Annotated in this window: 96 protein-coding genes and 1 other annotated feature (2 of these 97 running past the window's edge); of the genes, 28 read left to right on the plus strand and 68 right to left on the minus strand. The window is 43.7% G+C overall.

Annotation, left to right across the window (positions count from 1 at the left end; genetic code table 11):
- The 4 genes from NSS82_RS19410 to NSS82_RS19425 all read left to right on the plus strand — a co-directional run.
- Positions 1-574, plus strand: partial view of a GNAT family N-acetyltransferase gene (locus NSS82_RS19410; RefSeq protein ID WP_076273917.1) — the 3' portion only. 104 nt of this gene lie to the left of the window's left edge; 574 of the gene's 678 nt are visible here — the last part of the coding sequence; the start codon falls outside the window, past its left edge; it ends in the stop codon at positions 572-574.
- Positions 558-1,565, plus strand: coding sequence for an alpha/beta hydrolase family protein (locus NSS82_RS19415; RefSeq protein WP_076273918.1), 1,008 nt, complete (start codon positions 558-560; stop codon positions 1,563-1,565). The genes NSS82_RS19410 and NSS82_RS19415 overlap by 17 nt, the downstream gene beginning before the upstream one ends.
- A 189-nt stretch (positions 1,566-1,754) precedes the next feature.
- The gene (locus NSS82_RS19420; protein ID WP_340961099.1) at positions 1,755-1,889 is read left to right on the plus strand and encodes a hypothetical protein; all 135 of its coding nucleotides are present in this window, start codon (positions 1,755-1,757) and stop codon (positions 1,887-1,889) included.
- Between the two features lie 513 nt (positions 1,890-2,402).
- A complete protein-coding gene (locus NSS82_RS19425; RefSeq protein ID WP_076272678.1) occupies positions 2,403-8,276 on the plus strand; it encodes a bacterial Ig-like domain-containing protein in 5,874 nt (1,957 codons plus the stop codon).
- Positions 8,277-8,354: 78 nt separating this feature from the next.
- Here NSS82_RS19425 and NSS82_RS19430 read toward each other — a convergent pair whose 3' ends face one another.
- Complete coding sequence (locus NSS82_RS19430) at positions 8,355-9,134, minus strand: helix-turn-helix transcriptional regulator (RefSeq protein WP_076098974.1); 780 nt, start codon at positions 9,132-9,134, stop codon at positions 8,355-8,357.
- Between the two features lie 120 nt (positions 9,135-9,254).
- On the opposite strand from NSS82_RS19430, the gene NSS82_RS19435 reads away from it, so the two are divergent.
- Complete coding sequence (locus NSS82_RS19435) at positions 9,255-11,171, plus strand: right-handed parallel beta-helix repeat-containing protein (RefSeq protein WP_076272679.1); 1,917 nt, start codon at positions 9,255-9,257, stop codon at positions 11,169-11,171.
- 54 nt (positions 11,172-11,225) lie between these two features.
- Here NSS82_RS19435 and NSS82_RS19440 read toward each other — a convergent pair whose 3' ends face one another.
- Positions 11,226-11,645 carry a hypothetical protein gene (locus NSS82_RS19440; RefSeq protein ID WP_076272680.1) on the minus strand — a complete coding sequence of 140 codons (420 nt, stop codon included), beginning with the start codon at positions 11,643-11,645 and terminating at the stop codon, positions 11,226-11,228.
- Between the two features lie 297 nt (positions 11,646-11,942).
- On the opposite strand from NSS82_RS19440, the gene NSS82_RS19445 reads away from it, so the two are divergent.
- Both NSS82_RS19445 and NSS82_RS19450 read left to right on the plus strand, forming a co-directional pair.
- On the plus strand, positions 11,943-12,773 hold the full coding sequence (locus tag NSS82_RS19445; RefSeq protein ID WP_076098972.1) for a MerR family transcriptional regulator: 831 nt from the start codon (positions 11,943-11,945) through the stop codon (positions 12,771-12,773).
- Positions 12,774-12,786: 13 nt separating this feature from the next.
- Positions 12,787-13,812, plus strand: a complete 1,026-nt coding sequence (locus NSS82_RS19450) for a serine hydrolase domain-containing protein (protein ID WP_038571710.1) — start codon at positions 12,787-12,789, stop codon at positions 13,810-13,812.
- Between the two features lie 81 nt (positions 13,813-13,893).
- Here the strand turns inward: NSS82_RS19450 and NSS82_RS19455 are convergent, their stop codons facing one another.
- Together NSS82_RS19455 and NSS82_RS19460 are read right to left on the minus strand one after the other, a co-directional pair.
- Positions 13,894-14,283 carry a hypothetical protein gene (locus NSS82_RS19455; RefSeq protein WP_076225205.1) on the minus strand — a complete coding sequence of 130 codons (390 nt, stop codon included), beginning with the start codon at positions 14,281-14,283 and terminating at the stop codon, positions 13,894-13,896.
- A 131-nt stretch (positions 14,284-14,414) separates the two neighbouring features.
- The gene (locus NSS82_RS19460; RefSeq protein ID WP_076272681.1) at positions 14,415-16,160 is read right to left on the minus strand and encodes a glycoside hydrolase family 35 protein; all 1,746 of its coding nucleotides are present in this window, start codon (positions 16,158-16,160) and stop codon (positions 14,415-14,417) included.
- A gap of 154 nt (positions 16,161-16,314) precedes the next feature.
- On the opposite strand from NSS82_RS19460, the gene NSS82_RS19465 reads away from it, so the two are divergent.
- Positions 16,315-17,769, plus strand: coding sequence for a sulfatase family protein (locus NSS82_RS19465; RefSeq protein WP_076272682.1), 1,455 nt, complete (start codon positions 16,315-16,317; stop codon positions 17,767-17,769).
- A 72-nt stretch (positions 17,770-17,841) separates the two neighbouring features.
- On the opposite strand, the gene NSS82_RS19470 is transcribed toward NSS82_RS19465, so the two are convergent.
- The 5 genes from NSS82_RS19470 to NSS82_RS19490 all read right to left on the minus strand — a co-directional run bounded on the left by NSS82_RS19470 (position 17,842) and on the right by NSS82_RS19490 (position 24,955).
- Positions 17,842-19,341 carry an arylsulfatase gene (locus NSS82_RS19470; RefSeq protein ID WP_076146426.1) on the minus strand — a complete coding sequence of 500 codons (1,500 nt, stop codon included), beginning with the start codon at positions 19,339-19,341 and terminating at the stop codon, positions 17,842-17,844.
- 15 nt (positions 19,342-19,356) lie between these two features.
- On the minus strand, positions 19,357-21,252 hold the full coding sequence (locus NSS82_RS19475; protein ID WP_341109893.1) for a family 20 glycosylhydrolase: 1,896 nt from the start codon (positions 21,250-21,252) through the stop codon (positions 19,357-19,359).
- 121 nt (positions 21,253-21,373) lie between these two features.
- A complete protein-coding gene (locus NSS82_RS19480) occupies positions 21,374-23,005 on the minus strand; it encodes an extracellular solute-binding protein (RefSeq protein WP_076129725.1) in 1,632 nt (543 codons plus the stop codon).
- A 57-nt stretch (positions 23,006-23,062) separates the two neighbouring features.
- Entirely contained in the window at positions 23,063-23,962 is a 900-nt protein-coding gene (locus NSS82_RS19485; RefSeq protein ID WP_051491567.1) for a carbohydrate ABC transporter permease, read from the minus strand.
- A gap of 24 nt (positions 23,963-23,986) precedes the next feature.
- Complete coding sequence (locus NSS82_RS19490) at positions 23,987-24,955, minus strand: ABC transporter permease (protein WP_076129727.1); 969 nt, start codon at positions 24,953-24,955, stop codon at positions 23,987-23,989.
- A 249-nt stretch (positions 24,956-25,204) separates the two neighbouring features.
- On the opposite strand from NSS82_RS19490, the gene NSS82_RS19495 reads away from it, so the two are divergent.
- Complete coding sequence (locus NSS82_RS19495; protein ID WP_076272684.1) at positions 25,205-26,644, plus strand: response regulator; 1,440 nt, start codon at positions 25,205-25,207, stop codon at positions 26,642-26,644.
- On the plus strand, positions 26,631-28,409 hold the full coding sequence (locus tag NSS82_RS19500; protein WP_036688197.1) for a cache domain-containing sensor histidine kinase: 1,779 nt from the start codon (positions 26,631-26,633) through the stop codon (positions 28,407-28,409). The genes NSS82_RS19495 and NSS82_RS19500 overlap by 14 nt, the downstream gene beginning before the upstream one ends.
- An 81-nt stretch (positions 28,410-28,490) precedes the next feature.
- Here the strand turns inward: NSS82_RS19500 and NSS82_RS19505 are convergent, their stop codons facing one another.
- From NSS82_RS19505 to NSS82_RS19525, 5 genes are all read right to left on the minus strand, one after another.
- Positions 28,491-29,879 (minus strand): sulfatase, encoded by a 1,389-nt coding sequence (locus tag NSS82_RS19505; RefSeq protein ID WP_036688200.1) that lies wholly within the window; start codon positions 29,877-29,879, stop codon positions 28,491-28,493.
- A 106-nt stretch (positions 29,880-29,985) separates the two neighbouring features.
- Entirely contained in the window at positions 29,986-30,819 is an 834-nt protein-coding gene (locus tag NSS82_RS19510; RefSeq protein WP_036688203.1) for a helix-turn-helix domain-containing protein, read from the minus strand.
- A 39-nt stretch (positions 30,820-30,858) separates the two neighbouring features.
- Positions 30,859-31,836: a formylglycine-generating enzyme family protein gene (locus NSS82_RS19515; protein ID WP_081386612.1), complete on the minus strand. Its 978-nt coding sequence runs from the start codon at positions 31,834-31,836 to the stop codon at positions 30,859-30,861.
- Positions 31,837-31,871: 35 nt separating this feature from the next.
- On the minus strand, positions 31,872-32,405 hold the full coding sequence (locus NSS82_RS19520; protein WP_036688207.1) for a chromate transporter: 534 nt from the start codon (positions 32,403-32,405) through the stop codon (positions 31,872-31,874).
- Positions 32,406-32,416: 11 nt separating this feature from the next.
- A complete protein-coding gene (locus NSS82_RS19525) occupies positions 32,417-33,079 on the minus strand; it encodes a chromate transporter (protein WP_256717124.1) in 663 nt (220 codons plus the stop codon).
- 186 nt (positions 33,080-33,265) lie between these two features.
- On the opposite strand from NSS82_RS19525, the gene NSS82_RS19530 reads away from it, so the two are divergent.
- Positions 33,266-34,465, plus strand: coding sequence for an ROK family protein (locus NSS82_RS19530; protein WP_076106217.1), 1,200 nt, complete (start codon positions 33,266-33,268; stop codon positions 34,463-34,465).
- A 63-nt stretch (positions 34,466-34,528) separates the two neighbouring features.
- Here the strand turns inward: NSS82_RS19530 and NSS82_RS19535 are convergent, their stop codons facing one another.
- The 3 genes from NSS82_RS19535 to tyrS form a co-directional block, all read right to left on the minus strand.
- Positions 34,529-35,773: an anaerobic sulfatase maturase gene (locus NSS82_RS19535; RefSeq protein WP_076272685.1), complete on the minus strand. Its 1,245-nt coding sequence runs from the start codon at positions 35,771-35,773 to the stop codon at positions 34,529-34,531.
- Positions 35,774-35,996: 223 nt separating this feature from the next.
- Positions 35,997-36,284 carry a hypothetical protein gene (locus NSS82_RS19540; RefSeq protein WP_036688213.1) on the minus strand — a complete coding sequence of 96 codons (288 nt, stop codon included), beginning with the start codon at positions 36,282-36,284 and terminating at the stop codon, positions 35,997-35,999.
- Between the two features lie 205 nt (positions 36,285-36,489).
- Complete coding sequence (gene tyrS / locus NSS82_RS19545) at positions 36,490-37,749, minus strand: tyrosine--tRNA ligase (protein ID WP_036688216.1); 1,260 nt, start codon at positions 37,747-37,749, stop codon at positions 36,490-36,492.
- 186 nt (positions 37,750-37,935) lie between these two features.
- Positions 37,936-38,166: a binding site (T-box leader), on the minus strand.
- 151 nt (positions 38,167-38,317) lie between these two features.
- Between tyrS and NSS82_RS19550 the strand changes: the two genes are divergently transcribed.
- A complete protein-coding gene (locus tag NSS82_RS19550) occupies positions 38,318-38,764 on the plus strand; it encodes an Lrp/AsnC family transcriptional regulator (protein ID WP_038571749.1) in 447 nt (148 codons plus the stop codon).
- A gap of 78 nt (positions 38,765-38,842) precedes the next feature.
- Here the strand turns inward: NSS82_RS19550 and NSS82_RS19555 are convergent, their stop codons facing one another.
- The 6 genes from NSS82_RS19555 to NSS82_RS19580 form a co-directional block, all read right to left on the minus strand.
- Positions 38,843-40,393: an acetamidase/formamidase family protein gene (locus NSS82_RS19555; protein ID WP_076272686.1), complete on the minus strand. Its 1,551-nt coding sequence runs from the start codon at positions 40,391-40,393 to the stop codon at positions 38,843-38,845.
- A 239-nt stretch (positions 40,394-40,632) separates the two neighbouring features.
- A complete protein-coding gene (locus tag NSS82_RS19560; protein WP_076106223.1) occupies positions 40,633-41,445 on the minus strand; it encodes a DNA alkylation repair protein in 813 nt (270 codons plus the stop codon).
- 108 nt (positions 41,446-41,553) lie between these two features.
- Positions 41,554-42,237 carry a Crp/Fnr family transcriptional regulator gene (locus NSS82_RS19565; protein WP_076133872.1) on the minus strand — a complete coding sequence of 228 codons (684 nt, stop codon included), beginning with the start codon at positions 42,235-42,237 and terminating at the stop codon, positions 41,554-41,556.
- 82 nt (positions 42,238-42,319) lie between these two features.
- Positions 42,320-43,375 carry an LLM class flavin-dependent oxidoreductase gene (locus NSS82_RS19570; RefSeq protein WP_038571758.1) on the minus strand — a complete coding sequence of 352 codons (1,056 nt, stop codon included), beginning with the start codon at positions 43,373-43,375 and terminating at the stop codon, positions 42,320-42,322.
- Positions 43,376-44,250: 875 nt separating this feature from the next.
- A complete protein-coding gene (locus tag NSS82_RS19575) occupies positions 44,251-45,369 on the minus strand; it encodes an acyltransferase family protein (protein WP_076200663.1) in 1,119 nt (372 codons plus the stop codon).
- A 27-nt stretch (positions 45,370-45,396) separates the two neighbouring features.
- The gene (locus NSS82_RS19580; protein ID WP_076133875.1) at positions 45,397-46,341 is read right to left on the minus strand and encodes an NAD-dependent epimerase/dehydratase family protein; all 945 of its coding nucleotides are present in this window, start codon (positions 46,339-46,341) and stop codon (positions 45,397-45,399) included.
- A gap of 101 nt (positions 46,342-46,442) precedes the next feature.
- Here NSS82_RS19580 and NSS82_RS19585 point away from each other — a divergent pair, with 101 nt between their 5' ends.
- On the plus strand, positions 46,443-48,089 hold the full coding sequence (locus NSS82_RS19585; protein ID WP_076272687.1) for a glycosyl hydrolase family 28-related protein: 1,647 nt from the start codon (positions 46,443-46,445) through the stop codon (positions 48,087-48,089).
- A 6-nt stretch (positions 48,090-48,095) separates the two neighbouring features.
- Here the strand turns inward: NSS82_RS19585 and NSS82_RS19590 are convergent, their stop codons facing one another.
- From NSS82_RS19590 to NSS82_RS19650, 13 genes are all read right to left on the minus strand, one after another.
- Positions 48,096-49,262, minus strand: a complete 1,167-nt coding sequence (locus tag NSS82_RS19590; RefSeq protein ID WP_076272688.1) for a DegT/DnrJ/EryC1/StrS family aminotransferase — start codon at positions 49,260-49,262, stop codon at positions 48,096-48,098.
- The gene (locus tag NSS82_RS19595) at positions 49,259-50,392 is read right to left on the minus strand and encodes a GNAT family N-acetyltransferase (RefSeq protein ID WP_076272689.1); all 1,134 of its coding nucleotides are present in this window, start codon (positions 50,390-50,392) and stop codon (positions 49,259-49,261) included. Before NSS82_RS19595 ends, NSS82_RS19590 begins: the two co-directional genes overlap by 4 nt.
- Entirely contained in the window at positions 50,385-51,182 is a 798-nt protein-coding gene (locus NSS82_RS19600; RefSeq protein WP_051491570.1) for a GNAT family N-acetyltransferase, read from the minus strand. Before NSS82_RS19600 ends, NSS82_RS19595 begins: the two co-directional genes overlap by 8 nt.
- Positions 51,179-51,793, minus strand: a complete 615-nt coding sequence (locus tag NSS82_RS19605) for a sugar transferase (protein WP_036689052.1) — start codon at positions 51,791-51,793, stop codon at positions 51,179-51,181. The genes NSS82_RS19600 and NSS82_RS19605 overlap by 4 nt, the downstream gene beginning before the upstream one ends.
- 36 nt (positions 51,794-51,829) lie before the next feature.
- Positions 51,830-52,924: an LCP family protein gene (locus NSS82_RS19610; RefSeq protein ID WP_256718522.1), complete on the minus strand. Its 1,095-nt coding sequence runs from the start codon at positions 52,922-52,924 to the stop codon at positions 51,830-51,832.
- 27 nt (positions 52,925-52,951) lie between these two features.
- Positions 52,952-54,862, minus strand: a complete 1,911-nt coding sequence (locus tag NSS82_RS19615; protein ID WP_076098954.1) for a polysaccharide biosynthesis protein — start codon at positions 54,860-54,862, stop codon at positions 52,952-52,954.
- A gap of 66 nt (positions 54,863-54,928) precedes the next feature.
- On the minus strand, positions 54,929-56,239 hold the full coding sequence (locus NSS82_RS19620; protein ID WP_081386614.1) for a glycosyltransferase family 4 protein: 1,311 nt from the start codon (positions 56,237-56,239) through the stop codon (positions 54,929-54,931).
- Complete coding sequence (locus tag NSS82_RS19625; RefSeq protein WP_081386615.1) at positions 56,187-57,449, minus strand: O-antigen ligase family protein; 1,263 nt, start codon at positions 57,447-57,449, stop codon at positions 56,187-56,189. Before NSS82_RS19625 ends, NSS82_RS19620 begins: the two co-directional genes overlap by 53 nt.
- Before the next feature lie 39 nt (positions 57,450-57,488).
- Complete coding sequence (locus NSS82_RS19630) at positions 57,489-58,724, minus strand: oligosaccharide flippase family protein (protein ID WP_076272692.1); 1,236 nt, start codon at positions 58,722-58,724, stop codon at positions 57,489-57,491.
- A 5-nt stretch (positions 58,725-58,729) separates the two neighbouring features.
- Positions 58,730-59,437, minus strand: a complete 708-nt coding sequence (locus NSS82_RS19635; protein WP_036688243.1) for a CpsD/CapB family tyrosine-protein kinase — start codon at positions 59,435-59,437, stop codon at positions 58,730-58,732.
- Positions 59,385-60,143 (minus strand): YveK family protein, encoded by a 759-nt coding sequence (locus NSS82_RS19640; RefSeq protein ID WP_076272693.1) that lies wholly within the window; start codon positions 60,141-60,143, stop codon positions 59,385-59,387. The genes NSS82_RS19635 and NSS82_RS19640 overlap by 53 nt, the downstream gene beginning before the upstream one ends.
- Before the next feature lie 250 nt (positions 60,144-60,393).
- Entirely contained in the window at positions 60,394-61,356 is a 963-nt protein-coding gene (locus tag NSS82_RS19645) for a permease prefix domain 1-containing protein (protein WP_076272694.1), read from the minus strand.
- A gap of 6 nt (positions 61,357-61,362) precedes the next feature.
- Positions 61,363-61,689, minus strand: a complete 327-nt coding sequence (locus NSS82_RS19650; protein ID WP_036688249.1) for a PadR family transcriptional regulator — start codon at positions 61,687-61,689, stop codon at positions 61,363-61,365.
- An 894-nt stretch (positions 61,690-62,583) separates the two neighbouring features.
- Here NSS82_RS19650 and NSS82_RS19655 point away from each other — a divergent pair.
- A complete protein-coding gene (locus tag NSS82_RS19655; protein WP_341109894.1) occupies positions 62,584-62,757 on the plus strand; it encodes a hypothetical protein in 174 nt (57 codons plus the stop codon).
- Between the two features lie 147 nt (positions 62,758-62,904).
- Here NSS82_RS19655 and NSS82_RS19660 read toward each other — a convergent pair whose 3' ends face one another.
- A complete protein-coding gene (locus NSS82_RS19660; RefSeq protein WP_076272696.1) occupies positions 62,905-63,690 on the minus strand; it encodes an SDR family NAD(P)-dependent oxidoreductase in 786 nt (261 codons plus the stop codon).
- Between the two features lie 197 nt (positions 63,691-63,887).
- On the opposite strand from NSS82_RS19660, the gene NSS82_RS19665 reads away from it, so the two are divergent.
- Complete coding sequence (locus NSS82_RS19665; RefSeq protein ID WP_036688255.1) at positions 63,888-64,541, plus strand: TetR/AcrR family transcriptional regulator; 654 nt, start codon at positions 63,888-63,890, stop codon at positions 64,539-64,541.
- A 133-nt stretch (positions 64,542-64,674) separates the two neighbouring features.
- On the opposite strand, the gene NSS82_RS19670 is transcribed toward NSS82_RS19665, so the two are convergent.
- The 16 genes from NSS82_RS19670 to NSS82_RS19745 all read right to left on the minus strand — a co-directional run bounded on the left by NSS82_RS19670 (position 64,675) and on the right by NSS82_RS19745 (position 87,200).
- Entirely contained in the window at positions 64,675-65,490 is an 816-nt protein-coding gene (locus tag NSS82_RS19670) for an ABC transporter permease (RefSeq protein ID WP_036689061.1), read from the minus strand.
- A 2-nt stretch (positions 65,491-65,492) separates the two neighbouring features.
- Positions 65,493-66,524 carry an ATP-binding cassette domain-containing protein gene (locus tag NSS82_RS19675; protein WP_076272697.1) on the minus strand — a complete coding sequence of 344 codons (1,032 nt, stop codon included), beginning with the start codon at positions 66,522-66,524 and terminating at the stop codon, positions 65,493-65,495.
- Between the two features lie 109 nt (positions 66,525-66,633).
- On the minus strand, positions 66,634-66,966 hold the full coding sequence (locus NSS82_RS19680; protein ID WP_038571799.1) for an ArsR/SmtB family transcription factor: 333 nt from the start codon (positions 66,964-66,966) through the stop codon (positions 66,634-66,636).
- Between the two features lies 1 nt (position 66,967).
- Positions 66,968-67,390: an SRPBCC family protein gene (locus NSS82_RS19685; protein ID WP_036688260.1), complete on the minus strand. Its 423-nt coding sequence runs from the start codon at positions 67,388-67,390 to the stop codon at positions 66,968-66,970.
- A 193-nt stretch (positions 67,391-67,583) separates the two neighbouring features.
- Complete coding sequence (locus tag NSS82_RS19690) at positions 67,584-73,091, minus strand: OmpL47-type beta-barrel domain-containing protein (protein WP_076272698.1); 5,508 nt, start codon at positions 73,089-73,091, stop codon at positions 67,584-67,586.
- Positions 73,092-73,122: 31 nt separating this feature from the next.
- Positions 73,123-74,559 (minus strand): glycosyl hydrolase family 28 protein, encoded by a 1,437-nt coding sequence (locus NSS82_RS19695; protein WP_076272699.1) that lies wholly within the window; start codon positions 74,557-74,559, stop codon positions 73,123-73,125.
- 107 nt (positions 74,560-74,666) lie between these two features.
- Entirely contained in the window at positions 74,667-76,253 is a 1,587-nt protein-coding gene (locus tag NSS82_RS19700; RefSeq protein ID WP_036688263.1) for an extracellular solute-binding protein, read from the minus strand.
- Between the two features lie 87 nt (positions 76,254-76,340).
- On the minus strand, positions 76,341-77,204 hold the full coding sequence (locus NSS82_RS19705) for a carbohydrate ABC transporter permease (RefSeq protein ID WP_038571808.1): 864 nt from the start codon (positions 77,202-77,204) through the stop codon (positions 76,341-76,343).
- A gap of 30 nt (positions 77,205-77,234) precedes the next feature.
- Positions 77,235-78,209 carry an ABC transporter permease gene (locus NSS82_RS19710; RefSeq protein ID WP_076272700.1) on the minus strand — a complete coding sequence of 325 codons (975 nt, stop codon included), beginning with the start codon at positions 78,207-78,209 and terminating at the stop codon, positions 77,235-77,237.
- 195 nt (positions 78,210-78,404) lie between these two features.
- Entirely contained in the window at positions 78,405-80,636 is a 2,232-nt protein-coding gene (locus tag NSS82_RS19715; protein ID WP_076272701.1) for a helix-turn-helix domain-containing protein, read from the minus strand.
- A gap of 208 nt (positions 80,637-80,844) precedes the next feature.
- On the minus strand, positions 80,845-81,462 hold the full coding sequence (locus NSS82_RS19720) for a glycerol-3-phosphate acyltransferase (RefSeq protein WP_076272702.1): 618 nt from the start codon (positions 81,460-81,462) through the stop codon (positions 80,845-80,847).
- Positions 81,462-81,926, minus strand: a complete 465-nt coding sequence (locus tag NSS82_RS19725; RefSeq protein ID WP_306031560.1) for a hypothetical protein — start codon at positions 81,924-81,926, stop codon at positions 81,462-81,464. The genes NSS82_RS19720 and NSS82_RS19725 overlap by 1 nt, the downstream gene beginning before the upstream one ends.
- Positions 81,905-82,543 (minus strand): glycosyltransferase family 2 protein, encoded by a 639-nt coding sequence (locus NSS82_RS19730; RefSeq protein ID WP_306031562.1) that lies wholly within the window; start codon positions 82,541-82,543, stop codon positions 81,905-81,907. The genes NSS82_RS19725 and NSS82_RS19730 overlap by 22 nt, the downstream gene beginning before the upstream one ends.
- 65 nt (positions 82,544-82,608) lie before the next feature.
- The gene (locus NSS82_RS19735) at positions 82,609-83,811 is read right to left on the minus strand and encodes an MFS transporter (RefSeq protein ID WP_038571815.1); all 1,203 of its coding nucleotides are present in this window, start codon (positions 83,809-83,811) and stop codon (positions 82,609-82,611) included.
- Between the two features lie 10 nt (positions 83,812-83,821).
- Positions 83,822-84,859 (minus strand): ROK family transcriptional regulator, encoded by a 1,038-nt coding sequence (locus NSS82_RS19740; protein ID WP_076272703.1) that lies wholly within the window; start codon positions 84,857-84,859, stop codon positions 83,822-83,824.
- A gap of 229 nt (positions 84,860-85,088) precedes the next feature.
- Positions 85,089-87,200 (minus strand): glycoside hydrolase family 52 protein, encoded by a 2,112-nt coding sequence (locus tag NSS82_RS19745; protein ID WP_076098944.1) that lies wholly within the window; start codon positions 87,198-87,200, stop codon positions 85,089-85,091.
- 173 nt (positions 87,201-87,373) lie between these two features.
- On the opposite strand from NSS82_RS19745, the gene NSS82_RS19750 reads away from it, so the two are divergent.
- Entirely contained in the window at positions 87,374-88,288 is a 915-nt protein-coding gene (locus tag NSS82_RS19750) for a helix-turn-helix domain-containing protein (protein ID WP_038571818.1), read from the plus strand.
- 76 nt (positions 88,289-88,364) lie between these two features.
- Here the strand turns inward: NSS82_RS19750 and NSS82_RS19755 are convergent, their stop codons facing one another.
- The 5 genes from NSS82_RS19755 to NSS82_RS19775 form a co-directional block, all read right to left on the minus strand.
- The gene (locus NSS82_RS19755) at positions 88,365-89,201 is read right to left on the minus strand and encodes a carbohydrate ABC transporter permease (protein ID WP_170914270.1); all 837 of its coding nucleotides are present in this window, start codon (positions 89,199-89,201) and stop codon (positions 88,365-88,367) included.
- Position 89,202: 1 nt separating this feature from the next.
- Positions 89,203-90,141 carry a carbohydrate ABC transporter permease gene (locus NSS82_RS19760; protein ID WP_076098942.1) on the minus strand — a complete coding sequence of 313 codons (939 nt, stop codon included), beginning with the start codon at positions 90,139-90,141 and terminating at the stop codon, positions 89,203-89,205.
- An 83-nt stretch (positions 90,142-90,224) separates the two neighbouring features.
- The gene (locus NSS82_RS19765; RefSeq protein ID WP_076190970.1) at positions 90,225-91,574 is read right to left on the minus strand and encodes an ABC transporter substrate-binding protein; all 1,350 of its coding nucleotides are present in this window, start codon (positions 91,572-91,574) and stop codon (positions 90,225-90,227) included.
- 203 nt (positions 91,575-91,777) lie between these two features.
- Positions 91,778-93,559, minus strand: a complete 1,782-nt coding sequence (locus NSS82_RS19770) for a cache domain-containing sensor histidine kinase (protein WP_076272704.1) — start codon at positions 93,557-93,559, stop codon at positions 91,778-91,780.
- A 32-nt stretch (positions 93,560-93,591) separates the two neighbouring features.
- Entirely contained in the window at positions 93,592-95,193 is a 1,602-nt protein-coding gene (locus tag NSS82_RS19775; protein WP_076098939.1) for a response regulator, read from the minus strand.
- Between the two features lie 324 nt (positions 95,194-95,517).
- Here NSS82_RS19775 and NSS82_RS19780 point away from each other — a divergent pair, with 324 nt between their 5' ends.
- The 3 genes from NSS82_RS19780 (at position 95,518) to NSS82_RS19790 (ending at position 98,206) form a co-directional block, all read left to right on the plus strand.
- The gene (locus NSS82_RS19780; protein ID WP_076272705.1) at positions 95,518-96,000 is read left to right on the plus strand and encodes a MarR family transcriptional regulator; all 483 of its coding nucleotides are present in this window, start codon (positions 95,518-95,520) and stop codon (positions 95,998-96,000) included.
- Between the two features lie 156 nt (positions 96,001-96,156).
- Positions 96,157-97,392 (plus strand): MFS transporter, encoded by a 1,236-nt coding sequence (locus NSS82_RS19785; protein WP_076272706.1) that lies wholly within the window; start codon positions 96,157-96,159, stop codon positions 97,390-97,392.
- Between the two features lie 61 nt (positions 97,393-97,453).
- Positions 97,454-98,206 carry a YdcF family protein gene (locus tag NSS82_RS19790; RefSeq protein ID WP_076272707.1) on the plus strand — a complete coding sequence of 251 codons (753 nt, stop codon included), beginning with the start codon at positions 97,454-97,456 and terminating at the stop codon, positions 98,204-98,206.
- Here NSS82_RS19790 and ybaK read toward each other — a convergent pair.
- From ybaK to NSS82_RS19815, 5 genes are all read right to left on the minus strand, one after another.
- A complete protein-coding gene (gene ybaK / locus NSS82_RS19795; RefSeq protein WP_076272708.1) occupies positions 98,195-98,668 on the minus strand; it encodes a Cys-tRNA(Pro) deacylase in 474 nt (157 codons plus the stop codon). The two genes, NSS82_RS19790 and ybaK, sit on opposite strands and share 12 nt — an antisense overlap.
- 100 nt (positions 98,669-98,768) lie before the next feature.
- Positions 98,769-99,020 carry a YolD-like family protein gene (locus NSS82_RS19800; RefSeq protein WP_036688306.1) on the minus strand — a complete coding sequence of 84 codons (252 nt, stop codon included), beginning with the start codon at positions 99,018-99,020 and terminating at the stop codon, positions 98,769-98,771.
- An 85-nt stretch (positions 99,021-99,105) separates the two neighbouring features.
- Positions 99,106-99,924: an SPL family radical SAM protein gene (locus tag NSS82_RS19805; protein WP_076146483.1), complete on the minus strand. Its 819-nt coding sequence runs from the start codon at positions 99,922-99,924 to the stop codon at positions 99,106-99,108.
- Positions 99,921-100,454: a methylated-DNA--[protein]-cysteine S-methyltransferase gene (locus tag NSS82_RS19810; protein WP_036688312.1), complete on the minus strand. Its 534-nt coding sequence runs from the start codon at positions 100,452-100,454 to the stop codon at positions 99,921-99,923. Before NSS82_RS19810 ends, NSS82_RS19805 begins: the two co-directional genes overlap by 4 nt.
- Positions 100,444-101,064: a bifunctional transcriptional activator/DNA repair enzyme AdaA gene (locus tag NSS82_RS19815; RefSeq protein WP_076272709.1), complete on the minus strand. Its 621-nt coding sequence runs from the start codon at positions 101,062-101,064 to the stop codon at positions 100,444-100,446. Before NSS82_RS19815 ends, NSS82_RS19810 begins: the two co-directional genes overlap by 11 nt.
- A 213-nt stretch (positions 101,065-101,277) precedes the next feature.
- Between NSS82_RS19815 and NSS82_RS19820 the strand changes: the two genes are divergently transcribed.
- Complete coding sequence (locus NSS82_RS19820) at positions 101,278-101,820, plus strand: MerR family transcriptional regulator (protein ID WP_076098933.1); 543 nt, start codon at positions 101,278-101,280, stop codon at positions 101,818-101,820.
- Between the two features lie 148 nt (positions 101,821-101,968).
- On the opposite strand, the gene aspA is transcribed toward NSS82_RS19820, so the two are convergent.
- A complete protein-coding gene (gene aspA / locus NSS82_RS19825; protein ID WP_036689072.1) occupies positions 101,969-103,393 on the minus strand; it encodes an aspartate ammonia-lyase in 1,425 nt (474 codons plus the stop codon).
- A 400-nt stretch (positions 103,394-103,793) separates the two neighbouring features.
- A complete protein-coding gene (locus NSS82_RS19830; RefSeq protein ID WP_076098932.1) occupies positions 103,794-105,470 on the minus strand; it encodes a hypothetical protein in 1,677 nt (558 codons plus the stop codon).
- 229 nt (positions 105,471-105,699) lie between these two features.
- Between NSS82_RS19830 and kduI the strand changes: the two genes are divergently transcribed.
- The 3 genes from kduI to kduD are packed head-to-tail and all read left to right on the plus strand — an operon-like array spanning position 105,700 to position 108,122.
- Complete coding sequence (gene kduI / locus NSS82_RS19835) at positions 105,700-106,533, plus strand: 5-dehydro-4-deoxy-D-glucuronate isomerase (RefSeq protein ID WP_036688322.1); 834 nt, start codon at positions 105,700-105,702, stop codon at positions 106,531-106,533.
- 34 nt (positions 106,534-106,567) lie between these two features.
- A complete protein-coding gene (locus NSS82_RS19840; protein WP_038571843.1) occupies positions 106,568-107,323 on the plus strand; it encodes a DeoR/GlpR family DNA-binding transcription regulator in 756 nt (251 codons plus the stop codon).
- Between the two features lie 43 nt (positions 107,324-107,366).
- Positions 107,367-108,122: a 2-dehydro-3-deoxy-D-gluconate 5-dehydrogenase KduD gene (gene kduD, locus NSS82_RS19845; protein WP_036688326.1), complete on the plus strand. Its 756-nt coding sequence runs from the start codon at positions 107,367-107,369 to the stop codon at positions 108,120-108,122.
- A gap of 387 nt (positions 108,123-108,509) precedes the next feature.
- Here the strand turns inward: kduD and NSS82_RS19850 are convergent, their stop codons facing one another.
- Together NSS82_RS19850 and NSS82_RS19855 are read right to left on the minus strand one after the other, a co-directional pair.
- Positions 108,510-108,950, minus strand: a complete 441-nt coding sequence (locus tag NSS82_RS19850; protein WP_076272710.1) for a hypothetical protein — start codon at positions 108,948-108,950, stop codon at positions 108,510-108,512.
- 2 nt (positions 108,951-108,952) lie between these two features.
- Positions 108,953-109,477 carry a hypothetical protein gene (locus NSS82_RS19855; protein ID WP_076272711.1) on the minus strand — a complete coding sequence of 175 codons (525 nt, stop codon included), beginning with the start codon at positions 109,475-109,477 and terminating at the stop codon, positions 108,953-108,955.
- Positions 109,478-109,619: 142 nt separating this feature from the next.
- On the opposite strand from NSS82_RS19855, the gene NSS82_RS19860 reads away from it, so the two are divergent.
- Complete coding sequence (locus NSS82_RS19860) at positions 109,620-110,270, plus strand: NUDIX hydrolase (RefSeq protein WP_036688336.1); 651 nt, start codon at positions 109,620-109,622, stop codon at positions 110,268-110,270.
- The gene (locus NSS82_RS19865; protein ID WP_038571853.1) at positions 110,267-110,812 is read left to right on the plus strand and encodes a GNAT family N-acetyltransferase; all 546 of its coding nucleotides are present in this window, start codon (positions 110,267-110,269) and stop codon (positions 110,810-110,812) included. Before NSS82_RS19860 ends, NSS82_RS19865 begins: the two co-directional genes overlap by 4 nt.
- Positions 110,813-110,861: 49 nt before the next feature.
- Here NSS82_RS19865 and NSS82_RS19870 read toward each other — a convergent pair whose 3' ends face one another.
- Positions 110,862-112,937 carry a beta-galactosidase gene (locus NSS82_RS19870; RefSeq protein ID WP_076272712.1) on the minus strand — a complete coding sequence of 692 codons (2,076 nt, stop codon included), beginning with the start codon at positions 112,935-112,937 and terminating at the stop codon, positions 110,862-110,864.
- Positions 112,938-113,092: 155 nt separating this feature from the next.
- Here NSS82_RS19870 and NSS82_RS19875 point away from each other — a divergent pair, with 155 nt between their 5' ends.
- The 3 genes in view from NSS82_RS19875 to NSS82_RS19885 are tightly spaced (at most 53 nt apart) and all read left to right on the plus strand, a layout consistent with a single transcriptional unit that may run on beyond the window.
- Entirely contained in the window at positions 113,093-113,998 is a 906-nt protein-coding gene (locus NSS82_RS19875) for a helix-turn-helix domain-containing protein (protein WP_256718524.1), read from the plus strand.
- Positions 113,999-114,051: 53 nt separating this feature from the next.
- Complete coding sequence (locus tag NSS82_RS19880) at positions 114,052-114,843, plus strand: glycoside hydrolase family 43 protein (protein ID WP_143761259.1); 792 nt, start codon at positions 114,052-114,054, stop codon at positions 114,841-114,843.
- Positions 114,844-114,874: 31 nt separating this feature from the next.
- Positions 114,875-115,343, plus strand: the beginning of a protein-coding gene (locus NSS82_RS19885) for a phosphotransferase enzyme family protein (protein ID WP_076272713.1). 518 nt of this gene lie beyond the right edge of the window; only the first 469 of its 987 coding nucleotides appear in the window; the start codon lies at positions 114,875-114,877; its stop codon lies beyond the right edge, outside the window.

Below are 115,343 nucleotides of genomic sequence, written 5' to 3' on the forward strand. Positions count from 1 at the left end.
CTCTCTCGAGGACAATGAAATTGCTGATCTACTTATAAGACTTTGGGAACAAGATTCTACTTCCTTATCATCTAAACAAATAATCGCTTATGAAAACGGAGAAGTGGTTGGCACTATCTACTTAAAATGGCAGGATACGCTCTCCCTTAAAAAAGGATCAATTAAACCACTGAATCGGGCTCCCTTTTTGCAGCTATTCAAGAAATTTAGATACTTAAATGTTTGTAAGTTAATCCTTGGGTTATATTTTTTGGATTATCAACCTAGAGCAAAAGAGTGTTATGTGGCTCATTTGGCTGTTCGGTCCAGTCACCGTAATAAGGGAATTGGCAAAGAGTTGCTGGGTTGGGCGGCGGATTTTGTAAACAGTCATTCTGAGGTTGAAAAATTAACGCTACATGTTGCTAACAAGAATAAACGAGCCATTAATATGTACCAGCAGTTGAACTTTGAGATCCATAAATCTAACTATAGCGCGGTAAGACATTTACTTTTTAAAGAGCCTATTTGGCATTACATGACAAGAAAAACATCGCTACAATCTGGGGGATCAATGAATGAAAAAGAAAATTAAGCTAACTGTCTGGATGATTACCATTTCGTTGTTAATTGCAGCGGTCTTGTTCGTACTACAGCAACATTCTTTCTCAATGACTGAGCAAAAAATTGAAATTGATACGCCTCAAGGTCAACTAACAGGAACCTTAGTTCTGCCCGAAAGCTACTCTGGAACCGTCGGACTGGTAGTTTTTGTTCATGGGGATGGCCCAGTTAATGATACTTACGATGATGGATATAAACCTTTGTGGGAAAAGCTCGCCTCTGCCGGATATGCTTCCTTATCTCTTAACAAACCAGGTATTGGGGGTTCCTCAGGGAACTGGCTAGAGCAAAGCATGGAGGATAGAGCACAAGAAACTATATATGCGATTAACTGGGCTAAAGCCTTACCTATGATTGATGCTCAAGCTATTGGTTTGTGGGGAGCAAGTCAGGCGGGCTGGGTGATTCCCAAGATTGCTAAAAAAGTGCCTGATCTCGCCTTCAGTATTCTTGTATCCCCCGCCATTCAATGGATTTCTCAAGGACAATACAATACCAGACAAGAGATGATTTTAGAAGGTTTTTCGGAAAAGGAGATAAAAAAGAGAGAAGATTATAACGCGCAAATCCTACTGCTACTTAAGGAACAGGCGTCATATGAAAGTTACTTGCGAATTGCACAATCGGACGATTTAATTTCCAAAGAAAAATGGGGTTTTTTCTCTAAAAATTATCAGTCAGATGCGAGTGAGGATTTAAAAAACTTCACTACTCCTGTCCACTTAGTTCTTGGCGGGCAAGATATAAATGTAGATGTTGAGGAAACCGAACGTATTTACCGTGAAAAAATCCCTAAAAACCTACTCTCCGTCTTCTATCTTCCTGATGCTGATCACTCTATGCTCTCAAAAAAGAATGCCTCATCACCATTAAGAACATATTTGACCGCAGTCTTTTTCCCACGACATATTGTTGTTGAGCAATATTTAGATGATTTGGTTCACTTTGTAAGCCAGTTTTAATCTGTTTGCCATCCATTAATACACTCTCGCCAGTTGAACTCCCTACGTTCGGACCGTATAGCCCCTATTTGCCAATTATCTTCGATTTCACCACGCTATCGGACTCAGTTGCAGCTATTTACTCAAAAGCACCCCTCAGATACACTTTTTCAGCTCAATAAGAGCTATACAGTCCGAAACTCAGGGAAAATGAGCGAATTAGCTGAAATAGCTGCATTACGGTCCGTAACGGCAACCGCGGAAGGAATTACCCACAGCCAAGCCCGTATTTTGGCTTTGATTTTTCCAGAAACTAAGCATTTTGTAGAATACCTAAGTCTGTAACCACTCAGCTCCCTACGTTCTGACCGTACAGCCCTTATTTGTTGAATTTCCTCGTTTTCGCCACGCTATCGGACTCCGTTGCAGCTATTTACTCAAAAGCACCCCTCAGATACACTTTTTCAGCTCAATAAGAGCTATACAGTCCGAAACTCAGGGAAAATGAGCGAATTAGCAGAAATAGCTGCATTAGGGTCCGTAACGACAACCGCGGAAGTAATTTGGGCTCAAAAGGTCACGGACTTCCACTGCGAACGTACTTATCGGCAGTTTCGGCGCCCGTAACCACCACGCCAGCGTGCTAACCACCAACACCAAGCTCCGAAAACTCCACATAAGTAGCAGAAGCAAAGGCATAAACCGGGTGTCATTAACTCAGATTCTCCCTCTCCTACTGCATAAACAGCGTTATATGGCGTATTGATTATAGCTGTACGCTTTAGTGATAACGTATAATTTCGGATGATCAAGCTTAGCTTTGGTCAAAATCGATCATATAAGGAGAGGTTTTAATCATTGAGAAAACAACAACGTTTGTTAGCCATGCTCGTAACCTTCCTGCTTTTGTGCTCCTCTTTTCCGTTATCGATGTTTGCAGAGGAAGCACCTGATCCTTATGAAGGAATGATTAACATTCAAAGTGAATGGCAAGGCAGCGTATTTGGTGATGTTGGGGGGCAAGACAAGATTACTGCAGCCAACTTTGGCATTACGGAGAACACGGATGGATCAGCTACACTGCGAAGCTCGAATGATAGAGGCAAAGTATCGGGCAGCACGGAAGGTATCGCTTATTACTTTAAAGAGGTTGATCCAAGTGTTAATTTTGAGTTGAAGGCAACGGCTCACGTGGATGCTTGGACAGCCAATAACCAAGTTTCCTTCGGAATAATGCTGCGCGGCAATGTGTGGGATAACCAATTCGGAGCCTACTCTGGAGATTACGTCGGCGTGGGTGCTTTGGATCAAGAAATGAAAGCGTTTCACAAATTGCAAAATACAAGCCTACAGAAACTTGGGTACGTGTTTGATAACGTTAATCGCCCTGCCCAAGGAGAGAATTACGAATTAAGCATCAAAAAGACCGGAAATCTGTATATTGTCCGCATCGGCAATGAAACCAAAACGATCGAAAGCTTTGACGGCTCCATTCAATATGCGGGCCTTTACACCGCTAGAAATACTACGGTTACGTTCCGTAATATTCAATTCAGTCAAGAAGGTCAAATCGAGTTAGGACCTTGGGGCTTCAGCGCCTTCGGAGGCAACACTAGTCCAACTAAGAACCCCGAGCCTATAATTGAAAGTCCAACCTCTGTAACGATGACGACTTACGGCGGCAAAATCTCCAGCAGCGATGAGGGAATATCTTTTTATTCGAAAGAGATTCCTGTGGATGCGAACTTTGAACTGAAAGCGACCGCTTCAGTGATTGCTTTTAATAGCAATAGCACTGTCAGCACACCTAACCAGAAATCCTTCGGTCTTATGCTCCGCGACAGTATTAGGACGAACGGAGATACAAGCACAACCACTTCTAACTTTGCGGCGGTGGGTGCTTTGGATCAGGTAATGAAAGGTTTTTATAAAAAAGACACCCAAGTGAAGTTAAATCCTTTTAGCGATATCCAAGCCCCGTCCGCAGGAGCTGTATATTCGCTAAGTATTAAAAAATCAGGAGATACTTATCGATTAAGTGTGGGTGATCAGACCGAAATCATAACACTGGACGATACGTTCACAGATACTCTTTTTGCCGGAATCTATGTAGCTAGAGATGCAACTGTTACTTTCAGTGACATAGACATCCAGCTTGAATCCAAAATCGTAACCAGCTTAACCGCTGATACCAGCGCAATGACGAAAACCACTTATCTGGTTGGTGAATCCCTTGATTTGACTGGATTAGTCGTTAAGGCTATTTTTTCTGATGAGAGTGAGGCCGTTTTGTCTTCTACGGATTATATTGTTACAGGCTTTGATAGCAGCAAGGTTGGAGAAAATATCATAACCATTAACTACAACGGTGCTTTCGTGAGCATTCCTTTGCAAATCGTTCCATTATCTATGACCTCATTATCAGTGAAGTATTATCCAGCTAAAACCGTATATTATCCAGGGGATACCTTCGATCCAGAAGGTCTTGTTCTTGTTGCCAATTATAACGACGGCTTCCTGACCAAAGAACTGACCAGTGATCTTTATTCCCTCTCCATTAACGGACAACCGGTCAGCGATTTATTACCGTATCTATTTACGCAATCAGGCTCCACAGCGGTATCCGTTACTTCAACAGAGGCGCCGGCAATCACAACGACCTTTAATGTGGAAGTAAAAGCAGCGACGTTATCCGCTTTAGAAATTCGAAATGAACCTAAACAAGCACTCTACTATATCGGTGACTCCCTCAAACTAGAAGGACTTGTGGTTTATGCTCATTACAGTGATGGTACACAGATTCGGCTGTTGAACAATGAATACAAAGTCTCTCCTCTCGACACCACGACATCTGGCGATAAAAAAATCACAATTGCGCATAAAGGCTTAATAACCTTTTTTCAAGTTAAGGTCAACGTTAAAAAACTAGTAGGCATCGAAGTCACCAGCTATCCTAAAATTACCTTTTTTATTAACGACAACTTTGACAGCAAAAATCTGCTCGTATCCAAAGTGTATGATAATTCAGATAGAGAGAAGCTAAACAGCTATACGCTCGACACTTCCAAGTTCGACAATCAGGCAGCTGGATTGTATGAAATTGGTATACTCCCTACCGATTCTTCTATTAAGCCCATTACGTATTCCGTTACAGTAAAAGAAAAGATGGATCCCGTTTGGAAAAGCATTCAATTCGGTCAGTCCACTTCAGCTGCTAACAATCAGACGATTGTCAACGAGGATGGATCCGCCCAGCTGATCGCTTTGGAAGGCGGCGGTAAAGTCACCGAAGATCATGACGGCATTACCTTCTATTACACCGAGCTAGATGCTTCGGAAGATAATTTCGTGCTGTCTGCGGATGTCCAAGTGTTGGCTTTTGCAAAAAATCCATATGACGGGCAAGAATCTTTTGGCATTATGGCACGTGACGTCATCGGCACACAAGGAAATTCTAGCGTCTTTGCATCCAATATAGCTGCCCTCGGTGGTTATAGCGGCGGGACGAAAAGCGATCTGGGCACACAGCTTTTTGTCCGCACTGGAGTTGAAAAAACGGATGGGACTGGCAGTAAAGGGATTCAAACCATCATGCTTCAAAAAGAACGTCCGGCACCTGCCAATACTGTTCCTGCAGCACCTTACCATTTAACGTTAGCAAAGACGAATAGTGGTTTTACAGGACAGCTCAATAATGGCCAGCAAGCTATTCATTTCACACCAGACATTCTTAGCGTACAGGATTCAAAAATGTACGTCGGATTCTATGCCGCTCGTTTAGCCACAATTAATGTAAGCAATATTCAATTAACAGTCACTTCAGCAGCTACAGATTCTCCTAAAAAAGAACCACCTGCGATTCCCGTCACACCTAGCTTAAATATTCTTTCACTAAGTAAAACTTCAGATCCAGCTTACCAAATGATTGTACGCTCTAATGTCAACGGAACGGTGACGTTGAAGCAAGGTTCTACGATCATCGCTCAGGATATCGAGGCAATAGCTGGTAAACGTCTTTCTATTCCCACGAGACTTCTTGATCAAGGAGATACGAACTTTAGTATTACTTTTTTACCAGATGATACTCAGTATTTGACCTCTTATGAGAAGATTATCAGCAACTTTACCGTCACCCTAAAAAGTTATAACGAAGATGATGAGATCTACGTATCGCCCACCGGATCAAGCTCCGGAGATGGAACGATCAATCTCCCACTTGATATCGATACTGCGATTGATTTCGTTAAGCCAGGTCAGCATATTATTGTGCTTGAGGGTCGTTATGTGCGGAAATCACCACTTGAGATTAAAAAGTACAATGATGGTAAAGCCTCCGCCAAAAAGTATATAGAAGCAGCACCAGGAGCAAGACCTATCTTTGATTTTGACAAAAAAACAGAAGGCGTTCTCTTGAGCGGAAACTATTGGCATGTGAAGGGACTTGATTTCACTCGCTCAGCTGGGAATACCAAGGGCTTTACAGTGGGAGGCAATTATAACATCGTTGAAAATAGCCGTTTCTATGCGAATGGTGACACTGGTCTACAAATCAGCCGAACAGATGGTACCGCGATAGAACTCAGTGAATGGCCTTCCTACAACTTAATTCTCAACAGTACCTCTTTCGACAACCGTGATCCATCCGACAATAATGCCGATGGCTTTGCGGCAAAATTGACTGCGGGTGTTGGTAATATTTTTAGAGGTTGTCTGGCGCATAACAATATCGACGATGGCTGGGACTTATATACGAAAGCAGGCTCAGGAGCGATAGGTTCAGTGCTGATTGAGCACAGCGCCGCCTTCAACAATGGGTTCTTAACAGACGGAACCGTAGGTGCCGGTGATAAAAATGGCTTCAAGCTTGGTGGCGAAGGCATTCATGTCACACATACCATTCGCGATTCAATCGCCTTTGGTAATGGCGCTTATGGTTTTACAAGCAATAGTAATCCAGGTGTGATCGCCATCAACAACATCGGATTTAACAATATGCGTGGTAATATAAGCTTCACCACTTATGATCACATTACTGCTGACTTTACGATTGACGGTTTCTTATCTTACCGAACTGCCAACATTGCAAAAGACCAATATCCAGCTTCTTTAGCTGCGGACAATAATTTCATGTTTGACGGTACGCGATCGGCGAATAAATCAGGTTTAGAACTGACCGATTCTAACTTTGTCAGCTTAAATCCTGTAGTCAATTACTCTCGGGATGCCGACGGGAATATAATCTGGGGCGATTTCTTGAAGTTCATTCCTTTTGATGGACCGGAACCAAGTCCGACGGCTTCTCCAAGTCCGACGGCTTCTCCGAGTCCGACCGCTTCTCCGAGCCCGACGGCTTCTCCGAGTCCGACTGTTTCTCCGAGCCCGACGGCTTCTCCGAGCCCGACGGCTTCTCCGAGTCCGACTATTTCTCCGAGTCCGACTATTTCTCCGAGCCCGACGGCTTCTCCGAGTCCGACGGCTTCTCCAAGTCCGACGGCTGCCCCGAGCTCAGGCAGTTCCGGATCATCGGTTGGAGATTCGGCCACTACTATACTCCATTTGGACGGTAGCGTAAGGATTGAGATACCTACTACTATGAATGGAGGAAAAACTAGTGCGATATTGACTGAATCTTCATTACAAAAGATTATCGCTTTAGCCAAACCTAATTCTGCAGGCCATAAAATCCTAAGAATTCAGCTTGCAGAGGAACAATCGTCAGATGATAGCTCATTTGAAGTCACTCTCCCTGCCGCTGCATTTCTTGTTGGAACTTCCACATTGCAGCTTGAGATCAATACAACACTAGCTACCTTTGTACTTCCGGATAATCTATTCCCGGCGAAGACACTGGACAATGTGAAGACAGTTACTTTGCTCCTCAAATCTGTCGATACAACAGGAAGTTTAAAGAAGCGATTGGGTGAACGTTTGCTTATTGATTACGAGCTACTTTTGGATGGTACAACAGTTCAATTAGAGAGCTTAAATTCAGCCATACAAATTGGGCTTCCTTATCTAGAAGCTGTACCTCCATTGAACAACACCTTTATTGTAGTGTGGAACGTCAATGAGTACGGAGTCATCCAACCGGTATTAGGCGGGAATTATGATTCAGATAAGAAGCAAGCTATTTTCTCAACAACAAATTCATCTGGACAATACGCCGCCGTTTACAATCACAAAACGTTCAGGGATATAACAGATTCTCATTGGGCGAAGTTTATTGTAGAAGTACTAACATCAAAAGGTGTCATTAATGGTGTAACGGAAACAGAGTTTAGACCCGAACAGACTATTACACGTGCAGATTTCGCACTTTTATTAGTTAGAGCTTTAGGTCTATCCGCAGCAGAAGGAAATAGCTTTGCTGATGTGTCACCTAACGATTATTTTTATGAGGGACTTATGACTGCTCAGAAATTAGGGGTCGTTACGGGCCAAACCGACGGTCTTTACCACCCTCATGATTCCATCTCCAGACAAGAGATGTTTGTTATGGCAGCTAGGGCATTGAAGGCTGCAGAGGTATGGAAATCGAATACGACCTCTTCCTCTGCATTAGACGGCTACACTGACCATAATCAAATTTCTAATTATGCGGCAAATGATATTGCGGCGCTGGTATCAGCAGGTCTCATTAAAGGAGACTCTCAGCAGCAGCTTACACCAACTGCCCATTCCACACGTGCCGAAGCAGCCATGCTGATTTACAGAATTATGATGCAACAATAAAAAAAGAAGAACTCCAAGACCACTATACTCGTGGTTTTGGAGTTCTTTTTATCCTCTTCCCTACCCTCTTAAAGTCTTCTAGTTCATTTTCTTATCAGGCGGATTGGAAACCCGATACCCTTTCGGCGATTGATGGGTGATTTTCTGAAAATTCCGATGAAATGACCGTAAGTTGCTATAGCCGCAAAGGTTGGCGACTTCACCAATAGTCACATTCGAGTTTTTTAATATATAACATGCGTGTGAGATCCGATAGTGATTCAAGTAATCTGTGAAGGGTATTTTCATCAGCTGGACAAACAGCTTTGATAAATACGGGTAATCATATTGCAGATGTTTTGCTACAGCTTTTAATGTGCAATCGGCAGAATAATTTTGTTCTACAAAAAGCAGGATTTTATAGAGCACCTTTGTTTGCGGGGACTGTTTGACCGGAGCAAATGATGTCTGACAGATCAACTCCGCGCATACACCATACAGGAAACTTTTCTGGCTATAAATCGAATCCAGCTTTGAACAATCAGGTTCATTCACAGCATGGAGGACATTGTCAGTTGGAATAAAGCTTTTATAATTCATGTGAAAATCACCTATCAATTCTGTGGAAAAAAGGATCACCATAATCTCCGAAAAATCAATCGTCTCAAATTCATGCATCTGATTAGGAAAAATAAAAACCAGATCATTTTTCTGCACCTGATAGCTTTTCCCGTCAATGGTGATAGATAACTGCCCGTCGTTGACATAAATAATCTCAAATGCCCGATGAAAATGAAGTGGAAAATGATAGTTTTTCAAGGGAATGAGTTTAAAGTAATCTTTTTCGCCGACACCATGTTTTTCAAAAAAGGGCCACAAGTAGATTCTCCTTCACGAAAACACTAATTTTGTCTTAAAGTGTACTATATAAAGTATAGAATTAACAACGTTATTTCCTATAATATTGGATAAAGTCAACCAAGCGGAGGTTATAGGACAATGGAATATCACGTATCAAAAACTGGTTCAGATCAAGGTCAAGGTACTCAACATGATCCTTTTTTAACCATCAATAAAGCGGCTTCAGCAGCTGTGGCTGGGGATAAGGTTATCGTTCATGAAGGGATATATCGCGAATGGGTAAAACCGAGATACAAAGGATTAAGCGAACAAAGAAGAATTATTTATCAAGCCGCTGAAGACGAGCAGGTTGTCATAAAAGGCTCTGAACATATACAAGATTGGCAGCAGGTTGAGAATCATATTTGGAAAGTGATCTTGCCGAACACGTTTTTTGGCAGCTTTAATCCGTATGTTGAGGAAGTGTCTGGCGATTGGCTCGTCACTATAGAGGAGACAAGACACTTAGGCGATGTATATCTAAATGGCATGTCTTTTTATGAGGTCAGTCAGTATGATCAACTGGCAGCTCCCGTCGAAAAGCTGGAGTTCAAGGATCTCTGGACACATGAGATGGTTCCGGTCCAAAATCCAAAACAGACGACCTATGTTTGGTTTGCCAAAGTAAGCCCTGACCACACCACGATTTACGCTAATTTCCAAGGTGCCAACCCGAACAAAGAACTGGTAGAAATCAATGTACGCAGATCTTGTTTCTACCCTGAAGAAACCGGGATTGATTATATTACTGTAAAAGGTTTTGAAATGGCGCATGCGGCAACACCTTGGGCACCTCCAACGGCAGACCAGCCCGGACTGCTGGGCACTAACTGGAGCAAAGGCTGGATTATTGAAAATAATATCATTCACGATGCCAAATGCAGCGCTATCAGTATCGGCAAAGAAGCTTCCACAGGCCATAATTACCGTACCATTCGAAAAGACAAACCCGGATATCAATATCAGCTTGAATCCGTCTTTACTGCTGAGCGTCAGGGCTGGAGCAAAGAATCGATCGGTTCACATCTTATCCGCCATAATACCATTTATGATTGCGGCCAAAATGCCATCGTCGGCCACTTAGGTTGTATTTTCAGCGAAATTCATCATAACCATATTTACAACATTGCGATAAAACGGGAATTCTGGGGCCACGAAATTGCCGGGATCAAGCTTCACGCACCGATCGATACTCACATCCACCATAACCGGATTCACGATTGTACTTTAGGTTTATGGCTGGATTGGCAGACCCAAGGGACAAGAATCAGTAAAAATCTGTTCTATCAAAATCACCGGGATTTGTTTATAGAAGTAAGCCATGGCCCCTACATTGTTGACCATAATATCTTGACAGCTAAACATGCTTTGGAGAATGTAGCCCAAGGTGGAGCCTATATCAACAATCTGATCGGCGGCAGGATGGTTCATCGTAAGGTACTAAACCGGTCCACGCAATATCATCTTCCGCATAGTACAAAAATTGCCGGTTTCTCACTTATTTATGGTGGGGACGATCGGTTCTACAACAATATCATTGTTGGAAAAGACGGATGGACAGGCGTGGGAACATCACATTTCAATAACTACACCACCTCTTTGGCGGAGTATATCGAGAATGTCCATAAGTTACACGGTGATCTTGAGGAGTTTGAACTCGTTGAACAGCCTATGTTCATTAATAACAACGCTTATTTAAACGGTGCTGAGCCTTTCGAAAGAGAGAATGTAAAGCTGGTTGAGGAAAGCTTTGATCCAGACTTCTTTATTGTAGATCAAGGAGATGAAGGATTCCTTTCTATTGATCTGCCTGAAAGCTTCGTTAACTTCTTAGGTGAGGTACATTCAACTGAGACTTTGCCGCGGGTGCGCATCGTGGATGCCGAGTTTGAGAATCCGGATGGCAGCAATATAATTCTGGATACAGATTTTCTGGATAACAAGAAAGAGAATAAAAGCACTTTAGGACCTCTTACACTTTTGAATAAGGGCAAAAATTATATTAAAGTGTGGTGATCGGTAAAGCAGGTGGCTAGTCCACCTGCTTTTTCATTGCTATAATTGAGTCTGCTATTTAATATCCTTAATCTTTTGAATAGATACTTCGTTTTGTTCTATTAGGATCTGATATTCAACAATCTCTCCTGCTTTAAATTCTTCCTTAAATTCTTTACTGACCGAGTAATTATCTTTCGGATTGAGTGTAACCTTAAATAAATGCTTTCCATTATCTATGGGGAACTTTGCTACCCCACCATGCTTAATATTACTGTCGATCAAAGAGTTAATTTGAACGTCATTTCCTTCATCAACGGTAACAACTACACTTTTTAAAAATAACGGACTGTTATTCGTAATCAGCAAGTTATATTCTTGATCATCAGTTACATCTACATCTGTATTATTGGATATATCGGCATTGTTTTTTTCGCAACCCAATAACAGGACGATAAACAAAACGAATAAAGATACGTATTTTTTTCTAGACAAAATGTTCTCCTCTCCATTCCTATAATCTTTTCTTGTGAAAATCTTAACATGTTCTAGAAGTTTTATGGGAAATATTTGAAGGCTTTAGCTAAAATGATACACTCTAATAAATAAGGGTAGCCCCGTTGGCTACTCCTTTCTGAATGGCCATTTACCTATATATTGTCGTAACCTTGGAATCGGTTCACTATTTTGCTGTTGACTTTGACCTTAGGGTAAGGTGTTAAGTAGATCTAGAACCAAACATCGATGTTTTAGCTTGGAAGCTTAATTCAAACGAAAAAAGGAGATGACTTTTTGCTGTCGATTGGAGAATTCTCGAAGATATGCGAAGTTTCTACGAAGACGCTTCGATATTATGATGAGATCGGATTAATTCATCCCGATGAGATTAACCCTGAGAACGGTTATAGGTATTACTCCATCAAACAACTTAAAAAAATGCTTTTTATCAATCGTCTAAAAGCTTATTATTTCTCGCTGGAAGAAATCAGAGACATTTTGCAATGGGAACAGGATCATTCAGAAGAGAAGCTCTACTCAGCCCTTAATCTCAAGAAAAAAGAAATACAGGAGAAAATAAGTACTTATGAATACACCTTAAAACAAATCAATAGTGATGTATTAAATTTGGAGAAAGGTATCCCCATGATGTCCTACCTGAATGAGATAAAAGTAGAGCTTGTTGAAACTCAGCCTATGAATATTCTTTTTACGCGTCAGATGTTGAGCAGTGATGACTATGCGCTAGGTTATGGACATTATTTTAGCGGGCTATATGAAAAAATCGCCACTGAAAAACTCACTTTGCTCGGTACGCCAATAACAATTTATCACAGCCATGAATATAATCCAGCCGGAAATGATACAGAGTTTGCTCTCCCCATAAAAGAGGTTGTAAAAGGTACAAGAGATTTGCCTGATGCTCTTTGTGCGAGATCTGTTCTTAAAGGCGCCTATTCAGAATTGACCTCGGTCTATGCAAAGCTGAGAGAATGGATAGAAAATGAAGGTTATGAAATGGTGAATTCGCCCTATGAAATATATGTAACGGACCCGATACAAGCCGCTGTGCCTGAGGATCTGGTTACCGAGGTCTATTTTCCAGTAAAGAAAAAAAATTCATAAAGGAGTTACTTTCATGCTCAAAAACAATTATCCAACTTCAGATTGGCAAATCTCAGCCCCCGCAAACTTGGGAATGGATGCTGATTTGCTTTCAGAACTAGAATCAAGGATCAAATCCGAGTATAGCAATATCAACGGGATTGTTGTGATAAGAAGTGGAACTATCGCTTATGAAAAATATTATAATGGCGCTGGCCCGAATGACACACATCATGTGGCCTCTGTAACAAAAAGTATCATATCCGCGCTCATAGGCATTGCCATAGATGCTGGCTTTATTAACAATGCAGATCAAAAGGTACTGGAGTTTTTCCCGGACTATGTTCCAAACGCTGCTCAAGATCCGCAAAAACAAGAAATCACCTTGCACCATCTCCTTACGATGACCGCACCTTATGCTTTTGCAGATTGGCACGAACCGCTGGAGCAAATGTGTATGCAGCCTGACTGGGTAAAATATACGCTGGATATGCTAGGCCAACAAGGAACAATTGGGGATTTCAAATATTCTACCGCTGGAGCACATCTGCTTTCTGCCATCATCACGCGCAGCACTGGACAAAGTGCCCGTGAGTTCGCCAACGAACGTTTATTTAAACCTATCGGAATGAATGAAATCCCGGATTATGAGATGAGCTCATTTGGGTTCGATGATTTGTTTGGGGTAAATGTGAAGGGGTGGGTGGAAGACCCAAATCGTATCACCACAGGAGGATGGGGACTTACGTTGTCTCCACGCGATATGGCGCGTTTTGGTTTATTATATTTGAACCGTGGACAATGGGAGCAAAATCAGATCATTTCGGAGACATGGATTGAGGAATCAACAGCGATGAACCCTAATCATTACGGTTACTTGTGGTGGCTACGCGAAGAAGACGGGGTTTACACCTACTCAGCGTTAGGTGATGGTGGTAATGTCATTTGCTGCATTCCAGAAAAGGATCTTGTCGTAACCATCGCCTCAGAATTCACACTTCAGCCTCGTGACCGCTGGCCTCTGATTAAGGAGTGTATTATTCCGTCTGTAGTAGAGTAAAGAAGATAAAAAACATGCTGGTTGCCCCTTCATTCACAACTAGGAGAGCAACCAGCTGTCTACACTCTAAATCATATTGCTTCAAGGAAAAATAATATCACCTTCGTTGCTGCTTACATCAAAAAATCCAACTTTATGTTTTATAGCCAACTCCCGCATCGCCGTATAAGCTTCGTCAGCTACGGAATACGCAAAAGCCGCATAGATGACGGATGAGCCAAGCGAGTAGTCAGTTAACCGGTTATCCGTTCCGGCTTCCTCCATCGCCTCAAAAATCTCGTCCTCTACATTCATATTAGGAAATTGCTCAGACAACTCACTATAAAAGCGTTGCAGCGCCTCCGATAAAACCGATGGATCGTTATAGGCATGGTCTTCCGACCACTGCACTTGCTGCTCATACCACTCCATAAACGTTGCTCTCTCTTGCGGTGCTTTAGACGTCTCAAATGCCATCAAATCATAGCTCATTTAAAATCCTCCTCTAACCCACCCTAATCGTGCATTTTCAGTTCCTATAAATTGTTGGGCTGTCTTGATTATATATTAAAAATCATCAGACCCGTACTATAGAATCATGATACTTACTCAACCGTTAAATATCATGTGAGCTCCGGTGTATCTACAAAAGTAACCACTGGCTCCATTACGCCATGTAGTTCGAATAAGATAAGCTCGTTATCACCTTGACGCAGAAGCGGCGCTGGTAAGTATAGTGTTTTAGTTGGACCCTGCTCCCAGTAGCGCCCTAAATTAAAGCCGTTTATGAAAACCTGACCTTTACTCCATCCGTCCAGCCGCAAAAAAGTATCCTCAGACTTACTGACTTGAAAGCTCCCCCGGTAAAAAGTAGGCTGCTGACGTTGCTCGCAATCTATCGGTGTGAATGATAATCCCTTAAGATTGGTTAAAGGCAAAGAATGAATGGTCCAATCATGCAGGAATTGATAGCCGAGTCTAACGCCACAGGTTATGCCTTTTGGATCACAAAGCAGCGGGCCATAATTTACACGCCCCATATTCTCCACAAGGATGTCGATCTGCAGTCCCTCCGTTGGAACCTCTAATGGAATTCCTCGCGGATCCCAGCGTTCAACTGTACCGACAAAGGCCCCATTCGCGAATACAAGCGCACGATCACGTACTTCTTGAAGGACGAGCTCCATACTGCTGCGGGGTCCACTGATCCTCGTCGAATATAAGATGAACCCATGATTCTGACCCAGTTTCTCCATTGGCTCGGGACATGCTCTATGTTCTGGGGTAGACAAAACGTCTAACTGAGTGAACAGTGGTGCTGCTTCTGTCATCAACACTTTACCATAAGCTTGTGACTTTAATAACGGCGGTAATTCCAGTGGCGGTAACGTTACGTATTTCTCAATCATTTTTCGTGCTGCATAGAATTTTGCAGTTGGCTTACCGGATTCGTCCAGCAGCGTATCATAATCGTAGCTGGTTACGATGGGCTCATATTTGTCAAAAAGATTTGCCCCATTCATAAATCCAAAATTCGTCCCCCCATGGAACATATAGAAGTTAACAGAGGCTCCTAAAGCCAGCATTTCATCCAAAGTCTCCGCTACTTCAGATTCGGGGCGTGTATTATGCGGTTTCATCCAGTGGTCAAACCATCCATTCCAGAATTCCATACACATCAACGGTCCCGTAGGCTGATATTCACGTAGTTTAGCAAAGGCTTCCTTTGCCCGTGAACCAAAATTCACAGTGGCGAACACTCCGTCAATCATACCGCCTTGGAGCATATGATCTTCAGCTCCATCTGAAGTAAACAGCAGAACGTCCATGCCGCGGGCGATCATTCCTGCTTTTAGATCATTCAGGTAAGTCTTATCACTACCAAAGCTTCCATATTCGTTCTCTACTTGAAGGGCAAGCACAGGCCCACCGTTAGTGCTTAACAAGGGCCGCAGACGTGGAAGCAACTCATCGAAATAGGCATCCAACTTAGATAAATAGACGTTATCATTACAACGCAGTTGTATGTTATTGTCCGCAAGTAACCAAGCTGGCAATCCACCGAATTCCCATTCCGCACAAATATAAGGACTTGGCCGCAAAATCACGTGCAAACCAAGCTCTCCGGCAAGTCTAACGAAAGCCTCGATGTCAGCAAATCCAGCAAAATTGAAGTTCCCCTCCTCTGGTTCGTGTAAATTCCAAGGAATATAGGTTTCAACAGTATTCAATCCACAAGCCTTCAGCTTCAGCAAACGATCCTGCCAATATTCCGGAACGATCCGGAAATAATGAAGCGCACCAGAAAGCAACCGGATGGGTTGTTCGTCCAATATAAAATGATCCCCTGATATGGATAACTTCCGCATATAATTTCTCCTCCAACATTGAGATAGACTATTTAATTATAGGTAATAAAAATATCAACCCATATGGACGATTCTAATGAAATATATGGAGAATTCATTGGTTGCTAGGGGCTTTTGTGATGCTATACACTATATTCATAGGGGGTTATTACGGATGTCAAAAAGAACTCATATTTGGTTAATTACCACAGATCAAATGCGCGCAGACGCACTAGGTATCGAAAACGCTTCCGTACTGACACCTGAACTTGACCAGCTTGCTTCGGAAGGCACACTCTTCACTGGCGCTTACTGCGCTAGTCCCGTTTGCACGCCTTCACGTTCTTCCATTTTTACAGGCAGGTATCCGCATGTTCATGGTGCCTGGAACATCGGTACCACACTCAGAGAAGACGAACTTACCTTATGCGATCATTTAAAGAAAGCGGATTATGAAACCATCGGTATAGGAAAGATGCATTTCCGCCCTCAGATGAAGGGGAACTTTTCACAAGAATATGAAGAGCCTGCTTATCGTGACCGCGGAAGAGCTTCCGATGGAACGTACTACGGATTTGATGAACATCATATTACGGAAGATAATTGTATCGGGGAATATATGGAGTGGCTTAGACAGCGTAACCCTGAAGTGGCAGAGCGTTTCAGCAAGGACCATTACAGAGCTTCTAATGCTCAAAACGATGTGTGGGAGAGCGAACTCCCTCCGGAGCTGCATCAGACTTATTGGATTGCTGAACGGAGTATCGATGCTATCCTCGCCCACAAAACCGAGCAACCGCTATTTTTATGGACCAGTTTCGTCGATCCACATCACCCCTTTGACCCTCCAAAAGCTTACGCGGATATGTACGCTGACACTGACATTCCATCTCCAGCCAGAGAAACAGATGACGTGCATCTTCGTCCTCCACATCTGCTGCGTCAGAGTCAGGGAGGATATTGGCCTGGTGGCGGTGAGGAGCATTCTCTTGATGAAGCGCATATGAAACGGCTCACCCGAAATTATTATGCGATGATTACCTTCATTGATGCGCAGATCGGACGTATTATAAAAGCTTGGCGTCAAAAAGAAATGTACGATGATGTAGTCATCCTCTTTACCAGCGATCATGGAGAACTGCTCGGTGACCATGGACTAATTTACAAGGGGCCGTGGTTTTATGAAGGGTTAACACGAATCCCGATGATCGTACGCGGTCCTGGGATTGCTTCCGGGCAACGGGTCCCTGCTTTGATGGAACATGTTGATATTGTCCCCACACTGCTTGCAGCCGCAGGTCTCAAAACTCCCTACGGAATTCAAGGTGTGTCACAGATGGAGGTGCTGGCTGGAAGAGAGTCCCATGTGCGCAATTCTGCCCTGACCGCTTATATTGCTCATGACCGCGGCATTAACGCTAAGTGTTTGCGTACAACACGTTATAAGCTGGTGATTTTCGCAGGTGAGACCTACGGCGAATTGTATGATTTGAAAGAGGATCCTCATGAAAACTCCAATCGTTTTGAAGATCCCGATTATAGTGATATTCGCCATTCGATGGTTGAATTGCTCGTCCATCGAATGATTCAAGATCAGGACCCTTTGCCTGAACGCCGGAGTAGCTGGTAAATTCACTAACCTTTCTTTATATCCGTAACAGACGTAGGGCAACCTGTGAGTTCTGGTTGCCCTATGTTATGATTATTTCCCCAATTGGGATGCCTTTAGAATATGAGATATTGGGCGTCCGGCAATCCATTCGCCGTTGTTTACAAACCCTTCCTCTCGTCCCTCCAGCTCGTGAATAAGACGCTCTCTCCACTCTTTTATACGCTCAAATTTATCAGTACAGCCTATCGCATTAATCTTCTCTGAGGGGTCTGCCGCTAGATCAAAATACTGCTCTTCCCCTGTCTGAGAATACCAAATAAATTTCTCTCTTCCATCCGTTAAGAAGTGGTGGGACTTTTCTCCATAGGCTTGTTCCCCATGAATATAAGATCGCCATAATGTCTGATCTCCCCTGCACAGCGGCAACACACTTTGCCCTTCTACTGGAACTGGTATTTGGACGCCAGCAGCTTCAAGAAATGTGGGCATAATATCGCGAAGCTCTACAATGGAATCAGGCCGGGAGCCTGCAAGAAGTCCAAGCGTTTCTCCCGGATCAAACACTATGAAAGGAATCTTAGCACTTCCTTCATAAGGAAGAGATTTGCGGAAGTAATGGTGATCCCCCATCATTTCACCATGATCAGAAGTAAATAGAATCAAAGTTTCATTTAAAACTCCATACTCCTGCAGCCCATTGATCAACCTCCCAATTTGGTCGTCAAGATGCGTAATTAGCGCGTAATACGCCGCACGGGCACGATCCAATCTGCGCTTTGGCAAATTAGTGAACGAAGAAGTTGGATCCTTAGCTCCGTTTAAGGCCGCACTCTCGTCCACCCAGTCTCCGATTGGAGGATCGGGAAATTCCAAGTCCTTGTACATATCTAGATAACATTGTGGCGGATCCAATGGGGAATGCGGGCGAACGAAGGAAGACCATAAGAAAAATGGTTTCCCAGGGTCCCTTCTTCGCAAAAAGTCTAGCGACTCGGTCACGCACCAATTCGTGGGATGCATCGCTTCCGGCAAGTGCCAGGGGCGGGCAACCGTTGAGGCGTTGCAATCAAGGCCTAAATCAGTGATATCCGAGTTAGCATTAGTTTGTCTTCGCAGCCACTGCAAATAATCATCCACTTGATCATAGTGTTCATCCTGTAACGTTTTGCTCTTATCCCGATTGTAGTGAAGATATCCATCATGAAGCACCACATTATGGAATCCACATAGATTACGTGCAGGATACACATGCATCTTGCCAACACACTGCGTATGATAACCAGCTTGAGCAAGCTCTCCGGCAATCGTATGGGCGTAATTCCATTCAACCTTATCCCGATAACCAACCCGCCCATGTGATCTTTGCCCCATTCCTGTCATGATAGCAGCCCTGGCGGGAATACAACTGGGGGTAGCCGAGTAAGCGTGCTCAAATAAGATCCCCCTTGATGCCAGAGCGTCCAGGTTGGGTGTCTCAACGACGGGATGTCCCATAATGCTCAGGCAATCAAAACGCATCTGATCTACGGTGATAAGCAAAAGGTTGGGCTGCTTTGTGCCCTTTTGATGGTCCAGATTAGTATCAATCATAACCTCACCCCCTCCTTAAACCCCAGCGATCACGGATGGTGTTGCAATCGTGTGCCATAAATTCGCACTTATCGTCCTGGGGTCGCCCTCGTCAACAAGACCGTCGAACGTCAGAAGCTCCTCTTCTAATTCAGCAATCTGCTCCACGTTCCCTTCGACATAACGATTGATTCGATGAATCGCCGTTCTGATTCTCTCAAGCATTCCTCCCATACGAAGATCAAAAACATCAAGACCAAATACCTTATTTTCCAGCTCCCATTGCACTCGATAGTCGTCCATGAATTGTCTGGCCAAATCAGATAATTGTGGCAAAGTCACCTTGGCAAAGTGAGCCAATTCCTCTAAATTCCCCCGATGATAAGCGTCGCGTATAGAAATCCCGATTTCGCTCTTTATTTCGAGCAAGCGACACAAGCTGGCTTGTACAGAGAATAAGGATTGCCAAGGCGAATTGCGAGTAATCGCCTGTTCGAGCTTTTCTGCACTTTGCTGATAATGCTTCGAATACGCGTTAGGAATAACATGTCGATCAAACAAACCACACAAAATATCTTGATAAAGCAAGTATTTAGCCGGATTGATAGAACATCCCCCCGGAGCCGAATTACCCGGAACCAGGTTGGCCGCATCAAGTGCCATAAAGTCATCATAATTGCCTTGCACACAGCTGCTGAATCTTTCTTTGACATAGTTCTCCACGAAACATCCCGTGTAGCTCAGCTCCGCCCAAAGTTGAAGGGTAGGAAGAACCGAGAAAACGGAAGCTTCAGCGCCATTATCTCCCCATGCGGTAATCAACACTTCTTGAATTCCATGCTTAACACAGCTATCATGAGCCAGCAGACTGACATGGCGACTGAATTCATTGTTTGGCGCGAAGCCCATCCATTTCCAAGCACCACCTGCAAATCCAATATGATCATTCAGCTGCTTATGTTTGCTTAACATCCCGTCGTATTTCTCCTGCGTTTCCGAATAATAATCCCAGTAGATCAAGGTAACATCTTCAGGAATCAGCTTTACAATATCAGGGCTAATTGGACTTTCGGCATCGTAATATTCTCCGGAACTGGCCAGACGGAAAAACATGTCGCTCCACATCATCGTCTGGAAACCATATTTTCTGGCGATCTCCATAACAGTGCTAAAGTGTTTTAACATTAATGAAGATCGATCCTGATACCCATGCTTATCCAGGTATTTACCAAGTCCCATCATATGAGCTTCGTCCATCCCGATATTTATGCGGCGACTGCTTACATGAGCCGACATAAAAGCAAACATTCGATCAATTAACTCATAAGTTCTGGGATCATCAATAAGGAGAATATCCTGGAAATCCACAAGCGGTGCATGTGCCTGCCATTTCAATGCTTGGCCGAGATGGGCCAGGGTCTGAATACAAGGAACCAGTTCTATGCCAAATAACGCGGCATACTGATCCAGCTCCCAAATTTGATCTCCAGTATATCGGCCTCGCAAATAGCCGAAATAAGGGTATCCCTCCAGTTCGTAGGTGTCTTCCGAATACAACTGAACCGTTGAATATCCCATAAGCGCTAAACGCCGGATCAATTCCTTATATCCTTGATAGTTAAGAACCGCATTTCGCGAACAGTCTACCATGAAGCCTAACTGTTCATAAACCGGCCGTTCATTAATTTCAACTCGTTCTCCACGGCGTACGTTCTCAAGAAATCGGCTGAGTGCCCGGATCAACTGATGTTCCTGTCCATACGCAATGGTGACCTGAGCCTCATCGTAAGATATTCGAAAGCCCTTCCCTTGCTTAATACAATTCACTGGTATCCCTGAGCGTTCCATTCGTATACTCAATATTCCCGCTACTTCTGAAACTGCTGCTAACTGTTTCTCGGTTAACCCGGTCAAGTGAATGCTAAGTTTCATAAACTTTACCCTCCCAATCTTATAAGTATGCGGTCAGTAGCGCCGCACCGTCTAAGCCATACTTCAAATAATTAAACGGAAGATCCGGGCTACTTCCGCCCGGATCTTCTCTATCCATCCATTATTCAATACCTTGTTCCTTGGCCTTCTCATTTACTTCCTCTATCATTTTATCAAGGCCTTTAGCCTTATAATCGTTCACAATGCTATTCCAGTAACTCTCAACGGGTTCTTTGGAAAGCATGATCTTAAGCAAATCATCATGGTCAAGCACAGTAAATTTATCCTTTGTTGGGGTGGACATATAAGTTAACCGAATGTCGTATTCTGGCACCTTTGTATTGTTCTGAATCCAGTCGATGTAATCGACAGCTTCTTTGCGGATTCCTTCGTTAGCAATCGTCGGGTTATCCATGTTATAGCTATCTGAAGTTTCATAAGCTACCAAATTCTTCAGAAATCTGCTAGCTGGATACTTCTCATTTAACGAACCCTTTTCAATGACAACCTTCTGCCCATTTTCGAGCTTATAATCTACACCTTCGATGCCATAAGTCAACAGATCCTTGCCTTCAGGAGACAACACATAATCATAGAGTGCCATGATGCGATCCATCTTTTTATCGTCAATCTTATTGCTGAAATAGCTTTCTGACCAGTATGTTTTAAAGATAGCGTGTGAACGTTCACCATCAGGACCGATAAGCGGCTTGAGCGCCTTCACGCTCTCCGTCATATCCTTATCCGGATAAGCTGTTTTCCAGCGTTTTTCATACATATCGCTATTTAAATTTATGAAACCTCCACCGCTCAGGAGAGCAGCTGCTTTGCCTGCTACGAAATTGTCATAGGACTCTGCTGGTTTAACAAGCGCGATGTCTGGATCGATCAATCCTTTTTCGTACATATTCTTCATGTTTTGCAGCGCTGGCAGCGCATTTTTAGAGAATACAGCAGGGATAAATTTCCCATCCTCTTTGATCCATTTAAAATCACTGCCGCTTCCATCACTAGTAGCAACCGGGTTGCCATACAACCAGAAGAATCCGCCCAGCATCTTGGTAGTTGTCGTCGTAAGACCAGTAACATGCTTGCCTTCCGGATCCGACTTTACGATTGCATCAAGCATAGCTTCAAACTCTTCCCATGTCTCTGGTTCTTTGGTGATCCCAGCCTTTTGAGCAAGATCCCAACGATAGAAGACCATACGATCCAGTGCGCTCCAATCGACACTCGGGAACATCCGGCGAGGCACAGTATAATACTTTCCATCCACTCCTAATCCTTTAATATCTGGCGATTCGAAGTATTTTGCAAGATTTGGATACTTTGAAAGATCCGGGAGCGCTTTGACAACGCCTTGATTCACCCATTTGCGCTGATATTGTGTACCTACGGCGTCGATCGCGAAAATGTCTGGCAATTGGCCGGAAGCGGCCCACATTTGAATCTTCTGGGTATAGTCATCCCAAGACAAATTGACAGGTTTTAGTGTGATGTTAAATTTCTCCAATACTTGTTTAGCAATCGGGTCCTTTTCGATGTTAGCAATCTCGGCATCTGCATCCCAAAACCCAAGAGAAATAGTCATTGGATCCTTGTAAGGATTATCCGTAGAGTTAGAAGAATTCGGAGATGTTTCACCGTTTGAACCAGCCTGCCCTTTGCCGTTATTGCCTCCACCGCAAGCCGTGAGTACTGAAGCCAACAAAGTTATACATAATGCCAATGTCATTATTTTCTTTCTATGCATGCTTGAAACCTCCCTTTATACTATTTTAGGATAGAATCAATCTATTTAAAATCTTTCTTATCCTTTTATTGAACCCACCATAATGCCTTTATTAAAATGCTTCTGCAGGAACGGATAAACAACAATAATCGGAATACTCGAAACTACAATCGCTGCCATTTGAAGTGCAGGTGTGTAGACCTTTCCCGTCTGCTCCTGCTCGGCCATCGTTTGTGCCATTTGGCTTAGCAAGGAATTCGAAGTAATAAGTGTCTCCCGTAGATAAATCTGAAGGGGTGCTTTTGCCGCGTCACTGATAAAAATTAATGCATACCACCATTCATTCCATCTTTCCACAGCATAGAACAAAGCAAAAGTCGCCATGAATGGAGCAGAAATTGGAATAATGATTTTGAAAAGAATGTACAGATCATTCGCCCCATCCAGCTTAGCCGATTCTTCCAAGCTTTCTGGAATGGTATTGAAATAGTTTTTCATAATGATTAGATAAAACGTATTGAGACCCGCAGGGATGATCATGACGAGTATATTGTTTACGAATCCTAGATCTTTAACGACTAAGTAAAAAGGAATTAAACCGCCATTGAAAAACATAGTGAACAAGATCAAGCTAAGCATTATGTTTCTGCCGGGCATACCCCGCTTGGATAATGCGTAAGCTCCCGCCACAGAGATTGTCATGCTGAACAACACGCCAACCACTGTTACGATGACAGAATTAAAGATGGAAGTCCAAAACTTCATATCCTGAAGCAAAAGCTTGTAAGCGGACAGGTCAAACGAAAGCGGAAAAATATAAAAGTCGCTTTTACTAATCGCTTCGAACTTTGCCACAGAGATAATAAGAACATTATAGAAGGGAAAAAATGTTACTATTGCTAGGAGCCCCAGCACCACGAATGCGACGATATCGAAAACACTCCACTTTTTTCTCTTTTTAACCGTTATGTCGGTCACTTGCTTCTCCCCTTTTCCTGCAGATTAATACAGTCCTTCCTCGCCCATCTTCTTAGCGAACGTATTGGCCGCCCATAAAAGGATTAGGCTGATAATGGACTTTACGACACCCACGGCGGTCATATATCCAAAGTCTCCTCCAATCGTGAATGAAGTCCGATAAATGTAAGTATCGATCGTGTCGGCAACCGAATATACCGGCGAACTATACAGGTTGAAAATTTGCTCGAAGCTCGAACCTTGGGTTAGTAGTTGTCCAACTTGAAGGATTAGCAGGACTGCGACTGTACTTTTCAAACCCGGCCATGCGATGTTTAGCAAACGGCGAAACCGGTTCGCTCCGTCTACTTCAGCCGCTTCAAACAGCTCAGGATTGATCCCTGCCAGAGCCGCCAGGTAAATGATTGAATCCCAACCGATCTCTCGCCACACATGCGTGATATACAGAACGGGTCTGAATGCACTTTCATCGACAAGAGGAGAATTCGGATCTCCACCAAACAGCATGATGATCTGGTTATAAATCCCGTCCTTGCTTAAAATATTGATAATAATCCCCGACAGTACAACCCACGATATAAAATGCGGGAACGTCAGGATCGTCTGAAAAAACCGCTTCATTTTTGTCCTGGAAAACTCATATAAAACAATCGCCAGGATAATGGGCATCGGGAAATGAGTGACCAGCTTCATCAAGCTGATAATGACCGTATTCCAAAACGCCTTGCGAAAATCGGGGTCGGTCAGCAGCGTTTGAAAATTCTCCAAGCCAACCCAAGGACTTCCCAGAATCCCCTCACTGTAATTAAATGTTTTGAACGCTAGCGTTACACCGTACATGGGAGCATAGCTGAAGAGGGCATACCAGATTAACACCGGTAGAACCATGAGGTAAAAATACTTGTACTGTAAAATCGTTTTTCCTAAACTTTGCTTTGGAGCACGAGTTTTTAAGCTTCTTTTAGGCGTACGAGCGGTTACAGAATCAGCCAATCTTCTCCCCACCTTTCTGTATGAGATTGTTATGCTTGTAAGCGATTTATATGGTAAATTATATCGGGAGTGTAAATTCTCTTGTATAGAGAATACAACTCCGGTCATGTGGATTTTTCACACCTTTGCGGGAGACCTTCCTGTAGCACGTAATATCGGACATAGTGAGCGTAAGATAGTCCATACCCCCCATGGTCCACAATCGCTAGGATAAATCTAAGAGCTCTATAAAGAGAGGGGGATTCACTTATGCGTTCAGTAATTATTGCAGATGATGAGAAGTGGATTGTAGAAGGAATTAAAGCAGGAGTGAATTGGAAGAAATACGGCTTTGAAGTGATCGACGATGCCGAAAACGGGCAAGAAGCCCTTCAATTAATTCAATCGCTTCGCCCCACCCTTGTTCTAACAGATATCAAGATGCCTGTTATGAATGGACTAGAGCTCATTCAACGTGGCAAGGCCATCGCGCCTGATACGATCTTTATCGTACTCAGCGGACATGCCGAGTTCGCTTATGCACAAAAAGCAATGAATTATGGTACTTTCGGATATTGTCTCAAACCCTTTGAAATCGAAGAAATTGAAGGTATGCTCAACCGAATAGCCCAGCAACACGATTCCAAGACAGTTAAAGAACAACCTATCCACGACTTCGAACTTTATGAAGCGGTTTGTTCCGGAGATCTTGAACGAATTAACTTATGGTTGGATGAGAAGAAAATACCCTTGTCGAAAGATACCCCTCATATCCCCATTGTTATCCAAGGGTTAAGTTCACCTGTAGATGTCAGGCAGTTCTCTTCCCTGTGTTTCCCAATGAGCCGCCGTCGGTATGGTTACTTATTGGAAGAGTGCCAATACGAAGTCTTCCTCCAGGGTCTTGAACAAACAGAAGTTGTACAAGAATGCGGAGTCGGGATCGGTCCTCCTATTTCGGATATACACCAATTGGATGCGTCTTTAGAGTCCGCCTCTCATGCTGCTTTCAGTATGTTCGCAACGGGGATGCCCGGATGTTACCGGGTGAATCCACAGCAGGAAATAACGATCGACGAGAAACTCAAAGAGATTTCCCGGATTCTTCATAATAAAGACCGGCTCGGTTTCATAGCAGCCATGGAATCGATAAAGAAATTATTCAAAGAGGGAACGTTCACCATTAAAGAAGCCTATTTGCTCTATACATCGATCCTCTACTTATTTCCTCGGGAAGGGACTCGGGTTAGCGGCCGTTTTTTTGAAGGATATGAACAGCTCTATTATCGGTACGGCACGGCTGAAGCTATGATTGATGATCTGATTCTTATGACACTTGATATTTTTATGAACAGAAACGAAACTGATATTTCACGAATCTCAAACCACAAAGTCAAAGAAATCATGTTATACATCCGCAACCATTTCAATCAAGAAATTTCGATCCAGCATTTAGCCAATCAGTTTTTTTTAAGTCCAAATTACTTATGCCAATTATTCAAAAAAGAGGTCGGCGAGACCATCATCGAACATATCAGTCGTTTACGAATTGAATACGCTTGTAAAACGCTGATCGAAACCAACCTTTCCATTTACCAAATCGGTGAGAAATGCGGTTTTCAGGATTATTTCTATTTCACACGAATTTTTAAACGGCATCTCAAAATGACACCTACACAATATAGGGAACAAAACAATGAAGACATTTAAGAGACTATCCATCCGTACTCAGGTTTTGCTATTCGGGTTATTTATTGTTGCCATTATCCCAATCATCGTTTCACGAGTCTACCAACTATCAAGCGAAACTATCATTAATCAAAATACGCAATACAATACAGAGCTGGTCTCCCTCCTCAAGCAACGGATTTCTGACAACTATGCCAACGTTTCTTCCATGATGATGAATGTGGGTTACGATTCGACCGTCCAAAAGTTCCTAGTCGAGAATGATAAGCTTCGAGTCTACGATCTATCCCAAAAAGTTGAAGGATTGTTGAGCATCGCCCGAAATATGAACACGGATATCTTAGATATTATTGTTATCGGCAGCTCAAACACACGTATCTCCTTAGCAGGAAGAACAAAATATGCTATCGATCTTATGAAAACAGCTGAGGAGGATGGAATCGTTCATTATCGCGGATACAGTCCTCCAGACAAAGTCATCGACAAGAGAAAACTGCTTTTCGGGATGAACATCTTCGCTTCAGGTGACACGTCCCTATATGGTGAAAAAATTGGCTATCTCGCAGTTATTGTAGATATGAAGGCCATTCAAACTGAAATTTCTGAGTATCCCCGATTGGTCGGAACCAGCTTTTTTATGATGGATGATAAAGGCATGATCTACTCTAATAGCAATGAGCCGGAGGATATGCTCCAGCAGTTTCAAACTCGGGCAACTGGAAGGGATGGAGAGTCCATCGTCGAGACCGTTCATGGAAAGAAATATGCAATTCAGTCCTTTAGCTTACCGGAGATCTCTGGAAAAATCATAACCGCTGTTCCTGTCCATAATTTAATGAAAGAACTGGAGAAATTGAAGAAGGTCAGCTATGCTCTTCTAGCCTTAATCTTGCTGGTCGTCTCTATCCCCTATTCTGTGCTTATGATGAATCTCTTAAGACCGTTGTCTAGGCTTATGCGCTATATGAATCAATTAAAGGGCGGAAGTCTGGGGATATTGAACAACAAGGTCGATTTAAAGGGCTATGCTGAGATTGAAATCATCTCTCGACAGTTCAACGATATGACCACACGGATCCACGATTTGACGGACCAATTAATCGATGCTTCAACTCAACTTTATCTGACCGATCTGGAAAAGCAGCGGGCGGAATATTCGTATTTACAAAGTCAAATTAATCCGCATTTCTTAAGCAATACTTTAGATACAATCAAGGGCGTTGCGATCGTAAAAGGAAATCGGGATATCTTCGAGATGACTACCGCCTTAAGCACAATGCTCAAGTACAGCATCAAAGGCAAAGAGGAGGTAACTCTTGGGGAAGAGCTGAAAATCGCGGAATCTTGTGTGAGGATTTACCAAGGCCGTTTCCCGGACAAATTTACTTACAAGCTGTTGTGTCCCCAGGAATGGTTACACATTCCCGTGCCTAAAATGATCCTTCAACCTATTGTTGAAAATGCGCTTGGTCATGGGCTTGAGGCACAAGGACAAGGAATTTTGCTGATCTCCGTAGAGAAAAACGAAGCGGGGCTGCTTGAAATCGTGGTAGAAGATAATGGTGTAGGAATCGATACAACAAGACTGGAACAACTTACGGAGTTGCTGGCTGGTAAGAATATAGAATCAGGAGATCATATCGGTCTCCTAAATGTCAATAATCGTCTAAATCTTAAGTATGGCGATCCTTGCGGCGTTCTGCTGTATAGTAAGGAGGGTAGCGGGACTAAGACCGTTTTGAGGCTTCCCGGATCTTTAATAGATCCACAAAAAGCGAGAACATAAATAGGGAGGTTGCCCATTCAGGGCAACCTCCATTTCATATGTCTTTCATTCGCCGCATTTACTAGGATATTATTAAGCAGCCTATAAGGATGAGCTCAGATACTCTTTGGCATGGTAGGGTCCACCTTCCATAAGTACCGTCCATAATGGATCGATATCACAATCCATGGAGCCCATCATATTATCATGCCATTCATTCAACAGATAGACAGCCTCCATACAAACGTCTTTACGCACTTCGGCAAGATTATGTTGTTCATAAGGATCATGCTTCAAATCAAAAAGCATTTCTTGCGGGAATCCATGGTGTCCGTCATGATAGGTACGTATATATAACCAATCCGCAAACCGAACGCTGCGTTGACACACATGCGCACATTGTGAGATTACGAGATACTCACGCCCTCCCAAATCCCCCTCCAGAATGGTACCTGCATAACTTTCACCATCCCAAGAAGCAGCCGCTTTCAAATTCAAAAGGCTTGCTAATGTAGGTCCTAGATCAAGGTGATAATGTAGCCCCTCCTCCACGATTCCCTTCTTGCCCCCTGGCCAGCGAACAATCATCGGAATACGGCAAGTCGCCTCGTCTGCTGTGCCATGTTCGGAGTAAATTCCTAGTTCACCCAGACTCTCTCCATGATCCGCAGAGATCAAGATAGCCGTATCTTCCATCACGCCAAGTTCTCTCAGCTTAGAAAAAACTTTCCCGAGATGCTCGTCCAGATACTTAACTCCAGCATCATAGTTGTCAAAGATAACACGCAGGTCATCACGGTTCTCTATCTCCTGCTGATGCCTGAAATGCTGCTGATAATGCGATTTCGCGAGCGCATTCATATCTTCAATACTATGCTGCCCCTTCTTATTTCGGTGAAGCTCAAACACGTCTTCCGTGATCCAATCGGGTAAAGGCTCCTTCTCGAACGGATTACCATAGCTCTCAGGTGTACGATAAGGTGTATGCGGATCCCAGAAATTCAGGTGCAGAAACCAATTTTCGGACTCCCCATTATCCTCAAGCCATTTAAGTGCCACTGGAAGCACCTGCTCTGCCGTCTCATGCCCTCTGCCACCAACATTAAACACTTCTTGGAACCCGGCGTTAAAGGTCCAAGCCGAGTGTCGTTCGGAGAAGGTGCTGATCGATGCAGTTTTCATCGCCGCTTGCCTTAATATAGCCGGAAGGCTCTCCATCCCCAACCGGTCATTGAATTCACGTTTTGCTCCTTCTCTACGCATATCAGCAGCGGTTCCGCCATGCCCTACAATCCCATTATGAATGCCAAATCGCCCCGACATTAAAGCAGAACGAGACGGCAGGCAAGGAGCATCTGAACAATAGTAGTTGGTAAAGGTGACACCTTCTTTTGCGATTGAATCGATATTCGGGGAGGTATTCCGATGATAGCCATAACATCCCAGATGGTCCGGGCGAAGCGAATCCAAATCCAAATACAAGATTCTCATGAGTTATTCCCTGCCTTTCCTTTTCATCGAAATGGTTACGCTCGATTCGGGCAGCTTAGAATGATCTGCTCATGCTTATAAGAGTAAATGAATATGGAAAGCTCCGCTATGGAGTAGCGATGTTTGTTTTTGTAAATTCGATACTTTTCCGGTACTCTGCCGGCCCCTTACCGTATTCGCCACGAAATACCTTGCTGAAGTGTGAAGCATCATAATAACCACATCTCTGGGAGATATGCTCGATTGTATAATCCGTATATTCCAGCATTTGTTTAGCTTGCTGCAGCCGCAATTTTCGCAGCATTTGCATGGGTGTCAGTTTATATATTTTCTGAAATGCCCGGCTAAAATAAACAGGATTCATATGATAGAGCTTGGAAAGCTCCTCTCTACTAATCTCCTGATCAAGCCTCTCCTCCATATATTGCAACGCTTCATTAAAGCGGTCCGTGATAAAGGGATCTCGTGAAGAACGTCGCCCGCCAAGCTTGGTACTCTCCATAATTTCATAAAGAAGAAAAAATGCCAATGAACCAACCTGAACATTCCTGAAATCATCTTCCTCCTGCAACCACAGGCTCCGCAACTCGTCAAACCTTCGCTCATATTCGCTTCGATCCCGGACCCGAATCACCTTGCCTAAAGGGAATAACTTAAAGAAGTCATCTCCGTCTTTAACTTTAGCGTTAATATTAAACAGATAATGTACACCATCCGTTTTGGAGATCACATTAAAAGGCTCGTTAGGACGGTGGATCATCACATCTCCGGCAGAAGCAACATATTCTCCTTCGGAGGATGTCGTCAATACCTCACCTTTTTGGATATAAGAGACGGTATAACAAGACTGTACATAATCGAACAGGATCCGCTTCTGATATTGAATCTTTAGGACGTCCAGCACGTTGATGTCAAACTGACTATGGATGATAGAGGACAAGGAAGTTCCTCCTTCTTATGTAGTAGTCGTAAAAGTGCTTTAACTTGTATAATCAGCCGTACATCGAAAGCCAATATTTCCGGCAGAGCTGTCTGGAGTATTTTTGCTTCTAGCCGCCACCCGATAACGGTTGCAGTAAGATTTATGGCACAAATATGATCCTCCGCGCATCGATCTTGCGACACCACTTACTGGACCTTTCGGATTCACGGATTCGGAAGATAAATGATAGTCCTTAGTAAACCAATCCGCGCACCATTCCCACACGTTTCCTGACATATTATAAAGACCATAGCCGTTAGGCAGATAGGAACTTACAGGTGCGGTACCTGCAAAACCATCGCTGGCATGATTTTTATCGGGAAACTTTCCCTGCCATATATTACAGCGATGCTCTCCGCCTGGTTTTAATTCATCCCCCCAAGGATACCGTTTCTGAACCAGTCCTCCTCGTGCGGCATACTCCCACTCCGCTTCCGTAGGCAGACGTTTACCAGCCCAGCGACAATATGCATCCGCATCATGCCATGATAGGTGAATAGCCGGATGATCATGTCGTTCATCTACATGGGAATCCGGACCTTCAGGATGACACCAATCCGCTCCCTCCACCACCCACCACCAGGGGGTTTGAGTGGCTACTTGGGTCACCTTTTTCCCTGTCTCCATGGAAACAAAAGAATGAAACACGTAAGACCATCCAAAACGTTCCGCATCTGTAACATAGTTTGTTTCCTGGATAAAAGCAGCAAACTGCTTGTTCGTAACCGCCGTTACATCCATCAAAAAGGAAGATAAGGTAACCTTCCTAGTCGGCCCTTCTCCATCTGCGGGGAACCCTTCCTTATCATCCGTCCCCATAAGAAAAGTGCCTCCAGGGATAAGGATCATGTCCGAGAAATCTTTTTCCCCTGTTACTCCTTGAACCGTTGTGTTCTCCTTACAAACATCAATAGATTCTTGTTTCGCGACTTGATTTCGACTAGCTGAACAACATGCCCGTATATTCTCTGACATGATTTACCTCCAATCTGGAATCGTCCCGGCTCTGTCTAAAAAAAAGCTACCCCAAGAATGCCAGAAGCAACGATAATGGTGAGCGGATGCAGCTTATATTTCATTAAACCATAAAGTGCAGCGAATACAATGATCAACATGCCAAGGGTCTGCCAAGTAATAAAAGCATGTTCCACGCTATTTAAGCCAAAACGAATCGCAGCATAGGCAATCAAGCCTGTAATCACTGGCCGCAAACCATAAAATAACGTTTTAATCCATTGACTATCCCTCACCCGATAAAAGAAGACAGAAATAACAATGATGATTAAAAATGAGGGCAGAACCATGCCTAATGTTGACACAATCGCTCCTTCCATTCCGGCTATACGATATCCGATTAAGGTTGCACTGTTCGTCGCAACAGGACCAGGTGACATCCCTGCGATGGAAACTACCTCTTGAAATTCCCCTTCGGATAACCAACCCCCAGCCATGGCTTCATGCTGAATCATCGGAATGATGGCGTACCCTCCTCCAAAAGACAGAAGACCTATTTTTATAAAAGTGAAAAATAAATTCCAAATCACATCGCTTCCCCCTAGATGTAATACTCCGGATAATTCGATTCTTCATCAGAAGCTTTCAAGGACTCCTTCTCCGTTCGAACTTGGAGCCCTAAGAGCTGTTTAATTTGCAGATATACAAACCCAATACATAAACCAACTGCAATCACGTAAATGGGATTAATTCCGAAAACCAGTAAAACAACCGGTATAACTAACGCCGTAACTGCGGTAGTCTTGTCAATTATAGCGTTCTTGGCCATTCGATATGCAGCTACTAGGATCAAAGCAATAACTGCACCATTAATCCCTTTCATAGCGGCAATGACTTTAGGTTGGTCGGCCAGTTGGGAGTACACGGCGCTAAGCAAACAAACAATGATAAAGGTCGGAATCGTTATCCCTGCGATTGCAGCAATCGCCCCCGTCACACCAGCAAGACGATAACCAATGAATGCCGCTGCATTTACACCTACACCCCCAGGTGCAGCACCAGCTAAAGATAGAATTTCATCCATCTCTTCTTCACCCAGCCATTTTCGTTTAGCGGAAATTTCCCGTTCGATCATAGGGATCATCGCATAACCTCCCCCGAAGGTTACTGGACCAATTCGAACAAATACCCAAAACAACTGAAACAGTAGACTTATCCTCAGGTCTGTATTCGGTATCATATTTGTTTTCATAGTTGTTCTCATGGAATCCACCCTTTTATAATCTGTCGTAATTTCATTATATCACTTTTTCCCAAAATGGAATTAAGTTTTTTGAACGGTAAAATACAACCAAGGGTTTATGAGTTATACTATATTCATGTTAATAAATACAAACTATATAAAAAACGATCTTACAAGTTCATCCTATATATAGCTTGGAGGTATATCGTGGAAAAGCGCTCGACACAAATTCCATCACCAAAAAAACTTCTATACGACCGAATCGCCGAACAAGGCACTGTTTCCAAGTTGGATCTTCTACAGACATTTTCACTTACCAAAAGCACAATGACCCGGATATTGGATGAGATGACGGAAGAAAGCTTGCTGATAGAAAGCGGATTTGGAGAATCTAGCGGAGGCAGAAGACCTATTTTATACCAGATCAATCCTTCCTACGGTTATATAATCGGTTTAGAGATTTCCAGGGTGTATTCTTCTCTTGGTTTATTTGATATGCAAATGAACCCAAAATCAATTGTTCACTGGCGAATGGATCAGGCATTCACACCTGAAAGATTTATAGATCATATCAGTAATCAAATACGCGCTTTCCTTCGGGACCATCAGTTAGTGGACAGTCAAATCATCGGGATAGGAATAGGGGCTGTGGGGCCACTTGATCGGGAACATGGCTTGATCCTAAAGCCGCTGCACTTCCCTTCTTCGGGCTGGAACAATCTTCCGATTTGCAAATTGGTGGAGGAACGGACGGGGTTCAAAGCTTGGTTGGACAACGGTGCCAATTCCGCATTGCTTGGGGAACGATGGTCTATCCGTCACGCAAACATTCAGCATATGCTTTATGTACATGCTGGAGCAGGACTCCGCTATGCGATGATGTCGCATGGAAGTATTGTTCATGGCACAATGGATATGGAAGATGCCATTGGTCAAATGATCATCCAGACAGATGGACCCCGATTAAATCATGACGGGAACTACGGGGCTCTGGAAGCATTTGTATCTGTGCAGGCCATAGAACAAAGTGCACGCTCGGAGGCGAAAATGGACAACGATCTGATCCTCCAAAGATATAAAGTGGCGCCTGAGAAGCTGACTTATGATGTATTGGTACAAGCCTTTAGAGACGGTAATCCACATGCGCGTGAATTATTTACCCAAGCTGCCAGCCATTTCGGGATCGGGCTCGCTAACGTTATCAACCTGTTTCATCCAGAGACCATCATTCTAGGCGGTGCGCTCATTCACTCTCACGAGTTGTTTTTCCAAACAGCGGTGGAGGTGGCACAGAGAAACACTTACCGTTATCCTGAATACCAACCTCACTTCTCCCTAGGTATATTAAAAGAAGAAGCTGTGGTGACTGGTGCGGCAATAATGGCGAGAAATCATATGGTTCTATAGCATAACAAAAAGGTTGTTCCCAATCCTTTGCATGACTGTTGGGACAACCTTATCTAGTCAAAGCTATAATGCCTGACAGCAATTTTTGAATTTCTTCCCGCTTCCGCAGAGACATGGATCATTTCGACCTGGAAGTGGTTTTGCACTTTTCCTGTACTCCAGCATCCGCTCCGATCTAAGTCGGTTCGCCAGTAATAACATGCGTTCATAGGCGTGTGAGTAGAACATTTTGTAACTATGGCAGAAATAATCAACCTCAGTCCGATCATTAACATCAAGCCAATTCCGGTTGCGCGGACATCCCCCATTGCAAAAGCTAAGGTACTCACACTTATAGCATGATTCATTCATATTGGGCTTCATTAACAAAAAATCATCATATACTGGGCTGGTTAGCAGCGCTTTCAGGTCAGTTTGGCCGATATTTCCTAGCCTATGCTCTTCATCAATAAAGAAATCGCAAGGGTAGGCATCCCCGTTCGTTTCAAGCACCATCATCTTCGGGCAACATGAGTTGTGAACGCATAACTCTGCCTCACGATGCATGAATACAAGAAGCATATTCTCAAAAATACGAATAGGAAGCTCTGGATACCCACCGTTGTACCAAAGGTCAAATGTACGGCATAAAAAGACTCCGTATTGTTCAGGTGTAATTCGGAAACGTCCCGCTACATCACTTTTCTGAGAAACAAAATCCATGCAGGGGATAAACTGAATATTCGGAAAGGTATGTTCTAGATAAAATGCCATCAACTCCTCTGGTTTCGTCACGTTATCTTCATGAATCACCGTCAGAATACTATACTCCACACCCTCATTCTGTAAATGACGAATCCCACGCATAACTAGATTATAACTGCCTTTCCCCGAACCCGTTACACGATGAGCATCATGAATAGGCTCTGGGCCATCCAGACTAATCCCAACCAAAAAGTTATACCGTTTAAAAAATTTCGCCCATTTCTCATGGATAAGCGTTCCATTGGTCTGCAGTGCATTACTGATCATCGTATGAGGCGGAGCGTACTTAGCTTGAAATGAAATCACTTGTTCAAAATACGAAAGTCCGGCCAATAATGGCTCCCCACCCTGCCAAGAGAAAGTCGCTATCCCTGATGATCTTTTCATGTACTGAGCGATAAACCGCTCCAGAAGCTCCGTATCCATCACCCGGATCGGTTGCTGAGGATGTCCCCCGGCTGTACTGTAATAGCAATAATCACAGGCTAGATTACAATCCTCTGAGACGGTTTTCCACATGACATGAAGGGTCTCCTGCTTAGAGGTTTGTATACATGCAGTCATACGATTCTGCCCCTCCTATGTAATACATCTTTGTAGAACCTAATTCCTATTTGTTCAATTAAATCATAGATCTGCAAGTCAACGATGAGTAAAACATCATAGCTGGTCGAATAACTGGGCATAAAAAAGCTGCACTCCCCATTGTCCGTTGGAACAAAGCAATAAGGGTGTGCAGTTTCTTTGTGGATGAGTCTAACTAACGGTAGTTAGAGACTAAGTCTTATTAATTACGGACGTATTCTCTATTTGCTGTTTCCAACATGGATTTCCAATCCGCAAACTTCGTCTCCCTAACAACATGACGATCAAAGAGTTCATCAGGTATGTCAGCAACATCTTCTTCTGTCTTTACTTGAAAGTTCCCTTTGGTTACAAACTCATCGAAACTTTTGTAATTGGAATACTTACTCATAAACGCTTCATTAAACAATTTCTCGAAAGAGATGTGATTGGGATCTTCTTGATACGTTTTCTGTCCTTGTAACTCATTCATCAATTCTTCCATGGTCATTGGTTTTTGTCTTCTCAAATTACCACTCCTAATTTTCTGTTATAGTTGTAGAATATCATGTTAATCCATAAATCACACGAATCCTAAGCTTACCATAATTTTGACGATTTCACCTTTCAAATTTCACTTAATATGCAAATAGTCGGCCTCTATACTTAAAATACAACAAAAAACCTTCCTTATTCATAAGGAAGGCTTCTTATTATTAGGACAATTTCACCAGGCTGTAGTTTTTCTTACCCTTACGGATAATGATAAAACGTCCGCCGATGGCTTCGCTGGCTGTAACTTCAAATGCTACATCGCTAACTTTTTCACCGTTCATGGAAATTGCGCCTTTGGTGATGTCTTCACGCGCTTGACGTTTGGATGGCTCAATTCCTAGATCTACCAGCCACTCCACGATATTTTTGGACTCCAATGTCGTTTCGTAGGTCGGCATTTCCTTGAAGCCTTGCTCGATCTCGTCAGCGGTCAGAGATTTAATATCTCCACTGAACAGAGCGGCAGTAATGCGTTTAGCCTGCTCCAGCAATTCCTCACCATGCACGAATCTGGTCATTTCTTCAGCCAGTGTTATTTGCGCTTCACGTTTATGCGGTTCGGTTTGCACCTTTTCTGCTAGTGCATCAATTTGCTCTTTAGAGAGGAATGTAAAGTACTTCAGGTATTTCACAACATCACGGTCATCTGTATTTGCCCAGAACTGGTAGAATTCAAAAGCTGTCGTTTTGTTCGGATCCAACCAAATGGCTCCACCAGCTGTTTTACCGAATTTTGTACCATCGGCTTTCAGCATAAGCGGGATGGTAAGTCCGAATGCCACCGCTTCAGAACCTTCTTTTTTACGAATCAGATCTAAGCCACTTGTGATGTTCCCCCATTGGTCAGAACCACCGATTTGCAGCTGCACATCTTCATGCTGGAACAGGTGCAGGTAGTCCAGGGATTGCAGGATTTGGTAGGAGAATTCCGTAAAGGAAATTCCGCTGTCCAATCTGCTCGCTACAACATCCTTGGCAAGCATCGAATTGATACTGAAGTTTTTACCATAGTCACGCAAAAATTCGATAACATTGATTTTATGCGTCCAATCGTAGTTGTTCACCATGCGGATTTGATTGTCGCCATCAGTCACGAACAATTTTTTCATTTGTGCTGTAAGTGCATCAACGTTGGCTTGGACTTGCTCCAGCGTTTGCAAAGAGCGCTCGGATTGACGTCCACTTGGATCACCGATCGTTCCCGTAGCCCCACCAATTAGAATAACCGGACGATGTCCTGCCAGCTGGAATCTTTTGAGCACCATGAATGGAATCAAGTGGCCAATATGCATACTGTCACCAGTTGGATCTACACCGCAGTACAGGGATACCGATTTTTGATTGGTCAGTTCTCTAAGCCCTTCGGCATCTGTTTGTTGATTGATGGCATCGCGCCATTCTAGTTCGTCGATAATATTCATTGCCTTACACCCCTCAAAATTAGTAGTTATCCTATAATGAAACATCAGTCCGCCAAGCGGAAACGGCTTTGCCCTCCTGATTAGGACGGTACCGTTTCAGCGAGAAATATAAGGATCATTGATGAAGTGAACCCTATAAATCCTTATATTTAAAAACAAAAAAATCGTCCCCTTGTCTATTGTAGACATAGGGACGATTGAATAACCGTGTTACCACCCAGATTGCACCCATGAAACGCTTATGCTCAAGCATACCATTGATACCACTCTTGACGAGATATCGTTCGCCATTCCGCTCGGTGTTACCCGAGATACTCCAAAGTGTAATTCGCAAGCTTAGTGTGTACCGGGTTTCATCAACCCCCGGCTTTCTGGAACAGGGACTAAGTTACTACTGGGCTCCTTCAACGTATATCGTATATAAGATTACAGCCAGTATAGTGAAATAATTCTTTTATGTCAACTATCTTCAGCAGAGAATGCCGTCACACACTTCTACTGTAAAGCGCTACTAGGCATTTCCACTTTTTTTCTGATACAATTACGAAAAAAGAGGTGAACGAATCCAATGCTAGATCCTATCGATAACCATATTTTGATGCGGCTGGCCCAAAACAGCAGAATTTCCTATACTGATCTAGCTAAAGAAGTCAGTTTATCAAGTGTCGCGGTGAAAGACCGTATTGATCGGCTAGTCAATCAAGGGATTATTGAACAGTTCTCGATTGTCATCAGTGCTGAAAAGCTAGGAAAGAAAATCTCCGCCTACCTGGAACTTGAAGTAGAACCTGCTCATTTGAATCATATCGTCGACGTCTTAAAAGAAAACGAACGCGTAGCTGTATTATACGAAATGACAGGACCTTGTATTCTGCATATTCACATCTTAGTTGAGAATCTCGAAGAGATGGAACGGTTTATGCATGAATCAATCTATTGTCTGGATGGACTGGTACGTGTAGAAAACCAAATTTTATTGAAACGCCACAAAAATCAAGACGGCCTAAATATATAAGAAAAAGAACCGCCTATAAAGACGGTTCTTTTCTCATCTGGATTTTTATTAGAATTATCAAATAATTGCTATTTCGTCCTACTCTGTCTTAGCCAGCTTAGCTTTATAAAAGTTCACGAAATATTCGCTGACCACAACCTGCCCGTTCACAACACTTATTGGGGCTACAAGCTTCACTGTCTCTCCGTTGTAAATTCCCGTTGTCGCTCCAACCTTCATCACCAGAACATTGCCATTGTAGCTTAGCGTAACTGTCTTAGTGGCAGGCTGCCAGCCAACCTTTGCTCCATAGTTCTCAAAGCTGCTCCGTAAAACCACGGGCTTGCGCTCGGAATCGCCGAATTGACCTTTATCAATTAAGGCGTGAACGCCCCAGTTTCCATCCACCACTTGTGTAATTCCAAAATCAGCTGACACCGACATCAGAGAGTACGCTTCATCTTCGCTCAATTCCATTCCATCCATTAAAAAATCTTTTGTTTTATGAGCGGCATCCTTCATTGCTTTGTCGATGGACGAGTTGTTGAAGATATCCGTCTGAGCACTAGCCCCCAGCTCCTCCAAATAATTGGCGTAGCTGAATCCATGCACGACCCACTCGTTCTCATTTTCAAGTAATGGGAAGTTTAAACCTTTCAGCTTGTTGTTAAGCGATGCTTTTTTATGAAGAATAACTTGTATATCCCCAGTGACCGATGTCTCAATCGCAGTACCGTTAATCTCCGAATCGCCTTGACCGGCATGCGGGTCACCGATCGACAGTAGTGCACCAGCTACGGATACAGGATAATACATCGTTGCACCTTCGGTAATCCGCCAATCATCTACGTTACCGCCGTTGTAAGAAGGTGGAACGGAGTCAACAACATCCGCTTCTTTCGGCGCCACACCCATTGTACCAAAGTGGAGACGCACCGGAATTTTCACACCTTTTAGCACATCGAAATTCTTATCAATCGTTTTATGGTCAACGATAACACCCGGGTAGTCAATTGTCGGGTGCACTTGACCATCCGGATCGGTTTGCACAGACCATTTGTAGTTATATACAGCTGTTGCATAATCTGTTCCACCCTCCGTATCCATCTCATAGATGGTTACTACCTCACGCTTTTTCGGCTCCTCCACCATATCTCCGTATAGATAACCCCAGTTCGCCGCGGCATTCACGCCATATGTTTTTCCAGCGTATTGTTCATTTCCATTAGGTCTCAGCTTCATGTCCAGAATCTTCACTTCCAGCACATCCCCTGGTTCAGCACCTTCTACTGCGATGGGACCCGTCATAATATGTACGCCTGGCCCGCGGAGCGCTTCGTTCTTCTCCCCTTCAATCCAGTGGAAAATATCCTCCACTCCCGCATCTCCTTTAATCATCCGCTCGTAATCATCACCAGAGTGATGTGTAATAGCCTCAACCGTTACGATGTCTCCCGAATGTACAGTCAGAGCTGGATCTCCCTTACCAATATTCCCCCATCGAACAGTCTCCGAATTCGCCTTCAGAACATGGGTTTTTGGCTTATACGCATCATTCATTGTGTTAGCATACATGACACTGGATAACGAATTCACCACTAAAAACATGGATAACGTGACGCCTACATTACGAATTATTTGTTTTTTCATACGAAAATCCTCCATTCCTTTAATTAGTGTTAGTTTTTGTAACATTTTGTGTTTCTGAGTATAACAGATGACCTGAGGATTAACAATATAAATATTTTCACGAAGTTTGGTTTAAATAATAAATAGGAAGTAGTCTTTCTCTTGAATTATCCAAGTTAACTCCATAATAAAAAACGCCAACACATATTAGCCCATAGTGTTTGGCGTTTGAATATCCAGTCTAAAGTGATGCACTAATTTCATTTTTGATCAGTAATGCTTCTTGTAGCCCGGGTTACAATCCGCTTTGTTTCCTTGGTATCTGATAGGTTCAACCATTCATCACAAATTTGCTGTACCCATGCCGGATTGCTTTTGCTAGCATCATTTAACCAATTGCTTACAGAATCCTGAACGTATTTTGCCGGATCAGAGTTAAGCGGTTCTAATAGCGGTAGGGCAATCGCTGGATTTTCTTTGAGCGCTGTAATATGCTTTGCCCATACCCCATGTGGGCGCGTCAATTCGACCGCAAATCTCCTAATATTCGCGTCCTGGTCATGAACCCAAACCTTTAACAATTCAATGGACGCTTCCAGCTCGGCAATGACTGATTCCCTCAAAGCCATCCAAGAAATCTCACGCACCCCAAAATGACCATCCGCTGCAAAAGGAAGGATTGCTGTTAGTTTTTGAACTAGACTCCATTGATGATTCTGCCCCACGATATAAGCAGCCCAGCAGCGAACACTATCGGAGTTATGATAAGCTAACACAGCAAATAGTCGGGAACGTTCCAGCTCTGATTTACAGTCAAATAGAAGCTGCCACTCACGTGAAATCACCGGGATGAGCTTCATGATTTTCTTTTCCGATAACGCATTCAGCCTTTGTAAAATTGGTTTAGCTTCCTGTTCAAAACCTAGCTCATTCAGTACATTTTCCAGCAATATAAGATGATCCACAGCAAGCCATTCCGTTAAATTCACGCTCTGTAAATATCCTTTATTCAGCAGTTCTACAATCTCAACGGGAATTTCAGTAACCTTCCGAGCGCCCTTCCTGTGTTCCATGGAAATCGTCCCTTCACTATGATTTGAAAGCTTAAATCACCTTCATGTCATAGCTAGGATACCGTTGTTTCTAAAAATGAAGCTGTAATCTCGTTTACAACTCGATAGCTATGTTATATTTCTTTCCAAAATCTTGTCTCGCTGAACATAGATAGTTCTGAACCCTGTCTGAATAACTTCCGCTTTCACCAATTCTTGTAATGCCACTGTTACAGCCTCTCTGCTGGCCCCAATTAAATTAGCGATTTCTTGATGCGATAGAGGAACATTAATTTTGTAACAATTATCCTTATGCTCAACCCCATGCTGATCCGCTAACTTTAAAAGAACACACAATATTTTATCATGCAAATTTCCGATGGCTAGATTTTGAGTTAACTGACTCATACTTTTTATGCGGTCGCTCAATACTTGCAATAATGACATCATAAACCTAGGCCGGTGAGAGATGAATTCTTCAAACCTTGCAGGATCAATTGTGCAGATATGGCTTTCCTCAATCGTTTCAATATAATGTTCCTTCGTTCCAAAAGAAATCACACCCATTTCACCAAAAACATTGCCTTCACTAAGGATATCCGATGTAAATTGCTTACCGTTTGCGTTTAATTGGTATAAGCGAACCTTTCCTTTTTTCACAAAAAACAGTCCTTCAGAAAAGGTTGACGGTGTTTGGATATATGTATTTTTGGGGACTACTGTTATTCGCGTTAATTCTTCCATTTCAATTAGATCTTCCAGTCCTAACGATTGAAGCAAATTGAATTGAGATAAATAATGATTTTTTTCCATTGCCCCTCCTGTATAAAACGCTATTCATTTCTTCAGTATACCTTACAAAAAAAGCCACGTCCTAAGGACGCAGCTTACTAAATTACCGATTACTTGCTTCCCAGCGCGCTACTTCTTCCCGCACACGTGGGGCTACTTCGGTGCCCAGCAGTCTAATCGCCTGCATAACATCCTCATGAGGCATCGTGCCGTGCGGCACATGTAAAAAGAATCGCGTAATTCCCACATGTTTGCGCAGATGAATGATTTTATTAGCGACAGTTTCTGGATCACCTACGTAAAGGGCGCCATCTAAGCTGCACGCTGCATCATAATCTGCACGATGGTACGGAGGTGTTCCTTTTTCCTTCGCCCGCACATTGGTCCGGGCATGCGTTGAAGGGAAAAATTTCTCCAGCGCTAACTGATTAGTCTCCGCTATAAACCCGTGTGAATGCGAAGCGATTGGAAATTTTGAAATATCATGCCCGGCTTCTGCTGCTGCTTTTTTGTAAAGCTGTACATGTGACGCATAATCCAGTGGTAGAACATTCCCTATAATCGCTAAAACAAAAGGCAAACCTAGTGATCCTGTGCGGATCGCAGATTCTGGACTTCCTGCACTCCCGATCCAAATCGGTAAAGGATCTTGAACCGGACGCGGGTAAATCCCCAAATTTTCTATAGCTGCTCGGTGTTTGCCTTTCCAGGTCACTTTTTCTGACTTTTGGATGGCTAATAACAATTCCAGCTTCTCATTAAACAGTTCTTCATAATCCTTCAGATCATATCCGAATAGAGGAAAAGACTCTGTAAACGAACCCCGGCCGATCATAATCTCCGCACGTCCGTTCGAAATTCCGTCCAGCGTTGCAAAGTCCTGAAACACACGCACCGGATCGGCTGAAGACAGGATCATTACAGCACTGCTCAACCGGATCTTAGTAGTCAACGAAGCAGCCGCAGCCAGTACAACCGCAGGTGAAGATGCCGCATAATCATGGCGATGATGCTCACCTACTCCGTATACATCTAATCCCACCTCTTCGGCAAGTACAATTTCCTCCACTACTTCACGTAGTCGTTCTGCATGACTTATTGTCTCACCTGTTTGGACATCAGGTGTGGTCTCGACAAATGTGCTTACTCCAAGTTCCACTATTCATTTCCTCCTAATATTCTGCACGATGCATTATTCTCTGGATGTAAAAAACCCTAAAGGGACTACCTAATTATTCTAACTAATTTAGTTCCCTTCGACTATAATCGAAGTTCATCTAATTAGATCCCCCTCACTATAGATCGGACTGAGGAGCCGTTATTTTAATAATTTCATTCATTTTGCTAAATTATCGGACTTAGATGCAGCTATTCGTGCAAAGTAGCTTCCATAATGTGTGTTTTTATGGAAATAAGCGCAATACAGTCCGAAACTATCGCAAAATCAACTAAAAAGTGAAAATAGCTGCAATACAGTCCGAGCAAACAAGACCTCGTATGAACTGACCACAATACAACAATTATACTGGGACTTTACCGCCAATGTGCAAGAGTGCAGCTAATGCGTGGTAACGACGAAGTTTGTTTAATTGCATTTACCAACAACGCACAGTGTAGCTAAGACGTGGTAACGACGAAGTTTGTTTAATTGCATTTACCGCCAACGCACTGTGCAGCTAATGTGAGGTAACGACGAAGTTTGTTTAATTGTATTTTGTGCAACTATATACGCTTTGAAGGTAGCCTTTGTGGATTTAGTTGCACTCTGTACACTTAAATACGAGCAATTGCCTCAATATGGCGGGATTCTAGAAAAATAGTTGTAAAATATGCAATTAAACTGCCCTAAAGCTGCGAGCATAAGAGCTTAATTGTACTTTTTACAACTATTTTGCTTTTTTAATGAGAATTGGGCGGATGCTGCTAGTGAGATGTAATCGCAATGTAATTAGCGAAGTAATCGCAATTAATACAAAAACAAAAAAGACCACTAATCACCTAAACACAGACGATTAGCGGCCAGTCAAGTTCAAGCTAGTTTGCATTCCCAATACTCGGAGTTATCGGCTTATCCAGCGATTTCGATGGTTTGCTCGGGTTTAGCCCAATGCCGATCCGACCGAATACATACGCTCCGCCAGGAATACGATTCGCTAAATTCATTATAATTGCCGAGCCTACCACACAACCGACAAATTGCAGCAGAACACTGAATAGTCCAAGGTTTTGCAACCCAAACGAAGCTGGAAGCTTGACGAATATAGCTAATAGCAAAGGATGAAGCAAGTATATGCCAAAAGAATATCTGCTGCTCCATTCCAGCACACGTGGCACTTTCTTCATTTTTGATGCCACGGAGAAGAGCAACAAAATCATACTTAAGGCAAATAGAAGCATATCAATTCTTTTGGAGCTATGCGCCGTTATCCAGCCTTGACTATTCACGAACAGCACAAGCGCACCTGTCAGAACCGGGAGCGTGTATACGGCTATGCGGAACTTTTTTAATTTTTCCCGGAACCACAGCTCATTTCGTCCCAAGTAATAGGCTACTGTAAAGTAAAAAATCCAACCTGGTGCGAAAATCCAGTACATTTTATCCCAGAAATAATGGGCGGCTGCCGTATCTGCGGGCGTAGTGAAGTTGAAGAAACCCAAATAGATAACGTTAATAAGGAACGATACGATTAGAACATTGCGGGGGTTAAGCCGCTTCGCATACTTTTGAAACCAGAGGAATAAAGCATAAAACTGAAAGATAATCAGTATAAAATAGCCATGGAAATCTCCAATCAGCAAATGACGCCAGAGGTAATACCAAAAAGCCTGCAGCAAAGGAATGCCGTCACTACTCGACAGCTCCAATCCTTTTAGTCCTGCATACAAGGTCCCGAAAAAAAAGTAAGGCAATAAAATATACTTGATTCTTTTCTCCCAAAATCTCGCTGGAATTTCATTGGGATAGGCAAATGACAACACGAATTGAGAGATAAATACGAATACAGGTGTGCCAAACGTTAGCAGTAAACCCACCGACTCTACCCAGGGTGTATTTCCATCGTCATAAACCCGATAAAGAGCATGCAGCAGGGCTATACTTAAGCAGGCTACACTACGAAGAACGAACATTTCCGAGTTCATTTTGCGTTCCATGCGGAGTGCCCCTTTCAATGGGTGCTTTTAATGATCTACTGCACTTCCTACACTTAAGCGGACAGTAATTGTTTTTTCGAGCCCGGTATGAAAGTTATGGTTAGGGAACCAAGACAATAATTCCTGAGCTTTTTGATTATTTAAATAGCTATGGAGAATATCCCCCGGACGAGGCTCCGCATAGGTTGTCAGGAAATCCCGACCTGTGATGTCCCCTAACATCCGAACCATCGTATTTATCGAGGTTGGTATTCCACAGCTAATATTCATCGTCTCATTATTCACTCTGCCGTCGGTCTGAACCGCATCAACGAACGCCTGCGCCACATCCTCCACATAGACGAAATCTCTTGTCTGCTCACCGTCCCCATAGATAACGAGATCCTTCCCTTGCTTTATACGATCCAGAAAAACGGAAACAACGCCAGCTTCTCCATGCGAACTTTGCCTTGGCCCATATACATTAGCGAGACGCAAAATCGTATATTTAAGCCCATGTAAGCTGGCAAACATCCGAATATATGACTCTGGTACACTTTTGGATACACCATAGCAGGACTCGGGATTAATGGGATGCTGCTCATCAATGCTCAAATATTCCGGGTTCCCATAAACCGCTGCCGACGAGGCATAAACTAGCTTTTGAACCTGATGGATCTCGCACATGCGCAGTACATTCAGCGTGCCAACAATATTCACATTCGCATCAAATAACGGGTTCCGCTGTGATTCTCTGACGTCGATCTGTGCAGCCAGATGAATGACTGCATTTGGCTTTTCAAGGCTAAAAACCTCATGCAAAGTCTCATCCCGAATATCGTACTTATACAAAACCGCAGCAGGATTCATATAAGTCAGACCGGAGGCTCCGGATACATTATCTACAATCACAGTTTCTATGCCCTTTTTTATTAGCCGATCAACCACATGGGACCCAATAAAGCCTAACCCCCCAGTTACCAATACCTTCAAAATAAAAAACTCCTTTCGCCCTCTAAGAGTGATCTTTGTACCGTGCATTCCCCGAAAAATTCACATAAAATACAAAATCAAAGTATAAAGGAGTGAAGTATATGGCTTCTGCCCCTATTCCAGACAGCTCGGTGACTACGTCCATCCTTTCTGATGGTGCGGTCACATCTATTAAATTAGACCCTGAGACAAACGGTTATGTGAACGTCCGATCGTACGGCGCTGTAGGAAACGGTATCAAGGACGATACAGTAGCGATTCAAAATGCTATCAATGCGGGAAACGCCAAAAACAAAGTAGTAATCTTTCCTCCTGGTGTATACAAGGTATCTTCGGGGCACATGCGTAACCCCTCCGTCCTCGACTGGTGGTGTCTTCGAATTCCAGCCAAAACTAATTTAAGTTTTGAAGCCGGCTCCAAACTTGTGCTTGCCCCGAATCCACCCTCAGACACTAGGGTTCTAGTCATCTTAAATGCCTCAAATATCACAATCGCAGGCACCCTTGAAATTGATGGAAGTGCATCGACTGTTAAAACAGCCGTCAACGATCAGCTTCACGGCTTGTTCATTTCTTCTTCGCAAAATATAACGATAGAGTCAGTGTACTCTCACGATTGCTATGGGGATAATATCTTCGTTGGGGGGACAGAAGAAATCCCCTCCGTTAATGTGCACATCGGATATGCACGCTGTGAGACTGCTGGACGAAAGAACTTTGTGGTCCATTTTGTAGACCAGCTTCATGTCAACAGAGCAGTCCTGAATAATAGCCGCGGTGGCGCACCGGGTTTTACTGGCGCTAACTCTCTCGATCTTGAACCCGACGTCTTTAAAGGAACGCGCAGCTTTTATCAGCGATTCGACTCCTTGACTACCATTGGTTTCGGTAACGATCTATCAGCAGGGCTTACAGATGCTATCGCTAGACTCTGGACACTCGACATCGGTTCACTAGATATGCGTGTAAGCGGATCGGTAAGTCCAGCCTTACTGTCCTATGGACTGACGCTGAAAATCAATCATTTGGCTATCCGCTCCACCGATCATAAAGCTAACTTCGGTCTACAGACGATCTATTCACAATTTATTGATATCGCTAGCGCCAAGTTCGATGGCATCGGAGGCCCTGCGATCTATGCAGCGTTTAATGCTGCCGGAGGTAAACCAAGGTTGCATATCGGTTCGTTAGGAATGTACGGCTCGGGTTCCACCTTAGCAAGTGGTGTCCGAATCGACGGAGGAGATCTTTATGTGGGGACGATGGATGCACAGGACTTAACGGGCAGTACTTTGCATTTATTCACAACGGAGTCTGACGTCATGGCTACTGTCGACAATATGATCGTCCGCAATAGCGGAACCAATCAGGTAGTGCTAGTCTCTTCTTACGGTGCAGCTAAACCGTCTCTGCGCCTCAATAATGTAGCTGTGTTCGATACCCGAGCAGTGAAAGTAAAGCGAATTCTAGAATTCGAAACACTAATCGGTATGCAAGGCACATCACTAGGTACCTTGTATAATCCTTATTCGCTTCCTGAATGGTTCTCGACCTACGGTAACTTCAAACGGGCCATTCGCCTCACTGGCGGGGCAGTGTTGCCCGCGGTGTTCATAGTGGAGGGTTCGCCCGAGGGAGTCGTAACCGCCCCAGTTGGCAGTCTGGCCATGCGAACGGATGGCACGGCACAAGCCACTTTGTATGTGAAGGAAAGCGGATCAGCTGCCAGCGGATGGAAGGCTAAATAAGATGAATCAACGGTATTGGTTACATGTCTCTATCGCATAAATGACACGTTCCAAATCCTCATCCGATAAAGAGCTTCCAGAAGGCAGGCAGACACCTGTTGAAAATAAGTTATCTGATACACTGTATTCCTCACTGTAAGGATAGTAGTAATTGCTCTCGAACAAGGGTTGTAAATGCAGCGGTTTCCATACAGGCCTAGCTTCGATATTGTGCTGTTCCAGACATGACAGAAGTTGTCGTGAAGAGAACCCCGCCACTTCTTCATCGATGGTCAGCGCACTCAACCAGTGCGTGCTGCGACAATTGCGTGCTTCCGGCATAAAATGAAGACCCGGTATGGAACCTAAACGTTCCCTATATCGCCGGCCAATAGATCTGCGCCGTTCAACCCGCTCTTCAAGCAGTTCTAATTGACCGCGTCCTATAGCTGCCAACAGGTTGCTTAACCGATAGTTGTATCCCATTTCGGAATGTTGATAATGAGGGGCAGTGTCTCGGGCTTGCGTAGACCAGAAGCGCGCTTGCTCTAGGGCTTCGGTATCGTCGGATACGAGCATGCCCCCACCTGAGGTTGTAATAATCTTATTTCCGTTGAAAGAATAGATTCCGAATTGGCCCCAGGTTCCGCTGGCCTTGCCTTGATAGAAAGCACCTAATGATTCGGCAGCATCTTCAATCAAGGTAATTCCATATCGGTCAGCTATTTCTACAATGGGCTCCATATCTGCGCTTTGTCCGTATAAATTGACGACAACAGCCGCTTTTGGCAGCAGTCCTTTGTCATTCAAATCTTGGCAGGCCCGCTGAAAAGCCAGCGGACACATGTTCCAGGTCTCAGGCTCTGAATCGACAAATACGGGGGTGGCCCCCAAATATAAAATAGGATTGGCGCTAGCAACGAACGTGAGCGTTGAACAGATCACGTAATCTCCTTGTGTGACACCGGCTAGACGAAGTGCGAGATGAATCGCCGCCGTGCCAGAGCTTAACGCTAGTGCACCCTTTGATCCTGTGTAGGCGGCCATCTCCCGCTCGAACGCATCGACTTGCGGACCAATAGGAGCAATCCAACCAGAGTGTATCGCCTCCTCCATGTAGACCTGCTCACGTCCACTAATATGCGGCGGGGATAACAAGATTCGTGGCAGAATGCTTGTTTGACGAATGCTCATGCGAAGCTCCTTTCTCCATTTGGACCGATTTCTCCAGATGGAATACATATCATATCGAGATCTGGATGCCGATAGAGCGGAAAGTAACTTCCTGATACTCTAGTGTCACAAAAGGATATGATCCGCTCATACAACTCTGGAAAAAAAATTCGTTTACCTAAGTAATAGTCAAGGGGTTCCAGTTGTGTCGCGAATCTATGCTTGAATTGAAATAAGTCGTCATTCCCCTTATATCCCCCGCCAAGATGAAAACGTTCAAAGCCATTTTCCATCCCCCACTTGGCTGCTGCGTGAATTAGCAATTTGGTAGGTGACCACTGCAGATAGGCGCGATCCCAACCACATAGGTGATAATGCATCCACGGTCGTTCATGTAACACGATGCTGGTTGCCACCGTTTTCTCCCCAACCATAGCTTCGAATAGCTCTACTCTCCCCTCAAGTAGATAACTAGTATCTTCTATAAATTTTTTGGGGAAATAATAAAAAGAATCCGCCTGTAAATCATTTAGTGTTCCGTAATACAATTCACTGAAGGACTCAATACGATCTTTCAGATTGGAATTCCGAATTGTAAAGGGCGCAGACTTTATTTTGTGAATATTCCGTTTATGATTGCTGCCATAATTCCGGATAAGCTCTGCCTCCGAACCCACAGTCAAATCAATATAAATTGTATTTCTATTCCACTCGGTAGTAAGCCCGCTTTGATATTCCGTAGCGTTGCCTATTAAGGGATGAAATCTCACAAACTCAGTCATGATCTTTTTCTCTCTACAGTAATCCGTGAACGTTTCACTGAATTGCCGGTACAGCTCACTTCGTTCGGCTCCTGGAGGGAGATTCGATATCGGTCCCCCGTATCCATAAGGTGTACTAATGTCGTACCAATCACCTTCAAGCCCCAGTTGGATTACAGCAGGAAGATGGCTTATGGAACGAAGCAAGTAAGGATAAATGATGAGCTGGTCTCCCTGCTTGAATACAAACAGCTCTGCCTGCTGGTGCTCTCCGTCCTCAAACAGCCGAAAAAACGCTGAGGAGAAATAGATATCCTTCGTCTCTAACTGGTTCAAATAGGCATCCCATTCCTCTGAACTAGAGCTGCCTAGCACGATAAAGTTACTCATACAACACCTCTTGATTCTCCAATATTTTGATCATACGTATACTTTCAGTGCTTAAGATTAGCTCGGGGTCTCGCTCACGCAAATAAGCATCTGAAGAAAGCAACAGCAGCCTTTTCTCCCGGTCTAAATCCATTAATACGTCTGTCAAAAGATTGCAGCCACTCCACCCTCCACTTTGCAGCTGGATACGATAATACTGTTCACCTAACCGGCCCACTACTGAAGTCTCTTCCTTCGTTCTAATCTTAAGAGAAGAGAATCCATACTTTTGATGATGTGCTTCTGCCATCGGGTAATCATCTATGATGTACGCCAATGCTTCTCTATCCCTATCAATCGCTGGAGCCAAATCTCTTACATACCAGTAAGTCCGGCCTTCCTCTGCAAAACCAAGCCGCAAATACCAAGCATGAGCTTGCTCATTCCACGAAAATACATCAAGTGCCAGCTTCGAAATGCCATCCTTTTGGGCTAACGTCTCCCCGTAGGCCATAAGCTTGCCGCCGATGCCGTCTTTTCGATAAGCTGCGTCCACATTCAAGTTATTCAGAACCAGCATCTGCTCCATTCTTCTCCATTCAGCGAATCCAATAAGAAGATCTTCAGAATAGGCACCAATCAGCAGTGTTGCTGAATGGCTTCCGCATTTACATGCTGCTTTCAAATATTCGGGATAACCGCCACAGGCGAATATGGTTTGATTGTAGACCGACTCTGGCAAGTTGCTCTGTAAGAGCCGGCATGCAAGGTGAATATCATCTTCCTGAAGCGGACTAAACCGCAAATTCATGCCGACCCCTCCTTTTGGTTCATTCTGTACTCATCGAGTGGCAGACTATGCTCACCCGGATTGGCCACAACGTCATCTTGGCGGATCACCTTCAGCACAGTTTTGCATAAGATCAACGCATCTAATCTAAAGCTCAGCTTCTCAACATAGGTAACGTCATAGGAAAGCCGCTGTTTCCATTCCGAAGTATTACGTCCAGATACCTGCGCCAATCCCGTGATTCCGGGTCTTACAGTGAATCGCAGCCGCTCCCGTTCAGAGTAATGCGGGCTATAACGGATGAGCAAAGGTCTTGGTCCGATCAGACTCATTTCTCCCTTCACAACATTCACTAATTGCGGCAGCTCATCCAGACTCAGCTTTCGAATCAATCCGCCGAATTTGATATAACGCCGAGCATCCGATAACGGCTGGCCCTGCGCATCATACATTTCAGCCATGGTTCGGAACTTGTAGATGTAGAAGGGTCTTTCTCCCATTCCCGGCCGCTGCTGCTTGAACAAAATAGGACTTCCCAACTTTATCCGAATCAGCAACGCCACTACAGCCATGACCGGACTAAACACACCTAACATAAAGATCGCTCCCACCAAATCGAAGCCCCGCTTCATATGGCGATACATGGTAGTCATCCCCCCGCCTTTCTCTTATTCCGTAAAAAGACGTTCTGTGAGTGACTTTACCTCTTCCGAATTAGCACTCCAGTAATACACTTTAGTTCGGACGAGCGGATCTAGAGCAGAGCTGTTATGGCCAGGAATCTGTTCGTAAGCAAAATCCGCGGAATCCATTCCCTTGAATAGCCAAGCTAAGCTGATCAAATCACTGTCACTAAAACTCGTATCAATAATGTCTTTCTTTTCACGCAGTAGCAGTCCAGCTAGATCAGGAATATGCTCCGGACTTAATAGCTTTTTGGCTACAGCCCGAACGATATTGAATTGCTCCCGTTGGCGGCTAAAGTCACCCTCCGGAGTCGAGTAGCGCTCCCTTGCTAAATAAAGCGTGTGGGCACCATCCAGATGCTGCTCACCTTTCTTGATGGTGATCTCCGGAGTGATGGTCACATCCTGATCAATTAGCATATCGATCCCGCCAATCGAATCGATGAAATCACGAACACCGGAGAAGTTCGTCTTGATGTAGTAATGAATAGGAATATTCATAAAATCACTAACGGCTTGAATCAGTGTCAGCGTACCCTGCTGATTCCCACCCTTTGTCTCACCAACGATATGTGCATGATTGATCTTGGTATAACCGACATTCTGCACATAAACCCGCGTGTCCCGCGGCACAGATACGATATTCACCTTCCGTTGATCCGGCATCACATGGGCAACCATGATCGTATCTGCCCGCGAGCTTTCTCCGCCCCAAGTGTCTGTTCCAATTAGCACTACATTAAAGGATGAGCTTTTCTTGTCTGCTGGGGATATCGCCGCAGCTGGAGTTTGTGTAGGCGTTGTTAGGATAAGCTCATCCGTTTGCGCTTGTGGGGCTGGTGTGCTGAGCGACTGTACCATCTCTTCATTGTCCGTAACCACATTAGAGCTAGGGATCGTCAAGGGGTTAAGAATCGCCTTGTTAAAACGATGCTCTGGATTCAATATCCCTCCAATCCAGATCCCCCCAACTACAACCACAACAAGAATAACAATCAGGCTGTATCGTCCCACCCGCCGCATGCGTGAACGTTTACCTGTAATTGGCTTGTCGCGCTTGCCCCATAATCTTGTCATCCATGAATACTTAGTCGACTTCATAGGTCAGATTCCCGCATGAACTTCGGATTTAATGCGTTCAAGATCATGTGTGCCCACCTGCGTTTCTTCCTGAAAACCCGAATAGCTTGGAATTAGCTGCTTTAGCAGTTTTTTGATCTGATGACTGCTTGGCATCAGTTCATACCGTTTGCACAAGTTCTCCAGAACCCCCAACACCAAATTCAGTTCAGATCTGGAGACACTTTGCGGGCGGCTAATCATAATACGGTAGTTGTTAGTGACCAATAACCCTTCTTCTTCAGTCAAAAGCTCCTCAAACAATTTTTCTCCAGGACGAATGCCAGTGACCACAATGGGAATATCTTTGTCAGGCTCGAGACCCGACAAGCGGATTAAATCCCTCGCTAGATCGTATATACGAACTGGCTTACCCATATCCAGCACAAACACTTCTCCCCCTTGTGCCAGCACACTTGCTTGAATAACCAACTGTACCGCTTCGGGTATCGTCATGAAGTAACGCACCATATCCATATGTGTAACCGTCACCGGGCCGCCGTTTTCGATTTGTCTTTTGAATAACGGAATGACACTTCCCCTACTGCCCAGCACATTACCAAAACGTACAGCAGCAAAAACCGTCTTGCTTAAGGAATTCTGATCATTAATGATCATTTCCGCGGCTCGTTTCGTGGCACCCATAACACTGGTAGGATTAACCGCCTTATCCGATGAGATGAGGATGAACCGTTTAGCGCCATATTTAGCACTCGCTTCCGCTACATTCCTTGTGCCGATCACATTATTTTTAACTGCCTCTACTGGATTCATCTCCATAAGAGGAACATGCTTGTGAGCAGCGGCATGATACACAATGGAGGGGCGGAATTTTTGAAAAACGTTATCAATCCGCGATACATCCTGAATGTCCGCTATAATGGGATGAATGATCTGATCGGGATATAACTGCCGCAATTCTTGTTCAATAAGATAAATGCTATTTTCTCCATGCCCCAAAAGCAGCATTTCCTTCGGACGGTACGCAGCCAATTGCCGGCATAACTCCGAACCAATTGAACCGCCTGCACCGGTGATGAGAATACACTCGCTTCCCAAATTCTCACGAATCTCTTCCGTATTAATTTCTATTGGGCTTCTCCCCAGCAAATCATTTACGGATACTTCACGGATCATGTTAATGGCCATTTTCCCGTCCAAAATATCGGTCATACTGGGCATTAACTTGATCTGAGCTTTGGTAGATTTGCAGATTTCGATGATCTCCAGTAATTCCTTTTGTGGAGCCGTAGGCAAAGCGATGATAATGAACGAAATATCCAGCTGCTCGACTGCCTGGGGAATGAAGTTACGGTTACCGACAATCGGCAACCCCATAAGCTCCAGCTTGCGCTTTGAGATATCATCATCTATGAAGGCGACTGGGTTCATGAATTTAAATCTTGAATGCTTGATATCTTTCGTAACGAGGATGCCTGCTTTCCCTGCCCCTACGATTAGCAGATTGCCTTCGGATGAACCCTTTGCCCCCGCTGTTTCAAATCTATCGTTGATGAGACGGTTTACTAAACGTAAGCCGGCAATGCCGAGAAATACGTATCCCGCTGCAAAATAAATCGAAATCGGCAATCGATAAGAAGGGACGAATACATGCGTAGATACATTGACAGCGACCACTCCACAGAGTGTTAAAGCACTCACTTTTAGCAGCTGCAATAACTCACCTATACCGGTGTATCGCCAGATATTGTTATACACCTTGAATCCAAATGAGAACGCTGCGTACACCATAATGTGAATGAGTATCGCCCACGGAAGCATCCACATGTACTGCTCAGGGATTTGAAAATCAAACCGAAGTAAAAACACAAGCCACACTGAAGCCGCTATAATTCCCGCATCCAACATGACTAAACGTACGATCCGCATTTTCATCACTTCTTTCTCCCTAATTAACTAATTATTCGTTTATTCGTATGTTGTCTTATATGCGAGAATGAATTATCTATCTGCTGTCAGACCCGGTTGTAATTCAGACGGAAATGGCTTTATCCCTGGTTCATTCAGCGCTTCTATATAAATCGAGTCCATTTCACAAAGCACCGCAGGCAATCCATAGCGAATAATCCTGTCCTTATTCGCTTTCCCCATTGCTGCGGTCAAAGCTGCGTCCGCTCGCAGTTGAACCAGTGCTTTTGCCGTAGCAGCAATATCATCTACTGGAACCAACATGCCCGTTGACTCATGCTCAATCAAATCGCGAATGCCCCGAATATGTGTGCCGATCACGGGTTTACCTGCTGCCATCGCCTCCATAATCGCCCGGGGTAACCCCTCGCGATAGGACACGAGTGCCGCAACATCACACGCTTGTAGCAAATCCGGTATATCTCTTCGAAACCCCAGAAAATGCACCTGATCCCTAACCCCTAACCGAGTAGCAAGTTCTACAAGAGTTTGCTCGAAAGGACCTGTACCTGCGAATGCTAGATGAATATCGCTTGCTTGATCACCCAAATGATGTAGTGCTTGGATCAACTGTTTTTGGTTCTTGTTAGCATTTAACTCAGCGACGCAGAGAACAACGAATGAAGGATTATCATTGTATCTCTTAGGTAAATCAAATAGCTGGCGACGACTTTCCCCCTTCATTTTTGCAACTTCATTATCCCTCTCACCGCTACCGTATACCTGAAGATCAAGCCCGACTCCACTCACATAAGTTACTTTTTTTCGGACAGGGAATTTTTGAGCGCGCTCATAATCTTCACTATTGATAGTGATCAGCACATCCGTCCAACGGGCCATCAAATACTCCAACGGATAATAAAGCATCCAGTTCAGAAGAGGAGCACCTTTAAAAAAATGAAAACCATGAGCTGTATACAATAGGCTGGGGACACCTGTTCTATGGGCTGCAATCCGTCCGAGAATCGAAGCCACTGGTGTATGTACATGGACGAACTGAAATTTTTCCGCTTGGAAGCTTTTAGTTAAGATCCGCAGAGCCGTCCAATTCTTCAACTGTAAAGGACTTCGTTGTATAGGTACGTCGTGACATACAATTCCCCGCTGTTCCAAGCGCTGTCTGGCTTCGCCCGGCTGAGCGTAAGCATGGACTTCACACCCTTTTTGCTGCAATAACGCCATGTAAGGTAAATGAAAACTCTCGAAATGCCCATATATGGAGGCTACAAAAGCAACCTTTGCTTGTAAGCCGCCCTCAGCTGGGATACTCCCGATGTCCTTACTTGAGCTTTTATTGAGGTTGCTCTGCTCGTTGTCGAAGCTTGCGCCCAGCTGACCTTTCAACGTGTTGGGTTCGATAGGGCATCTCTCCTTTCAGGTTTTTGTCTGTTAACCGGATGCAAGCTCCGTTCATCGCCATCATGAACCACCAATACCGCTGGAATAACGCCTCAATGCCCATCGATAACCCAATCATCGCCGCATGGGACAGCAGCAATGCCATAATAATCGGTCTATGAATCGGATCTGCTGCACGATAAGAACGGATACCCACAATGAAGAACCAAATCATAAATCCGCCATATACAATCAAGCCCAATAAGCCGAATTCAGTCAAAAACCATATAGGGGTGTTGTGGATAATAATGCGCAGTTCGTAATTATAGGAACCAAGCCCAATGCCTAATAACGGACTTTGTGCGATCCAATCCACCGCTTTGTCAATGATGTCAAGACGCGACTGGATCTGGGAAGGTCTGCTGGACATAGACTCCAGCACATTTAGATAAGCGGTGCCTTTATACAGCAGCAGAGCTATAAAAGCCACCCCAAACCCCATACCGATCTTGATCAGTCTGGACGGTTTGGTAATCAAAAGTGTAAGTAATACTAGGAACAGACCAATCCAAGACGAGCGCGAGAAAGTCATCATAATGCCCCCGGCTAAGCTTATTGTCGCTAGTATGCTGACCCATCCCCGCAGCAGCTTTATCTTCTCCCCACTCGTCATGATATGAATGGCAAAAGCCGTCACCAGCAATCCCCCGTATGCATTGGGATCAATTAACATGCCGGACAACCGCCCGTCTTGCACCATGAACGGAACCTTTACTCCGCTGAAAAAAGCGAATAGGGCAACACCATTTAAGAGCAGCACACTGATCAGGAAAAATCGGAGCATTTTATATAACCGTTCCCAGCTATCTGCTGCTTGCACAAGCATGATGTAGGTCAACAAAAGGAGAATAAATCCAATATCTTTTTGCAGCAGGGCGTATTGAGTAATGAAGCCGTTGCGCCAAATGGATACAAAGGAAGCTAAAACAAAAATGAACAGCATGCCCCAATGCCATGAACTGAATATCCTCCGGTCCAATTTGAGATGGAATCCAGCGGCAAATAAACCTAACATTAAGAAGAGATCCGACGGGGCGATACGGAAGGCTCCCCCAAAATCAATCTGCGCCGGAAGGCATATGATGTACCCCATGACCGCAAACAGAAATAAATTGTGCATGGTGTAGGGCTTCCCTACAACAGATACAGATGTCATACAAGTCCCTACTTTCCTACTTTCCTATAAAACAAGAACTTATGCTGCCGCTTCCGACTGTTCCCGATTTCTTGCCTTTCCGATGACACGATACAGCACAACTACACTGCCAATCATCTGTACAAATAACGACGAACTAGCTCCCATCGCAGCACCTACTACCCCGTAATGAGGTACGAAGATCAGACAACACAAGCCATTAGTGAATGCTGTGCACAAAAACAATGGAATCTGGGCTTTGTACCTTCCGGTAGCCGTTATGGCGTACCACAGGTAGGATGAAATAAATACCAGCATGGTGGACGCCAGCAGCCAATGAAACAACCCTAACTCTCCTGCCACGTCTGAACTGAATAATACGGTTAACAGCTTGTGTCCAAACAACCACCCTATCAAACAAGCGACCGCACTAAAACCCAAACCCATCGCTATCATTCGGCTGAGTAAAGTGACAAACTCCTTGTGTCTCCCGCCTGCGTGCCACCTGGCAAGACGTGGTGTTATGGCTTCACCAAGTGCGGTGACGACAACATTGCAGGCAACAATCATATATGAGAGTGAAGCATAAATACCTAAGTCATGCTCCCCTTTAAAATAGGAAATCGCATATAATGGGATATTCGTATTTAACGACATCAACGCCAATACCAGGCCTAGCGGTGAACTGACGATCAGTAAACTCCATAGGCTTCTTTTGTTGAAGAGTGGCCTGAGAGAAGTGTATATTCTCGCTTTACGAGCATCATATCCAATCGTTATCGCTAACCATCCGATTATCATGACTAACAAGGCAAGAACAAGGCTCTGTGTAGGGATAAATACGAGGATGAAGATTAGAATGGAGAATAACCCTTTTGCCATTCTGGAGATTGAGATTTGATCTAATCTCTCCTCCTTTTGAACGATGCCTAATAAAATATCACTGATTGATTCAACGATTCTATACAGACCGATGAAGAAAATAACCAATACTGTATTCCAATCCAAACCACTTATTATGCAAAAACCTGCGGTAATCGTAAACGCAAGGGCGGTTGTTATCAGCCGTAAGCCCAGAAAGTCTCCAAAACTGTATTTCCCCGATGAATCAACGATTAATACGGAACGAAGATGTAGATGCGACAGCATAAAGATCGGAGCAGTAACTGCAAGCCCTAGCGAATATTGCCCCACGATTGCCGATGACCCGAATTTATTCAGCAGGATCACAATCACAAACTGAGCACCAGCGTAAGTGATATTCCCGAGCAAATAACGAAGAGAAGCAAATGACATAGACGTCAGACCATTCCAGAAGAAGAGGCCCACTCGGCAAAATCTTCACCACGAATCTTGGAACGCCTGCTCTTTTTCCGATAATTCAATACGGCTCCCAGCAAATGTGCTCCCTGCTGCTCTAGCAAGTGCTTGGCAGAACTCGTGTGCTTTAAGAGCACTTTTCCGGATTTCACAACTAGCAATACCCCCTCAGTCATCGTTGCCAAAATAAGGGCATCCGAAAATGGCATTAATACAGAGGATGAGTCGATAACAATCGTATCAAAACGCACGCTCAGCTCTGCAAACAATCGCTTCATTCCTTCAGAGCCTAGTAATTCAGCGGGATTTGGTGAAATCGGACCAGAGGTCAATACAGACAAACCTTCTGCTTCCTCAATAGAAATAATGCAATCCTCTAAGCGGGTATGATCCACTAAGATACTGCTAAGCCCGATCCAATTAGGCAGATCAAATGCCTTATGCACCGTTGGCGTACGTAGATCCCCATCAATGAGTAGAACTGTCTTACCAGCTTCCGCCATGGCAATCGCCAGGTTTATGGCTACCGTTGATTTTCCTTCATCCGGAAGCGAGCTTGTGACTAATAAAGAGCGGATCTCTCCACCAACGCGGGTATAACGAATATTGGAGCGTATGCTTCGGAATTGATCTCCGCTAGATGACTTCGGTTGTTCCAGGCAATATAATTTTGGCGTTTTCTTCTTCATAACTGGTGGCTCCTTCTGCTGATTTGGTTTTCGCTTTATTCCGCCGTTTGCGTGGCTTTAATTTGCCCACGGTTCCCAGAAGCGGAAGCTGCAAATCAAGCTGAATATCTTTGGCACTTCTCACGGGTTTCTCCATCAATTCCCGGAGGATAGAGATTGCAATCCCGGTAATCAGCGCCAATCCGAAGGCAACAGCCATATTGAAGACGGGCTTAGGTGAGACAGGATCAGAAGGAACCTTGGCACGGTCGAGAAATACAACATTCTCCACTCCCATAATCGATTGAATATTCGCATTAAAGGCCTCTCCGAAGCCATTCGCGATATCTGTTGCCCGTTGAGCTTTTGAATCAGTCACAATTACCGTTGTTACGAGTGACTCGCTATTGGTTCTTGTCTTAACATTTTTGAGTAACTCTTCTGCTGTCATTTTTAGCTGCAGCTTTCTGACGACCTCTTCCGCTATCCTGCTGCTTCGAATGATCTCCCCGTAAGTAGTGACCAGCTTTTGTCCGGCCATAATGTCATTAATTGCTTTCTGCTGCCTGTCCCCTTGAATAAGTATAGAAGCTGTCGCTTCGTATTTCGGCTGTAAAACGTAATAGCTAACACTACCAGCGAGCCCGACTGCAGCGATACATAATACAATAATGAACAGCAGCCTACGTTTTACTAGTTTCAAAATGCTGCCCAGTTCGAATTCCATCGATCATTTCTCCTAACTAGTTAATGTATTGTCGCCTCTTTAACAAGATTATTGTTGTATATTCATATTCTCTTTCTCTCAACATATGTCCAAGTCCGTACTTAAAATTTAAATGTCAAAATATTAAAGAGCTCATTTAGCTCACCTGTTAAAATCCAACAAAAAAAGGTATTCTCCAGCCAAATCTACTGGTAGAATACCTTACATATAATCTATCTAGTTCAGGAATGTACAAGTGTAGTCAACACCATCAGGAGATATCTTTACGGTTCAGAACATGATTAACATTGCTTAACATGCCGGACAGGATACCCGCAATTGGGAATACTGCCCAATTGATGTCCCAGCGCCCATAGACAAAACCCGTGAACAGAAAAATCGCCGTCGCCAAAGGCCATAACACAGCCCCAACAACTCCAACAAATCGGTTCTCTTCCTGCTTCTCTGCAATGATATTCGGCTCCTCCAGCAACTTCGTATAAGTACCCTGGATATTCCCGTAATAGATGAACAGAAACACCGCTACAGCCGCAATAAACAGAAAAGCAGCGACTCCATAGGGAGCATAGTCATCGTTGACATAGCTAGTGATGAAGATAAAAGCCGGCGACAGCACACACAGGCAGACTCCTGTAATCAGAGAAAGACGGTAAGTCGAAGCATAAAGACTTTGGCTCCGTTGAAGCGCCATCTTTAGAGCGTAAGGCAGCTGAAAACCTTGCTCCAGACTCTTAAAGCGATCAAGCTTCATTCCGCTGTGTATAAACATCCCGACCGCGATAGCGACCAGCACGAACATTCCGACCAGCCCCAGCATAGAACCTTTATCACTCATAACAGCCTTATTTTCAAATATTGTATCCAGAGTGATCAAAAACGCCACTCCGCATGCGCAGAGAAAAACGCCGATACCCGTCCATAATCCAGCGCTTCGTCTGGCCGCCGCATAAGCGTAAACCTCTTCTTCCGTCAGCACCGGAATAGCCTGTTCCGGCGCAACTGGATCGATGCCAAGCTCCGCTGTCAGCTCTTCAATATTGCCGAATTCCGATATGACGATACCAATCGCCTCATTCTCCGACTTGCCAGCAAGCTTCAGCTCTAGGTACTTCTCCTCCATCCCGGATAGCAGCTCTTGCTTCAGATGTTCCAGTTCCTGACTCTTTGGCAGACCCGCAAACATATTATCCAGATATACTATGATCGTCTCCATGCTCTATCACCACTCCTTGATAAATTGGTTTACAACTTGCTGCGTAACCTTCCATTCCTCACATTTTTCTCGGTAATAGGCGAGACCCAACGAGGTAATCCGATAATACGTACGCCGCTTGCCAAGACTCTCATCCAGATAAAAGGATTCTATATACCCGTTTTTCTCCAGTCGGGTGAAGGCAGAATATAACGTTGTCTCTTTCATGACATATTTCTCCTGCGTTAACTGCCTGATATTTTTGGAAATCTCGTACCCGTAAGATTCCCCGTCCAGCAGCATGTAGAGGATCATCGTATCATTGTAGCCGCGTATAACATCACTGCTGATCAAGAATATCCCCCCATGATTACTTCATCTGTCGTAGTAGTTGCAGTATAACATAATTACTACGACAGATGAAGTAGTTAATGGAAAAATAGGCCAAAATAATTTGAGGACCGAACCTTCTTTGATTAAATCCAATTGCTTTCTGCGCATGACGTAGCTTCCAATACGGAGTTACGTGTACGAAGGTTCATGCCAGTAGTATTTGCGGGGACGATGGTGTTTACTAGTAGGTTGTTTGCGAGGACGGGGGTGTTTACTAGTAGGCTATTTGCGAGGGCGAGGGTGTTTACCTCCCCTTACTTTGGCGGACGAGGTACTATCGGACTCAGTTGACCTTATTCGCAGAAATCCCCCACTTTTCTGATCCTATCGGACCCCAATGCACCTATTGGCGCACAAATCACCATATTTAGAACCCTTTCTAGGGAATAGCTGCACTGGAGTCCGAAACTGCGCTGGAACTGCGAAAAACATACTAATAACACCATTGGGGTCCGTTAGCCTTACTTGCCCAAATATCTATTGTAGCAACAAACCAACGCTGGTTTTTTGTCCTTTTTATTGAACCTTAATACAATAAGGTTGACTGCAAGAACATAAGTGTTTACCTCGCCTTACTTTGACGGACGAGGTACTATCGGACTCAGTTGACCTTATTCGCAGAAATTCCCCACTTTTCTGATCCTATCGGACCTCAATGCACCTATTGGCGCACAAAACATCATATTTAGAACCCTTTCTAGGGAATAGCTGCACTGGAGTCCGAAACTACGCTGGAACTGCGAAAAACATACTAATAACACCATTGGGGTCCGTACCACAGTGGACAATTATGAGTCGGCGATGTGATTTAGAAGTCGATTGGTAATTTTGTTGATGTTGTTGTTGTAGATGTTGATGATGTTGGTGATGTTGATGTTGATGGTGATGGTGACGTTGATGTTGACGTTGACGTTGATGGTGATGGTGATGGTGACGTTGATGTTGACGTTGACGTTGATGGTGACGTTGATGTTGATGTTGACGTTGATGTTGTTGTTGGTGTTGGTGATGTTGGTGATGTTGATGTAAATTCAAGCGAACGGAGTCAAAGTCAGCAAGTCAAAACACAAAACAGCGGTTCTCCCATATTGGGGAGAACCGCTGTTTTGTTGTTTTTTTATAATTAAAATAGTTAATCATTGCTAAGGAATACACCAGCTTGAATACGTTGACCCATTAATGTCGCGTACGGAGCATGCGTCCAACAAAATAAAGCATTTGTTTACGTGTGAAAAAACGTGACATTTGAGCTGAAATATAGTTTGTAAATCCTGGGACAGCAAACACTTTTTTTGCCTGAAGCGACCGAAGAGCCACTTGAACGACATTTTCTGGCGTGTCTCGTTTCCCTACCGAAGCTTCATCGGCTCCCACGACATTAAAAAATTCTGTTTCCGTAGACCCCGGACATAACGCAAGAAATTGTACGCCCCGTTTCCGATTTTCCTCCCATAGCGCTTGTGTAAATGATAATACAAAAGCTTTTGTCGCTCCATATACAGCCATATTAGGGAGAGGTTGAAATGCTGCTGTTGATGCAACGTTTATAATCACTCCGCTTTTTCTTTTTAACATCTCTGGCAAAAACAAATGGGTCAGATCTACAACCGCCAATACATTTAGCATCACTTCTTCATGTTGTCTCGAACCAGATAGTTGTTCAAAAAGCCCATGCGTAGCAAAACCTGCATTATTAATAAGAATATCAACGTTCAAGCCACGTTCTACACATTGTTGATGGAGCCTGTCAGGGGAACCTTCTTGAGATAAATCAGCAACTAGAACCTCCGCTTGAATTTGAAATTCTCGTTGTAATTTTTCCGCTAAAGCAATCAATTTATCTTCAGAACGGGCGACTAAAATTAAGTGACTTCCTTTGGCTGCAAGTTCTCGAGCAAACGCTTCACCTATACCCGAAGAAGCTCCGGTAATCAACGCCCATTTATTTTGAATTGTAATCATTGCTATCATCTCTCCCTTTAATGACCATCTAGAAACACTGTTTCAATAAGAATCATTGTATCCAAGTGAGGTTGCGTTGTCAAATAAAGTTCTACACATTTAATTATTGGCTATTTCTCTTCTACATCAGTAAAATAAGGTTTAGAAATAACGGCTATCTAAAAAGCTAAAGTAAAGTTCTAAGGAAGTGAAACTACATGCAAAAATCGTCCGAAATATCTTCTATAGATGCTCAATCTGTTACAACCTACCCAAAAGCAAAACAACAGCATGCGGAAACATTAAGACTGAACATTATCGAAGCCGCTGCGGCCATCATGCATGAATCCGGACCCGAAGGTGTAACTATTCGCAAGGTTGCTGAAAAAATGGAATGTCCCACAAAGATCATTTATAACTTGTTTGGAAACAAGGAAGGTTTAGCGAAGGAGCTTTTTTTGCAAGGGTGTAAATTATTAGCTGCTGCCTTTCAAGCGGTTCCAAAACAAGATAATCTAAATTTATATCTTCGCGAGCTTGGACAAGCTTATTGGGATTTCTCACGGAATCATACCAGCTATTATATGGTTATGTTCGGAGGGGCCTTTAGTGAATTCAAACCGGAGGAGGAAAGCTTACATGCTATCTTTACGGCACTACAACAAGTGATAGCCCTTATTACAGAAGCGATCGAACAAGGGTTTATTAATGAGAAAGACCCTCTCCTTGTTGTTAACCTGGTATGGGCGTCATTGCATGGCGTCATTCATCTGCATTTGGGTGGACATATTCAAAATGAGGAAACTGCTAAAATATTGTATGATAGATCGGTCTCCAATTTAATTCATACCTTCTTTAAAAAAGATAAGTAATTCTAAAAAGCCTCTTTGCAAGTCCCTCCTCAACAAATTTAAGCCGTAATCTTGGGATATCCTTTGATCACGGCTTTTTCAACATAATAAAAAACACAAAAAAACGGCATTTCTGCCGTTTCTTCATCTCTAATTATGTCCGGCGCATATATGCACGCACAGTAATAGGTGCAAAAATCGCAACAATCACAGCGGCTCCGATAAGTGAGATAGCGAAATCCCAGCCTACGGTTCCAGAGTTAGCAAGCTGCCGGACAGCTGACACAAGATGCGAGATTGGATTTACTTTGACAAACCATTGCAGCCAGTTAGGCATCGTATCTACAGGCACGAAGGCGTTGGATAGAAAAGTGAGTGGGAACAGCACAATCATTGATATCCCTTGTACGCTGGAAGCGGTTCGGGCAATCACACCAAAGAAAGCGAAAATCCAGCTAATCGACCAGGAGCAGACGATAACCAAAAGCGCAGCAATTGCGACATGCTCCAGACCGCCATCAGGTCGGTAACCCATAATATAGCCCATGACAAAAGTAAGCACAGTTGCGATCGTATATCGAATTGTATCTGCCAACAAAGCTCCGGCTAATGGGGCTATTCGGGCAATCGGCAATGACTTAAAGCGGTCAAACACCCCTTTATCCATGTCTTCCCGCAGTTGGACCCCAGTGACGATGGAGGTCGTGATTACAGTCTGCACTAGAATACCAGGAATAATAACGGGCAAATAGCTCACTACATCTCCTGATATGGCTCCACCAAAAATATAAGTAAACATTAGTGTGAAAATAATTGGCTGCAGCGTTACGTCGAACAATTGCTCGGGTGTGCGACGGATTTTCAATATCCCGCGATAAGCCATCGTTAACGAGTTACGAACAGATTGTTTGAAGCTCGTATGGTTTTTCAATTGTCGGGTCGCACCTGGACTAATAGTAGAAGTTCTCATACTCATGCTCTTGCTGCCTCCTTATTAATTGATTCTTGTGACGCTTGGGACGCCTCATCCGTAACTCCATGGCCAGTGATCGTCAAAAACACTTCATCAAGCGTCGGTTTCTGCACACTCATCTCCGCAAGTGGAATCCCCGCTTCGCGGAGTGCAATAAGCAAATCAGTGACTAAATCAGCGTTCGCCATCGGTGCAGTAATTTTCCCAGCCTCATTCGGCCCAATAGACTGGATATGCAGCACATGTTCCACAAGCCGGCGCGCTTGAGCGATATCTTTAAGATTTTGGACTTTTAAGTGCAGCGAGGTGGTGCCGACTGAAGCTTTTAGCTCATCCACGGTGCCTTCTGCAACGACATGACCATGATCAATAACTGCAATACGGTCTGCCAGCTGATCGGCTTCTTCAAGATACTGTGTAGTTAACAGCACTGTTGATCCTGTGTTCACCAACCGACGAATGGTATCCCACATTTGCGAACGTGTCCGTGGGTCCAGGCCTGTTGTTGGTTCATCCAAAAAGATAAGCGGAGGCTGGGCAATCAGACTCGCTGCAAGATCCAGACGTCGGCGCATACCGCCAGAGAAATTTCGAAGTGGCCGTTTCGCCGCCTCCGTCAGACCAAACTCTTCTAACAACTCCGCTGCCTTTTGCCGCGCCTCTACCCGCCCTAACCCTAAAAGACGTGAAAAGATAATCAGATTCTCTGTAGCACTAAGTGACTCATCCACAGAAGCATATTGTCCCGTAACCCCTATCAATTGCCGAACAATCTGCGACTCCTTTACCACATCATGCCCGAAGATTCGCGCCGACCCCGCATCCGGACGAAGTAACGTAGCCAGCATCCGAATTACCGTCGTCTTTCCAGCCCCATTGGGACCAAGAACACCGTAAATTGTGCCTGCCTTAACTTTTAGATTTACTTCATCAACTGCGCGATTGTCACCAAACGTTTTGACGAGCCCACGCGCTTCGACGGCCCAATCTCCAGGGTTGGGCTCAATTATTTTTTTGCGTTCATTTACCATTACAATTCCTCCAACGTTTTAGTTTGTATTGTGATGGTAACTCCCTATTATAAACTGAATTTAAACAACACAAAAAACCGGGGAGCGCGATCTCACGCCTCCCGGTTTATCACTTCTCGTCTGAGTCAGCCTCAACATATTCTTTAAGCGCAAATAATTTATTAGCCCAATAACCTTCAAAAAAGGCAAGCCAATCTTGCAGCTCCAGCAAAGGTTCTGGCTGAAGCTTATACCGGGTCTCCCGTCCGACTTTCTGACTGCTAACAAGCTGCGCATCGGACAATACCTGTAAATGCTTATTAACAGCGGTTCGGCTGATCGGGTAGCAATCCGTAATAGATGCTATAGACATTTCCTTATTAGCGAGCAGCTTTAGCAGACTGCGGCGGGTAGGATCTGCTATCGCCTGAAATACATCATGTCCTGCTTCAGCAACCGGCATATTAAGCCTCGATATAAGCAGGAAGTTTTTCTTGGACGATTTTTTCCCAGCCGCTGTTCATAAAGCCGCGTACGATTGGATGTGGTTGTCCAAATTCAGTAACTTTTTCAGGGTCCCATCCAGAATGAATCAAGGTAAATTCAGTTTTCCCTTCGATTTCTTTCAGTTCAAAAGCAAGATGCCAATCCTTCCCCCAATTAAAACCAACACGATTCGGAGGATCAACTTCGGTTACTTTACAAGGAGAATCTCCGAATTGTCCAGCATGCAGGATGAATTCATGCCCAACAACAGGCTCGAATGTACTAGGCATCCACCAGGCTGCCATTCCTTCTGCCGTGGCAACAGCTTTCCAAACCTTTTCTATTGGCGCATCTAGTAAAATCGTTTGACGAATTTCTTGTAAGGGTTCTTGAGTTTGCATAATAAATAGCCTCCAGCATTCAATTAATATAACACCTTTTGGGTTCACTTTTGATTATAACACCTATAGGTGTTATGTCAATTTACAGAATTCCCTAATTCTCCGTTCGTTATTCAACGTCTCAATCCCTCTAAAAAAGCCCCTCCCTCGGTCATCCCGAAGAAAGGGCCTTCCTATTTCATCAGCTCTATGATCAGTTTCTTAGCTTGACAGTTACTGTGATTTTCTCACTAGATGTCTCGCCTGATGCATTGACTAATACTGCGTAATATTCATATACACCTGGTGCTTTATCTTTAAGTTTCGTAACTGTCATCTGAGCCGCAGGGGTAGCCGTGTTTAGTGTCTGGGTGTCGATCACTTCTCCATTCTCATACAAACGGTACTCAGTACCATTGGTTCCCCACCACATATTCATCATAACGTCATAAGTTCCATCCCCGCTCCAGTTGTCGTGGGATACTATAGGCTTACCCGGTGTTGTATCGATAACAGTAAGGGTAAGCGGATCGCATATCGTCGAGCCGAAGCTGTTTACCAGCTCGCAAGTGTACGTGTAGGTTCCATTTGTTTTGCCCACAATATCCGTACTCAATGTCTGCGCATTCGGTGAGCTGTCTGTCAGCATCTGGGTACTGATCAGCACATCGTTTTCATAGAGCTTAAACTCGGTACCGTTGTTCCCCCACCAAAGATTCATCGTGACGGCATAGTTGCCATCTCGAAGCCCGGTGTCGTGCCCATTATTGTCAGATAACACTGGCTTTCCAGGGGCACCACCAGCAAGCGGAGTTGTATTCTGGAGCCATTGTGACCAACGGACTAGAACCTCTGCCTGCTCAGAAGTGAACACCTGATTACTCTGGAGGTTCACTTCACTATTAAAAGCTTCCAGCAAGCTGTGAACTTCTGCGCCAGCATGCTGCTCAGCTTTTTCTTTTGCGTTAGCCAGCTGCTGCAAAAGTGAGTTGGTTACGTTTTCTAAATCTGGAGCACCCGTCTCAGCTGCAAAAGTTTCGGTTAATGCCGACAAGCTGTCAAATGTCGCATATACACTAAACGAATGCTCTGCCAACCCGACATTGCCCGCCGCATCCTCGGCTTTCGCAGTTACACTATGAGTTCCCGGTTCCAGCGTATACGCCTTTACATCTGCGAGCGTTGAATCACATGGCGAATAAGTGATGCCTGATACAGTATCAGCTGCACTACAGGTGATGTTTAATGTCTGCTCTATGGTATAGGAAATCTCTCCGTTAATTACCACCTGTGGTGCGGTCCGATCAATCTTCACCACAGCAGTCTTCTGCGGCTGTTCCACATTACCCTCTCTATCAACGCTCCAATAAACTAACTTATGTGTTCCTTCATTGGACAAAATAACTGAATTCCCGGTTTGCTGCTCGCCATCGTTTACTGTGAAATAGGTTACCGCAACACCAGAGCCCGCATCTGTAGCTGTGAAGGTTACCAACGTATCCTTGTTAGTCCAACCTTGTGGCGCATCATCCATTGTCACCGGAGCTGTATGATCTGCCCCTTTTACTACACCATAAAAGCGTAATTCTGCCATGTTTCCAAACCAATTACTACTATTATAGATCCGGATATAACGATAGGCTTCTGCATTACTAATACTTAAGGTCTGCCAATCCATCGTTTTTCCTGCAGGAGAGGAGATTGTCGTCCAGCTTGTATTATCATTCGAACCCTGAACCACAGTCCCATTGATTCGTGTAAAATAATTATCTTGCCTGGAAAGCACCTCTGCCTTGGACAGCTGAACCCTATTCCCTTCTTTAAAATCAAACGTTATAAATCCTCCATATCCACTGCCATTTACCCGAAAATCCGTAATTGAGCCTGCATTTCCATCGAATAATGATCCCGCAACATTCCTGAGATCAGTGGATGTTCTCCCACTGGAATCACTTAAATTAGTAATCGCAAGCACATTACTAATCAACTCGGTCTCATCGGGAATGTACAGAGATGAACCATCTGTAGTTGATGTTTTTTCCGGCCCCTCGATTCCCTCCTTTGTCTTGTATTTAATACTAAAGTTCACAGGTCCAGGTTGTACGTTATTGCCCATCACCGCTTCAGCCGTCCAATTGATCTTATCGACAGTAGCAATGGTTGCGACTTGACCCTGAATATTGACATTCACTTGGTTTATTGCATCGCTTGCTTTAAAAGACAATTTCACCGTGTTCCCAGACACAATTCGTTTCTGGATACTTTGGTCGGAGCTAATGGACACCGCATCAAGCTTTGAATTGATTTTAACATCACCATACAAACGTAGTTCAGCCATGTTTCCATACCAGTTGTTTCCATTGGTGATGCGGATATAACGATAGGGTTCTGTGCTGTTAATCGTCAACGTCTGCCATTCCGGCGTATTCCAGGCTGCATTAGAGATCGTAGTCCACGTCACATTGTCGTTGGAGCCTTGCACCACTGTTCCATTAATTCTGCCCGCATAATTATCTTGCCTTCCGATTACTTCTACCCTAGACAGCAATGCCTGGCCACCTTCTTTAAAGTCAAAGGTTAGATAGGCACCATAACCACTGCCATTTAAACGAAAATCCGTGATAGAACCTAAATTATTATCAAATAAAACTTTTGCTGTTGCCAAAAGATCAGCCGGATTCCTTCCACTGGAATCGATTAGATTTGCTATCTCAAGCACATTAGCGACAAGCCCTGTCTGATCTGCAATGAATAAAGTAGAACCATCTGTTGTAAAAATAGTCTCTACAGCTGCCGTTTTATAATTGATTTTAAATTTCACAGTACCTGATGGAACATTTTCATTCACCACAAGCTTAGCTGTCCAGTTGATATTGTCCACAGAACTGACTGCAACAGGTTGACCCTGTATATTGGCCGTGACATTATGGATCATTTCTGTAGACTTAAAGGATAATTGAATCGTATCCCCTGGAATAATCCGATTTTTTAAGCTTTGATCTGAGTGAATGGACACGGACTCTAATTGATTTACTGTCTCATACCGCTGGCCAAAGATTCTAAATTCAGCAATTTCCAGCATAGTACTCGAAGGCTTTATCATTTCCATTTTCAAAAATCGGAATTTTTCATGCTCCAGGCCTGCTTGAACCTCTAGTCTCTGCATCTCTTCAGTAACTGTTGTCAAACCGGGAGTTAAGCGGGTCCAATTTTCTTTGTCATTCGATCCGAACATTGCAACGCCGCCAATTCTCTCCGGAAAACTAGCTCTTACCTGAAGCTCAAAGCTTTCTGCTGATATTTGAAAATCCGGTCCTAAATCCATGTAATGCGCCCGATCCTGCGCTGTATAATACCCCACAAAACTATCATTTGTGTTGTCCAGCAGATTCGGGACTGCATTACCAAAGGTTGAGCTGACAAACATATTCGTAAAATTAACACTTCCATCTTTCATTAAAGGCGTCAATTCTTTAAGACTTTGCACTGCAAGATTCAGGTCAAATAACTTCTGATAGAAGACCTCGTCAGTGACATTAGTAATTACATCCATTACCTCAGCATGCACTTGCTTATAGTGAGCTAACGTTGCCGAAATGTAAGGCACATTAGCATGATAAGGAGAAATGACAGCGTTGACGGCAGAATGCCGATCATTCGCTACTACAACAGTAACATCCTTGGTTGTAACCGAAGTGCCGTCTGAGGCACTCACTACAAAGGAGTACGTTCCCGCATGTGCTCCAGACCAAGAGAAAACACCTGAAGTTTCATTAAACAGTGCGCCCTCAGGTAATTGATCCGCTTGATAGGCAACAACATCCGTTGCACCTGCGTCTGTCGCAGAGAAATCAAATTGAATTGCCGCTGTAGATCCCTCATAGGTAAATAAAGATACCGGTGCCTTCCCTGATGTAAATACTGGAGGGGTAAGCTGTGCCCCAGCTTTTAAATTAATATGGTCAATATCGACTGTTGTCCCATTTCCTTTCACATTAAAATAGACAAGATCGCTGAAGCCTTGGAACTCATTGAACGCATACTGGATATACCTCCATTGCCCCTTTGTATCAGGCAGCGTAACGGTATCGCCAAACACCTCCATGGTTGCTATGCCATTAGTCCGAATCTTAAAAGCAATGGTTCGTTCGCCGCTGCTTGCACCCACATAAGCAATTTTACTGCCCTCATCTGTTGCGGTAATCTCAACGTAAGTAGTGTCTCCTTCTTGTTTTGTGGTGGAGTGACTATCAAGCTTCGTGTACCGGTCTTCTAGTTCTCTCAAATCTGGATTCGTTATCCCCTTCGGCAGATTGAGCGTACCCTCGCCCTCTGCTTCTTTAGGGATGTACAGCCAATAATCCCCGCCTCCATCCGGAGACTCCCAATAGAAAGGCAATCGCTTAGTAAACATCTCGCTAAAGTAAGGAGCTTCAACCTCCATATTTATTCCAGCTGTATATTTATAATAATAATAAAGGTCATAGACATTACCGCCAATTCTCCCCCTGTAACCGCCAGCCAAGTGTTTATAGATAATCGTTGGATTTCCATTTACATCTGTATGTGCCGCCACTGGAATCCATGGTGTATCATGGCCAATCATATACTGCGCAAAGTAGTCGGCAGCTTTTAAAATCCGTTGATCTAGAAATTCATACGGACCCACCGCATTTGGCGTATCAGAAACAGTCCCCTCTACCGGATCTACCTTTGTTTCCTGAGCCAATAATAAACGTGATAAAATCTCTACATTCGTTATATCCCCAGCGCCATGCGCCTGATCTCTGCCCATTTCAACATGCTGAACTACGGGAGGATTAACTTTTTCCCCTGTTACAATATTTGTATCAACCCATCTGAATAATGCTTTTATCGCGCCATTTTGCCCCTGATCGACAGCGGTTTTATTGACGGTAAACCATTCAACTCCCTCATTGTACCTATCTTTATTTCCTGTAAAAATATAACCTGACATAGCTCCAAGCAGCGGATAAAGATGCTGGTTCATAAAACGATCATTGGTGTGTTGGAATGTTTCAATAACCGGATTAATAAGATTATTCGTAAAATCAGCGACATCTTGTTCCGTCCATTTCAGCTCTTCAGTTTGAGTACTTGTGTACCTTAAGATTTCCGCCGCAGTAACCATTCGATTAAGCGGAATTCCTGTATGAATATGTGCATCATTAAAATACACGTATTTCTCAGGGTCCATCTGTGACCAAATCCGGATAATATGCATGGCATTAGCTCTGTAAACCTCATCACCCGATATTACATACAATAGAGCTTGTGTATAAGCCTTCAACCCATCCGCTATAAATCTTGAATTAAAGCCTTGGCTATTAAAAGCATCGCTCGCTGGTTTCAACGGATTCGCACCACTCTGATTGTTGGAAGTGACCGTTCTTGAAGCTGCCGGAGAGAGAAGCATCTGATTATAATAAGTGATCCAGGGTTCTTTTTGCGCCCGTACCTGTGTCCTAATATTCTCAAGAATATCCTTGGTCAGGCCAACACCCGGATGTTTGAATCCGCTTTCATCTATAACCTCATTAATGGCAGGTTGGTAATCCGTAATTATCGACAGCTCTGTCGATTCTACTGCGGCTCCTTCTGCTGATAAAGGCACTAGCGTTACCAACAAACTTAAAGAAACTGTGATCCTAAAAATACGTTTAAGCGATTTTCCAAAGAGTAGCACTTTAAGTGAATTCATTGTTCTCCTCCATTCATTTACATCCTCTGATTTAATGCAAATAAATACCGCTGGCAAATTCATTCACTACAAAATGTTTGTTATTCAGGTCGACAATAACCTCTCCATTAATCTGGAGATTATAAAAATAAATGTCCTTCACACCTCTTTCCTCGTCATAGCCGAATATACGGGAAGGATGGGTATTCTTCCCATTGTAGTGGATATCGCTAAATTCAATATTTTCGATACAGCGTCCTGGCACCGGATTATAGGTTTTATTCCACACCACGCGGACATCAAACAGCTGACCTAGTTCTAAATCCTCCACCCGGATATTTTTGAAAGTAACCTTACGAATGGTATTGTTGTCCCCTGCACAAATTGCCATAACGCCCCAATAATTTTCCTGCGGCTCGTGATGTTCAAGCACATCGATATTTTCGAACCAAATATTTTCTATAAAATCGCCATTATGTTGGTGATCACCATGAATACCGACATGTATGGCATGAGCGACGTCCGCCCAGAGTATGGAATCTTTAACCGTGATATGGCGTGTGTCTCCATAATACTCTCCACGACTGCCGTAAATGGCAATGCAATCATCAGAAGTTCTCAAGAACACATCATTAATATCCACATTTGAGCTAGCCATCATATCAATTCCATCACACCAGCCGCGTGTACTGAAAGCTTTGAAGTTATGAATGCGAATATGCTTAGACGCTCCGATATATATACTGTAATGCGGAGGATCAAGCGTGATGATCCCTTCGATCTCAATCTGTTCAGAATGCTGGATTTGAACGCCTCTTAAATAAGTGGTTTTCTCCATATCCGCCAAATACAGAACACCTCTGCCGCGAACAACAACATTCTCAGCATGGTCAATCATTATGGATCCGCAAAGGATCGCGCCTCCGGCAATATAAACGGTGGTCCCAGAAGGGATATGCAGCATTGGATTCTCGAATTGATGAAGCCCGGGCATAAAATATATCGTCTGACGCTCCCCGTTAGCCCTTTCTGACAAATGCTGAACTTGTTCTGCGATAGCCGCAAATTGATGTATTCCTGGTTGGACAAGCACTACATTATCATCGTCATGTCTAGGAGGGGCTGTCTTCAAGGGGTTGGCAAAAAGATGCAAGTTACTAAAACGTTCTCCATTGATTTCAATGGAAAGCTTACACGGGTGCTCCAATGTGAACAAAAGGGTATTCTCTTCGATTTGAAAGGAGATTTGGGATGCCAAAGGGCGAATAACCGCTTGTTCAATCTGTTGTTTTTTACAATGAACAGAGACCTCCACCGTGCCATCCATATCAAAATAAACCATCGATGTCGACCGAACCTGATGCATATCCACCTTTGCTTCAAAAACAAACAGAGATTGCCATACCCCACCAGGCTCTCTTACGCTTACTGTAAAATCGTCTTTCCCCAGGGCTTCATTCGGCTGCTCATAAATAATTAATTCGCTCATTTCAACCTCCGTTATCTTAGAATCAACTCTCTTAAGGGTTTAATAAATAGGCTGGAGCAAGCTTTTGCTCCAGCCTATCATCCAGTACTAATCAGCGGGCAACCGCTCTATTTACGATCCGCCAACACTTTATTTACTTCATCCGTTACTTCCTGACCTCCGGCTTTTAGCCAGCTATCCTTGAAATTATCAAAATCTTTACCCGTGTTCGCTTCTCCTGTAATCGCCTTGATAACAAACGTATCTTGTAACGTCTTCAGATTGCCCCAATACTTGGGTTTGCTTGTCAATACCGCTGGGCCTAGTACATCAAGCAATGGTGTAACACCTGGAGTGATCTTGTCTCTCAAATCTAGCAATTCTTGTTTTACCGTATGTTTTTCCATTGAAGTGTCTGTGGAGCTAAGTGGATTATAGAAATTGCCCGCTCCCATCTTCGGAGCACTAACCTCTTCATCCGCTTTTGGAATGGCAAGGTCCCCTTCCATATCATAGCTCACCCCCAATTGACCGAAACCTGTCAGCAGAAAACCTTCGGAATCCGTAGACACATATTCAAGAATTTCCATAATTTTATGGCGTTTTTTCTCATCCTTTTCGAGTTGAACACCGAACAATACTGGCGCCTGTCTTGCACCATACGCGAATGAATAAGCAACGCCATCTGGAGCTGTAAACGGCTTGCCAGGCACGAATATTTGACCTTTCTCTAGACCAGGTTTTGCGACAAACCCAGATTCTTTATAAAAATTGCCCCACTTCCCGTTATCCACCATACCCACTTTTTGATCAGCAAATTTAATATTGATTTCGTTATTGTCACTAGTTATGAATTCAGGATCAATCAGACCCGCTTTGTACCATTTGCTCAATAACGCCAATGCTGATCGTGTCTCTTCTGTAACGCCTCCATAAACTACGTTCCCGGAAGCATCCTTCTTGAATTGATAAGGGGAAACAGCATAGGCTGAGAACACACTTGTGAACAATTGTTCTGGAAGCTTGCCGCGGCCGATTAAGCCGTAAGTATCTTTCTTCCCATTTTTGTCCGGATCTTCATTAACAAATTTGGTGAGTACATCTTCAAGCTCTTCCAATGTCTTGGGTGGTTCTGAGTAGCCAATATTTTTCAGCCAGGCTTCATTATAGCCCGGAATAAATCCATCAAGACCACCTGGCCAAATTTTCGGGATCCCCCAGTTTTTTTCGTTGTATAAGCCTACGCCCCATGCCCCGGAATCAACGGAATCCAATGCTGCTGCATATTTCGGCATCAGGGATTCAATTTCAGCCTTATCAATTGTCGCAATGATCCCTTGATCTGCCCATTGCACCATATCCGTTTCGTTTGCATCGACCGGGAAGATATCAGGAATATCTCCAGAAGCTAGAAGCACCGAAAATTGTTCTTTCCAAGTTCCACGTTCCAATTTAATATTTTTGATTTTTACATTAAATTTCTTCTCTAGCTCGGTTTGCACATAGTTACCGTCTTCTTCTGGCGTATTAAAGTTGTTCGCCCAAATAATTTCAATCGGAGCTTCAGCTGCTGATGTCCCCCCTTGACCTTGATTCGTAGGCTTAGCTTCGTTAGTGCTATTATTCGCCGCATTCCCGCCACAACCACTCATGACAAGTGAAGCCGATAGGGCTATCGCAGCAATTTCCAACCATTTCTTGGATGTATGCCTCATATTCTTTTATTTCCTCCCTTTTCTTGTTCATCTATATATTTAGACAGCTCGCGGATATAGCGGACTGTTTAAACCATTCTGAGTCTTCTAACCCTTAAGTGATCCAACCATAATTCCTTTGACGAAGAAACGTTGCAGGAATGGATAGATCATTAATATAGGCAGCGCTGTAAACATAATAATAGCTGCTTTGACCATTTCAGGAGCCTGCTCATTAGTAGGAAGTGGTAACATCGGATCTCCTTCGGCTGAAATAACAAGCCGTCTTAAGAAGAGCTGCAGTACAATCTTTGATTGATCCTGCATATATAACATTGCATCAAACCAAGCGTTCCAGTGCCCTACTGCAGTCCATAGGGCTAATGTTGCTAGAACAGGCTTCGACAGCGGAACAACAATCGTAAATAAGATCCGCATATCATTAGCCCCATCTATTTTAGCTGAATCCTCCAGTTCCTCCGGTATACCCATAAAGAAATTTCGCAGGAGCAGAAGATTAAACGTGCTGAGCAGGCCGGGGACAATATAAACCCATAACGAATTTATAAGCCCCAGACTTTTGATTAGCAGATAGGTAGGGATAAGCCCGCCGCCAAAAAACATCGTTACAACAATGAACATTGTATAAAATCCCCGGTGCGGCAAATATTTGCGAGACAGCGGATATGCTCCCAGTGACAGAAACACCAGTGTCAGAGCCGTTCCTACAACTGTGCGAAAAACCGTATTCCCCATCGTTTGCCAGACCGTATCAGTTGTCAGTACACGCTTCCAAGCAAAGAAGGAAACTTCTTTAGGATAGAAATGAATTCCCGGCCGAAGGGCCTCCGCAGGTGTGCTAAATGATATAGAGAGCACATGCAAGAAGGGATAAATCATCGTAATACAAAGAATGATTACAAATAGGATTAGAAAGACTTGGAATACTTTTTCACCAGTGGATAGCTTCAATTGTAGTTACTCCTTCCTTACATTCATTCATTAATAAAGACCTTCCTGCCCCATTTTTTTCGTTATGAAGTTTGCAAATAACACCAGGATAAGACCCACCACATTTTTAAATAATCCAACAGCCGTCGTTAGACTGAACTGAAAGTTTTGCAGACCTATCCGGTACACATAAGTATCTAACGTATCCGCCACTCCATATACTGCTGGTGAATAAAGTGTTAAGACTTGATCGAAGCCAGCATCCAGCACACTCCCTACCCGAAGAATAAGCAGAATAGCAATCACCGGCAGGATCGAAGGAATGGTGATAAATAACGTTTGTTTCCAGCGATTGGCTCCGTCCAGAACTGCAGCTTCGTACATTTGGGAATCAATGCTTGCTAATGCAGCTAAGTATATAATCGTTCCCCAGCCGATTTCCTTCCATATTCCTGACATAACGAGCGTAAAGCGGAAATATTTCTCGCTGCCTAAAAAGTAAATGGGATCAAAGCCGAGCCACTGAATAATATAATTGACCACACCCGAATTCGGAGATAACAAAGTGATCAATATCCCTCCAATAACGATCCAGGATAAGAAATGGGGTAAATAGGATATCGTCTGTGCAACCTTCTTGAAGAAAGAAAACCTAAGTTCGTTAAATAACAGCGCCAATATAATCGGTGCAGGAAAACCAAAGATGATATGGTAAAAACTGATAATAAGCGTGTTCTTAATAATTTTCCAAAAGTCGGGTGAAGCTGTGAACAAATATTCGAAATGCTTAAAGCCGACCCAAGGACTTCCCCAAATTCCATCACGAATAAAATAATCTTTAAAAGCCAGTTGAATGCCATACATCGGGCCATAAGCAAATATGGTATACCAGATGATCACGGGAGCTAGTAATAAGAATAAATATTTGTTTTTTTTGTATTGGCGCCAAGTATGTGTCCACCTCGAGACTTTCGGCTTAAGATTCTCTCCCTGTTTTTGAATGCCAGCAGTGCTTGCCGGGTTCATAGTTGTTTTCTCCTTCCGAATACGATTTTGCGTTAAGACTGTGTCTGAACACCCCTTACGTTAGGGTATTGTAAGCGCTTTTTCTATTGTAAATTCATTAAAATCAGTAAATTATCTTCGTATTGGGGCTATAATTTTTCAAACAAAAGAAAAGACAATCGCGAGACGATTGCCTTTTCCACATGGATTAGAGAATTATGCACTTGAATGGCTCGAATGGTTTGCATTGCCTGCGTTCCTATACTGGACCGGTGTAACTCCGTAACGTGTTTTGAATTTGTTGTGAAAATATTGCGGGTTACGATAACCCACCTGAGCAGAAATCTCAGCCACGGACAGCTGCTTATTTTCTCTTAATAAATCAGCCGCCTTCTCCAACCGCACTCGGGTTACATATTCAGTGAATGATTCATTCATAACGGTTCCGAACAAGGTAGAAATATACGAGGGCGCCAACGAAGCAACCTCAGATAATTTATTTAGCGATAAATCCTCTTGAATATTATCATCGATAAAGATTTTTAATTTATGAATGATCTCCGTATGTGCGTGATTACCTGACTCTTGAATATAAGCTGTAATTTGTGCTGATAAATCACGAATGGAATCAAGTGTTTCGGCCAACGTTTCCTTTTTGAACTCATCGAACAGACTGGAAGGCGAAACGATTTGTTGCAGATCAAGCTCAATAATGGTCTGATACAGAACCGTAACCAACTGAAGCAAGCCTAACTCAACCGTCTCCAATTGGACATCACCTTTCTCCAGGACCCTCTGGAAATCGTCCATAAACCTGTTCATCGTAACATCATTGCCTGCCTTTAATGCATTTTTATAAAGATCAAAAGAGAATAAGTGTGGCGTAACATCGTTGAGCGGGATATGTGAATACCGCACAATAGCTTCCGAACCATAGATAAACCGATAACGATAGGCATGTAAGGCATTTTGATACGAAAAGGGGATTTCTTCAGGTGCCTGAACCTTCGATCCAAGCGCTGCTCCAAAGTGTAGTTGCTCGGGCAACCCATTTTTTATAAGCTCCAGCTCCTTCAATAATAAAAGCTCCAGCTCTTCGGGATCCTTATTCAACTCACTGAAATAGATAATCGCCGCTTCCTGCGTATTCAAGCTGACGAATTTATAAAAGCTATAGGCAGCATGCTGTTCATAAAAAGCCCTGAATTCCTCGCAATCTCCCTTGGTTATACGAATATAGCTAGTCATGTAATAACATTGCAAAGGTAAATAATCGTAGTAATCCGAGCCAACACCTGCACCTAATACCAGATTTTTTAGTTCATTCACTTTAGCTTTAGATTCTAAGGTTTCGATTTTTTGACCTAGCTTTGAGATTGTACTACCAATAATAGCAAACTCATTTTGCGAATAGTTTACGGTGCCTGGATGATAAAAGCTGCGAACATTGTTTACAAGCTTCTTCATAGGAACATATACACGTTTGGAGATCAAATAAGCGAATAGAAGCCCAATTAACAATACCAGGATACAGGTGATAAATATTTGACTCTTCAGCTGCTTTGATGAGGATACAAATGAATTCATAGGCCGTATTAATACGTATTTCCATTGATTATTCGAGGTTTGGTCATTTTTAAGAGACAACACATATTTGTCGCGTTTATTATAATGAATTTCCTTATTATTCCCCGCTGACTCCATCCATTGCTTAGCAGTCTTAAGCCCCTCTTCGACGTTCGAGCCCGTATGGATAATAGGGCTGCCCTTTTCATCAAAAGCATATAGCTTTTCCATCGGCGAGCTCATCGTGCTGGAAATCATTTTATTGATGTATTCTAAGCTAACGTCAATATACATGGTTCCGGTTGATGTTTTTGATAAAGCGCCATAGGGAAGGGCGATTGCGTAAGTCAACACCTCTTCTTTATCCGATAACGTTCTATAAGTCCAGCGGTTTAATGCTGGTGTAACTGATGTTTTTAAGAAGGAAGCATCTGGAGAATTGACCAGCTTCGAATAAAACTGGCTGTTATCGATGATATAATTACCTTTCTCGAAGTATGTGGATATTTTGTAAACGCCTTCATTAGTAAGCTTGAAAATTTCGAGATCCTTGCGAAAAGCTAATATTCTGCTCGTATTACCTTCCCATTCACTGTCCAGTAAATAATTCAGCATAGATTGATTCTCTAACGACAAGGTAGACACTGCTCGGTTGCGGATACTGTTTTCGTATTTTTGCAGCAGCGTATTTTCCACAAAATCACTTGAAGTCATCAGTCGTTGCTTGCTGTCTCTGGCAATCTCATCCACCATTAAGCGATTAGCCTGAACATACAGATAACTGCCCACAAGTCCGATTAAAACAACGGCTAATAATGTGAATGAAAAAATCAGATGGGTAAACAATGTGCCTCCATTTCTTAGTCTGCCGCCGATCTTCATCACAAGCCCCCCTTTAGTTCATAACCCTATCTCTGTAACTTTCTAAATTGAAAGCATTTATAATTAAAGATACTAAAATGCACCAACTTTAGCCATTATAAAATCTTCTGTTTAAAGATAACGCATCTTATAAAACCGAAAAAAACAGGCTTCCCCGAAATTAATCGCTGGAAACCTGTTTATTAACCTATACGAGATAAAAGTAACTTCAATGCCCCCGCTCCCTTTTTAAATATTCCTTCACCCATGCAATCCATTCTAACCTGTGCGTATACACAAGGATTACAAAGCTCCCAAGCCATACCCATAGGATAGGAGCAGACCACTTACTGATGCACAAATAGACAAAAAGGAGTAGCATTCCGCTAACCACTTGCACACCATCCGAGACAGGTGAATTTCCTCTGCTTTTGTACCCGCTGCCGAGTACTTTCAACACTGCCAGGATGACCGCTAACGCTAAAGAGGCTTTGAATCCTGTCAATGCACTCCATACCCCAAAGGTTACGGCAATCGCCTTCCCTCCTTTTCCTTTAAGAAATGGAGAGAAGGCATGACCCGCAACAGGAGCTAAGGCAAGCGGAATAATGAAATAACCCTGACTATAATGGCTTCCCATTACCCATAAAAGAGGCAGATATCCTTTTAAAAAATCCAACAACACCCCAAAAATTCCGAATTTATACCCAGATGACTTCCAGAGATTCAAAGCCCCCGGATTACCGTCGCCTATGACCTTTAAATTATTTTTACGCGCTAACCCAAGCCAATAGGAAAACATAAGAGATCCCGACAAAAATAAACCCGCGACCCACAATATGATCATTAGTCCCTATGTCCTCCCACCTGGATATGCCTTCCTTTCCAGCTTACATGCCTCAGAAAAACGACCTGATATATCGAATAAAGCATAATCAAGATAAAGAAAAGAGTAGCAACCACGTGAAATACTGGAATGACGATGCCAAAAACCCCTACATATTTAATAAAATAAAAGAGCTGGAACATATAAAGGAGATAACCAAAAAGTAACGGCAATCCCCAAGAAGTATTCGCAAAAATAAACACAGTTTCTGAGATGATGAGCCCGACCACCCAAAGTGCAATTGGAATAATCGTCCGCGGGCTTAACGTTGAGGTGCTTAAGACAGCCCCTTTACTGAAGCCTTCAATTTCACTTTTTATCCCCTTCGGATACATACGAAAAGATACTAAGCCATACCCGATAAAATTTCTAATGGGAACACTTGCCGCGATAAACTTCTCTCCTAAAGACAAATCATCCAGCACTTCAGATCTAATGCTTTGACCTTTTCATAATCCTGCCTTAAAGCTAGAATACACGAACCGTATAATCCTTTTTTGGCGTTATTCTTTTCAAAAACGGAGGTGAATGTGAAGATCCCCAGCATATTCATAATTAAGGCAAGTTTCTCAAACAGCTTTTCTGTATGATGAAAAGGAACTACCGAAATGACACCTTTCGATAGCTCCCTTGCTTTTAATAATGAGGCCAGAGCGTTAGGCTTTAACCGGATATCTGCATCCAGAAAAGCAAAAATATCGCCCGAGGCTTGCAAATATCCATTCCATACTGCCCAGCTCTTGCCCGTCCATCCCTCAGGGAGACTGCTATTTGCAATAACCTTAACTCCATAGCTTTCGGCAATTTCCTTGGTCCGATCCTCCGAGAAGTCATCCACAACAATAATTTCATAGGGGGTAATGGTTTGGAGCTGGAGTGAGTCGAGCAGAAAACGCAAATTATATTCTTCATTCCTTGCGGGGATGATGATGGACAATTTCTCCGGTCCTTGAAAATATTCTTGATCAGCGGCCAATATATTCTTTCTAAACAATATAAAACCGGAGAGACATCCAACACCTATAATAATTAACAACCACATGTACAGCTCCCCCCTCCTATAGCTATATATATGAAGGGTTAGTCCGTAATATATTCAATTCAAATTTAACCGACATTTACTTTTGCTGAGTAATGATTAAGCTTTTCTGTACACAAGAGCATAACGATGGCAAAAAAAACGATCATCGCAGGAAAAATACCCAGCGTGAATTTCGAAGCTAATAAGCCGATAAAAGGCGGCATCAGCGTGGTGCCGGTATAAGCTGTTGCCATCTGAAAGCCCATAATTGACTGAGCATGTCTCTTCCCGAATCGTACAGGGGTTTCATGTAGCATACACGGAAAAATGGGGGCTAACCCTAAACCTATAATCATAAATCCTACAAGTGAAACTATAGTTGGAAGCGGCAATACTAACAGCACCGTACCGATTAAAGCAATGAGTTGACCATATCGAATTAGCTGTTTATTACTCATTTTAAAAGTAATGAAACCCGTCACCATTCTACCAAAGGTAATCCCTAGATAAAAAAACGATACCCATGTCGCTGCAGTTGATGCAGGAATATCTTTAATGTTTACAAGAAAGCTGCTCCCCCATAACCCCATACTCGTTTCTATGGCAGAATAAAATAAAAAGGTTAACATCGCTAGCTTTACCCCTCTTAATTTCCAAGGTTTTGTGTTCTCTCCGGCATGCTCTAGCTCCGGATGATTGAACTCGGGATCACTTTCAGCATTCGGGTGGTTATTACTCCCAGCCACTCTATCCCATAAAGGCAGTGTAACGAATAGAATAATGACTAAGCTCAATTGTATGTAAGCAACCGTAAGATAACCTTGCCGCCATAGACCTTCACCAGAGATAAAAGAGCCCATAATAATAGGACCCAGCGTGGCGCCCACTCCCCAGAAACAATGTAACCAACTCATATGATGGGCTTTATAGTGCGTAGCAACATAACTATTTAATCCGGCATCTACAGATCCCGCACCTAAACCGAGTGGAATCGCAGCAACAATTAACCACACTAACGAAGGTGACCATGCAAAACCAAGCAACGCTACAGCAGTCATGATGCAGCTAACAAGAGTCACTTTCCCCGTACCAAAACGTTTAAGGATAATGCCACTCATCAAACTGGACACTATTGTGCCTACTGCAATGACCATCGAAAGAATTCCAGCCGTACCTAATGAAGCATTTAAGTCCATTCTCATCACTGGCCAAGCGGATCCAAGCAATGAATCTGGCAAGCCTAAACTAATAAAGGCTAAATAAATAATAATAAGAAAAAAAGTTGCCATAGTTATCTCCTTAATTGTTCTCATCTATTTGTTGTGAAACTAATAATCCTAATCCAAGACTTTGTAATCCATTCAGATAATCACGCTTCAAGTTACTCACCGCTAACGCAGGAAGATGCTCCTTCGGAACGTATGTGGCACTTCGCTCAGCGATTTGATTAAGCATAGCTGGAGCTAATTCATCCTCACAAAAAATAATATAATGCGGATTCAAAATAGAAGTCATAGTAGCCACTAATCGACTAATCGCATCCACGCTTTGATTCGATTGCATATTTGATCCACCAGGATCTCCAGTTAATGCCTCTATGAAATTTCTATTGTCATACTGGGGCAAGAATTGAACTTCCCCTGAAAAAAACGTCTTTCCTCGCACAATTTCACCATTGACCGCGATCCCAGCTCCCGGACCATTTTTCCCTAAATACAGATACATTAGAGAAGTATTCTCTTTCAAATTTCGTTGCGTCATATAGCCGATTACAGCCGCATTCATATCATTTTCCACGATTGTCGGAATGGATAGTTGATCTTCTATGTGTTTTCTCAAATCTAAATTCTGATATTTCTCATAACCCGGAATCAGAAAAATCTGCCCATGATTCACCGCACCTGGAACTCCAATAGCCACAGAATGGATTTTAGGATTGTCCTTTTTTTCATCTTCAATAAGCGTGACCAGTTTACTAACATCTTCCTCAAGAATACTGGGCAAACTCCCTTCTTTGATTACCTCACCAATGCAATTATAGATGGTATAATTCGTTTCATTTTTTTCCAAAAAAATAGCCATGCCTAACCGATAATTAGGATTGTAGGCATATCTTATTGCCCTTCTTCCACCACTTGACTCATCCAGACCGCTGACCGTTATTTCCCCTGCCTCTTCCATCTGCATTAGAAATTTACTTATCGTTGGGAAACTGTATTGCAATTTATGGCTTAACTCTGCCTTCGTTGCTTTTCCTAGTTCTAATAATGCTGTTCGAATATTTCGGATAATTTCAGATTTCATTTGCAGTGAAGGAAGTCGTTTCTCACTCGCCATGGCTCTCCCACCCTCCCACCTATAGTCATACTGACTTATTAAACGCATTTAATAAGTCAGTATGACTATAGCAGCAATTAGATCTATCGACAAGTTAATTCTTGAATGAAGACCCTTCAGTAGGGGGTAGATTGAATCAAGGAGGGAGCGTCGACACAGCAAAAAAGAGGGGTAGCCCCCTCTTAGTATTTTTGCATATTCCGTTTCTACTTATTGAAACTATCTACTCTTATTTCTCATCTAACCACAAAATCGCTGTAACGCCACGCGGATAATATTTACTGCCCGTGATCTCACCGGAAATAATCTGATCGCTCCAGCTCCAAATCGACAACTCCGGATGGGTAAGCCAAGCTACGTGAGCACGATCCGCTGCCGCTCCCCGTTCCTCCCATTCCAATCCCAGAATGCTGCGGGCGATGAACTGGGAGAGATAGATTTTGCTGAGCCAGCTATTGTTGCTAGTTGAGGAGATTTTCCAGCCTCCGTCTTCGAATAAGCATACTCCCGGCTGTAACACCGCATGCAGATGCTTGTCGAGTGCGCCAATATAGGCGGCGAACCGTCCATTACGATCAAGAGCTTCTTTGCAGCCTGTAAAGTAAGGGAACACAAGGCCTTCGATAGCCGGAATGATCTTAGAGTCATTGCCTTCTCCAATGACAGCCGGAATATACCCGTCTGCTGTAACACTTGCCACCATTGTTGCGGCGCATTTTTCAGCCTGATCACCTGCTGTTTTGGACTGTTCCGCACGCCCATGCTCTGCAAATATTTTCTCCATAGCCAAGTAAGCAGCCCAGCATTTTCCTGCCAGATAAATATTGTTACGAGCCTGACCTAAAGACACATCCAGACTGTCATACGTAGTAATTTCTGCTCCGCCCATCGTACGTGAGCTATCAAGCCCCATGACACCATTTCTTTGTTCAGGATCTGGATGATCGCGATTTACCATGCTATCCAGGCATTTCTCCATAATACTGAGATTACGTTCCATCCAGCTCCGGTCGCCTGTATGCTCTACATAAGTTGCTGCACTCAGCACCCAGTTAACCAATTGTTCATGTGTCATATGTGAGAAACAACCATCAATGCCATAGACCTCATAAGCAGAATATCCCGGACGTGAAACTACGTTGGCTACACCCATATCATGTGTGAAGCTAATTCCACCTGGATACTCTGTATCATCACCCGGGAAACGCACCGTATCTTCGTAGCTGAATCTTTCCACGAACATATCCAGTTCATTACGTACAGTCCAAGGATTCAAACGCAGCTCATAAAATAACTGATCGACGGTAAGATCGAAGGTATTCATCATCCGGTATTCGCCTTCGTTGACGATCCAAAATGGCTTATTCTTGTAGTCCAGCAATTGCGTGGAGCCATAATAACTACGAATCGCATGCGCTAACATAAAGGTTTGATCTGCGGATAGGTCATCATGAGTAAATCTATCGTTAGCTTGCTCCGCTTCTTGCTTAAGGATATCAAATCTAGCTAATGCATATGCAGCCACTGCCTCTATATTGTTGAAAAAATGATTATAATAATAGGAAGCATCAATTCCTGAGGTGACATAACCTGAACGGTGAAAACAGATAGCAAAGCGGTAAGTTTCTTTTACTCTGGCTGGAACATCCATGATCAAAGCACCGACTCGTCCCAGCCCAAAGGTCCAATTCTCCTGCAGCTCCTCCGTTAGAATATCCTCCATTGTGAAGTGCAGTGCGGACTTTGCAGTTCCTTTTTCCGCAGCAATTGCAATAAATCTTCCTTGGCCAACGCCAGTAATCTCCGATGATACATCATCCAGTCTTCTCATTCCGCTATACACATCTGTTCCCTGAAAACCAAAGAATGCACGGCGCGAGGTTGCGGATGAGGTGTTGTCCACTTCGAGTTCAACCAGCACTGCAGGCAGCAGTACATCCTTCATTTCTTCTATAGAGGCAGTTTCTGGATCGGGTACAGAACGAACGGGGGACAGAATCCGGAAGGTCAAATCACCCGCACTCCAGCTGTCTGTGGCTACATGAAAATCTCTGGAAATCTCACGCTCTTGAAAAGGGAACAGAATATTCTCCTTGTCAGGATTAGGATCCGGATTCTCGATATCATAGCGTTTGCTCTCGTCCTCTCCTCCGATCTCATGAAATGGCAGTGTGTCATATCCCTTCCCATCAGCACGTTCTAATCCTATGAATATATTTTGTCTAGGTGGTTTTCCAATCTCCAGATCGAAACCTCCACTAGCTCCTTTGAATCCTAAAGTGAAACTCGCAAATGCACCGATCGGTGAATGATGGGCATTAAAAAATTGATTATGCGACATTAATAATAACACTCCTTCCAGCATGGTCCCGGATACTACCGGGCTATATCTCCATGTTATCGATCTTTCCGGAAGTGCAACAGGGTTAAAGCCTTCTATTATTTGGGCAAATCAAACATCAACAAAAACCTATGTTATAATGAAGCCAAACTTTACAGTAAAAGAGGATTGAAATGATCTCGAATGATCCCGCTTTTCATAATTCTATTGATGGCCAGATGGCTCCAGACATTCAAGCGGCTTTCCATATCTTCGCCGCGCATTGGAGAAAAGTAAATCCGGATTGGCAATATCCCGTACACACTCATCCCATGTTTGAGATTAACGTTGTACTGCAGGGTGAGCAACATATGACGGTCGGCAATAAATCTTTTATCCAGCAAAGCGGTGATATTTTATTCATTCGTCCCGGTGTAGAACATAGCAGCCTCGGTTCGAATGCTAGTCGTGACATGACTTATTACTGCCTGCATTTTGATATTGATGATCTGATTTTACGGCGAGCATTATTAACAGCAGACGCTGTTAGTCTAAGTGGGAATACCCCGGAGCTGCGAGCCATTCGTTCCGCTCTAGATGTGATCATTAATTCTTCCATTCTGTCAGAGTCAAAGGACACACACAGAAATCGTCTGATTACATTGCATGCTTCGCTGCAACTTCTAACCGCGCTCAGCGGCTGGGTACTTTCGGAAATGCCCCTTCTGACAGATACAGAGGCTACGGAAAATACCGTCGCTCTAGCTAACGCGATCGAAGGACTGCTGCAAGAATCTGTCTCCACCGCTGCAAGCACAGGCGAAAGAGGCGGCGGTATTGAGCACATTGCGGCAAAGCTTGGATACAGTACAACTCACTGCAATCGTGTTTTCCACCAAATTTATGGCATGTCGCCAAGACAATATTTATCCCGCTTGATCATTCGTCACGCCAAACTGCTGCTAATGGATAATAACCTATCTGTCGAATCGGTCGCCCACCGGCTGGGGTACCGGGATGTGTCCCATTTCAGCAAGCAATTCAAACGCTGGACAGGTCTCCCGCCAATGGGCTACCGCCGTTTAACCGCGAATCCAAATACGCTTTAGTGATTGTTTCGCTTACAAAAAAAGGGATGTACCCCGCAGCCCACTAAGTGGTTACAGGATATATCCCTTTTATGAATTAACCCTTCGTTGCACCAGACGCAATCCCCTTAACAAAATACTTCTGCAAGGCGATAAACACAATCAGCACAGGTACAACCGACATTGCTGTTCCTGCAAAAATCATATCCCAACGTGAGGAGAATTCTCCGATATAACGGTAAATTTCCACGACCATAGTTTTAGCCTGTCCTGAAGGCAATACCAGCATCGGCATCAGGAAATCATTCCAGATTCCAAGTCCGTTTAAGACCACCATACTGGCTGTGACGGGTCCTAGCAGCGGGAAAACAATTTTCCAGAATATCGCATAACGAGAACATCCGTCGATCTCCGCCGCTTCTTCAATTTCTCTAGGAATGCCTTTGACAAAGCTTGTATACAGCAGGCATCCAAAGCCCACCGCACCGGCTACATAAATTAGAATTGGACCGGCAAGGCTGCCGTATAACCCCAGCATTCTAAGCTCTTTAAACAGAGGAATCATATACGCCTGAAAAGGGATCATCATTCCTGCTAAAAAGTAAACGAACATGAACCGAGTCCATCTGGCATTTCTGCGTTCAATTGCGTAGCCCGCCATCGGAATAATCAAGACCTGTGCCGCAATAGAAACTGCTGTCAAAATCAGACTATTCAGAATAGCCCGTGGAAACTCTGTTTCGGTTAACAGATATTTAAAGCTGTCCAGATAAAGGGTTTTCGGAAAAGCGATTGCATCCTTCATAATCTCTGCATTACTCTTGAAGGCTGACATTAAATTAAAGAAAATAGGAAAGAAAAAGATAATAGCCACTAATAATGTAACAATGAAAAGTGCGATTTGCCCAACTCTTTTGCGTGTCTGCATCGTCATCTTAGAGCTGCACCTCCCGCTTCTGGAGAACCTTCACTTGGAAGACTGTAATGATGAGTATGATTAAGAACAAGACCATCGCCAGTGCAGTACCAAAACCTTGTCTTAATTCACCAAACCCGACTTTATAAATAATATAAGTTAATGTCTCCGTCTCAAAGCCCGGACCACCATCGGTCATGACGGCAATCTGATCAAAAATCTTCAAGGCGCTGATCATCGATAATACCATACATACAGTCATTGACCCCGCAAGCAGCGGAAAGGTAATATGCCGGAACTGTTGCCAGCCCCCTGCCCCATCAATACTGGCCGCCTCATTTAATTCCTGCGGAATGCCTTGCAATCCAGCGAGGTAAATGATCATATAATAACCCGCGCCTTTCCAAACGGTAGACAAAATAATCGACAGCATCGCATATTTAGGATTGCCCAACCAATCCACAATCCAGCTTCCGAGTCCAACAGACTCCAGGATCTGATTAAATACACCAAAGTTGTAATTCAGGATCATCGCCCAGACGAAACCCATTACGATCCCACTAAGCAACGTAGGGAAATAAAATACACTTCTGAATAAATTCCGGAACCAGCGTACCTTATCGACCATCATAGCCATTGCAATTGCTGCAATATTCTCTAGAACAACAAGTGAAATGGTCATGATCATCGTATTTTTCAGTGCGTTATGCACCCTTGGACTATTCCAAATTTCCACAAAGTTAGCGAAGCCGATATACCTTACGTTGTCGCTAATGCCATCCCATGAGGTGAAGCTTAAATAGACACTCCCAACCGTTGGGACGATAACGAACAAGGTGTACAAAATAAATGATGGTAATATGAACAGCAGAGCGTAGGACTGCCATTTTTTCTTTTTCTTTTTCTGCTGCTCAGTGCCTATCAATGACTTGTCAGCATTTACTGCGGATGTAGCCATGGCTACTCTCCCTCCCTTAAAGACCGCGCTTGTTAAAAAGAGAACCTCTGCAGCAGCAGAGGTTGCTCGATCAGGCGCTGCTCTTACATCTGATTAGCTTTCACTTGGTTGTCATACTCTGTATCCGCATCTTTCATGTACTTCGCTACATCTCCATCTTTTACCACGAGATCCTGCAACAGTTTGTAGTACCAGTTACGGAACTGTGGAGGGATTAGATTGTCTCCCCACCAGTTATTGATCGCCAAGGATTTCACTACATTCGGGTCAGCAATAAGATCCAAAGCCACCTGCATTTGTTCACTTGTGTCATAGGTTACTTTCTCTTTTGTTGAAGGAATCGCATTTATGGTTGCTAAATAGTTCGAATACTGTTCTGGGGCGAAGAAGAAACGGATAAAGTCTTTGATGGCTTCTGTTTTGTCTGCATCCTTAGCGGCTTCAGCCGATAAAGACCAGCCTGCAGGTGACGGAAGACCTATGACATTGATTTTCCCTTCACGGTCAGGAAGAGCATAGAAGCCAAATTCAAAGTTCGGGTCCGCTTCAGCGATTTGTGTAAACATCCACGTACCGGAGTACAATTGTGCTGCTTTGCCAGAAACAAGAATCGAAGCGGTCTGATTGTCGCCCGTGCTGAGCCAACCTTTATCTACATAATTCTTGAACAATTCTTTGAAGTCCGTTATGCCTTGAACTACATTAGCATCTGTGAAGCTGACCGTTTTAGCGGTACGTTTGGAATTCCAATCTGCATCTTTCGAGTAGACCTCATCAATCAGGAATTTGTTAACCCAGAAACCCATATGGAAAATATCTTTTCCGCCTACTACAATCGGAGTAATGCCCGATGTTTTCAATTTTTCTTGGATGGCGATGAATTCGTCATAGGTTTTTGGAAGCTCGGTGATCCCTGCATCCGCATATGCTTTTTTGCTGTAGATAATCCCTTGGGGAGCGTTCACTTGCAGCGGTGCGTTCCACACCTTACCATCCACTTGTGGTGGGGCTTCGAACAAATCTAGCAGATCGGAAGGCAGCTCTACAATCTTACCCGCATCGGCAAAAACTTCTGTATCACGCATTTCCACCAGGTCCGGGAATTCACCCACAGCATCCTTTGTTTTAAGCCAATCAAGATAGGCAGCGGATGAAGTTTCGCTCAAATCTTTAATAGTGACATTCGGATTAGCTGCTGTAAACTTTTTGACCGTATCTGAGATTGCTTTTTTGGTGGCCGGATCTCCGGAGGCGTAACCTATCGTAAAGCTAACCTCTTTTTTGGTCTCTTGCGGTGTATTTGAAGGCGTCTCGGATGCTGGCGTATTAGTTGCCTTACTTCCTGCATTATTATTATTTCCACCGCAAGCAGTCAAAACTGTTGTTGTGGCGAGTAACAATACGGATAGTTTCATCATTGTTTTTTTGTACATATCATAATAGCCTCCCCTTTTAGTGAACCGTGGAAACTGAAGCAAGATGTGCGCATCATCTCTCGAAAGCGTTTCCGTTGCTAATAGAATAGCATTCCTTATAAATAGTTAGAATGAACTTTTTTAAGCGGGATATGCGGTGAATTTAAGAAGTAAGTAAAAAAAGAACGAAAGACCGCAGTCTTCCGTTCATCGTCCATCCTTTACGCATTCTCCGAATCCGAGATTTTATACGGATCCTCTACAATCGGAAGCAACAATAGAATCGATGTCCCAATATGCTCCCGGCTGCTGATGGATAATCCGTATTCTGCACCGTACACTGTACGAATTCGTTCATGTACATTTTTTAGTCCAACATTTTTGCTAGGCGAACTAGGCTCTTCCAAGGTTTCAGTCAACTGCTGTACCTTTTCCTTGCTCATACCGATTCCATCATCATAGATCGTAACCAACAACATTTCATCTTTCTTTTCGATCGTCAATCCAACTGTCCCTCTGCCTTGACTGCGCAAGCCATGCTGGATAGCATTTTCAACTATCGGCTGAAGTGACAATTTCAGAATGTACCAGTTCAGATCCACTTCGGGTGAGAGATCGACTACAAGCTCAAATTTATTCTCATACCGCACAGAGATAATATAGAAATAATCCCGTAGATGCTCCAGCTCCTGTCGTATGCTTACCCTATCCTCTCCATAGTCGATTACATATTTCAACTGGTTAGAAAGCGATAAAATCATATCCGCGACCTCATCATTATCTTTATCCACCGCATTCATTCGAATGACTTCCAGAGTATTGTATAAATAATGCGGACGAATCTGGCTTTTCAGAGCATTTAACTCCGTTTGTTTCTGCTTGATCTGGGCAACGTAAGCTTCATCGATATAGGCTTGTAAACGCTCGACCATTCGGTTAAAACCATGGCTAAGTCTACCCATTTCATCATTGCTGTTCACGACCATCTGGGTATCCAAATTACCGGATTCTACGATAGCCATTTGCTTAATTAAGTTCCGAATCGGAGCAGCCAGCCGCCTTGAGAACCAGACGCCCATGATGATCATTGCAATCGCACAAATAAACATCGCTATAAACACCGTCGTACGGGCTGAAAAAAGCTGATCGAATAAATTCGCCCGATGAATTCTGGCAGTCACCGTGCCTTTAAGAAAAGGAATCTCTTCACTGAGAACGATCATCTCCTCGTCCTTTTTAGCCCGAAAAGATTCTCCATTCGCTGACCTTGTCTCATTCGTGAAATATACATTTCCGTCGCCATCCAGCAGAAATAATTCATCCTGTCCCCCCAGATTTAATTCTCTGAAGAACTGATTAAATAACGAAACATCCACGTCCATAAACAAGGTCCCTACTATCTTGGGATCTTTGGTGACACGCCCAGAAATATCAATTAAAGTACGGCCGATGGTGAACACACTGCGCTTTGAACCTGTATAATATTCTTCTGAATGAGTAGGGAAAATTGCCACTTGTGAAGGATTTGGAGCCATTTTAGTTAACCACTCTTGATAAGGCAGCAAATCAAAATTGACCCCTCTGTTTTCTTTTTCCTGATAGTAGAGCTTATCGTCTGACTCCCTATGAAAATAAACACTGGTGATGTAGGAATCACTGTAGAGAACTGTTTTTAGAAAGGTTTCAATAGGAATCGTATTAATCTGCTCCAGCTCATTTACATTATAGGTTTGATTCTGCGAATAACTCTCGATAAAACCTTCATATCGTCCCGTATACATCAGCTTAGAGACCTCATTGTACTGATTAAAGGCAGAATTCAGGTTATAGCTCATGTATAGCACCATTTGCTGCAAATTGCTTGTTGTGTAACGCTCGACATATCCGGAAAACGTCTGCACAGAAATGTAGCTAAGTGCAAAAAGCGGAATTAGGCCGACTAATAAAAAGGAAGCGGAGAATTTAACAAATATACTTTTGGATCTTCGGCCCCAGATAAACATGAATGAAGGCATCCCCTTTGCTATCCATCTGACTATTGGCTTTTGAAGGATTGCTTATATTCTTGTGGCAGCTTGCCATATTTCTTCTTAAACATATCGCTAAAATGCCGGGCATTGTTGTAGCCTACACTATCGGCAATCTCATAAACCATCATATCGCTTTGCAGCAATAAACGAAGGGCATGATTCATCCTCACCTCAGTGACATAATTCTTAAAGTTCTGTCCGGTATGTTTTTTGAAAAAGCTGCTGAAATAATAGGAATTCATAAACATCATCCCTGCCATAGATTCCAGTGTAATATTTTCTGGATAATGCTCCTCAATATAAGCCTTCACCTGGGAAAGCTGCTTCAGTTCCTTATTGCCCATGCGACTGGCAATTTGCCCAGACATTTTGCTCAAAAGCACACGGAAATCTTCCTCCACCTCTTGAAAGGTAGAATAATTAGCCAATCGTTCAAGAATCGGATTTGTATCCTGAAGTGAGGGCCCTGCCTCCACACCAAATTGAATAAGCTCCTGTTCAAGCTGCAAAAATGTATTGTATACGGTAGAAACGGCTTGGTTTCTATTTCCGTCTGCCATCTGCCGGATCGTCTGAAATAATCGCAGGCACTCCTGCTCAATTTGTTCTTTATGTTGTGATTTCATGGCAATCCCAAGGGCGGACTGGATTTCATGCAGCGGAGTTTGAATCAATGATTCACTCTCATACCTGCTCTCTTTAACAGAAATCACACGATTAGGCCCTGTAAAATATTTATAATTTAGCGCTTTCAAAGCTTGACGATAAGATTCATCAGCATCATCCATACCGTCAACAGGATTGCCTACTCCAAGGGTCACCTTTAATTTCAGAAAACTTGTGATTTTGTCATGGAGATCTAAGGCAATTCCCGCTGGTTCCTCAGCATGCTCATGCTGGAGCAGGATACAAAAACGTTCCCCTTTACGGAACATATAACTATTATCGCTTTGCTCCACGGTTTCTTTAATAATGTTAGACAGTGCAAAATCAATCAGCTTACGTTCGCGTTCTTCCCATCTGGAAGGCTGCCCCGACGATTCGTCCGTCTCTACCAAACAAATACTGACGTAGCGACTTAGCGCAATAATCCCCATATCAAGCAAGGTGTCTGCTGTCCCCTTATTGCCGTCCGTCAGCTTGTCGAGCAATTCTTCGATCGTTAATCTGCGGTTTCTCTGTTCATAATGGTTTAGCTTCTCTTTGTTGCGCTCGCCTTCTGTTTCTTGACGAATAAGGGAAACGGCTTTGCTCACAACCTGTTCCAGCTGGTTTTTGTTCACGGGCTTCACCAAATAATCCAGCGCACCATATTGCAGTGCTTGACGGGCATACGTAAACTCTTGATAAGCGCTTATAAAAATAACCTTCACCGCTCTGCCAGCTTCATGAATCTCGCGGATGATATCAATCCCTGTATATCCTGGCATGCTTATATCACTAATAATCAGATCAGGATCACAATCCTCGATCTGTTGTTTCAGCTCTATTCCATCACTGGCCTCTCCAACAATGGTCAGTCCAAGCTTCTCCCATGAAATCAGTTTTTTTAGGCCTCGCAAAATCACCGGTTCATCATCTGCGAGCAGTACCCGGATACTCTTCATTATGCAGTCCTCCTACCTTCGAGAAATCATCCCACAGCTGTCCAATCATCTTAATCTTATGATAACAGACAAACAATCTTTGGTGCAGCTTCAAGCGGATGAACTTTCTTAAGAAGAAACCGCAGTTTCTTAAGATTAATTTATTTAAGCTTAAAAAGGTGGCGGGCGTAACTGCGGGGAATGTTTGGACTTCCGCCGTTACTGCTCACCTGTTATTTTTATCTAAAGTTCAATAAAACAAACTATCCTCTACTTTAATATTGTTGAAATAGAAACAAAAAATCAATATAATTTGTTAATGTAAGAGCGCTGGGAGGACAGGCCATGAATAAAGAAGAACAGGTCATGATGGGTTTCAGGGACGTATATAACAAGATGGTTTGGCTTAATAAGGATAAGATGGAAGACAGTCTTAAGGGTTATAAACCTTCTGAAGTACATTGCATCGAATACATTGAAAAAAATGCAGATTCCAACGTCACAAAACTTGCAGAGTCCTTTTATATGACTCGCGGTGCCATAAGTAAATTAACTAAGAAGCTCATCCAAAAGGGCCTCATCGAAAGCTACCAAAAATCGGATAACAAAAAAGAAATCTATTTTAGGCTTACTGAGCAAGGGAAAGTAATTTATAACGTCCATGAGGACTTGCACAAAGAGTTCCAAGAGCGGGATAAAGCCGTATTTGAGCAGGTAACTGAGGAGCAATATGAAAGTATGCTTAGCTTCGTAGAAAAGTATAGTAGACATTTGGATGCAGAAATAAAGAAACAGGGTATAGATTTTAATCCGAATAAATTCGAATAATGAAAATGAAACTCCATGCAGCCGGGCTCTTATGAGTAAGGCTGCATTTTTATGTTCAATATTTTGTTGACACGGAAACAAAGCCGTGATAAAAATGGTGATGTACCAAATTTGTTTCCAAGGAATCAAAACATCAACTTTTGAGGAGAGAATTTAATGTTCAAATTCAGATCACATAATGAACAGAACACAGAACAAACCGTAGATAAACACGCTCTAATCTTCGGTTTGATCTCTGTGTTTCTGTGCGGAATAGGCTTCAGTATCATCATGCCCGTTGTCCCATTTTTAGTGCAGCCTTATATAAGCAATCCGGGAGAACAGGCTATAGTTGTCACGCTGCTAACCTCTGTTTATGCAGTCTGCGTATTTTTTGCAGCCCCTGCACTTGGAGCTTTGAGCGACAAATATGGGCGTCGTCCATTACTTTTGGTATGCCTTTTGGGTTCTGCAATTGGATACTTAGTTTTTGGGATAGGAGGAGCGTTATGGGTTCTCTTTGTTGGACGCATAATAGAAGGTATAACCGGCGGAAGCATAGGTACTATCTTCGCCTATTTTGCTGACATCATTCCTCCAGAACAGAGAACCAAATACTTTGGCTGGGTGAGTGCGGTTGTAGGTGTAGGCACCGTCATTGGTCCAACGCTAGGCGGATTACTTGCCAAGTTTGGTTATTCTGTACCTATGTATTTTGGAGCAATAATAACTTTATTGAATGTTCTTTACGGATTCTTTTTTATGCCTGAGAGCCTTGACAAGAACAATAGACTGAAAGAAATTACCTTGGTAAGACTGAATCCATTTACACAGCTTGCAAGCATATTGTCCATAAAAAACTTAAAAAGGCTACTGGTCTCAGCATTCTTACTTTGGATACCGAACGGATCTTTACAGGCTGTTTTTTCACAATTCACAATGGATACTTTCAGCTGGAAGCCTGCACTAATCGGACTGATGTTTTCAATTATGGGCTTCCAAGACATCCTTTCACAGGGTTTCATCATGCCTAAGCTTTTGCTGAAACTTAGGGATAAACAGATCGCAATTCTTGGAATGGTTTCGGAGATTATAGGCTACAGTCTTATTGCACTATCTGCTTTGTTCTCATACTATCCGCTTTTTATCGCTGGAATGTTTATATTTGGTTTTGGGGATTCGATCTTTGGGCCTTCATTCAATGGGATGCTTTCCAAAACTGTCGATTCTAGTGAACAAGGGAGGATTCAAGGAGGTAGCCAATCTATTCAGGCTTTAGCCAGAATGATTGGGCCTGTCATTGGCGGTCAAATATATGTATCACTTGGCCATGCTGCACCCGCTTTTATGGGGATGATCCTGATAGCTGCGGCAATATCCGTTTTGTATAAGGATACGCATGTAAATATGTAATCTTGCAATCTCATGTTACAATACAACCTGAACTTATATTTTCAGAAGGCGGTTGATACTGTTGATTTACATCATCAAATTTGTATACAGCTTTGTGCTTCCTCCCGGCCTGTTTATCGTGCTTTTGCTAGGTTTAGTCATTTGGTTATGGAAAAAAAACTGCCGTCCAGCACTAGTTCTACTCGGGGTTACACTATTAATGTATTTCTCCATGACACCCTTAGTCAGCGTTGCGCTGATCGGCAGTCTAGAACGGAAATATCCGCAGCCGGATACTTTGCAAGGAGATGTCATCGTCGTACTCGGCGGGGGCGCCAGCTCTGGCACACCGGATATAGATGGCGAGGGCAATTTATACGGATCAGCAGCAAATCGCCTGCTTACTGCTGTTCGCCTCCATCGGCAGACAGGTCTGCCAATCTTATTTTCTGGCGGACAAGTATTCTCCGACAGTGGTAATGAAGCGGATATCGCGCAAAGACAACTACTGGGTCTCGGCATACCCGAAGAGGATATCCTGATCGAGAATCAATCCCTCAACACGGAGCAAAACGCTGTAAATACCGCAGCCATCCTGCAACAAACCGGACTTAAAAAACCTATACTAGTTACTTCAGGTTTTCATATGTCCCGAGCGATGTTGCACTTTAAGAATGCGGGGCTAACAGCGCAAGCCTATCCTACGGATTATATCGCCAGCGCTGATATTGCACTGCAGCCCGCCAAGTTCAGTCCCTCCCCAGGAGCGATCTCCACAACAGGGTTAGCATTGAAGGAATATTTAGGCCAGCTTGCTGCTCGGCTATTTGATTAGTTCTGTAAACTTCGCATGCACAACCTCAGCGAGTAACTGTGGGGATACGTCCATTTGCTGGCCAATCTTCCCAGCGCTGACAGCCATCGTGTCCAGCCCTTCTGCACTGCTGTCAATGAACGTGGGGTACAGCTTTTTCATTCCAACAGGTGAACAACCACCGCGGATATAGCCTGTCCATTTCTGCAGATCCTTCACTGGCAGCATCTCAATTTTTTTCTCTCCGGCGGCTTTGGCCGCCTTTTTGAGATCCAGCTCTTCGGCAACCGGGATTACAAATACATAAAGATTCGCACCGCTATGAGCGACCAACGTTTTAAAAACCGTCTCTGCCGCCTTTCCAATCTTCTCAGCCACAGCCGTGCCATGGATGAGTCCATCTTCATTGTCATAAGCGAACACTTTATAGCCGATTTTTTTGGCATCCAGCATTCGCATTGCGTTGGTTTTGGTTACTTGCATTGTTGACCTACCTTTCAATATCCTCTATTCCTTAACTTTATGATCAAAGAGGCCCCAAAGCTAATATAGCTTTCAGGACCTCCTGTTGCTGCCGTGCCCATTAATCTCTGGGATAATTAACCTGCATGATATCCATAAAAGGAACTTTTATGATTTCTTCATGGTTACTGAGGTGTACTTTCCCGGTTCGCGAATCCATTTCCACGATCATGCCGCGTACCTCTTCTTCTTTTCCCCATACGGTCAATAAAATCTCAGAACCTTCTTGCTTAGCTTCAACTAACTGATTACCTAACTCCTCAAGCACAAATTCATCTCTTGTGGGCCGCTTGGCCACCTTTGCTTTTGCCACACTAATCCTCCAATAAGCTATTACGGATATTAAGTATATTAAATACTAAGTATGAATGCTCTCATTTATTATACCATGTTTCAGATTAAGGCTCGAACCCCTTCTGGCTCAAGAATAGCTCCTCTTCGGAAAAAACTTGCTGAAGTCCTTCATACACTCTGCGATAGGCTGCAGGATCATACCAATCTTCCAGTTGCAGCTCTTCATATAGGGAATAAATCCCTAATCTCCGTGTGCGTTTGCCGCCGCTGCCGTCGCCCATAAAATAGTCATCCACACAGACTCTATCCACCAAAGCCCTTAAGGTCGCTGGAAAAGCTGGACTGCTTGGCAGTACTGGCGCTATAGTAGCTTGAACAGGGATGCCAGCTTCACGCAGAAGCTGTAACGTCTTCAGTCTTGCCGCAATGGGTGGAGCGCTTGGTGTGAATTTTTGCCGAATATCTTCACGGTCTGTTTCTACAGTTATACTTACTCGAACCTTATCCTCTAAACGTAATAATAAATCTATATCTCTGCGAACCAGCGGACTACGGGTCTGCACGAATAGGAAATCGGGCGGGTCTTGTACCATAACCTCCAGTAAAGATCTCGTCACCTGTTCCTTGTGCTCTACCGGTTGATAGGGATCTGTACTTGACGACATAAAAATAGAGACGGGGCCTTTCGCCTTCGCTTTGTGCAGTTCTTTTTGTAAAATCACAGCCGCTTCTTGTTTAACATCTACCCACGTCCCCCACTCCTCTTTGCGGAACAGCGAGACAGGCATCTGGCGTACATAACAATAGGAACAGCCATAAGTGCAGCCCGTATATGGATTTAAGGAATGACTGTAGCCTGACAGATAACCTGTTCCTTTATTCAGCAAGGTTTTTGGGGAGGTGTAATTGGACTCTATTTTCATATATCTGCTGTATACTCTCCTCTCTCCAATTGAAGTAGCTTGGTCTTCATATCCAAACCACCCCGGTATCCTGTTAATGTCCCATTCTTACCAATAACCCGGTGGCAGGGCACCGTAATCAGAATCGGATTCGCACCAATGGCAGTCCCTACCGCGCGCACCGCAGCTGGTTTTTGTATATGTGTGGCAATATCCGAATAGGACCAGGTTTGCCCATATGGAATTTCACATAACGCCTTCCATACCGCAAGCTGAAAAGGAGTACCCTGATAATCAAAAGGAATGCCGAAGCTCTGCCGGTTCCCTTGCAAATATTCACTAAGCTCCCTCACATAAGGCGCCATCTTCTCATCGTCCTGCACCAGTTCACTCCCCGGAAAACGACGTCTAACCCATTCACTTAATTCCTCAAAGGGTTGCTGCTGCGAACCCACATAACTTAACCCCTTCTCTGTGGCAGCAATATAAAAACTCCAGTCCTTATCGGTTAATAATGTCCAGTATAGAATAGCATTTGTTTTATTCTCCATGATTCGGTCCCTCCAAAATAAAATCAGAAGCCAACGTTACTTTCTGTTTGTTAAGCTGACGAAACTGTGTAGGCGTATACCCCGTTTTTTTCTTATATAAAGTAATAAAATATGACGTATTGGGCAGACCCACGCGTAATGCAATCTCAGCAACTGCCTGCTCTGTAGTAAGCAAATACTCAGATGCCTTAGCGATTCTCCTTTGCTGTATATAATCCACAGGAGTGATTCCCTTTACTTTCTTAAAGGTTCGATGTAAATGATAAGGACTGCCATGACATACCTCAGCTAACGTTTCAAGGGTGAGGGGGGCCATATAATTATGATCAATGTATTCAGTCATCAAAGCTACCCATTCCTTATCAGGAAGACGCTCACCTGTCGGTTTACATCTTTTACAAGGACGAAATCCGGCTGCCAGTGCTTGTTCAGCATTCTGAAAAATACACGCATTCTCCCGATTGGGTGCTTTGGATTTGCAGGAGGGTCGACAAAAAATTCCTGTAGTCTTCACCGCATAAAAAAATATGTCGTTATAAGCAACATCGTTTTGCAAAATAGCCTGCCATTGCTCCTCAGTCATTTGTTCCTCATCTTCAATCCTGTTCATCGCCTTCACCTCTAATGCAATTATACCCCTGAGCAGGCTCATCTGTACTCAATTTGGAATGGAAAAGCAAGATAGTGAAATTCAAAAGAGTGAGATTGCTCGTAATTACACTTTGTTTAGCGAATACGCACTACCTTTGTCAACCGTGCAGGGAGCCGCTGCTGGACAACGAATATTACTCATAACATGACTACGTGAACTGGAGGAATCGAAATGGATATTCTAAAAACAAAAGATGCCGCAGAGCTGATGTCAGTTAGTATAACCACAATTAAACGTTGGGCTGCCATGTTCCCTGATTTTTTTCCAAAAGACCGATTTGGCCATTATGTGTTCTCAGAGCAGCAAATCGGCCTGCTCAATCATATTAAAGACCGTATTAATCACGGAGAAGCCTTGGAATGTATACAACTCACACTCACGAATGAGCAGCAAATTGCCACATCACAACAGGAAAATCCACTACAGCACACAGATGCTGAGCCTATGAAGGATATCTTGTCTCGCATCAACAATGTTGAACGTGCACTCGATCAAAAAGCCGACGAAGTAGTATTGATACAACTGCTACAGCAGCGTGAGGAGCTTGAGGATCTACGAATAATGATCAAGCAAATAGCGGCATCCATAGAACCGTTGCAAGTGTCTAACGGCAAACCGCTCACCTCTTATGAAAATTCCCAGTCCACTGCCACTACCAGGCTAACGGCTCCGCCAAGAAAACGCGGTCTATTACGTTCTTTATTTTTCTTTTAAGCCTGAAATGTAAAAAAAAGAACCTACTTCAGACAATCGCGAAGTAGATTCATATAAGTATAAACATATTTAGGATCTCCCCCTGTCACCCTAAACGGTGGCGGGGGTTTGCTTTTTCCTAGCAAAAAGCTCGATCCTCCGGAACATTCTACTCTTTATGCAATAAAGCTGCTCCTGCAATTCCCGGATGTGTCATTTCGTAAGGGTCCAGAATCAGATTAAGCTCTTCTTCGGTTAGTACATTATATTTAATGCACAATTCCCGTACAGATTCCCCAGTCAAAATCGCCTCTCTAGCGATCCGCGATACCACTTCATACCCCAGATGCGGGTTCACAGCCGTAATGATTCCGACACTCCGCTCCACATCCCGCTCAAGCTTTTCCTTATTGGCTTCAATCCCAGCCAGACAGAAGTCTGTGAAGACTTGGAAGGAATTGTTCATGATGCTGATGGACTGAATGAGATTGAACACAAGCACAGGCTCCATAACATTCAGCTCCAGTTGACCCGCTTGGGAAGCCAGACAGATCGTATGATCGTTCCCTATGACTTGAAAAGCCACCTGATTGATGACCTCTGCCATAACCGGGTTAACTTTACCCGGCATAATTGAAGATCCAGGCTGGCGTGCAGGCAATGAAATCTCATTAAACCCAGTACGCGGACCGGAGGCCATCAACCGCAGATCATTAGCGATCTTGGACATGTTCATCATGCATACTTTTAGAGCAGCAGACACTTCTGTATATGCATCTGTATTTTGGGTCGCATCGACGAGATGATCTGCCGTTACGAGCGGCAATTCACTGATCTCAGCTAAGTGCTCTACAACCAATTCAATATAACGAGGATCAGCATTTAATCCTGTACCCACTGCTGTTGCCCCCATATTGACTTCATACAGATGATGGCGTGTATGTTCAATACGTTTGATATCTCTTTCCAGCACTCTGCGATAAGCCTCGAATTCTTGACCCAGACGAATCGGCACTGCATCTTGAAGATGTGTCCGGCCCATTTTTATCACAGGATCGAATTCATCCGCTTTTACCGCAAACACATCATGCATTCTGTGCATCGTTACAAGCAGCTGCTCCAGCAGTGAAAGTGTGGCAATATGAATTGCCGTCGGGAACGCATCATTTGTAGACTGCGCCATATTTACATGTGAATTGGGGCTTAAGTGACGATAGTCTCCTTTTTCATGGCCAAGCAGTTCTAAAGCACGGTTAGCAATAACCTCATTCGCATTCATATTTAACGAGGTACCCGCACCACCCTGAATAGGATCTACAATAAATTGCTCATGCCATTGACCCTCGATGATTTCTTCTGCTGCTTTCACTACAACCTCTCCAAGCCCTCGATAGAGACGGCCAACTTCCATATTTGCAAGCGCAGCGGCTTTTTTTACAATCCCCATCGCTTTGATTAACTCTTTGTGAACCCGATAGCCCGTAATAGGAAAGTTCTCGACTGCGCGTAGTGTCTGAATCCCATAATAAGCGTTCTTATCTACCTGTTTACTGCCTAGAAAGTCATTTTCTACACGAAATTCAGTTTCAATCACTGTTATATCCCTCGCATTCATTATGATTAGGTTTATTAGAAAATAAGTAAGCGCAATCATTTCTATCTCACTTAGATATTAACCTTTATTGTGACAAATGTCTCTCAGAAAAATAGGGTTTAATGTAATTAATTACTATTTAGTAACCTAACACCGCTATTCTAAAGGGAAATGTGCTTAGGGAGGATTGAATTACCAAATCGTTAGGTCTAGTTTATCCAGATAAATTGTCGCTCACCCCAATTATAAGTATTTTGGACAAAATCACGTTTACGGATACTTAGGTATCTATTGCGGGCTGTGCAATGGGGCATCACATCCTTTCATGTACCTCCTTATTAAAGAAGCCGGCCAAAAAGGCCGACTTGGATTACTATTTATCACAGCAATTGTGTATTTTTTATACTGAATAATGATCTAATGAGATCTGGATTCCATTAAGCTGAGCTTGCGGTAACTCTGACTCCCTACTAATACTCAGAACTAAGCTTTCACCATCCATGTTGGTATAATTCGCTGCTAATACCTCTCCCACTTCGAAATTCCTTTCTTTATGAGCCATAGCTGCGGCAAAAGCCTCTAAACCAATAATACCACATTCAGCAGCTTTCATAATGCCGAATGCTTCAACGATCACACCACCCGGCATCCCTGCGACTGATACCTCTATGAATCTGGACCGTTCCTGCAGCTGATAAGAGTGAGATAAATAAATAACAACATACGTCTCACCAACCTGCCCGTACAATGTGTTAGGCTCTTGTTTCCATTCCCCTTGGGGAAGTACACCGATGATCGTATTCTTTTCACCCTGGGGGATTGGGAATAGAGAAATGATGACATTCTTGTGATAGAGAACCTCCATATAACGGCTTTGATGGCGGGGATCTCCCTCATTGTAGCCTTGTCCCGGGTGGAAGAAATACAGCTGATTTGCGCCTCCCTCTCCACTCACAGGTAACGAAAAAGCCCAGCGAAGCTGCTCATTATCGAATTCCTCAACCCGCTCCCACATCCCGCCTGCTGCAAACTCTTCTGTAATATAAGCATAGGAATGAAGCAAAGGCTGCGGCTGTGGATCCGTTGGGACAACCTTCTGAGTAATCTTCCTTACTTCCACTGGTGACTGGTGATTCATGGCTGCGGCTAATATTTCATCGGATGCTTGATAGAATAATAAACCGGCATACTCCGTGCGCGGCATCATCTCAGGCAGCTGGAAATCTCCAAACTGAACATAATCATGAAGCACATTAGCATCGCCGGGAACATCATGCGGCCAGTCTCTAGAATGCGCACCAACCCAAGCGCCACGCAGATAGAATTCAGCTCGTACATTCCATAAATGGTCAAGCATTTCTTTAAGGCTTGTAATAAGCTCCGTATCCTCAGGCGGGACAAGTTCCAACGCACAGGTGAATGCCTGCACCCAATGCCAAAACCACGGAAGACTGCCGTATTCCGGCATACCTTTAGTACGAATATAAGCCAGTGTATCCTTCAGACTCTGCCGGCCATCCTCAAGCAATATTTCATCCGCAAACATGGTGCCAAAAATCAGCTTAGCAGCTGTATATTTAGCTTCATGATGCCCAAAAGTAACCACCGGCTTACGGTAGAAATCACTGCGATAAATATGTCCAAACGCTGTATTCAGAACTATGCGAAGTTGAGCGTTTAATGCTCCTCCGTATCTTTTGCAAAAATACGCCAGCAGGTTGCCCATAAGCTCCACTGGTAACTCATGTGGTGACGCATCTCGCGGCACTGGATTTAATCCGAGTGGCCAATGGCCGTATAACTCCGTGCCAGGCTGCCGGTTCTGAAGCATTAAGATCTCCAGCAGCACATCCTGTGCTTTCTGTTTCGCTTGCTCACGATCAAAAGGCAGCTCAAAAGAATCATCAACAGCCGCTGCAAAAAGATACGAGGCATAATAAAAGTTATTTCGCACATCATCATGGAACCAGAGTCCACTTTCCAATAAAGAGCGTTGCTCCGCTTCCAGTGCTATATTAAAAATAATTTCTTGCTGACGTTCCTTATAAGTACTCTGGATATTTTTCAACCCCGGCATTACTTTTCAACCTCCATCATTTCAGTTTTATATCATCTTCCGGCATTCATGAAAATCGAGCATAATAGCTCTATTGTGCACACTTTCCGTTCATTTTGCAATTGGAAAAACCAATAAATAAACATAAATAAACGAAATAAAAAAGATTAGTACTTGTAAAATGAACATAAATGGACTAAAGTGTACCTATACGAACGATAATATGTACACAAAGGAGATTGAACATTCAATGGAAAGACGTTTCGCATCCCATCCTAATGAAGTAAAACAATTTGACACTGAGCGCCTCCGTAAGGAATTCCACATTCCCGTTATTTTTGCACCTGATGAGCTAAAGCTTGTCCTAACTCATGAAGATCGTATGATCGTTGGTGGAGCTAATCCTGTAAAAGAAGAGGTTGCGCTAACTACTGACCTTAAAGAACTTGGGGTTACTTATTTCTTGGAACGCCGTGAACTGGGCATCATCAATGTCGGTGGTAAAGGCTCCGTGGTTGTAGATGGCACAGAATATGAAGTAGATTTCAAAGAATGTCTTTATGTAGGTCAAGGCTCTAAAGATGTAGTCTTCAAAAGTGCAGACGCTTCCAAGCCTGCTAAATTCTATTTGAATTCTGCTCCAGCTCATCAGTCCTACCCTACTACCAAAACCACACTGGCCGATTCTGAATCCGGTGCGATGGGTGGTCTGGAGAACTCTAACGAGCGGACAATCCACCGCTTCATTCACACAAATGGTGTGCAAAGTGCCCAACTGGTTATGGGTATGACCCAACTGAAACCAGGCAGCATGTGGAACACAATGCCAGCACATACCCATCCACGCCGGATGGAAGCCTATTTCTATTTTGATCTTCCGGACGATTCCGTTGTATTCCACTTGATGGGAGAACCTGACGAAACCCGCCATATCGTAATGCATAACGAACAAGCGGTTATTTCTCCAAGCTGGTCCATCCACAGTGGTGTCGGCACTCATAACTATACTTTTATCTGGAGTATGGCTGGCGATAATAAAAGATATGATGATATGGACCCCGTATCCATGAAAGAATTACAATAGAGATAAATCAATTACGGAAAGATGAGGCAGGCGGATGAACCCGATACGACGACACGAGATGATTATGGAAGTTATGCTGAACCAAAAAGATGTAACGGTGAATGAACTGAGCGATAAGCTTCAGGTTACTGGAAAAACAATACGCGAGGATTTAAGTAGGCTGGAGGAACAAGGACTGATCGTACGTGTACATGGCGGAGCTGTGCTGGCACAAAGCGACCAGTTTGGTATTTTGCCCTCCAAGGACCCGCTGGATAAATACTCTGACGAGAAGACGGAGATTGCCTTGCGTGCGCTTGCTCATATTGAACCGGACGATATTATCGCTCTTGACGGTGGTAGCACCACGCTTGAAATTGCTCGGCGTCTGGACAATATGCCACTAACGGTAGTCACCAATGATGTATACATCATCAGCGAACTGGTTCCCAAAGATAACATCCGTCTGGTCGTTCCCGGTGGTTATCGTGTCCGTAATATGTTGGCTGGTCCTGAAGCCGTCTCCTATGTACAAAAGCTTAATATTCAAAAAGCATTCCTTTCTTCGACTGCTATTCATATAGAGCATGGACTCTCCATTTATACAGGAGATTTAATTGAGTTCAAGCAAGCCCTTGTATCTACAGCCCGTAAGGTATTCGCGGTTGTAGATCATCATAAATTCGGCCATACTGCACTGCGTACCTTCGCTTCCCTACAAGAAGTTGACGTGATCCTGACGGACAAAGGGCTCTCCCCCGAAACGGCAGAACAGTTCCGCAGTGCAGGCGTTACAATTGAATGCGGGTAAACCCGGAATAACAATCCATCTACAATAAAGGGGCGTAATTTATATGTCATCATTATTCAGCTTGGCAGGTAAAACAGCTATTGTAACAGGCGCAGCTCAAGGTCTTGGACAAGGAATCGCGCTTGCATTTGCAGAAGCCGGTGCAGATGTTGCATCAGTCTCCCTTAATTCGAGTGAAGAAACTGTAAATGCAGCAAAAGCTTTTGGAGTAAAAGCAGTTAGTATCGAATCTGACTTAAGTGATCACAGCAAGCTGCAAAGCACTTTTGACCAAGCGCTAGAGCTGACCGGACATGTTGACATTCTCGTAAACTGCGCCGGAATGATCCGCCGTGCACCGGCAAAAGATCATAGTGAAAAAGACTGGTTTGATGTAATCAATTTGAACCTGAACACAGTGTTCCTTCTGTCGCAAATTGCAGGCCGCCACTTCCTGGAAAGAGGATCCGGCAAAATCATTAACATCGCCTCCATGCTCTCCTATCAAGGCGGAATCAATGTCCCTGGTTACACTGCGAGTAAACACGGGGTTGCTGGTCTTACTAAAGCTTTTGCCAATGAATGGGCAGGCTCCGGTCTGAACATCAATGCAATTGCACCAGGTTATATGGCTACTGAAAATACCGCTCCAATCCGTGCCGACCAAAGTCGTTCGGACTCTATCTTAGACCGTATCCCTGCAGCACGTTGGGGAACGCCTGATGATGTTAAAGGTCCTGCCGTATTCTTGGCTTCCGCAGCATCTGACTACCTGAACGGTCACGTTCTTAATGTGGATGGCGGATGGATGGCTAGATAATCCATACAAAAATGGGTGTCCCATAGGGGCACCCATTTTTTGTGTGTGGATATGAAGCACTATCGGACTCCGCTGACTGATCTGCACACGCAATAGCTAAAAGACTCAACTGAGCGATCTGCACACGCAGCAGCTAGAGGACTCAGCTGACCGATCTCCATACGCAGCAGTTAAAGGACTCAGCTGACCTTATACCCCGTTTTATCCGCTATTTGGATAGCTATCGGACCTCATAGCCGCTATTGGTGCAAAAAAAGCTAATTATAAGCTCCTTCCTGAGCAATAGCGACGCTGGAGTCCGAAAACCTGCTTAATAGGCGTTAAATTCGCAAATAGGGGCATCTGGGTCCGAAAATCTCAGTACCAGTGGTGGTTGATCCTTCTGCGTCATTTAAATAAGCTTCCAATGCAATTCACATCAAAATCACTAGTCATTCTAAAGTTTCCCGAACTGTATTTGTCCTTCTTATCAAGATCCGTCACATACAGGAAGTTAGTATCCGTAAGATTCATGCCAAACCTCAAGCTGTTATTCACAATAATACTTATCCAGTAGGTCTCCGTAGATTTGTCCAAAGCACTACTTCTTCTCAATTTTACATCTGAAAAAGCATAAATGATCTTTTCAATTTCCTTCGGATCTTCAATCACTACCTTTTCATCCACTGAGTATTTCTCAATCTCGATAGAGGTGATTTCTGTTTCGTCGATTTGATCCAACACTAAATTCTCAAATGAATTATAACTATGGTAGAGATTAATGATTACTGGGATTTCGATCAATAAAAAAATAAGTACGAGAAATACATAACGTTTCTTCATATTCATAATTATGAACTCCCTAGTTCTACAAACTCCTCTGGATGAGTGCGAATATAATCGCCAATAATTCTATGCGTATTTGGTGTCAGGTTCTTATATCGTTCGAATAACCCACTAATAACTTCTAACAGCTCAGGGTCTCGATCCAGATCCGTGATGGCTGCATCCGCCCACTCTTTACCCAGTCGATGATTTCTTTCCTCGAGAAATGTCTTTGTTTCCTGAAGCAAAAGAATCATGGGTGAATCGTCAAAAAATCGTATGCCTCCTATCACCCTTGTCCAATACCCTGGCAGGTCTTGCATGTAGGAAATCCAAGCATAATATTCCCCATCAGAATTACAGCTGTGACCATATAGCACTCTGAACATACATAATGCTTGTTGTCCCTCTGTGAGCTTCGAGATCACATCTGATTTGGTCGATGGCGATTTTCCGCGAATCAGCTGAAAGGTAGGCTCCATACAGGCCCATCCTAACCTTTCATCACTTAAAGTGTCCAAGTCTTCCTGCTTCATGGCTACTAAATTCATTTAACTCCTCCTTTGATTAACATCCAAAAATATACATATCTTTCTTAACGATGTCAATAAAAATCACTTGGGCACATGAAGCAATTCGATCGTTTTTATGATACGCTTTAGGCAGTAGATATTTTCACGAAGGAGCTTTTCTATGCATAATGAGATACTTACTATATTTGATGAAGCGGGTCACCGAATCGGCACAGCTCCACGGGCAGAAGTACACCGGTTAGGACATTGGCACGAGACCTTCCACTGCTGGTTTATAAACAAAACCCAAGAAATCCCCTATATTTATTTACAGCTTCGTAGTGAGCAGAAACAAGATTATGCAGGATTGCTGGACATCACGGCCGCTGGACATTTGCTGACACACGAAACGGTAGAGGACGGGATTCGCGAGGTTCAAGAAGAACTCGGTTTGGAGCTAGCTTTTGATGAGCTGATTCCCTTAGGTACAATTCCTTACTGTATGATCAAAGAAAATCTAATCGATAAAGAACGAGCGCATGTTTTTGTTTATAACAATCCTTATCCACTGGACGATTTTAAGCTGCAAGAAGAAGAGGTCGCAGGAATTGTTATCACAAAGTTTGCGGACTTCCGAAGCTTTTGGCAGGGAGAAATACATAGTCTACAAATCAATGGTTTCAAAGTCGATTCAAACGGGCAGAAAATCAACATTCAACAGAGTGTGGATCGGACTCATTTTGTGCCTCATGAAGCAGCTTATTTCACTCGGATCATTGAGGGCATCGAAGCAATAATTCTAACATCAACCATCGTCACGGAGGACATATGATCATTAATCCTCAAACATCTACAGTGAATGGAATCCAATACAGCATTAGATCTGCTGCCTCAAAAGACGCTAAGATGTTGTCTGAATTAAGAGTACGTATCGATGGAGAGACTGAGAATTTAGATCGGGAACCAGGCGAAGCCTTTATTGACGAAGAAGGATTTGAACAGCTTATTCAAGCCGATTCAGAGAAAAATAATAACCTCTTTCTAGTCGCAGTAGTGGATGATCAAATCGTTGCGTTCTCCAGATGCGAAGGTTATCCCTTAAAAAGATTCGCTCATAAAGTAGAATTCGGAGTATGTGTGCTGCAGGAGTATTGGGGATATGGTATTGGAAAAAATCTTCTTGGCGAATCGATTGCCTGGGCTGACACTAACGGTATTCAAAAGATCACCCTAAATGTGCTGGAAACGAACACCAATGCTATTAAGCTTTATCAAAAGCTTGGCTTTGAAATCGAAGGGATTTTAAAGAAAGATAAACTTCTATCGGACGGCAAATTGTATAACACCATTATGATGGGAAGAGTTAAGAACTGATTCTATTCAAAAAAAAGGCAGAACCTGAAACTCAGGTCCTGCCTCTTTATTATACTAATGCTTTACGCTTCAACATCGCAAGTCCATTCACCGTTAGATTCAATAGGGCCGGAGCTGAAAGACCTGTTTCCAAGTCTGTGTATTCCGCTCCATCCAGCTCTACCGTTTGCGGACTGCCGCTGAAATTTTGCACAAAAACATAATCACTTTCGCCATCTGTGCGAAGTTGTGCAGTCACACCTGCTGGAAGCTCACTATCCATCGCACGGGTAATTCCTGCCTTAGATGTGATCGCTGCGTATAGCTCAACATAGAATGAAGTCTCTTTCACCCGGGTAGCAAGATGGTACGCATTTCCTTCACCGAAACGATTGACTGTAAGCGCTGGACGGCCTGCGTAGAAATCGTTGCGATAATGCCCCAAAGCCTCTGCACCTTCCAAATGAATCAGCTCAGCAATCTCATGCGCATCGTAGTCACCGCTTAGCTTAAGTTTATTACCTGCCTCCATTACTATCCCGTTCAGATCACGGCTGTGCAGCCCTTCTGTCTCCTCTGCCCAAATCCCCAGTGTTCTGCGCAGTGGACCAGGGAATCCTCCCAGATGACATAAATCCGTTTCGTTAACTACTCCTGACCAATAGGTTGCGAGGAATGTGCCGCCTTGCTCCACATATTTCTCAATTCGCTTTCCATTCTCTTCACTAATCAGATATAACATAGGTGCAACAACCAGCTTGTAGGCAGACAAATCATCTCCAGAGCCTATAATATCAACTGGAATGCCCAGCTCCCAAAGTGCACGATAATGCTGCAGCACCGTCTCCTCATAACGTAATCCGGAATTACGGATGCCTTGCGCATCCTTTATCGCCCAGCGGTTGTCCCAATCGAAAATAATCGCCGTCTGCGCCGGAGTGGACGTACCCACTACTTCCGTCATTCCCGCAAGCGTCTTTCCTACTTCCGCTACATCTTGGAATACTCGAGTCTCGGAATGGCCACTGTGGTCTACAACTGCACCATGGAACTTCTCACTTGATCCGCGGCTTTTGCGCCATTGGAAATACTGCACAGAATCCGAACCATGCGCTACCGCTTGCAAGGAAGACAGCTTGTGCATTCCGGGACGTTTTAGCTTACTGACCGATTGCCAGTTCGTAAGGGATGGCGTGCTTTCCATCAGCAAGAACGGTTTCTTTTTAAAAGAGCGCATTAAGTCGTAGTGCATCGCCGCCCATGCTGCCAATCTAGTATCGTCACCGTCTTCGGTATAATGCCAGTCTGGATAAGCGTCCCATGAGACCACATCCAAGATTTTGGCCAGCTCGCGGTAATCAATACCATCGATCATATGCATATTCGTAGTAATAGGCAGCTCTAGATTGTACGGACGAACCGTATTGATCTCGTGCTGGCAGAAGTCAATCGTCCGTTCACTAACAAAACGCCGCCAGTCAAGATTCAAGCCGTGTACTTGTGTCTCACCATGTGGAGCTGGGGATTCAATCTGTGACCATGAAGTATAGGTATGGCTCCAAAAAGTAGCCCACCAAGCATGATTCACCTCATCCAAACTGTTATTATATTTCACCTTCAGCCATTCTCTAAAAGCATCCTGGCAGAGCTCACAGTGACACTCCCCACCGAACTCATTCGAAATATGCCACCCGATAATGGCTGGATGCTGGCTGTACCGTTCCGCTAGCTTTGCATTTAGAATTGCAGTTTTCTCACGGTACACTGGTGAGGTATAGCAATGGTTATGACGGAAGCCATGCAAATTGTGAACACGGTTACGCTCCACTCTTAAGACTTCTGGATATTTTTGCGACATCCATGCTGGGCGGGCACCACTTGGCGTTGCCAAGATAGCGTAAATCCCATTCTCTGCAAAAGAATCAAGTACACCATCCAACCATTCGAAAGTGAACACACCCTCTTCTGGTTCAAGAGATACCCACGAGAAAATGCCTACGGACATGACATTGCAGCCCGCCAGCTTCATTAATCGGATATCCTCACGCAATACTTCCGGATATTTAAGCCATTGTTCAGGATTATAATCAGCACCGTGCAGCATGACACCAGCTTTACTGCTTATCGGGGAATGTTTTTTATTCATTGTGTACGATCATCCTCTCAATTCTGCCCATTTATGGAATGGGACTATTCTCTGATGACAGGCTAGAAGCGTAAGCTATCTAATTCAGGAATCATCATTTATACTATTTATAATATAAGAAAAGTCATTTCAATCAGTAGGAATATAGTCTCGAAGTGATAGCACAAAATGAAGATGAGGTGATAAACCTGCTGCCTTTTTCTCTGATTGAATTACCACGCGACTCTGGAACGTTACCCCTATCCCCCTACTCTGTAGGTCGTCATATCCAATTCCATCATGTGCGCCCAGCAGGATTTCCTGTGTATCAAATCTTTTTGATCCGGACCGGAACCGGTTTATTTCGTGATCTGGAAAATGGCACAGAAATCATACTGGAACCGGGGATGGCTTTTGCCTTCCCGCCAGATCGAGGTCATGAATATTATCCTACCTCTCATGAACCGTGGCATGTTGGCTTTATCGGTTTTCAAGGCAGTCAAGCTCAAGTATTGCTGGAAGCGCTTGAACTGCTCCCTTCTGCTCCTTATCGACCGGAGCGTTTTGAACAATGCTGGGAAGAAATCGGCCAAATTTGGCATACGGTGAATTCTCCTGCCTCCAATCGGCAAGACGAGATGTGGATGCAGGAGTTGTCTATCACGCTCTATAGACTGCTCTTAATGCTGCGCCCTGCCAAGAGTTCACAAAGCTCCGCTAATCGTCTAGCCTTCGAGTCTGTCCGAAATGAAGCCCTAACTACAGCCGTCGGGCTGATCAACGAGCATTACACAGAACCGCTTCTGATCTCCAATCTTGCAGCAGCAGTCGGCTACTCCGTGCAGCATTTCCAGCGTTTATTCGTGCAGGAATACGGGGTCACTCCGCATAAGTATTTGCAGAATCTGCGGCTGGAGCGGGCGCTGCAATTAATGACGGAGGATGTGGAGATCCCCGTTCAAGATATTGCGCTTCAGCTGGGCATGGAGACTAATTATTTTATACGTGTCTTCCGAAAAAACTACGGCTGTACACCAGGAGTAATGAAAATACGTTTGCTACAAGGCGAGCAAATGAAGTAACGCTTCCAAGCCTAATGAAGATATTGTAAAATTAAGCAGATGATAGCTTGTGAATTGGGGGCACCACAGATGGCCTAACAGCTTGGAGTGGCACACCTCACGGCTTCGATGTATATATCAGCTCAGATCTTCAGGAATGGTCCGAACCCATTGCTGCCTTTCGTCCAGATCCTAATTTTTGGGCTGATCATCATTTCTGGGCACCAGAGGTTCACCGCTACAACGGAAAATATTATATGTTCGCTTCTTTTAAAAGACATGGGGTTCCACGGGGGACACAAATATTAAGCGCGGAAACACCTGAGGGTCCTTATCTCCCTATCAGCAATCATCCGATTACCCCTGCTTCTTGGGAGTGCCTTGACGGAACGTTATATGTAGATAAAGAAGACAAACCTTGGATGATCTTTTGCCGTGAATGGATTGAAGTGACGGATGGAGAAATGTATGCCGTTCGGCTGAAGGAGGATTTAAGCGCTAGTATTGGTGAACCCGTGCTGCTTTTCCAGGCTTCACAAGCTCCTTGGACGGTAGGTGGCAAAGAAGGGCAGTACGTAACTGACGGTCCTTTTATGCATCAGACTAGCAGTGGTGAGCTGCTTATGTTGTGGTCTAGCAGTGGAGCCGGTGGTTATGCCATGGGTTTAGCCCGATCCGTCAGCGGTGACATTAGTGGACCTTGGCAACATGATCCTGAGCCTCTTTATGCCAAAGATGGCGGACATGGGATGTTGTTTCGTGATTTGACGGGCAGACTTATGCTGGCTATTCATGCCCCAAATCTCAACCCACAAGAACGGCCGCTGCTTATTGAGATCCAGGAAAGCTCCAGAACGATTCGATAAAATCATTGTAATGTAGAATGGAGTAGAACCCTTGGAACAAAAGATTAAGTCCTTATTTAATGACCAGATTGTAAGTGCCGCCTGTACGAAATATGGTATCCCCATAGATGAGCTAACGTTCATTGGCGGATTTCAAAATTTCGTTTATGAATACCAACTTAGCAACCATCAATATATTCTAAGATTTACTCATAGCTCGCTACGCAGTAGGGATTTGTTGGCGGCTGAACTTGAATGGATTCTATACATAGCAGATCATGGCGTTTCAGTATCAAGACCCGTAGGTTCTCTTCAGGGTAATTTAGTTGAGCAAATAGAGATCGGTGATTCGTACTTTAGGGTATCTTCCTTTGAAAAAGCACAAGGGAAACGAATAGGTTACCCAGACTGCCTGAAAGATGTAGAGCTCTATGAGCAGTGTGGCATGATCACTGGACAAATGCACAGATTAGCAAAATCTTATAAACCACACACCAAAAGACATGCGTGGCATCAGAACT

The sequence above is a fragment of the Paenibacillus sp. FSL H7-0735 genome (assembly GCF_038008505.1).
GTDB lineage: Bacteria > Bacillota > Bacilli > Paenibacillales > Paenibacillaceae > Paenibacillus_AQ > Paenibacillus_AQ odorifer.

Excerpts from the sequence above, each read along its gene's own strand:
- NSS82_RS19435 (WP_076272679.1), top strand. The coding sequence starts at position 9,255 with ATGGAATATCACGTATCAAAAACTGGTTCAGATCAAGGTCAAGGTACT.
- NSS82_RS19760 (WP_076098942.1), bottom strand. The coding sequence starts at position 90,141 with ATGGCTACATCCGCAGTAAATGCTGACAAGTCATTGATAGGCACTGAG.
- NSS82_RS19635 (WP_036688243.1), bottom strand. The coding sequence starts at position 59,437 with ATGAAGAAGAAAACGCCAAAATTATATTGCCTGGAACAACCGAAGTCA.
- NSS82_RS19715 (WP_076272701.1), bottom strand. The coding sequence starts at position 80,636 with ATGAAGATCGGCGGCAGACTAAGAAATGGAGGCACATTGTTTACCCAT.
- NSS82_RS19665 (WP_036688255.1), top strand. The coding sequence starts at position 63,888 with ATGCAAAAATCGTCCGAAATATCTTCTATAGATGCTCAATCTGTTACA.
- NSS82_RS19805 (WP_076146483.1), bottom strand. The coding sequence starts at position 99,924 with ATGAAAATAGAGTCCAATTACACCTCCCCAAAAACCTTGCTGAATAAA.
- NSS82_RS19550 (WP_038571749.1), top strand. The coding sequence starts at position 38,318 with ATGCTAGATCCTATCGATAACCATATTTTGATGCGGCTGGCCCAAAAC.
- NSS82_RS19540 (WP_036688213.1), bottom strand. The coding sequence starts at position 36,284 with ATGACCATGGAAGAATTGATGAATGAGTTACAAGGACAGAAAACGTAT.
- NSS82_RS19685 (WP_036688260.1), bottom strand. The coding sequence starts at position 67,390 with ATGCAAACTCAAGAACCCTTACAAGAAATTCGTCAAACGATTTTACTA.
- NSS82_RS19640 (WP_076272693.1), bottom strand. The coding sequence starts at position 60,143 with ATGGAATTCGAACTGGGCAGCATTTTGAAACTAGTAAAACGTAGGCTG.
- NSS82_RS19755 (WP_170914270.1), bottom strand. The coding sequence starts at position 89,201 with ATGACGATGCAGACACGCAAAAGAGTTGGGCAAATCGCACTTTTCATT.
- NSS82_RS19565 (WP_076133872.1), bottom strand. The coding sequence starts at position 42,237 with ATGGAAAAAAATCATTATTTATCTCAATTCAATTTGCTTCAATCGTTA.
- NSS82_RS19630 (WP_076272692.1), bottom strand. The coding sequence starts at position 58,724 with ATGTCATTTGCTTCTCTTCGTTATTTGCTCGGGAATATCACTTACGCT.
- NSS82_RS19675 (WP_076272697.1), bottom strand. The coding sequence starts at position 66,524 with ATGGTAAATGAACGCAAAAAAATAATTGAGCCCAACCCTGGAGATTGG.
- NSS82_RS19585 (WP_076272687.1), top strand. The coding sequence starts at position 46,443 with ATGGCTTCTGCCCCTATTCCAGACAGCTCGGTGACTACGTCCATCCTT.
- NSS82_RS19855 (WP_076272711.1), bottom strand. The coding sequence starts at position 109,477 with ATGAATTTAGTAGCCATGAAGCAGGAAGACTTGGACACTTTAAGTGAT.
- NSS82_RS19500 (WP_036688197.1), top strand. The coding sequence starts at position 26,631 with ATGAAGACATTTAAGAGACTATCCATCCGTACTCAGGTTTTGCTATTC.
- NSS82_RS19415 (WP_076273918.1), top strand. The coding sequence starts at position 558 with ATGAAAAAGAAAATTAAGCTAACTGTCTGGATGATTACCATTTCGTTG.
- NSS82_RS19455 (WP_076225205.1), bottom strand. The coding sequence starts at position 14,283 with ATGAGCTATGATTTGATGGCATTTGAGACGTCTAAAGCACCGCAAGAG.
- kduI (WP_036688322.1), top strand. The coding sequence starts at position 105,700 with ATGGAAAGACGTTTCGCATCCCATCCTAATGAAGTAAAACAATTTGAC.
- NSS82_RS19470 (WP_076146426.1), bottom strand. The coding sequence starts at position 19,341 with ATGATTGATACTAATCTGGACCATCAAAAGGGCACAAAGCAGCCCAAC.
- NSS82_RS19810 (WP_036688312.1), bottom strand. The coding sequence starts at position 100,454 with ATGGAGAATAAAACAAATGCTATTCTATACTGGACATTATTAACCGAT.
- NSS82_RS19850 (WP_076272710.1), bottom strand. The coding sequence starts at position 108,950 with ATGAATATGAAGAAACGTTATGTATTTCTCGTACTTATTTTTTTATTG.
- NSS82_RS19815 (WP_076272709.1), bottom strand. The coding sequence starts at position 101,064 with ATGAACAGGATTGAAGATGAGGAACAAATGACTGAGGAGCAATGGCAG.
- NSS82_RS19780 (WP_076272705.1), top strand. The coding sequence starts at position 95,518 with ATGAATAAAGAAGAACAGGTCATGATGGGTTTCAGGGACGTATATAAC.
- NSS82_RS19775 (WP_076098939.1), bottom strand. The coding sequence starts at position 95,193 with ATGAAGAGTATCCGGGTACTGCTCGCAGATGATGAACCGGTGATTTTG.
- NSS82_RS19720 (WP_076272702.1), bottom strand. The coding sequence starts at position 81,462 with ATGATCATATTGTGGGTCGCGGGTTTATTTTTGTCGGGATCTCTTATG.
- NSS82_RS19680 (WP_038571799.1), bottom strand. The coding sequence starts at position 66,966 with ATGCCGGTTGCTGAAGCAGGACATGATGTATTTCAGGCGATAGCAGAT.
- NSS82_RS19695 (WP_076272699.1), bottom strand. The coding sequence starts at position 74,559 with ATGAGCGAATTAATTATTTATGAGCAGCCGAATGAAGCCCTGGGGAAA.
- NSS82_RS19600 (WP_051491570.1), bottom strand. The coding sequence starts at position 51,182 with ATGAATTTGCGGTTTAGTCCGCTTCAGGAAGATGATATTCACCTTGCA.
- NSS82_RS19750 (WP_038571818.1), top strand. The coding sequence starts at position 87,374 with ATGATCTCGAATGATCCCGCTTTTCATAATTCTATTGATGGCCAGATG.
- NSS82_RS19610 (WP_256718522.1), bottom strand. The coding sequence starts at position 52,924 with ATGACAAGATTATGGGGCAAGCGCGACAAGCCAATTACAGGTAAACGT.
- NSS82_RS19595 (WP_076272689.1), bottom strand. The coding sequence starts at position 50,392 with ATGAGTAACTTTATCGTGCTAGGCAGCTCTAGTTCAGAGGAATGGGAT.
- NSS82_RS19535 (WP_076272685.1), bottom strand. The coding sequence starts at position 35,773 with ATGACTGCATGTATACAAACCTCTAAGCAGGAGACCCTTCATGTCATG.
- NSS82_RS19480 (WP_076129725.1), bottom strand. The coding sequence starts at position 23,005 with ATGCATAGAAAGAAAATAATGACATTGGCATTATGTATAACTTTGTTG.
- NSS82_RS19560 (WP_076106223.1), bottom strand. The coding sequence starts at position 41,445 with ATGGAACACAGGAAGGGCGCTCGGAAGGTTACTGAAATTCCCGTTGAG.
- NSS82_RS19655 (WP_341109894.1), top strand. The coding sequence starts at position 62,584 with ATGATGTTGGTGATGTTGATGTTGATGGTGATGGTGACGTTGATGTTG.
- NSS82_RS19710 (WP_076272700.1), bottom strand. The coding sequence starts at position 78,209 with ATGAACCCGGCAAGCACTGCTGGCATTCAAAAACAGGGAGAGAATCTT.
- NSS82_RS19765 (WP_076190970.1), bottom strand. The coding sequence starts at position 91,574 with ATGTACAAAAAAACAATGATGAAACTATCCGTATTGTTACTCGCCACA.
- NSS82_RS19465 (WP_076272682.1), top strand. The coding sequence starts at position 16,315 with ATGTCAAAAAGAACTCATATTTGGTTAATTACCACAGATCAAATGCGC.
- NSS82_RS19475 (WP_341109893.1), bottom strand. The coding sequence starts at position 21,252 with ATGAAACTTAGCATTCACTTGACCGGGTTAACCGAGAAACAGTTAGCA.
- NSS82_RS19860 (WP_036688336.1), top strand. The coding sequence starts at position 109,620 with ATGCATAATGAGATACTTACTATATTTGATGAAGCGGGTCACCGAATC.
- NSS82_RS19605 (WP_036689052.1), bottom strand. The coding sequence starts at position 51,793 with ATGAAGCGGGGCTTCGATTTGGTGGGAGCGATCTTTATGTTAGGTGTG.
- NSS82_RS19745 (WP_076098944.1), bottom strand. The coding sequence starts at position 87,200 with ATGTCGCATAATCAATTTTTTAATGCCCATCATTCACCGATCGGTGCA.
- NSS82_RS19555 (WP_076272686.1), bottom strand. The coding sequence starts at position 40,393 with ATGAAAAAACAAATAATTCGTAATGTAGGCGTCACGTTATCCATGTTT.
- NSS82_RS19690 (WP_076272698.1), bottom strand. The coding sequence starts at position 73,091 with ATGAATTCACTTAAAGTGCTACTCTTTGGAAAATCGCTTAAACGTATT.
- NSS82_RS19515 (WP_081386612.1), bottom strand. The coding sequence starts at position 31,836 with ATGTCAGAGAATATACGGGCATGTTGTTCAGCTAGTCGAAATCAAGTC.
- NSS82_RS19460 (WP_076272681.1), bottom strand. The coding sequence starts at position 16,160 with ATGCGGAAGTTATCCATATCAGGGGATCATTTTATATTGGACGAACAA.
- kduD (WP_036688326.1), top strand. The coding sequence starts at position 107,367 with ATGTCATCATTATTCAGCTTGGCAGGTAAAACAGCTATTGTAACAGGC.
- NSS82_RS19840 (WP_038571843.1), top strand. The coding sequence starts at position 106,568 with ATGAACCCGATACGACGACACGAGATGATTATGGAAGTTATGCTGAAC.
- NSS82_RS19505 (WP_036688200.1), bottom strand. The coding sequence starts at position 29,879 with ATGAGAATCTTGTATTTGGATTTGGATTCGCTTCGCCCGGACCATCTG.
- NSS82_RS19830 (WP_076098932.1), bottom strand. The coding sequence starts at position 105,470 with ATGCCGGGGTTGAAAAATATCCAGAGTACTTATAAGGAACGTCAGCAA.
- NSS82_RS19730 (WP_306031562.1), bottom strand. The coding sequence starts at position 82,543 with ATGTGGTTGTTAATTATTATAGGTGTTGGATGTCTCTCCGGTTTTATA.
- NSS82_RS19735 (WP_038571815.1), bottom strand. The coding sequence starts at position 83,811 with ATGGCAACTTTTTTTCTTATTATTATTTATTTAGCCTTTATTAGTTTA.
- NSS82_RS19450 (WP_038571710.1), top strand. The coding sequence starts at position 12,787 with ATGCTCAAAAACAATTATCCAACTTCAGATTGGCAAATCTCAGCCCCC.
- NSS82_RS19645 (WP_076272694.1), bottom strand. The coding sequence starts at position 61,356 with ATGGAGACGATCATAGTATATCTGGATAATATGTTTGCGGGTCTGCCA.
- NSS82_RS19770 (WP_076272704.1), bottom strand. The coding sequence starts at position 93,559 with ATGTTTATCTGGGGCCGAAGATCCAAAAGTATATTTGTTAAATTCTCC.
- NSS82_RS19785 (WP_076272706.1), top strand. The coding sequence starts at position 96,157 with ATGTTCAAATTCAGATCACATAATGAACAGAACACAGAACAAACCGTA.
- NSS82_RS19575 (WP_076200663.1), bottom strand. The coding sequence starts at position 45,369 with ATGGAACGCAAAATGAACTCGGAAATGTTCGTTCTTCGTAGTGTAGCC.
- tyrS (WP_036688216.1), bottom strand. The coding sequence starts at position 37,749 with ATGAATATTATCGACGAACTAGAATGGCGCGATGCCATCAATCAACAA.
- NSS82_RS19495 (WP_076272684.1), top strand. The coding sequence starts at position 25,205 with ATGCGTTCAGTAATTATTGCAGATGATGAGAAGTGGATTGTAGAAGGA.
- ybaK (WP_076272708.1), bottom strand. The coding sequence starts at position 98,668 with ATGCAAGTAACCAAAACCAACGCAATGCGAATGCTGGATGCCAAAAAA.
- NSS82_RS19700 (WP_036688263.1), bottom strand. The coding sequence starts at position 76,253 with ATGAGGCATACATCCAAGAAATGGTTGGAAATTGCTGCGATAGCCCTA.
- NSS82_RS19625 (WP_081386615.1), bottom strand. The coding sequence starts at position 57,449 with ATGACATCTGTATCTGTTGTAGGGAAGCCCTACACCATGCACAATTTA.
- NSS82_RS19590 (WP_076272688.1), bottom strand. The coding sequence starts at position 49,262 with ATGAGCATTCGTCAAACAAGCATTCTGCCACGAATCTTGTTATCCCCG.
- NSS82_RS19525 (WP_256717124.1), bottom strand. The coding sequence starts at position 33,079 with ATGAGAACAACTATGAAAACAAATATGATACCGAATACAGACCTGAGG.
- NSS82_RS19870 (WP_076272712.1), bottom strand. The coding sequence starts at position 112,937 with ATGAATAAAAAACATTCCCCGATAAGCAGTAAAGCTGGTGTCATGCTG.
- NSS82_RS19820 (WP_076098933.1), top strand. The coding sequence starts at position 101,278 with ATGGATATTCTAAAAACAAAAGATGCCGCAGAGCTGATGTCAGTTAGT.
- NSS82_RS19740 (WP_076272703.1), bottom strand. The coding sequence starts at position 84,859 with ATGGCGAGTGAGAAACGACTTCCTTCACTGCAAATGAAATCTGAAATT.
- NSS82_RS19615 (WP_076098954.1), bottom strand. The coding sequence starts at position 54,862 with ATGAAAATGCGGATCGTACGTTTAGTCATGTTGGATGCGGGAATTATA.
- NSS82_RS19660 (WP_076272696.1), bottom strand. The coding sequence starts at position 63,690 with ATGATTACAATTCAAAATAAATGGGCGTTGATTACCGGAGCTTCTTCG.
- NSS82_RS19670 (WP_036689061.1), bottom strand. The coding sequence starts at position 65,490 with ATGAGAACTTCTACTATTAGTCCAGGTGCGACCCGACAATTGAAAAAC.
- NSS82_RS19865 (WP_038571853.1), top strand. The coding sequence starts at position 110,267 with ATGATCATTAATCCTCAAACATCTACAGTGAATGGAATCCAATACAGC.
- NSS82_RS19420 (WP_340961099.1), top strand. The coding sequence starts at position 1,755 with ATGAGCGAATTAGCTGAAATAGCTGCATTACGGTCCGTAACGGCAACC.